This is a genomic window from Pseudomonas sp. TTU2014-080ASC (assembly GCF_001446935.1).
GTDB lineage: Bacteria > Pseudomonadota > Gammaproteobacteria > Pseudomonadales > Pseudomonadaceae > Aquipseudomonas.
Map to the genome: position 1 here is coordinate 690,620 of NZ_LKKK01000002.1, position 115,343 is coordinate 805,962.

A 115,343-nucleotide genomic window follows, 5' to 3' on the forward strand; every position below is an offset into this window, starting at 1 on the left:
GGCTTCCCTGCTGAACGACTGTGGGATACCTGGCTGACGTTGCGCCATTGGTTGGTCGCCGGTTCCCTGGGGGGGCACTACGCTGATCCGGCTCGCCGCGAGCTGCTGAAGCCTGAAGCTATCTGGGAAGTTGAGAATGGCCTGCGTCTGTCGGCAATGGATGTGTTCAAAGCTTCAGCCGCGCGCAGTGACTGGTATCGGGCGATCAGCAAACTGTTCGAACGCTATGACTTCCTGCTTCTGCCCAGCGCCCAAGTGTTCCCGTTTGATAAGAACATCGACTGGCCGAAACAGATTGCCGGGCGCAACATGGATACCTACCACCGCTGGATGGAAGTTGTGATCCCCGGCACTTTGTCTGGCTGCCCGGTGGCGAACGTACCGGTTGGCTTCAATGAACAGCGATTGCCTATGGGCATGCAGATCATCGGCCGTCATCAGGCAGACATGGCGGTGCTGCAAATGGCTTATGCCTATGAGCAGGCCACGCAGTGGTATCAGCGCTGCCCACCTGCGTTGCTGGCGCAGGGTTGATATTTTCGCGACTGAGGTCGCTCCTGCGGGATGAGTGTAGGAGTGGCTTTGGCCGCTAATGGCGGCTGAAGCCACTCTCTAGAGCAGTTCGCGCTCTAGCGAACGCTGACCACCAGTTTGCCCACAGCTTTGCGTTGACCCAAGGTGTTGATGGCTTTGGCAGCTTCAGCCAGAGGGAAGGTTTGCGACACCAGCGGCTTGATCTTGCCTTCGGCATGCCAGGCAAACAGTTGCTGGAAGTTAGCGGCGTTATCTTGTGGCTGACGCTGAGCGAACGAGCCCCAGAATACGCCTACCAGAGAGGCACCTTTAAGCAATGGCAGGTTGGCTGGCAGGGAGGGGATACCGCCACCGGCAGCAAAGCCAACAACGAGGAAGCGGCCATTCCATCCAATCGATCGGAAGGCTTCCTCGAATAGGTCACCACCGACCGGGTCGTAAATTACGTCCACCCCTTTACCGCCAGTCAGGCGTTTGAGTTCTTCCTTCAGGCTGCTGTCTTTGTAGTTGATCAGCTCATCGGCACCGGCAGCTTTAGCTACTTCGAGCTTTTCCGCGCTGCTGGCGGCAGCAATCACCTTCGCCCCCATCGCCTTGCCGATCTCTACTGCAGCCAGCCCGACGCCACCAGACGCACCCAACACCAGCAGGGTCTCACCAGCTTGTAGATTGGCCCGCTGTTTCAGTGCATGCATGGAGGTGCCGTAGGTCATGCTGAATGCGGCGGCGCTGGTGAAATCCAGCTTGTCCGGCATTGGCAGCACGTTGTAAGCCGGCACTGCAACTTGTTCGGCAAAGCTGCCCCAGCCGGTCAGGGCCATGACCCTGTCACCGACTTTCAGATGGCTGACTTTTTCGCCGACTGCTGCAATAACACCAGAGGCTTCGCCGCCCGGTGAAAACGGGAAGGGTGGCTTGAACTGGTACTTGCCCTCAATGATCAGGGTATCCGGGAAGTTGACGCCCGCAGCATGAACATCAATGAGCACTTCGTTGGCTTTGGCAATGGGGCTGGCGATTTCTTCCAGAACCAGTGTATCGGCAGGACCAAAGGCTTTGCACAGCACGGCTTTCATCGGGCGTATCCTCCTCTGTTGATACAGGCCAGTGTAGGTTTGACCGGTGCGGGGTCAATGAGCATGCCTGTTCCTGATGGCTGTGTATAAGCCTGACGCCCGGTGCTGGCCATGCAATGGCTATGCTAGGCTCTGCACCCAATGTATCTATGCTTGCCCGGCGTTGTTCAGACGGGCGTGCAACCTGCCGAGGAAATTGTCCGTGAAAGCCCTGATGATGTTGCTGTTGGCCCTTTCTCTGCCTGCACTGGCTGTCGCCCAGGAGGCTGACAAAACGGTTCCCAAGGTTTCCTATGTGACGCTGGTGCCAGCCTTTGTTGGCAACTTCGGTAATGGTCCGCGCATGAAGTTCTACAAGGCGGATCTCTCTTTGCGCGTGCCCAATGCAGAGGCCGAGGCGAAGGTGAAGCACCACGAGCCGCTTATCCGCAATCAGTTGGTGATGCTCTTCTCGCAGCAGACCGAGGAGAGCATGTCTACTCCGGGTGCCCGTGAAGCCCTACGGGCCGAGGCCCTCAAACAAGTACAGAGTGTGCTGGCCCAGGAAGAGGGTCAGCCGCTGGTTCAGGACCTGCTGTTCAATAACCTTATTGTTCAGTAAGGGCTGAGCAATCAGGCCATCTGTGCGATGGTTTTGCGGAAGCGGGTAAGTGCAGCAATGAAGAACAACGCACCGACGCCTGCGATGGCCAGCAGTTGTGGCCACACAATCGACAGTCCAGCGCCGCGATAGAGAATCGACTGGGCCAGCGCGACAAAGTGTGTGGTTGGTGCCGCTAACATCAGATGTTGCACCACTTCCGGCATGCTCTCCCTTGGTGTGGTGCCGCCGGAAAGAATCTGCAACGGCAGCAGCACCAGAATGATCAGCAGGCCCAGCTGTGGCATTGAGCGGGCCACGGTGCCGAAAAAGATCCCCATCGAGGTGGTGGCAAACAGGTGCAGCGCAGCACCGAACAGGAACAGCGCAACCGAGCCTTCAATCGGCACCTTTAACCAGCCCTGTACGACGACCAGCAGTGACAGTGCGGCGGCGCACAGTACCACCAGCCCCATCGACCAAACCTTGGCCAGCATGATCTCGAACGGCGTAACCGGCATCACCAGCAGGTGTTCGACGGTGCCGTGCTCGCGCTCGCGGATCAGCGCTGCGCCGGTGAGAATGATCGAGAGCATGGTGATCTGGTTGATCACCTCCATCACCGAGCCAAACCAGGCCCGGGTCAGATTCGGGTTGAAGGCCACCCGCACGGCCAGTTCGGCCTGCTGGGGCAGGGTTGCCCGATAGCTGCGAACAAATTCGGCGATTTCATCTGCCGCAATGCTCTGGATGTAGCCCGCGCCGGTAAAGGCTGAGCTGACCTGGGTGGCATCCACATTCAGTTGTGCGGCAGGTGAGCGTCCGGCCAGCAAGTCGCGCTGAAAATTTGGCGGAATATTCAGGGTAAAAGTGTACTGCCCCGAATCCATACCACGATCCATCTCGCTTAGGTCGATGCGCTGCGGTGGACGGAAATAGGGGGGCTGGAAGGCATGAATAATGCGTTCGGAAAGCTGTGAGCGATCCTCATCGACGACGGCCAGTGAGGCGTTGTGCAGGCTTTCCGGCATGCTGCTAGCAGATGAGTAAACCCCCATGCTGAACGACCAGATAATCAGCAGCAGCAAGGCGTAATCCCGTTGCAGACTGCGCAGCTCTTTCAGGCCAAGATTGAAGATATTGAGTAGCTTGCGCATCTCAGACCTCCTGCTTTTTCAGCAGGCTGACACACACTGCCAACAGTAACGGGATGGTCAGCAGCAAGGGGATAAAGTAGCCGTACAGGTCGGCCAGCCCTAGCGCCTTGGAGAACACGCCCCGGCTGATCACCAGAAAGTGCGAGGTGGGGTAAATCTGTCCGATCAGCGCGCCAAAACCTTCCAGTGTTGCCACCGGATAGATCAGGCCGGAAAACTGGATGGCAGGCAGCAGGGTGATGATCGCCGTGCCGAATACAGCGGCAATCTGACTTTTGGTAAAGGTCGACATCAGCAATCCCATTGCTGTGGCGCAGATGATGTAGAGCAGGCCGCCGACCAGCAGAGTGAAAACACTGCCTTTGAGCGGCACGTTGAACACGGTGATGGCCAAGATCACCAACAGGACAAAGTTGATCATGCCCAGCCCCACATAGGGCAACTGCTTGCCCAGCAGAAATTCCAAGCGGGTCACCGGTGTGACGTACAGATTGATGATGGACCCCAGCTCCTTTTCCCGTACCACGCCCAAGGCAGTGAGCATCGCCGGGATCAGCATCAACAGCATGGGAATGACCGCCGGGACCATGGCTTTGAGGCTTTCCACATCCGGGTTGTAGCGATAGCGCACTTCAATCCCGGCCAGGCTGGCGGCGCTGCCGGTGGTTGAGGTGCGGGCAAGTTCCTGCAAGTAGCTTGCATGAATGCCCTGCACGTAGCCTTTGATGGTTTCAGCGCGAGTCGGCATGGCGCCATCAACCCACACACCGATTTGCGGAACATCACCGCGTTTGAGGTCGCGGCCAAAGTTGGGTGGGATCTCCACGGCCAGGCTGATACTGCCGTCACGCAGGCGTCGGTCCAGCTCTTCGTAGCTGTGCAGCGGTGGCTGTTCGATGAAATAGCGCGAGCCGGAAAGTGACAGGGTGTAGGCCTGACTGGTGGTGGTCTGGTCGCGATCAAGGACAGCAAAGCTCAGGTCTTCGACATCCATGCTGATGCCGTAGCCGATGATAAACAGCAGCAGTACTGTGCCGAGCAAGGCCATGGTGCCGCGGATGGGGTCGCGGCGCAGCTCCAGGGATTCGCGCAGGGCATAGCTGAACAGGCGGCGCAGGCTGAAACGCTGGCGCAGGATAGCGCTGTGGCTACTCGCCTGCTGGGCTGGCGGAGCGTTTGCCTCAGGTTTTCCGGCCAGCCCGGCGGCTTCTTCCAGATAGGCGATAAAGGTCGCCTCAAGAGTTGGCAGGCCGCGCTTGTTCATCAGCTCCTGCGGCGTGTCACTGTCCAGCACTTTGCCAGCGTGCATCAAAGAGATACGGTCGCAGCGCTGGGCTTCGTTCATAAAGTGGGTGGAAATGAAAATGGTGACGCCATCTTTGCGCGACAGGTCCAGCATCAACTGCCAAAACGCGTCCCGCGCTACCGGATCGACCCCGGAGGTGGGTTCATCGAGGATCAGGATTTCCGGCTTGTGGATAACCGCTACGGCCAGTGACAGACGCTGACGAATGCCAAGCGGCAGGCTGCCGGGGAGCATGTCCATGACATCCGCCAGATCAAAGCGGCGGGCCATTTCTTCGATGCGTGCCTCCAGTTCATTACTGGGGATATGGAACAGGCGGGCATGCAAATCCAAGTTCTGGCGCACACTCAGCTCGCCGTACAGGGAGAACGCCTGGGACATATAGCCAACCCGCTGGCGGGTGCTCATGTCATTCGGGTTAATGCTCTGGCCAAACAGCAACGACTCACCCTCGCTGGCCGACTGCAAGCCAGTGAGCATTTTCATGGTGGTGCTTTTGCCACAGCCGTTTGAGCCGAGGAAGCCGAAGATTTCGCCGCGCTCAATGCGGAAGTTAACGCGATCCACCGCGACAAAATCACCGAAACGGCAGGTCAGGTCGCGGGCCTCAATGGCGATGTCGCCGCTGCCTGCGTTCTGCCTGGGTGTTATCTCCAGAGCACGGTGATCGCGGCGCTTTTCCTCTGGCAGCAGGGCGATGAAGGCGGCCTCAAGGTCATTGCAGCCGGTGTGTTGCAGCAATTCGGCGGGGCTGCCTTCAGCCAGGATACGGCCGTTGTCCATGGCTACCAGATGGTCAAAGCGGGCGGCTTCATCCATATACGCCGTGGCGACCAGCACCCCCATCTGCGGGCGCTGCTGGCGGATACGCTGAATCAGGCGCCAGAACTGATCGCGGGAGAGCGGATCAACCCCTGTGGTAGGCTCGTCCAAAATCAGCAGGTCTGGGTCGTGGATCAATGCACAGCACAGCCCCAGCTTCTGCTTCATGCCGCCAGAGAGCTTGCCCGCAGGGCGCTCACCAAATGCGCTCATGCCGGTGCTGTGCAGCAGATCGGCAATTCGCCGGCTGCGCTCTTGCGCATCAAGGCCGAAAAGACGGCCGAAGAAGTGTAGGTTTTCCAGCACCGACAGCGTCGGGTACAGGTTTTTACCCAGGCCTTGTGGCATGTACGCGATCTGCGGGCAAACCAGCCGACGGTGCCGCCGGCTGCGCATATCGCCGCCAAGGACTTCAACCTGGCCCGTCTGGATTTTACGGGCACCGGCAATCAGCGCCAGCAGACTGGATTTGCCCACACCGTCCGGCCCGATCAGGCCGACCATGCGCTGCGCCGGAACCGTCAGGCTGATCTCAGCCAAGGCCTGGGTGTTGCCGTAGCGCAGAGAAACCTTGTCCAGCCGGGCTATCGGGGCTGGTGCTGTGGTCATTGCGGAACCTTGATCGACAGGTGTTCAGGCCATTCTTGTTCGGGGTCCAGCTTCAGGTAGGCCATTCCCGGTACGCCGGTTTTGACGTAAGCCAAGTGGCGTTGCAACAGCTCCGGGTCGATGCGTGCCTTGACCCTGAACATGAGTTTTTCCCGCTCACTGGCCGTCTCCACGGTTTTCGGGGTGAACTGCGCCACGCTGGCGACAAAACTGACCTTGGCCGGAATCACGTATTGCGGTGCGGCGTCGATCACCAGCCGCGCTTCGCTACCCAGTGCAACTTGGCCAGCCACCCGCTCGGGTAGGAAGAAGGTCATGTACACGTCTGACAGGTCGACCAGGTTAACCACCTTGCCACCAGCGCCGAGCACTTCACCAGGCTGGGCAATGCGGTATTGCACCCGACCGGCGCGAGGGGTTTTAAGCTCACTGTCGTCGATATCTGCTTGCAGGCGTTCGACGATGGCTTTGGCTGCCTCAATGGCGGAGCTGGCTTCTTCTGCTTGGGCATGGGCAGCTGCGATACCAGCACTTGCAGAAGCCACTTGGGCGTGGGCTGCGGCCAGAGCCGCTTGAGCGCTTTGCAGGCGGGCCAGATCATCATCCAGCGTTTGCTGCGGCAGCGCATTACGCTTTACCAGCGTGGCGCTGCGGCTGTGACGTTTCTGCGCGGCATTCAGCTCAGCCTGGCGCTGTTGCACGATGGCTTGTGCCGTGGCTTTTTCGCTTTCGCGTAACTGCACCTGTGCGGCGGCCGTGCGCGCAGCACTCTCAGCCTGACGCACTTGTGCCTGGGCCTGCTGGAGCTGGGCGTTGAGGCTTTGGGTGTCCATGCGGGCGACCAGTTGGCCGGCCTCCAGCATCTGGCCTTCTTCAACCTCAATGCTGGCGATTCTGCCGCCCAATTTGTTTGCAATATCGACTTCAGTGGCTTCGATTCGCCCGTTGCCGCTGGTGAATCCATCACCGAGCCCGGTGGGACGTAGTTCGTACCAGAGGCCTGCGGCAGCTCCGATTACGACAAGTAAAACAAGGCTACGTAACACGGGTTTGTTGAGTTTGCTCATGGGACAGCCGGTTCCAGATCGTTTAAATCAGTGTGCCACTTGGACTTGATATCCAGGCTGACATTGGTCAAACGATCGTACCAAAATGCCCGTCGGGAGGGGTCAACGCATCAAGAGAATGGCCTGCCACTGCTCCTCTGTTACTGGCATCACCGAGAGGCGCGTGCCTTTCTGCACCAGCGGCAGCTCAATCAGAGCTGTTTGCGCTTTCAGGTGAGCAAGCGGAATGACCCGTTTGAAGGCTTCAACAAAGCCGACATCAATCGCGCTCCAAGGATTTTTTTCGGCGTTGGCCTTGGCGTCGAAGTAATGGCTATCGGGTTGTAACGCTGTCGGATCGGGATAGTGTTCCGAAACGATACGCCCGATACCCGCAATGCCCGGTTCCGGGCAGCTGGAGTGATAGAAGAAGAACTGATCTCCGGGCTGCATGCTACGTACAAAGTTGCGTGCCTGGTAGTTGCGAACCCCATCCCAACGCGCTTGCTTGAGTTGTTGTAAATCGTGAATAGAAAGTTCGTCGGGTTCTGATTTCATTAACCAAAAAGGCATGAACTTTGCTCCTGAAATCGGGTCATTAAGGCGCGGTAAATCACGCTACCGCCGGGGCCAATAAAAACTATGCGACGCGGACTCACCGCGCTGAGCAACACAGGGATAACAGCTGTATGAAACGCAAACCAGATTTGCTTTGGGTGTTAGTGTTGGTGTTTGGGCTTGGGGTCGTTACAACGGGTTATACCGAGGGCATTTGGGAGTACAAAGCCGATTCTCCCTCGATTCAACTGAACGTCGCGCAGTAGCCATTTTAAAGCAGGAGTCTTTGGCTCCTGCTTAATACCAGCCTTTATCAGTCACTGTGCCGTTTAAGGGCACATCCCAGCTAGCCATGTTTAAACGCTCAACCTGTTGGCATTCATGGGCCAGGCCCAGCAGGGTTGGTTTGATCCATTGAGTGCGTCGGCTGCGGTAGGCCAAGCTGCGATCGTAGAACCCTCCGCCCATACCCAGGCGCCCACCGAAGCGGTCGAATCCCACCAATGGTAGTAGCACCAGGTCCAGTGCCCAGATGTTGCGCTGATGCGCCGGGTTGCGCCGGGGTTCTGAAATGCCGAAACGGTTTTTGATCAGTTTTTCACCGGGCCGGATTCGCTGGAACACCATTCTGGTGCGAGGCCAGGGACTGAGCACCGGTAAGTAGGTTGCTTTACCGCGCTTTTGGGCGGCGCGTAACAACAGGCGCGGATCAATCTCACCATCGTTGGGTAGGTAAAGGGCAATGTGACGGGCTCGGTGAAAAACCGGTTGATGCGCCAGTTGCCTATACAGGTTTTGAGCAGCCTTGCGTTGTGCAGCAGCCGGAAGCGCGCGGCGTGCGGCGCGGAGCTGGCGGCGTAACTGGGGGCGGCTGAGAGAGGTGCTGTCGTACATCGTTAAGAAAGGACTCCCCGACGTGCCGCTGTCGGTTTAGCCCTTGAACCCGAAAGTTCAAGGTGGAGGTTGCAGGAGGCGTTAAGGCTTTCCGTCAGGCGGACATGCACACCGGCCTCAACATACAACCCCCGGGTTTGTGCGTATCGGCTCAGGGACATCACCAACTGGCGCACACTACAGGGAGCGCTGTGGAGTATATCCCAAACCTAAGGTGTACAGGCGTCTTATTTATACATCGGGGTCGCGTTCCAGAGCCTTGTCGACCCGGTCAATAAGGTCACGCACCTGCTCACGGTTGGCATCGGCCTGCTCATCGAGGTTTTGCTGTTTGTGCAGTAAGTCATGGGTAATGTTCAGAGCCGCCATGACGGCGATGCGGTCAGCACCGATTACTTTTCCACTTGAACGGATCTCCCGCATTTTGCCGTCCAGATAACGTGCGGCACCTTGCAGGTTGGCGCGTTCATCTTCCGGGCAAGCAATACAATATTCTTTGTCCAGAATACGGACAGTCAGGGTATTTGGCTGAGTCATCAATCCTGCTCCAGTGCTTTAAGGCGCGAAATCATGGATTCGACCTTGTGCCGGGCCATTTCGTTCTTTTCAATGAGGTGGGCGCGCTCTTCGCGCCAGCTTTTTTCGCTTGCCAGAAGCAACCTGTTTTGGGCCTTGAGCTGCTCCACACGCTGGATCAGGAGTTCCAGTTTTTGCGTGAGAGTCTGCAGATCGGCGTCGTCCATGGGTCTCTTCTCGTGAAAATTAAAGCGGACTAACAGAGGAAAATAGCGTCTTTCAATGAGCTATGACAGTGCAATGTGCGGCTTTACTGTCATATTCCACTATATCGTTGCTGGTGAACTCTCTTGGGTGCTCTCTAGCTCAGGTCTTTCGGTAACTTTTGCCCAAATGTGAGCTCATCCGTCTGTTGCAGATAGCGTCATGCAATACGTAATGAGGTCATGAAAGGCACCTGATATGAAACCGTATAGTGCAGATGAGGGTGTTAGAGCCTTTGTCAGGCATTTTGATAGCACCGACGAGCGCCTTTAATGGTCTTGCTGCGTCTGCCGGTGCTAGGATACAAGGCCCTCATTTTAGACATCGCGCAGCTTAGCGCCTAGCACTTATGCCCATTCAGAACTCCCCGTACACCGCCTTTGCAACACTGCTTTCCAGCAGTGGTTACACCGTCTCTCCTGCTGAACTGCATGGCCTGCTGCTTGGACGCAGTTGCGCTGGTGCAGGCTTTGATGCCGAACCGTGGCTGCAGGAGGCGACCGAGTTGCTTGGCTCGGAGCTGCAGGACAACGTGCGTCAGGCACTGATTGGCTTGCAGGAAATGGTCAAAGGCGAGTTAAACAGTACGGACGTAACACTGGTCCTTCTGCTGCCTGGCGATGATGCCGCCCTGGCTGAGCGCACGACGGCGCTGGGACAGTGGTGCCAGGGTTTCCTCGCCGGTTTCGGCCTGACTGCCCGCGACAGCGCTCTTAGCGCCGAGGCGATGGAAGTGTTGCAGGACCTCTCGGCTATTGCCCAGATTCAAGATGCGCTGGACGAGTCTGAGGATGGTGAGAATGACTATATGGAGGTAATGGAATACCTGCGTGTTGCACCGCTGCTGTTGTTCAGCGAGTGCGGCAAAGCTGCGCCTGTAGAAGCAAAACCGTCGTTGCACTGATCGACAGCCACTGGAAAAGGACAAGTCCAAGATGACCAGCATTCCAAAAGCCGAATATGCCCGTCGCCGCAAAGCGTTGATGGAGCAAATGGAGCCTAACAGTATTGCCATTCTGCCGGCCGCGCCGGTGTATATCCGCAATCGCGATGTGGAGCACACCTATCGACAGGACAGCGACTTTCAATACTTGTCGGGCTTCCCTGAGCCGGAAGCGGTCATTGTTCTCATTCCGGGCCGTGAACACGGTGAGTACATTTTGTTCTGCCGCGAGCGTGATCCGCTGCGTGAGCTATGGGACGGCCTGCGTGCCGGACAGGAAGGTGCGATCAGCCAGTACGGTGCGGACGATGCCTTCCCGATCAGTGATATCGATGACATCCTGCCGGGCCTGATCGAAGGGCGCGAGCGCGTTTACTCGGCCATGGGCACCAACCATGAGTTCGACCGCCAACTGATGGAGTGGATCAATGTGATCCGTTCTAAAGCGCGTCAGGGTGCTACGCCGCCTAACGAATTCATCACCTTGGAGCACCTGCTGCACGACATGCGCCTGTACAAGTCGGCAGCGGAGGTGAAGGTGATGAAGGCCGCGGCTGAAATCTCAGCACGCGCTCACGTGCGTGCTATGCAGGCAAGCCGCGCTGGGCTGTACGAATATCATCTGGAAGCTGAGCTGGACTACGAGTTCCGCAAGGGCGGGGCGAAGATGCCGGCTTACGGTTCCATCGTCGCAGCAGGTAAGAACGCCTGCATCCTGCATTACCGCGAGAACGATGCACCGCTGAAAGATGGTGATCTGGTACTGATCGACGCAGGCTGTGAGATCGACTGCTACGCCAGCGATATCACCCGGACTTTCCCGGTTAACGGCAAGTTTTCCCCTGAGCAGAAGGCGATCTACGAGCTGGTGCTGGCTTCGCAGGAAGCAGCGTTTAAAGAGATTGCACCGGGCAAACACTGGAACCAGGCGCACGAGGCGACTGTACGTGTGATCACCAGTGGTCTGGTCGAGCTGGGCTTGCTCAAAGGTAACGTCGATGAGCTGATCGCCAGCGAAGCCTACCGCGACTTCTACATGCATCGCGCCGGTCACTGGCTGGGGCTGGATGTGCACGATGTCGGTGAGTACAAGGTCGGCGGCGAATGGCGTGAACTGGAAGTCGGCATGGCAATGACCGTTGAACCGGGCATCTACATTGCGGCGGATAACCAGAATGTCGCCAAGAAATGGCGCGGTATTGGCGTGCGTATTGAGGATGATGTGATCGTGACCAAGACCGGCTGCGAGATCATCACCGGTGGTGTACCGAAAACCGTTGCCGAAATCGAAGCGCTGATGGCTGCGGCGCGCAGCGAGGCGGCCTGACCTATGCAGCGCGTGGATATTGCGATTATCGGTGGGGGACTGGTCGGTGCCAGTCTGGCGTTGGCTTTGCAGAGCGAGGCCAAACAGCGTGGCTGGACGATCTGCCTGATCGAGCCGTTCACCCCCGGCGCGGGCTATCAGCCCAGCTACGATGCGCGATCCACTGCGCTGTCTTACGGCTCGCAACAGATTTATCAACGGCTTGGCCTGTGGCAGGCGATCAGCCAGCGCGCCGAGCCGATTACCCAGATACACGTCTCTGACCGTGGCCGTTTTGCCGCAGCCCGCATGAATGCGGAGGAAGAGGGCGTGCCCGCGCTGGGCTACGTGGTGGAAAACGCCTGGCTTGGTGAATGCCTGTGGAACGGGCTGGATCAGGAAGTGGTGAGCTGGCGCAGCCCGGCGCAAGTCAGTCGCATGCAGGCCCTTGCCGACGGTTATCGCCTGACGTTAGAAAACGGCAGCGAGCTTGAGTGCAATCTGGCGATTCTGGCTGAGGGCGGACGCTCCGGTCTGCGTGAACAGCTGGGTATCAATATCAGTGTCTCGCCCTACGGGCAAAGTGCGCTGATCGCTAACATCACGCCACAGCTGCCCCATGAAGGGCTGGCGTTTGAGCGCTTCACCGACGAAGGCCCGATGGCCATGCTGCCGGTGACTGATAACCGCTGTGCGTTGGTCTGGACCCGTGCCACCGCCGAAGCAGAGCGTCTGCACGCGCTGGAGGAACGGCCGTTCCTTGAAGAGTTGCAGCAGGCGTTTGGTTATCGCTTGGGCCAGTTACGTCAGGTTGGCACACGCCATCTGTATCCGTTGGCGCTGACATCGGCCACAGAACAGATACGCCCGCATCTTGTGGTATTGGGCAACGCTGCACATGCCCTGCATCCGATTGCCGGGCAAGGTTACAACCTGTCGCTGCGCGACACCCTGGTGCTGGCTGAAACCCTGCTTGGCAGCGATGCACCGCTGGGTGATTTAAATACGTTGCAGCGTTATGTCGACAGCCAGCTGCTGGATCAGCAGCTAACGGTGGGCTTCTCCGATAAGGTCACGCGCCTGTTCAGCACCGGCCAGCCACTGCTGGTTGCCGGGCGCAACCTGGGCCTCATAGGCCTTGACCTGTTGCCGCCAGCCAAGCGTTGGTTTGCCCGTCAGGCCATGGGCCTTGGCGTGCGCGCGGAATCTTAAGCGTGTCGGCTAAGTTAGCGCGCAAGGCGCGCATGCTGCGTTGGATCATGAACCTTTATCCACCCTATCTGGGGGCTGGAGTTTGGGTGCGGCACATCAGCGCGGATTTCAGTGAGATAAAGGTAGAAATGCCGCTGCGCTGGTATAACCGCAACTATGTGCGCACCCACTTTGGCGGCAGCCTGTATGCCATGACCGATCCATTTTTCATGTTGATGGTGATGGAGCGGCTCGGGCGCGATTACATCGTCTGGGACAAGGCTGCCAGCATTGATTTCGTCGCGCCGGGCAAAGGCACGGTGTACGCCGATTTTCGCATTGATGAAGCGCTGCTGGATGACATCCGCCAGCGCACCGCAGGTGGCGAAAAGTATCTGCCTGAACTACAGGTTGAAGTGCTGGATGCTGCCGGTGATGTGGTGGCACGGGTGCACAAAACCCTTTATGTGCGGCTCAAGCCGCAGGCTCGGCAGGCGGGATAAGGAAGGATTATGCAAGCTGATCTGATCATCGTCGGTGCAGGAATGGTAGGCAGCGCGCTGGCGCTGGCCCTGCAGAACAAGGGACTGGACGTTCTGCTGCTCGATGGCAGCTCGCTTGAAGTGGCACCGTTTCAGGCGGGCGCTTTTGAGCCGCGTGTCAGTGCATTGTCCATGGCCAGTCAGCGCGTTCTTGAACGTCTGGGTGCGTGGCAGGGTATCGAAGCCCGGCGCGCCTGCCCATATAGCGAAATGCAGGTCTGGGACGGCTCTGGGACCGGGCAGATTCATTTCAGTGCGTCCAGCGTACACGCTGATGTGCTTGGCCATATCGTCGAAAACCGTGTGGTGCAGGATGCGCTCTTGGAGCGCCTGCACGACAGTGATGTCGGGCTGCTGGCCAACTCCCGTCTTGAGCATTTGCGTCACTCCGGTGATGGCTGGCTGCTGACCTTGAATGATGGTCGCGAATTGCGTACCAAGCTGGTGATTGCAGCTGATGGTGCTAACTCCGCCGTACGCCGTCTGGCTGGCTGTGAAACCCGTGAATGGGATTATCTGCATCACGCCATTGTTACCAGCGTGCGATGCAGCAAGCCACATCAGGCCACGGCCTGGCAACGCTTTACTGATCACGGCCCGCTGGCCTTCCTGCCTTTAGAGGGCGCTGAGGGCGAGCATTGGTGCTCGATCGTCTGGTCGGTGACGCCGGAAGAGTCTGAGCGTTTGATGGCGTTAGACGATGCCGCCTTCTGTGCAGAGCTGGGTGAAGCTTTTGAATATCGCCTGGGCGAGGTGCTGCATGCTGATGCGCGCCTGTGTATTCCGCTGCGTCAGCGCCATGCTAAGCGTTACGTGGAACCGGGGCTGGCGTTGATCGGTGATGCTGCGCACACCATTCACCCGCTGGCCGGGCAGGGGGTCAATCTGGGCTTTCTTGATGTAGCGGTGTTGGCTGAGGTGCTGTTGCACGCGGCCGAGCGTGGTGAAGATCTGAATGACGTGAAAGTGCTGAGTCGTTTCGAGCGCCGCCGCATGCCACACAATCTGGCGATGATGGCGGCAATGGAAGGCTTCGAGCGCCTGTTCCAAGCCGATCAACTGCCACTGCGCTGGCTGCGCAACACCGGCCTTAAATGGGTCGATGAAATGCCGCAGGCCAAGGCGCTTTTTGTGCGTCAGGCGCTGGGGTTGTCCGGCGATCTTCCGGAGTTGGCGCGGGCCTGATCGGGCAGCGAGCAGTCCCCCGATTTCATCCCTCCTGGTTATTTCAGTCCACAAAAAAAGCCCGGCTAATGCCGGGCTTCAAGTATGCAGGCACAACCTGCACACAGGCACATACGAGTAGCAATCAGCTCATACCCAGCCAATTTGGCAAGGCCAGCGAGATAGCTGGAATGTAAGTGATCACAATCAGGAAACTGATCAGCATCATCAGCCATGGCCAGGCTGCCTTGATTACGCTGGTTAACGGCATTCCCGTCACCGCTGAGGTCACAAACAGGTTCAGGCCAACTGGCGGTGTGATCAGGCCGATTTCCATGTTCACCACCATGATAATGCCCAGGTGGATCGGGTCGATGCCCAGTTGCATGGCAATCGGGAACAGGATCGGCGCCAGGATCAGAATGATCGCCGAGGGCTCCATAAAGGCACCGGCAATCAGCAGCACGATGTTCACCACCAGCAGGAACTGCCAGGGCTGCAAGCCCATTTCTACTACCCAGGCGGTAATGGTCTGCGGGATTTGCTCGGTGGTCAGCACGTGGGCGAACAGCATGGCGTTGGCGATGATGAACATCAGCATGATGCTCAGCTTGCCGGACTCCAGCAGTACGCGTGGACAATCGCTGATCTTCAGGTCTTTGTAGACGAATAGGGCGACAAACGCTGAGTACACCGCTGCCACGGCTGCAGCTTCAGTCGGGGTGAACATGCCGGTGTAGATACCACCGAGAATGATCACCATCAGCAGCAGGCCCCAGATGGCTTTGCGTGCAGCGCTCAGGAACTCACGCAGGCTGGCGCGTGGCATGGCTGGCAAATTCATTTTGCGCGCCACGACGTAGATCGCGACCATCAGTACCAGGCCCAGCAGCAGGCCAGGGATGACGCCCGCCATAAACAGCTTGCCGACAGACTGCTCGGTTGCTGCGGCGTAGACCACCATCACGATCGATGGCGGAATTAGGATGCCTAATGTACCGGCGTTACACACGATACCGGCACCGAAGGCCTGTGGATAACCCGAGCGTACCATCCCGGCAATAGCAATCGAGCCTACAGCCGCAACAGTGGCCGGAGACGAGCCGGACAGTGCCGCGAACAGCATGCAGGCCAGTACTGCCGAAATAGCCAGACCGCCGCGAATATGACCGACGCAGGCGTTGGCAAAGTCGATCAGGCGACGGGCCACGCCGCCGGTGGTCATGAAGGCACCGGACAACAGGAAGAACGGAATCGCCAGCAGGGTGTAGTGCTCGGACGTTTCGAACAGCTTGATCGCCAGTGAACGCACCGAGTCCGGGCTGAACAGCATGATGGTCATGGAGCCGGCCAGGCCGAGCGAAACCGCAATCGGCACGCCGATGAACATCAACAAAAACAGCAGCAGGAAGAGGAACAGAATGGTCATTACTTGTGCTCCTCGTGTTCATTGATTTTCAGGGCATCAGCGGCTTCATCCGCGAGTCCCAGACCGGTTTGCTGGTTGCGTAGGATGCGCACAAAAATTTCAGCAAAGCGGATAAATACCAAGGCAAATCCAAATGGCACGATGGCCGTGATGTGCCACTGCATGACGCCAAAATGGCCAAGGTCTTCAGCGCCGATGCCTGCGATAAAGAGGGTCTTTACCCAGTCGTAGCTGGCGACGCTAATCAGGCCGGCGTAACCGAGGCAGGCCAGGCAGGCGATGATGCCGATAATGCGTTGCACCGGTTTGCTCGCCAGTTTCACCAGCGCGTCTACGCCGATATGGCCTGCGGTGCGCACGCCATAGGCCAGGCCAAAGAAAATCAGCCAGGCAAATAAGGCTTTGGTCAGTGCTGTGCTCCAGGTCATGGACTGAGCCATGTCGAGGATGAAGTCACCGATATTCAGGAAGAAGTCACTGGTGCTCTCCCAGCGGTCAGCCAGGTTGTAGAACAGCGTGTACAGGTTGTTGAGGATTACGTAGGTGAACGTAACCAATGTCATGGTTGCCAGCAGAAAGGCGATAAAACCTTCCTCGAAGTGGTCCCAGACGCGCCGCAGGGCATTCATCGTGTGAGTCTCCGGTGAGTGTGCAGTACATCCAGGCCCGTAGGCCTGGATGTCAGTAACGCAGGGCGTCTTACTGCTGGTTGGCTGCGTCAGCCGCTTTGATCAGGTCGGCGCCGATCTCGCCTTCAAACTTCTTCCACACAGGCTTCATAGCATCGCGCCACTTGCTGCGTTCTTCAGGAGTCAGTTCGATGATCTCGGTTGTTTTGGCTTCCAAGATGCGCTGCTTGTCGCCCTGGTTGAGGTCGTCAGCCTGCTTGTTCACCTCAGCAGTGACTTCCACGATGATTTTGTCCAGCTCAGTGCGGACATCTTCAGGCAGACCTTCCCAGAACTTGGTGTTGGTGATCAGCATGTAGTCCAGCAGACCGTGGTTGGTCTCGGTGATGTATTTCTGCACTTCATGCATCTTCTGGCTGTAGATGTTGGAGTACGGGTTTTCAGCACCGTTAACTACGCCAGTTTGCAGGCCCTGGTAAACCTCGGCAAAGCTCATTTTGCGCGGGTTGGCACGCACGGCTTTGAACTGCTCTTCCAGAACAGCAGAGGCCTGTACGCGGAACTTCTGGCCGCGTGCATCTTTCGGTTCGCGGATCGGCTTGTTGGCCGACAGCTGCTTCAGGCCGTTATGCCAGTACGCCAGACCGGTGATGTTTTTCGACTCCATCGATTTCAGCAGCGACTGACCTTCCGGGCTCAGCTGGAAGCGGTCAACTGCGGCCATGTCGTTAAACAGGAACGGCAGGTCGAAAATCTGGATTTGCTTGGTGTAGTGCTCAAACTTGGCTAGCGACGGAGCGATCAGTTGAACGTCGCCCAGTAGCAGCGCCTCCATCTCTTTGCCATCGCCAAACAGCGAGGAGTTTGGATAGACCTCAACTTTGACTTTGCCCGGCAGGCGTTCTTCAGCGAGCTTTTTGAACAAAAGCGCGCCCTGGCCTTTAGGCGTGTGCTCGGCCACAACGTGGGAGAACTTGATGGTGATCGGGTCAGCAGCTTGTGCCATACCTGCTACCAGCAGGGAGAGTGCGCACGTAAGTGCTTTGGCAGTGAGTTTGAACATGGAGCGATACCTCTTGTTTTTGTGTGATAGAGCATCGTGTTTCACTGGATTGCGAAGCACGTACAGACAATGTCTTGCCCTACAACACTGGCGAGTGTTCGACAGAAGGCTTTCTTCAGCGTAGTGCTTCCTAGCGCCGTCGTCTCAGCAACCGTCATGCCAGCACGCTCAGAGGTGGGGAATTTGTACGCAATTTCGTTGTACAAGCACCTGCCTGAACGTTCAGACAGGCGTGAGTAACATAAAAGCGTTCTTGAGTTTGGCGGATTTCCGCCATCTACTCGTGACTGTCTGGCGGATTTCCGCCTGACTCAGAGAAGCTGAGGCCGTGCTTACGTAATTTGTCGTGCAGGGTCTTGCGTGGCAGGCCGAGCGCTTCGGCCAAGCTGCGCAGAGAGTTGTGGTTACGACCCATCTCAGCGCTGATCAGGCTGCGCTCGAATGCTTCAACCTGAGCATTAAGGCCGCCGCTGCTTTCTTCAGTCGGGCCTGACCCTTCGTCACCCAGTTCAAAGCCCAGTCCTAGGGCAAAGCGTTCCGCAGCGTTTTGAAGTTCACGCACATTGCCCGGCCAGTTATGCCGTAGCAGAGTGGCGCGCTGGGCGGGCGACAGGTGGCGCTCCGGCAGGCTGTGGCGTTTGCTGACAGAGTCGGTGAAGTGCTGGAACAACAGCAGGGCGTCTTCACCGCGATCGCGCAGCGGAGGAATACGCAGCGGCGCAACATTCAGTCGGTAATACAGGTCGGCGCGGAAGCGGCCCTGATCGGCGGCCTGGCGCAGATCTTCCTTGGTCGCGGCAATAACACGGATATCCAGCGGGATCAGCTGGTTGCCGCCAAGGCGTTCAACCACGCGCTCTTGCAGCAGGCGCAGCAGTTTGACCTGCACCTCTAGGCTCATGCTTTCGATTTCATCCAGGAATAGGGTGCCGCCGTTGGCAAACTCAAACTTGCCGATGCGGCGCTTTTGCGCACCGGTGAACGCGCCCTGTTCGTGACCGAACAGCTCGCTTTCGACGACCGATTCGGCCAGTGCGCCGGCGTTGATTGCAACGAAAGGGCCGTCGCGGCGGCTGGACATGTCGTGCAGGGCTCGGGCAACCACTTCCTTACCGGCTCCGGTTTCGCCAAGAATCAACACATCGCTGTTGATGGCTGACAGCGCTCCGATCTGTTCACGCAGGCGTTGCATGGATTGTGATTGGCCAACCAGGCGGGCGCTCAGTGTCTGCTTATCGGCCAGGGCCAGACGCAGGCTGCGGTTATCCAGCACCAGACGGCGTAGGTTAAGGGCGCGGCGCACGCTATCGATCAGGTCTTCGCTGGCAAAGGGCTTTTCCAGAAAGTCATGAGCACCGGCGCGCATGGCTTGTACCGCCAAGGGCACATCGCCGTGTCCGGTAATCAATAGCACGGGCAGTTCGGCGTCCTGTTCCTGCAGTTGTTGCAGCAGTTGCAGGCCATCAATACCCGGCATGCGGATGTCGCTGATGACCACGCCTGGCCAGTCGCGGGTGATGCGGCTGGCGGCGTTGCGGGCGTCGGCCAATGTGGTGACGTTAAAGCCGGCCAGATCCAGTGTTTGCCCCAGCGCCTGGCGCAGGTGCGGATCATCATCGATCAGCAGTACCTGAGTGCGGGTGTCGATCATGCTCATACAACAAAGTCCTCTGCCGACTGGGGTTTGATGCCTTGCTCGCCTGCCCGCAGGCGCAAGGTCAGCTGTGCGCCGCCGCTGGGGTGGTTGGCGAACAGTAGCTCGCCGCCCAGTGCGCGCATCAGCGTATCGCAAATGGCCAGACCCAGGCCGAGGCCCTGGGCGCTGGTTTTGGTGGTGAAGAAGGGTTCACGGGCGCGCTGCAGGGCTTCTTCGCTGAAGCCGGGGCCGTTGTCGCGCAGGATCAGGTCAACGCCTGTTTCGGTGATCTCGGCGCTAATCATCAAGCGCCGCGGCTGTGGCACTTCGCTGAGGGCGTCTAGGGCGTTGCTCAGCAGGTTGGACAGCACCTGACGCAGGCGCGTCTCACCTGCCTGCACCCACAGCGTGGCTTCGGGCAGATCGCGGATCAGCTCCACGTCCATGGCCCGGCGGCGCTTGGCCAGCAAGGCCAGGGAGTCGTCGATAGCTGGTTGTAAGGCCATGGTTTCCGGGGCATGGCGGTCGCGGCGGGCAAAGGCGCGCAGGTGGGCAATGATGGAGGCCATGCGCTCGGTCAGTTTGCTGATCAGCTTGAGGTTGGCGCGGGCATCTTCGGTGCGGCCATGGTCCAGCAGCACGCCGCTGTTGTCGGCGTAGCTGCGGATGGCGGCCAGGGGTTGATTGAGTTCGTGGCTGATGCTGGCACTCATGGTGCCAAGGGCTGAGAGCTTGCTGGCCTGGACCAGTTCATCCTGAGCGCGCACCAACTCTTGCTGGGCTTGCTCGCGCTCCAGTACTTCCTGCTTTAGGCGACTATTGAGGCGTTCGAGGTCTTCGGTGCGCTCCAGGACGCGTTTCTCCAGTTCTGCGCGGGCTTGGCTGGAGAGGGCAATGCGATCCAGGTAATGGCGACGGCGTTGCATCAGCAGGCCGAGCAAGAGCATCAGCAACAACAGTACACCGCCGCCGACCACCAATACGGTGTGTACAGGACGGTCGAGTAGGGTGCGCGGGGTGAGGATGCTGACGGTCCAGCCGGTTTCCTTGAGTTCACGATCCAGACGAATCCAGTGCTTGGGGTTTAGCGTGAGCAGCGGCGGGTTCTGGGTTGGATAAGGGCGGTTGGCTGAAATGGCGGCGCGCTCGACCTTGTCCAGTGGGCGGGTGGCGGTAAACCGCCACTTGCTGTTGGAGGTGAGGATCACGACGCCATTGGCATCGGTCACCATTAGCTGTTCTGGGGTATTGCCCCACAGTGATTCGGTGTTGTTGAAGTCGACTTTGACGACTATCGCACCCAAGTTGTGATCGTTCTCACGCACCGCAGAGGCGAAGTAGTAACCGCGCCTGCCAGAGGTTGTGCCCAGACCAAAGAAGCGCCCGGGCCGGCCTTCAATGGCTTCGCGGAAATACGGGCGAAATGCGAAGTTGCGATCAACAAACGAGTCTTCCCGGTTCCAGTTAGAGGCTGCCAGCGTGTTGCCGTCCGGGTCCATCAGGTAGATCACGTCGGCCCCGGTTTGCTCGCGGATCTGGTCGAGCAGATGGTTGGAGTGCTCCCGCAAAGCTGGGTCTGCCGGGTTTTGCAGGGTCTGGCGCAGAGCCGGAAGGTCGCCAAGTATCGGGGGCAGCACGTCATAGCGGCGCAGGGTGCCGAGCAGGTTGGCCACGTAAAGGTCCAGTGTCTGCGTGTTCTGGTCGAACAGCGCATTGCGGTAATAACGCTCAGCCAGCTGATGCAGGGGAATCAGCAGGGGCGAAAGAAGCAGAAACAGGATGACCAGACTGCGCCAGCGCGGGCGATGGGGTGGTCGGTTATGTGGCATGGCTGTTCTCGTTAAGCGCGTACTGAAATGCTGTTATGCAATATGCGGGCAAATTTTGTATTCAGAGTGGATATTCGTCCGGTCAAGCCTGAGCGTGTACGGTGGTTCTGATTTTGTGTGCGCTAAGCCAGAGTGACGGGGATGCCCTCAGGAGGTATTCAGAAGTTGTCTCAATTAACAGTCCGTATACGGTTATTGATTCTGGCTTTGGTGCCTCTGTCTGTGTTGATTGTGGTGATTGAACTGGCGCTGTCCAATGCCAGTAAGCTCAAAGATAGTTTTGATGGACTGTTCAGTGACCGTATGCGCCCGATCAGCCAGTTAAAAGTGGTGTCGGATGCATATGCGGTGAGTATGGTCGATGCGCTGCATAAGTACCGTTCTGGCGTATTTACTGAAGGTCAGCTGGGCGATGAGATAAGCACGGTGCTAGGCGTCATCCAGAGCATCGCTGAGCAGATCAACCTGCTGGCGCTCAACGCTGCGATTGAAGCTGCGCGAGCTTGGCGAGCAACACACAGAAGGCCTCGGAGTCGATTCGCAGCATGATCGACAGCCTACAGAGTGGGGCGCGCAGTGCAGTCAGCGCCATGCAGGAATCCCGCGAGCAGGCGCAGATAAGTGTCAGTCATGACCGCGAGGCGGGTGAGGTGCTCGCCCACAATGCTCAGGCAGTGGTGGGCATTGCTGACGGCAATGTGCAGATTTCAACGGTGAGCGAAGAGCAAGCTGCGCTGGCTAATGAAATCAGCCAAAACATCAGCAGCCTCAATGACAGCATCGGTGAGGTTGTCAGCGGGGGCGAGCAGAGTGCCATTGCCAGCCAAGAGCTGGCGCGTTTGGCCAGTGGCTTACAACAGCAGGTCACGCGCTTTACTGTCTAAGGGTGGCACTCAGGCGGCCCGCTCACAGCAATCTGTGAACGGGCCGGGGCTTAGGCGAAAACGTCAGCATCTTTGAAGCTGACGGCAGCCTGATCTTTGGCTGACAGCTGTGGCGCTTCAGTAAACGGCCAGTTGATGGCTAGATCAGGATCATCCCAGCGGATGCTGCGCTCGTGTTCCGGCGCGTAATAGTCGGTGGTCTTGTAGAGGAACTCGGCATAGTCGCTGAGTACCACAAAGCCATGGGCGAAACCTTCCGGGACCCACAGCTGACGTTTGTTTTCGGCGGAAAGGATTTCGCCGACCCACTGGCCAAACGTCGGTGAGCTGCGACGCAGATCAACCGCCACATCAAACACCTCACCCGCGGTCACACGTACCAGTTTGCCTTGCGCTTGTTGCAGTTGGTAATGCAGGCCACGCAGTACGCCACGGGCGGAGCGGGAGTGGTTGTCCTGGACGAACTCACGTTTGACTCCGGTGGCTGCTTCGAAGGCTTTGGCGTTGAAGCTTTCAAAGAAGAAACCGCGCTCATCGCCGAACACTTTTGGCTCGATGATGAACACTTCAGGAATTGCGGTGGCAATGGCGCGCATGGCTGATCCTTACTATTTCGGGCACTGATATGCAGATGACTCTAGGGTGAGAGTTTCGCTGATCCGGCATCGGCAAGCCACCGCGGGGTGTCTGGATGGATGGTCGGTCAGGGAAATTAAGGTGGGGAATGCATAACCATTTGGTTGGATATTTGCCAGTTTGCGGGATAGGCTTCAGCCATCTCTGGCTCGGGTTTAGTCCGTGAACATCGACAACCGCATCAAATTCCGTCATCTGCAGTGCTTTCTCGAAGTGGCCCGGCAAGGCAGTTTGGCCCGGGCTGCCGATGTTTTGGCTATTAGCCAGCCCGCTGTCTCCAAAACTCTCAAAGAACTGGAAGAGGTGCTGGATGCGCGCCTGTTTGAGCGCAGCAAGCAGGGCGTAACGCCAACGGCGGCCGGGCTGGCCTTTCTGCGTTACGCTGGCCCCAGCGTGCAGGCCTTGCGTGAAGGTGTGCGCAGTCTGCGCAGTGGTGAGCATGAAGCCGGTCAGCTGCGTTTGGGGGTACTGTCCACGGTAGAAAGCTCACTGATTCCGGATGTCGTTCGGCGTTTGCATGAGCGCCATCCGGCGCTGGTGATCAGCGTGGCGACCGGGCAAAGCACGGATCTGCTGGATAAGCTTCGTGCCGGGGATCTGGATTTGGTGGTCGGGCGGGTCAGTGACAGCCCGCGTATCGAGGGGCTGACCTTTGAGCATTTGTATAGCGAATCGATGATTCTAGTGGTGCGCCCTGGGCATCCGCTGTTGCGCAAGCCGCTGCGCGATGCTGCAGCGCTGGCGGACTATCCGGTGGTGGTGCCACTGGCCGGCACCATCATCCGCCGCTACGCCAACAGCCTCTTTGTGCAGTGCGGGATTGGCTTGCCGTCGCAGCGGTTGGAGACCATATCTGTGGCTTTAAGTCGCCGCTATGTGCAGTCTTGTGATGCGGTCTGGGTCGCGCCGCTGGACGCCGTTCGTCAGGACCTGCAGCGCAGTGAGTTGTTCGAGCTGGATATTGGTCTGCGTGAACCGGGTGGCTCTGTTGGCATCTGCAGCAACCCTTCAGCCCTGATGTCACTGGCGGCGCAGTGGTGTTGCGAGGCGCTGCGTGAGGCGGCCAAAGATTATCGGGATACACTTGATCCATAACCAATTGGTTATGGTTGTGGCCGATCTTTTCAATTTTAAGTTGCCTGCATCTGCATAAGACTGCGTGTCTCTGCCTGTGCCTGCAGGTGCGCAAAATAATCCGAAGAGGAGATCGACATGTCCGATGCGCCGCATCGCCGCTTTATCGCACGTGACCGTAACTGGCACCCGAAAGCCCTGACCCCAGACTACAAAACCTCTGTAGCCCGTTCGCCGAGTCAGGCGCTGGTCACTATTCCGCAGTCGATCTCTGAGACCACCGGCCCGGATTTCTCGCACCTGAAAATGGGTGTGCACGACAACGACCTGCTGCTCAACTTCAACACCGGCGCACTGCCGATTGGCGAGCGCATCATTGTTCACGGCCGCGTAGTCGATCAGTTCGGCAAGCCGGTTCCGAACACTCTGGTTGAAATGTGGCAAGCCAACGCCGGTGGCCGCTACCGTCACAAGAACGACCGCTACCTGGCACCGCTGGACCCGAACTTCGGCGGTGTAGGCCGTGCTCTGACCGACAGCGAAGGCCGCTACCACTTCCGCACCATCAAGCCGGGTCCGTACCCATGGCGCAATGGTCCGAACGACTGGCGTCCGGCACACATCCACTTCTCTATCAGTGGCCCGGCGATCTGCACCAAACTGATCACCCAGCTGTACTTTGAAGGTGATCCGCTGATCCCGATCTGCCCGATCGTTAAAGCGGTGAACGACCCGGAAGCTGTAAAGACCATGATCGCCCGTCTCGATCTGACTGCGAACAATCCGATGGATTGCCTGGCTTACCGTTTCGACATCGTCCTGCGTGGCGAGCGTCAGACATTCTTCGAGAACAAATAAGGAGGCGACCATGACTGAAGTTAAGCTGCTGCGTGAGACCACCTCCCAGACTGCGGGCCCGTACGTTCACATCGGCCTGGCTCTGGCCGCCGCTGGTAACCCGACCCGCGAACAGGAAATCTGGAATGTGATGGCCAAGCCGGAAGCACCGGGCGAGCACATCACCGTTATCGGCCGTGTATTCGATGGCAACGGCCATCTGGTGCGCGACTCGTTCCTGGAGCTGTGGCAAGCCAACCACGAAGGCGTGTATGACGAGGAATACAACCTCGACAAGCCGTTCAATGGTTTTGCCCGCACCGCGACCACCTTTGAGGCGGGCAGCGAGTGGACTGTGCACACGGTTAAGCCGGGCGTGACCCTGGCTGCTGATGGTCGTCCGCAAGCGCCGCACATCAACGTTTCGCTGTTTGCCCGTGGTATCAACATCAACCTGGCGACGCGCATCTACTTCGAAGACGAAGCAGAAGCCAACGCAGCTGACCCGGTGTTGAACTTCATCGAACAACCGGAGCGTCGCCAGACCCTGATCGCCAAGCGCGAAGTGGTCGACGGCAAGACCATCTACCGCTTCGACATCCGCATTCAGGGTGAAGGCGAGACGGTGTTCTTTGACTTCTGAGTTGTACCGGCAAGCCAGCGCTGTGATCGAGCAGCGCGGTTTGCTTCTGGATGCTGCGCAGCAACGCGCTCTGCATCGGCTGGCCGACTGGTTGCAGGCACGCCTGCTGCCGCCTGGCTGGCTTCGCCGCACACCACGCGGCGCCTATTTTTACGGGGAGGTCGGGCGTGGCAAAAGCCTGTTGCTCGACAGCCTCTTCGCGTTTGCTCCCGTGCCTGAAAAACGCCGTGTGCATGTGCATGCGCTGTTGCAGGAAGTTCAGCAGCGTTCGCTGGGCTATTTGGGGCAAGCCGATCCGCTGATCAAAGTGGCGGAAGATCTGGCGGCCGAAGCCCGCCTGCTGTTCTTCGATGAATTCCATGTCCATGACATTGGAGACGCCATTCTGCTCGGACGCTTACTGGAGCAGTTGCTTAAGCACGACTGCATCTTGCTGTTCAGCTCCAACTTTGAGCCGTCCGGGTTGTGCCAGAACCCGCTGTACCACAGTCGCTTCAAACCGTTCGCGACGATGCTCAGCAAACAGTGTCTGGTTCTGCGTATGGATGACGGTTGCGATTATCGCCCGCTCAGCACGCAGCACTGGGGGCGCTATCTGCAAGGGCCGGCAAGCCTACTGGAGGCACAGTTGAAGGAACTGCCTGCACACAGCGCGATTGAGCTGGGCCGCCGCACGGTATCGGTTTGTGGCATGGATGAAACCCGGCTGTGGCTGGACTTCAGTGAGCTGTGTCAGCAGCCGTTGGCCAGCGCTGATTACCTGCTGTTGTGCCAGCGCTTCCGCTTGATTGTTGTCTCGGCGATGCCTGCGATGGCCTCGCTGACGCTTGATGAGCAGCAGCGCTGGGTGAATTTTGTCGATATCGCCTACGACGCCAACACAGAACTCTGGCTTCAGGCTGACGAAAGCCTGGCGGTGATCTGTGCAGACAGTAGCCATGGCGATTTTGCCCGCACCCGCAGCCGCCTTGCGCAGCTGCAGCCTCAGGTAGCAATGGTCGAAACCTGAAGGTTTGAGATAAGCGGGGTTTGCGATTGCCGAACATGAGTTCGATAATCGCCTGGTTATTTATGTTTCCTTCTGGAGTTCTCATGAGCGATACCCGTCCGTCGACTTCCATGCTGGCACCGCCGCCGTATGTATCGCCGGCCAAGCGCATTGAAGAGTTCGCCGGTGACCCTAACTTTATGGCCTCGCTGGCCCGTGGCCTGGCGGTGATCAATGCGTTTCAGGAGCGCAAACGGCAACTGACCATTGCCCAGATCAGCCACCGCACCGAAATCCCCCGCGCGGCGGTGCGTCGTTGCCTGTACACCCTGATGAAGCTGGGTTACGCCACCACCGACGGGCGCACTTATTCGCTGTTGCCTAAGGTGCTGACGTTGGGCCACGCCTACCTGTCTTCGACGCCGCTGGCGGTGTCAGCTCAGCCGTATCTGGACCGTCTCAGCGAGAAGCTGCACGAGGCCTGCAGCTTGGCCACACTTGAAGGTGAGCAGATTCTGTATATCGCCCGTTCCGCGATTCCGCAGCGTCTGATCTCGGTCGATCTGAGTGTGGGCAGCCGCCTGCCTGCGTATTGCACATCCATGGGGCGCGTGCTGCTGGCAGCGATGGATGATGACCAGCTGCACGACTATCTGGCTCACGCTGAGCTGCTGCCGAAAACCAGTCGCACCCTGTCTACTCACGATGAGCTGTGGGAGTGCCTGCAAAAAGTCCGTCAGCAAGGCTGGTGCATTGTTGATCAGGAGCTGGAGCAAGGCCTGCGTTCGCTGGCTGTGCCGGTGTATGACTCGGCAGGCCATGTGCTGGCCGCCATGAACATCAGTACCCACGCTGGCCGGGTGCCCGCCAGTGAGCTGGAAAAGCGTTACCTGCCGATGATGCTTAACGCCAGTCGTGAGCTCAGCAGTCAGTTGTTCCGCGCCCCGTAGTCCCGTTTAACGATCCCTTTGCAGTGTCTGGGCGGCCGTCTGTTGCAAAGGGATTACCGGTCTAATCCGTTAGTCTACTATCGTTCGATAATCGAACAGTAAGGCGATTATCGGATTGTTCCGGCTCCGGCTCCGGCCTAATCTCAGCGCACTGCCACCCTGCCTGGTGGCTTCTGTCACTGGAGAGAGAACCACACGATGGCCGACATCATTTCCCTCGGCGAAGCCATTTCGCGCTACGTCAACGACGGCGACAAGGTAGCCCTTGAAGGGTTTACCCACCTGATCCCGACTGCCGCTTCCCACGAAATCATCCGTCAGGGCAAGAAAAACCTGCACCTGGTGCGGATGACACCGGACCTGGTCTATGACCTGCTGATCGGTGCGGGTTGCGTGCGTAAGCTGACCTTCTCTTGGGGCGGTAACCCGGGTGTTGGTTCACTGCACCGCCTGCGTGACGCGGTTGAGAAGCAGTGGCCGCAGCCGCTGGAAATCGACGAGCACAGCCACGCTGACTTGGCCAACTCCTACGTTGCCGGTGCTTCCGGCCTGCCGTTTGCTGTTCTGCGTGCTTACGCCGGTTCTGACCTGCCGAAGGTCAACCCGAACATCAAGTTCATCAACTGCCCGTTCACCGGTGAGCAACTGGCTGCCGTACCGAGCGTGCGTCCTGATGTGACTGTGATTCACGCACAGAAAGCCGACCGTAAAGGCAACGTGCTGATCCAGGGCATCCTGGGTGTGCAGAAAGAAGCCGCTCTGGCTGCTAAGCGTTGCATCGTGACTGTTGAAGAAATCGTCGACGACCTCAACGCCCCGATGAACGCCTGCGTACTGCCGACTTGGGCACTGACTGCTGTCTGCCTGGTGCCGGGTGGCGCGCATCCGTCTTACGCCCATGGTTATTACGAGCGTGACAACGTGTTCTATCAGGCATGGGACCCAATTGCCCGTGACCGCGACACCTTCAATGCGTGGATCGACACTTACATCCGTGGCACTGCTGATTTTGCAGAGTTCCAGGCCAAGCTGCAGGAGGCCAAATAATGAGCGCCTACACCACTAACGAAATGATGACTGTGGCGGCTGCCCGTCGTCTGACCAACACTGACGTGACCTTCGTAGGTATCGGTCTGCCATCCAAGGCGGCCAACCTGGCCCGTCTGACCCACGCACCTGACGTGACCCTGATTTACGAATCTGGCCCGATCGGTGCCAAGCCGAACGTACTGCCGCTGTCCATCGGCGATGGCGAGTTGGCTGAAACGGCTGACACCGTAGTTCCGACTGGCGAAATCTTCCGCTACTGGCTGCAGGGCGGCCGCATCGATATCGGTTTCTTGGGGGCTGCTCAGGTCGATAAATTCGGCAACATCAACACCACCGTCATCGGCGACTACAACGCACCGAAAGTGCGTCTGCCGGGTGCCGGTGGCGCGCCTGAAATCGCAGGTTCTGCGAAGAAGGTGTTCATCATCCTCAAGCAAGGTCATCGCACCTTCGTGGATAAGCTGGCGTTCATTACTTCCGTTGGTCACGGCGAAGGCGGCGATCACCGTCAGCGTCTGGGCCTGCCGGGTGCTGGTCCGGTGGCGATCATTACCGACCTGTGCATCATGGAACCGGAAGAGGGCAGCAACGAGTTCATCGTCACCTCGATCCACCCGGGCGTTACCCGCGAGCAGATCATCGAGAACACCGGCTGGGCCATCCGTTTTGCTGACGTTGTGGCTGAAACCGCTGTACCGGAAGCCCATGAGCTGGAAGCCCTGCGTGCTCTCGAAGAGCGCACCGCAATTGCCCACGGCCAGAAGAGTGGTGACGAGTAATGACCCGCGAAGTGTATATCTGCGACGCAGTACGTACGCCCATCGGCCGCTTTGGCGGCGCGCTGTCGGCGGTACGTGCTGACGACCTGGCTGCAATCCCGCTGAAGGCGCTGCTTGAGCGCAACCCACAGCTGGACCCGGCAGCCATTGAAGAAGTGTTTATGGGCAGCGCTAACCAGGCTGGTGAAGACAACCGCAACGTGGCCCGTATGGCGCTGTTGCTGGCTGGCATTCCGGCCAGTGTTCCGGGCGTGACCCTGAACCGTCTGTGCGCTTCCGGTCTGGATGCGGTGGGTACTGCCTTCCGCGCCATCGCTTCTGGCGAAATGGATCTGGCGATTGCCGGCGGAGTGGAGTCCATGTCCCGTGCGCCGTACGTCATGGGCAAGGCTGAAACTGCTTTCGGTCGTACCCAGAAGATTGAAGACACCACCATCGGCTGGCGCTTCATCAACCCGAAAATGAAAGAGCTGTATGGCGTTGATGCCATGCCGCAAACCGCTGACAACGTGGCTGATGATTTCAATATCAGCCGCGCTGATCAGGACGCTTTCGCCATTCGCAGCCAGCAGAAAGCCGGCCGTGCTCAGGCTGAAGGTTTCTTCGCGGAAGAGATCGTGCCGGTTGTGATCAAGGGCAAGAAGGGCGACACCATCGTCGACACCGACGAACACCCGCGCCCGGATACCACCCTTGAAGCGCTGACCAAGCTCAAGCCGGTCAACGGCCCGGACAAAACCGTCACCGCAGGCAACGCTTCCGGCGTTAACGACGGTGCCGCGGCGATGATCCTGGCATCCAAAGAAGCCGTGGAAAAGTACGGTCTGACTCCACGCGCCAAAGTGCTGGGCATGGCCAGTGCCGGTGTCGCGCCGCGCATCATGGGTTACGGCCCGGTGCCGGCAGTTCGCAAGCTCAACGAGCGTCTGGGCATCAAGATCGAAGACTACGACGTCATCGAGTTGAACGAAGCCTTTGCTGCTCAGGGCCTGGCGTGCATGCGCGACCTCGGCTTGGCTGATGATGCTGCCAGCGTTAACCCGAATGGCGGTGCAATTGCGCTGGGTCACCCGCTGGGTATGAGCGGTGCGCGTCTGGTGCTGACCGCAGTTCATCAGCTGGAAAAAACCGGCGGCAAGTTAGGGCTGGCGACTATGTGTATCGGCGTAGGTCAGGGTCTTGCTCTGGCGGTTGAACGCGTCTGATCAGAATAGTCTCAAAAACCCGGCAGGCCACGTCTGCCGGGTTTTTGAGCAGGAACGAAGGTGTGTGGTGAATGTCCGAATCAGGTTATTGCCACGGAGTCTGAAAATGACAACAACTCACTACACCGCCGAACAAAAGCGTTCACGTATCTTTTCTATTGTCGGCGCATCATCCGGCAACCTAGTCGAATGGTTCGACTTCTACGTCTATGCATTCTGTGCGATTTATTTCGCTTCTTCTTTCTTTCCTTCCGACGATCCCACAGTTCAGTTGCTGAACACTGCTGGCGTATTTGCCGCGGGCTTTCTGATGCGTCCGATCGGCGGATGGATTTTCGGCCGCCTTGCTGATCGCAAGGGCCGCAAACATTCCATGGTGATTTCGGTGATGCTGATGTGTGTCGGCTCACTGGTGATTGCCTGCCTGCCGACTTACAACGAGATAGGCGCTTGGGCACCGTTCTTCCTGCTGCTGGCGCGTCTTCTGCAAGGTCTCTCGGTGGGCGGCGAATACGGCACCACTGCAACCTACATGAGTGAAGTGGCCCTGCGCGGTCAGCGCGGTTTCTTTGCTTCGTTCCAGTACGTGACCTTGATCGGTGGCCAGCTGTTGGCGGTGTTGCTGATTGTCATCCTGCAACAGTTACTCAGTGAGGAGCAGATGCACGACTGGGGCTGGCGCATTCCGTTTGTCGTCGGTGCGCTGGCGGCAGTTGTGTCGCTGTTTCTGCGCCGCTCGCTGGTGGAAACCAGCAAACCGCAGGAACGTGAAAGCAAAGATGCCGGCAGTGTTAAAGGCCTGTTCCGCAACCACTGGAGCGCCTTTGTTACTGTGCTGGGTTACACCGCCGGTGGCTCGCTGATCTTCTACACCTTCACCACCTACATGCAGAAGTACTTGGTCAACAGCGCGGGCATGGACAAGTCCACCGCCAGCTTCGTGATGACCGGTGTGCTGTTCGTTTACATGTGCATGCAGCCGTTGTTCGGCATGCTCTCTGACCGTATCGGCCGGCGTAACTCTATGCTGCTGTTTGGCGCGCTGGGGGCTCTGTGTACGGTGCCGCTGATGCATGCGCTGAAAGCAGTGGACAGCCCGTTCATGGCCTTTGTGCTGATTACCATCGCCTTGGCTATCGTCAGTCTGTACACCTCCATCAGTGGCTTGGTGAAGGCTGAGATGTTTCCGCCCCATGTGCGTGCGCTGGGTGTTGGGCTGGCGTACGCCGTAGCCAATGCAATGTTTGGCGGAACCGCCGAATATGTCGCCCTGGGCTTGAAGAGCCTGGGCATGGAAGACACGTTTTACTGGTATGTGACCGCCATGATGGTGATCGCATTTCTGTTTAGTTTGCGTCTGCCTAAGCAGGCGGATTATCTCCACAACGATCATTAAAGGTTTTTCATGATGCAGGGAACGGGGAATCAACTGTTCGAACGCTACTTCAGCAGCCAGACCATGAGCGCGGTGTTTTCCGATGCCGGTCGCGTGCAGGGCATGCTGGATTTCGAAGCCGCATTGGCGCGTGCCGAAGCCCGTGTGGGGCTGATTCCTCAAACCGCTGTTGCGCCGATTGAGGCAGCCTGCAAAGCCGAATTGTTCGACTATCAGGCACTGGCTGTGGCGATTGCCACCGCTGGCAACTCGGCGATCCCGCTGGTCAAGGCGCTGGGCAAACGCATTGCTGCCAGCGATGCCGAGGCCGAGCGCTACGTGCACCTCGGCGCGACCAGCCAGGACGCCATGGACAGCGGCCTGATCCTGCAAGTCCGCCAAGCTATTGAATTGATCGAGGCTGATCTGGCTCAGCTGGCTAACGCGTTGGCTGAGCAGGCCAGCCGCCACGCAGCCACTGTGCTGCCGGGGCGCACCTGGCTGCAGCACGCAACGCCGGTCACCCTGGGCATGAAGCTGGCCGGTGTGTTGGGTGCTGTTACCCGCCATCGTCAGCGGCTGGCTGAGCTGAAGCCCCGCGTGCTGGTCCTGCAATTCGGCGGCGCTGCCGGTACGTTGGCGGCGCTGGGTGAACAGGGCTGGGCTGTGAGTGAAGCGCTGGCCGCTGAACTTAACCTCGGCCTGCCTGAGCAGCCGTGGCACACCCAGCGTGATCGTCTGGTGGAGTTCGCCAACCTGCTTGGCCTGATTGCCGGAACCCTGGGCAAGCTCGGTCGTGATCTGAGCCTGCTGATGCAGACCGATGTGGGCGAAGTGTTTGAGCCGTCCGCACCGGGCAAAGGGGGTTCCTCCACTATGCCGCATAAGCGCAATCCGGTCGGTGCCGCAGTATTGATCGGTGCCGCCACCCGCGCGCCGGGCTTGGTCTCCACCATGCTCGCCGGTATGCCGCAAGAGCACGAACGCAGTCTGGGCCTATGGCACGCCGAGTGGGAAACCCTGCCGGAGCTGTGCCGCCTGGTCGCCGGTGCCCTGCAACAGGCGCTGATCGCCGTACCGGGGCTGGAAGTGGACAGCGCGCGCATGCTCAGCAACCTCGACCTGACCAAGGGCCTGGTGCTGGCTGAGGCGGTGAGCATTGCCCTGGCTCAGCGCATTGGTCGCGATGCCTCGCACCACCTGGTCGAAACCTGCTGCCGTCAGGCAATTGCCGAAGGCCGTCACTTGCGTGCGGTGCTGGGCGATAACGCTGAAGTCAGCGCGCAACTCAATAGCGATGAGCTGGATCGTCTGCTCGATCCGGCCCATTACCTCGGACAAGCTGAGCGTTGGGTCGCCCGCGCTGTAGCTGAACATGAAAAATTCTGAAGGAGAATTATCGTGGCAACTCTGCAACTGGCTGATGGCGTGTTGAACTATCAAATCGACGGCCCGGCCGACGCTCCGGTACTGGTAATGTCCAACTCACTGGGCACCAGCCTGGGCATGTGGGATGTGCAAATCCCGGAACTGAGCAAATCCTTCCGCGTGGTGCGTTACGACACCCGTGGTCACGGCGGGTCTTCTGTGACTGAAGGCCCTTACACCATCGAACAGCTGGGCCGCGACGTGCTGGCGCTGCTGGACGAGTTGAAAGTAGAGCGCGCAGCATTCTGCGGTCTGTCCATGGGCGGCCTGATCGGCCAGTGGCTGGGCATCAACGCACCGAAGCGCTTCACCCACCTGGTGCTGTGCAACACCGCAGCCAAAATCGGCAACGCCGAAGGCTGGAACAGCCGCATCGACACCGTAAACGCCGGTGGCGCCAAAGCCATGGCTGACCTGCGTGACGGCTCCATCGCCCGTTGGTTCACCCCGGAATATTCCGCAGCCAACCCGGCTGTGGCAGACCGCATCGTGTCGATGCTGGCTAACACCAACCCGGCCGGTTACGTCGCCAACTGCGCTGCGGTACGTGACGGTGACTTCCGTGAGCAACTGGGCCAGATCGAAGCCAAGACCCTGATCATCTGCGGTACCGGCGACGCTGTGACCACCCCGGAAGATGGTCGCTTTATGCAGCAACGTATTGCTGGCGCGCAGCAGGTCGACTTCCACGCCGCGCACCTGTCCAACGTCGAAGCGGGTGATGCTTTCACCGACGCGCTGATCAGCTTCCTCAAGTCGTAAGTTTTACCCGTGCAGCGTCTGTGGGCGCTGCACCATTGATAGATAGGTGCCAGAAATGGACGAGAAAGAACGTTACGAAGCCGGCATGCAGGTACGCCGTGCGGTACTGGGTGATGCCCATGTGGATCGCAGCCTGAAGAGCCTGACCCCGTTCAATGAAGAGTTCCAGGAAATGATCACCCGTCATGCCTGGGGCGATATCTGGACCCGTCCGGGCCTGCCGCGTCACACCCGCAGCCTGATCACCATCGCCATGCTGATCGGCATGAACCGCGAGGGCGAACTCAAGCTTCACCTGCGCGCCGCCAAGAACAACGGTGTGACCCGTGATGAGATCAAAGAAGTGCTGATGCAGAGTGCGATCTACTGCGGCATCCCTGCCGCCAACGCCACCTTCCACCTGGCTGAGTCGGTGTGGGATGAGGTCGGTGTTGAGTCGCTGCAGAACAAGGCTGAGTAAGCGCTCGTTCCCTCGTATGAGGAATAAAAAACCGGCCATTCAGGCCGGTTTTTTTGTCGCCATTGTGTCGAGGCTAAAGCCGTTCCTGCGCGGTGTGAGGAGCGACTTCAGTCGGTGAATGGGCACTCAGCGGTGTTGGTGTTGAATAATTTGCGCCAGGCTGCGTGAGACAGTGCGCAGGTTGTTGCTGGCATGCTCTGTGCGGGAGACGTTCTCCTGATTGTTTGCGGCAATACTGACCAGGTCAGTCAGGTTGCGCGAGATGTCTTCGGCCACCAGTGTTTGTTCTTCAGCTGCAGTGGCGATCTGCATGTTCATGTCGCGAATGGTTTGTACCGAGTCGGTCACGCCATTGAGAATTTTGCCTGCATGCTGGACCTGCTCAACCCCTTTGATGCTGCTTTGCTTACCGCTTTCAATGGCTTTCACCGCACTCTCAGCTCCGCGTTGCACAGCGCTGATGATGACGTTGATTTCAGCCGTCGATTGCGCGGTGCGTTGCGCCAGATTGCGAACTTCATCTGCTACCACTGCAAAGCCGCGACCACTTTCGCCCGCGCGTGCAGCTTCGATGGCGGCGTTAAGAGCCAGCAGGTTGGTTTGTTCGGCAATGCTGTGGATAACAGCCAGCACTTCGCTGATGCGGCCGCTGTCGTCTTCCAGTTGCAGGATGACTTCCGTGGTGCGGCTGATTTCATCGCGGGTGTTGATGATGCTGTTGACCAGCGCAATCATCGCCTGCTCACCTTCCTGTGTGGCGCGCTCGGCATCGTCGGCAGCCTGGGCGGCGCGTACGGTATGCCCGGCAACTTCCTGGGCGGCAGCGGTCATTTCTTCCATGGCAGTGGCGACCTGATCGGTACGCAGTCCTTGTTCGTGAACACCTTGGGTCATCTGTGAAGCAATTACATTCAGTTCGTCGCTGGAGAGATCCAGTTCGCTGGTGTTCTTGCTCAGGTTGGCAAAGGTCTCGGAGAGGAAGTCGCTGAGGCTGTTGCTGGCTCCGGCCAGATCACCCAGTTCATCGCCACGTTTGCCGGTGATGCGTTCAGAGAAGTTGCCCTGGCTCAGTTGCACCAATGCTTTGGTGACGCGTGACAGGGGAACCATCAGTTGGCTGGTCAGCCACCACAGGCAGGCGAGGAAGTTGAGCAGGGTAAAGGCAATCAGAAACAGGCTGCCGCTGATCCAGGTCCGGGTGACCTGTTGGTCGGTGATTTCAATCTGCTTGTCGGCATTTTCGATGATGCTGTCGAGCAGATTACTGATGTGCTGGCTGCCGTCGCGAGCAATTTCGTCGACCCGGCTCGAGGCACCGTGGGCGTTGTTGCGGAACTGTTCGCCAAGCTCTTTGTGCTCTGCACGCAGTTCGGTCAGTTCGTCTTCAATTGAGCTGTCCAGTTTCATGCGAGCCAGTTCGCTGAGGTAGTGCTGGACTTTCTTTTCCTCGGCAGCGAAGCGTTCTGCACTTTCCGCCGATGCGCTGTATGTGTGGGTCAGAGAGGCCAGTTCGTTGAGTTGTAACTGGTACGACATGGCGGCCTGAGAAATGTAGCGCGATGCATTAAGCGCATCGATGCTCATTGCCTTGTAGCTGTGAGTGTGGCTGGTCAGGAAACCGAAAAAGGTCAGGGCGGTGATCAGCAGTACCAGCAAGCTGGTGCCACAGAGCATCAGTATTTTGGTGCGCAGGGACAGGTTGGCGAGCATGAAGCTAATCCATCTGAAATTTTGGCAGTGCAGCAACATTGTGGGTGCAGACCGGGCAAAGCCGGTCTGCGGTTGCTGTGTGTATTTTTGTGTGACAGCACGGGTTGCCCGGGTACGGGCCGACCCACAAGCCTGTGCCGTAGGTTGGGCTCAGGCAAAGGCGCAGAAAGGGTGTCTGCTGCCTAAACAATTGGTGCACTGGTCTGACGCCAGGCTATTTTGAGGCCGGTTCCGAAAGGTGTCGGACAGGCAGAGGCTCGGTGTGGTGAGCGCTCAAAGAGCCTCGCCGGATTGCTCCGGCGAGGTTCATACGACTTAGAAGTCGTTGTTCAGGTCGATACCTGATTTGCCCGGAGCCAGGATGTTGTTCGGGTCCAGTGCGCGCTTGAGGGTGTGCTCAAGTTTACGCTTAACCGTACCGTAGCTCTGTGCAACACGATCCTGGAAGTGCGGGTTAACACGGTATACCGCGTAGCCGCGCTTCTCGAACTCGTCCAGCAGTTCGTTGAAGCAGGCGTCAGCGCGCTTCAGCTCTTCTGGGTTGGTGCGGTCAAACAGCACGTCGATCACGTGGTGCATGTCACGCCAGCCCACAATGAACTCACCGACGTAGTCCAGGCCGTGCTTGTTCAGGATCTGCTTAGCCAGGGCGAACTGCTTGTCGCACTCGCTGCCACGCGCCTGACTCACCGGGGCGAACCACATGGAGCCACCGCCCCCACGCCAGTTGTACAGACCGAACTCTTGCAGGTTCGGGATGCCTTTCATCATCTCGGAGCGATACTTGAACGGCTGAGTGCCGCCCAGCTCTTTCTCGGTGTACAGCTTGCCTTTGCCCAGCTGAGCCAACGCGCCTTTAACGATCTTCAGGTTAACGTCAACTTGCTCCTGAGTACCGTACAGGGCGGCGTAGACGTTCCAGGCACCGAGGTTTTTGTCATCACGGATTTTCTGTACCACCTCGTCCGGCGTCGCACCCGGCTCGGAGATGTAATCGGAACGGCGTACGCCCGATGTAGCCGCTTCCCAAAGCGTGCCAGCAATCACCACGGAGTTCGGGATGATGTTGGCGATACGCAGCGGACGGATGAACTCAACAATCTCGTTGATATCGGCTTCTTTCGGGAATTTGATTTCCAGCGGCATGATCACCGGAGGTTTCGGCATCAGCCAGAAGCCCATCTTGGTGCAGATACCGTAGTTGGCCTGAGTGAACATGCCGTCCAGTGTCGGGCCGTAACCCCACTTGAACACTTGCCAGGCGTTGTCGCCTTTCACGCCGCCCATACCGGTGCGATACACGTCACCGTTGGCCAGAACCACTTCCATACCGCACTGCATCAGGAAGTGTTCGCCGTACGGGGTGTAACCCACGCCGCGGTCCATGGTGTTGCCCAGCGGACCTGCGATGGCCGATGGCGCGGAGAAGGACAGCATCAGCGGCAGGTTGTTTTCCTGGATGTAATCGTACAGCTGGCCGTAGGTTACGCCCGGCTCAACAAGAGCAGTGCACAGCTCTGGGTCGATGTTGAGGATCTTGTTCATCTTCTTCAGGTCAAGAATGACCTGACCGCGCTGGCCTGGGGCCGCGGAACCGTAACCGAAGTTACGGCCGGTGGAGATGGTCCATACCGGGATTTTGTGCTCGTTACAGATCTTAACCACACCTTGAACGTGCTCCACGCTCAGGGCAGTGACTGCCGCCGAAGGCGTGTGGTTTTCGTTCTCGGTGGACATCATGATCTTGTTGTACGGGACGAGTTGCTCGTTCTTAACCAGTACGTTTTCATCGCCCACCAGCTTACGGAACTTGGCCACAGCCTGTTCGAAGTTGGCAGCGTCTACGCCCTTAGGCAGCAGTTGGGTGTTTTGCTCGGTCATACGTTATGACTCCTTCCGGACTCGATCGAGAACGAAACGAAATGGCCGCGAAGCGGCTTGTTTTGATTGCTGATACGTGGCGCATTGCCTGCATCGGTGCGACCAGCTGAAGCCAATACGTGGCCCAGGGTGGCAGCCCACTGATCGGCTGCGTCGGCACGCTTGGCGTTGATGGCCAGATCAAGGTTCAGGCGTTGCTCGCCCTGACGCTGTTCACGCAGGGTGAAGCCAGCACCGCAGCTGCTCAGCTGATGGCCGAGGCGCAGTGCACAGCTGTCGTTGGCATCGGCGCTGAGCAGTTCATGGCGAGAGCCTTTGCTGTCAGCCGCATGCAGACCGACCCACTGAACACGGGCACCGGCACTGCGCGCCAGATCCAGAATCAGCGTGGCGCTGGCATCATCAACCAGGCCGATAATGCGCTGCGGTTGATCGCTGGCCAATTGAGCGGCCAGCGCCTGCATGTAGGCTGCATCCAGATCCGTACGCTGAACCTGGATAGTGCTCTGGCCGTTGCGTGCGCCCAGCAGAAAGGCGGCTTCTGCCTCATTGCCGCTGACCAACGCCAGCGACGGACGAGCCGAATCACGCAGCAGACCAGAGGCCATAGAGAGGCCCGAGGCGCTCAGTGCGGCAACGGACAGACCACTGACGGCAGCCCCTTTGAGAAGAGTACGACGTGCGACGTTCATAGCGTCACTCCTCAAGGTTTGGCTACAGCAGCCGGAGCCGGAGACTTCTGGATGTACTCGCCAACCTGCTGCAGCGACTTGTCGTCGATGTACGAAGCAGTGAAGGCAGGCATCGCGCGGAAGCCGTTACGAACGATCGCCTGAATGTACTCAGGTGGCAGTTGGCGGCCTTTGATCACAGGGCCTACGCCCGCTTCGTGGCAGTGGCCGCACACTTTCGCGTACAGGTTTTCGCCGCTTTTCCAGACGCCATCGCCATCAGCAGAGGCGGTGGTGCTCATCAGAGCCATTGGCAGTGCAAGGCAGGCTGCGATGGCACTGCCACGCAACGCGCTTTTCTTCAGTTGGAACATATGGTGCTCCTGGTTTTTATAGGACACGGTTTAGAAGGGGTAATGGCGCGGCTTGTGTTGCACCGAAATCCAGTGATCCGTAGTGAACTCTTCGATAGCCCAGTCGCCGTTGAAGCGGCCCAGGCCGGAGTTCTTCTCACCACCAAACGGAGCGTTCGGCTCGTCGTTTACCGGGATGTCGTTGATGTGAGTCATGCCTGCGTGGATACGACGGGCGAACTGCACACCGCGGTCCAGGTTCTGAGTGAACACAGCGCTGGACAGGCCGTACTCGCTCATATTGGCCAGCTCAAGTGCGTGGGCTTCGTCGCGGGCGCACTGAATGCCTACCAACGGGCCGAAGATTTCTTCGCGAGCAATTTCCATGTCGGCAGTCACGTCAGCGAAGACGTGCGGCGGCATGACGTTGCCTTGTGGCTCAGCTTCAACCAGAACCTTGGCACCTTCAGCTTTGGCGGTGGCGATCTTCTCTTTCAGACCATCCAGCTGCTTGCTGTTAATCACCGGGCCAACCACAGTTTTCGGATCGCTCGGATCGCCGTACTGCAGTGCTTTTACGCGAGTGGCATAACGCTCACAGAACTCGGCATACAGCGGCTGCTCAACGATGATGCGGTTAATCGCCATGCAGATCTGACCCTGGTGCAGGAACTTGCCCACAACAGCAGCGTTAACGGCTTGGTCCAGATCAGCGTCAGCCAGAACTACGAACGGGCTGTTACCGCCCAGCTCTAGTGCCACGTGCTTGAGGTGTTCACCGCCGCTGGCAATGCGACCGATGTTGCGGCCAACCTGAGTCGAACCGGTGAAGGAGATAAAGCCAGGAACCGGGTGCTCAACAAAGGCATCACCGATTTCAGCACCGGAACCTACGACGACGCTCACAACACCTTTCGGCAGACCAGCTTCTTCGAAGATACGGGCCAACAGCAGACCGCCGGTAACCGGGGTGTCGCTGGCAGGCTTGATCACAACAGCGTTGCCCAATGCCAGAGCCGGGGAGGTAGAACGGGCAGTCAGGTGCAGTGGGAAGTTCCACGGACTGATTACGCCGATTACGCCCAGGGCTTCACGGTAAACGCGGTTTTCTTTACCCGGTACGTTGGACGCCATGATGCGACCGTGTACACGGCTTGCCAGGCTAGCTGACTCCAGAGTGATTGCACGGGCTGCGCCCCACTCGATTTCAGCTTTGATACGGGTGCTGCCTGATTCACGAATGATCCATTCAACGATTTCTTCGTGACGCTGGTCGAAGATCTCGACTGCCTTGACCATGATCGCAGCACGTTGTGCAGGACCGGTTTCAGCCCATTCCAGTTGAGCTTTGCGGGCACCTTCGTAGGCCTCGTTGAGGTCTTCACGGGTAGCCAGCTGAATGTTCAGCAGTACATCGTTGTTGAATGGGTTGAGTACGTTCAGCGTACGGCTGGAAGAACCAGCACGCAGCTGACCTGCAATAGGTTGCAGCTCAAGGTTTTCATAGGCAGCAGGGCGTAGGGACATGGAGTTACTCCTCCGTTCTTTCTAATTCAAAGTAGCCTGTTAAGAACCGCTTCAATACAAAGTGCTAAGTGGTAGGCAGTACTTGTTGGATGACGGCAATAACTGACACTTCGTTCCTGAAATGGGACCAAAGGTCGCAGCTACAGTGCTTCCGTCGGCCCTGTATCAAGAAGCATGCCTGTTCCAGAATGGGCTGCGCGAAATTGCCGCAGGGCAGTGTTTGCAGGGCTTACAGGCTGCTCGCCTGAAAACAGGTGAGCAGGTGATGGCAGGCGGGGTGCGGGAAATTATTGAGAATTTTTTACGGCCAGATGAAAAGCCTGCGAAAATTCAGTGATTACGTTCGTTAATCGGACGCATTGATGACCATTCGCCAGAGTTTCATTGACCCACATCATTACCTGCCCAACTATTGCCGCCGTATTTCAGGCTTGAGAACAGAAACCCTATGCCGCGTTCTACTCCCCCGGATTCCGGCCCTGAAGAAGACTTCATCGCGCGCTTGCTCAGTCGCAAAAAGCGTTTGCTGGTTAATCGCAGCAGTCAGTTTCAGGACAGCGGATTCCCCAATGCTGAGCACCTTGCAGAGACGGTGACCTTTGCACCGCAAGATGGTTTTATCTGGTTGTGCGGCCAGCGCATGATGTTGCTGCAGGGCTCCGCATTTGGAGCGATGCGCCGTGAGCTGATCAAGTCCATGGGTAAGGACAAAGCGCGCGGTTTATTAACCCGTCTGGGGTGGCAGGCAGGCGCCCGGGACGCGGCGCAGGTGGCTGAACAGTGGCCTGAAGGTGATCATGCTGCTCTGTACAGTGCAGGCCCGCGCCTGCATATGCTCGAAGGCATGGTCAATGTCGAGGCCGTGCGCTTTGAAATTGATAACAGCATCGGGCATTTCTACTCAGAGTTTCTCTGGCACAACTCCCTTGAAGCGGATGAGCACCTGGCGACTTATGGCCTGAGTGATGAGGCGGTGTGCTGGATGTCCATCGGCTATGCCAGTGGTTATGCCTCATCGTTGTCCGGGCGTTTGATCGTGTTCCGTGAGCTGGAGTGTTGCGGCTGTGGTCAGGCGGCCTGCCGCATCGTTGGTAAACCCGCTAATCAGTGGGATGACGTTTCTGCCGAACTGGCCTATCTGGATGCCGAAGCGTTTCTCAGCGAAAGCAACCATCCGATGCCTGAAGACGATGGCCTGCTGGCGTCAGAGTATGAAGTCGACCTGTCGGCAGAGATGGTTGGCGGCTCCTCCGGCTTTATTGCCGCGCGGCAATTGTTGGAAAAGGTCGCGCCGACACAGGCAACCGTGCTGCTTACCGGTGAGTCGGGCGTGGGTAAAGAGTTCTTTGCCCAAACCCTGCATCAGCACAGCCGACGCAGTGACAGGCCGTGGGTGGCACTGAACTGCGCCAACCTGCCGGAGAACCTTGTTGAAGCCGAGTTGTTTGGCGTTGAACGCGGGGCCTTTACCGGTGCTGAGCGCTCGCGTCCGGGACGCTTCGAGCGGGCCGATGGCGGCACACTGTTTCTAGATGAAATCGGCAGCCTCAGTGCCAGCGCCCAAAGCAAGATTCTGCGTGCCCTGCAGGAAGGCGAATTTGAGCGTGTGGGCGGCAATACCTCGATCAAGGTCGATGTACGTGTGATCGCCGCGACCCACGTCGACTTGCGTGCTGAAGTGGCGGCGGGGCGATTCCGCGAAGACTTGTTCTATCGCCTCAATGTCTATCCGATCCATCTGCCACCACTGCGTGAGCGCCGCGAAGATATTCAGCCATTGATGAGCTACTTCTTGCGGCGTTTCACTCAGCGTTATGAGAAAAGCATTCCCGGCTTTACCACGCGTTTGGTCAATGTGTTGTTGACCCACACCTTCCCCGGCAACATCCGCGAGCTGCAAAACCTCATCGAGCGTGGTGTGATCACCTGCGATGAGGGCGAGGCGATGGACGTCAAGCACATCACCTTGGGAAATAAAGAGAGCTTCCTGACGCCGACAGGCTTAACTGCGTCGGGCCGCTTGCAGCCAGCCGCTGTTGCCGAGACGGTTGCCTCTGCGGCGGTGCCGGATGCTGAGTTGGGTCGGGATGAGTTGTTCGGCGCAGAGACCGCGCTGGACAATCTGCGTGCTTTCGTCAGCGGCCAGCGCCGCGAACTGGGTACCACGCTGGAGGATGTCGAGACCATGCTGATTCGCCTGGCGTTGGAAAAATCCGACGGCAACATCACTGCCGCCGCTCAGATGCTCGGCATGAGCCGGGCGCAGGTGAGTTATCGCATCAAGTCGCAGAAGTAGGTGGTTCGCGACGCCGCCTTTGTCGCATGAAAAAGCCCCTGTCAGCTCGCGCTGACAGGGGCTTTTTGATTCACCGGTCGCTTAGAGCGGGGTGGTGAATTTGAACCAGTAGGTCTGGCCTTCGGCGCGGTTGCGTACGCCGGTTTCTTCTTGCCATTTGGCGCTGAACAGCCAGCCGTCTTTGCTTGCGTATTGGAACGCAGGGCCGATCGACAGGGTGCGGCCGCGGTTGCCGCCGGTGGCGTCTACAGCAGCTGCGGAGGCGCAGTTGGAGTAGCTGCACTTGTCATCGCTGATTTGGGTGTAGGCGTGGCCGCCGACGCCCACTACCCAGCCATTACCCAAGCCCCAGCCCAGGGTGTAGTCCAGGTGCAGCTCCTGACCGGAGGTGTAGTTGGTGTCTTTGTTTTCGAAGTTGTAGTCGTACATCAGACGCATATCGGCGTTAAAGCCGTTCGGGTCGATGTGGCTCAGTGCGAACACGCCCTGCACGGTGTAGTAGTTGTTGCCGAGGTTGATGATGTCGTCTTTGTCATAGCTGCCGGTAGGCAGAACGAAGTCAACGCCGGTTGCGATGTGCAGCTTCTCACTCAGGTGGAAACCAACAACCGGGCCCAGGTGCATGTCACCGATGCCGCGTTTGTGGTCGTGCGGGCCGCCATTTTTGATGTTCAGGCGCATGTCGTTCAGTGGCAGCAGGGCGTGGAAGCCCAGGTCGCCGCCAAGGACTTTCTGCTCGGTTACCCAAACAAAACGCGGCACGATGCTGGTGACTCGCAGGTCGATTTCAGCGGCTTTGTTGCCGGCGTTGTCGCGTAAGGTATCAGCGGTGTAGTTACCCGCGAAGATCTGACCATAAGTGCCAGCCGGAGGCAGGATGCCCATGCCGTAGATTTCGATGCCCATCGGCCAGGAGGACAGACCGCCCTCGGTGGCGTTGGCACTACCGATAGCGGTAGTGGCGAGCAGGGTGGCAGCAGCAAGCTTCTTCAGGTGCACGGAGGCAGAAGTGGTTTTTTTAGTAAAACGCATGTGTAAGGCCCATTTGTTTTTTATAAGCGGCGGGCTTACTTACAAGGATCGCGCCAAGTGCAATAAAACTGAAACCATGCGCTAGAACGCGGGGTTGCGACGTTTTGTCTCGGGCTGCGCAGGCATTCGAGAGGGCTGCTTGCGGATTCTGTTAATGAAATTCTTCGCTGTTTACATCTATCGACACTGATTCAGTGTTAGGGCGCTGTTGGCGGAAGGCATTGGCGGTCTGTCCGCTGATGCGTTTGAAAAAACGTGAAAAGTAGGCCGGATCAACAAAGCCCAATGCATCGGCAATCTGCGCGATGGACATGGTGGTGTAGATCAGGTTGCGTTTGGCCTCCAACAGCAGGCGCTGGTGGATCAGTTGCAGTGCACTGTGTCCGGCGAATTGGCGGCACAGGTTGTTCAGGTAGGTGCTCGACAGGCCAATTTGGTGGGCATAGCGTTCCACAGACCAATGCTCGCGGTAATGTTTTTCGATCAGGTTGAGGAACGCCACCATATAGTCGCGGCCCCGATCATCACCGCTGGTGACGGTGCTTGTGCGCTTGCGCTGGCGTGCCAACCACACGGCTAAAGCGTTCACCATGGCTTGTAATAATGTGTCCCGGGCCATGTCAGTGCCTTCATATTCACTCTGCAATACGGCGAACAGCGTATCCAGATGACGTGCTGACTCCCGTACGGGATAGCAGGCGGCGGTACTGAGCTTGGGGTCCAGATCGGCTTCAAGTTGTGTCACCAGAGGCGCGGCGAGTGTCAGCACATAACCGTCGATATCGTCGGCAAACTGAAAGCCGTGTACGAACATTGCCGGTACCACCTGAATGGAGGGTTCGCGGATTTCCCGGCGGATGCCCTCGATCTCGACCTGGCACACGCCATGGCGAAAGTAAAACAGCTGATACAGCGCGGCATGCTGGTGTGACTGGATCTCCCAGTGGTGTTTGCTGCTGCGGCTGGAAATGGTTTCGCAGTGGATCAAATCGGGGGTCGGCCAGTCCTGATTTTCGCCATACAGTTTGAAAACCGGTACTGGCGATTTGGTCTTATCCATTAGTCGTATAGGCCTCGCGTGGCTGCCGTGCTAGCAGCATGTTTTATTTCGATAATCGCACGAAGTTTCGAAAAGTACATTTTATTGCCCGATTTTAACCTTAACAGGGCAATGCTTTTGGCAAAAATGCAGGGGCTTATAAAAAACCCCAGCCGTAAGCATTGATTGTGACGGCTAAATCAAAGCGGGAAAGTACATAATGAAGACTCAGGTTGCGATTATCGGTGCCGGTCCGTCCGGCCTTCTGCTTGGTCAGCTGCTGCACAAAGCTGGCATCGACAACGTCATTCTGGAGCGTCAGACCGGGGACTACGTCCTTGGCCGTATCCGTGCAGGCGTATTGGAGCAAGGCACTGTGGATATGCTGCGTGAAGCGGGCGTATCTGGGCGTATGGACGCAGAAGGTCTGGTCCATGACGGTGTTGAGCTGCTGGTGGGCGGCAAGCGCGTACGCGTTGACCTCAAAGAGCTGACTGGCGGCAAGACTGTAATGGTCTACGGTCAGACTGAAGTGACTCGTGACCTGATGGAAGCCCGTGCTGCTGCCGGTCTGACTACTATCTATTCCGCTGAGAACGTCAAACCTCACGACATGAAGGCTGATAAGCCTTACGTCACCTACGAGAAAGACGGCGAAACCTTCCGCCTGGACTGCGACTACATCGCAGGCTGCGATGGTTTCCACGGTATTTCCCGTCAGAGCATTCCGGCTGAACTGCTGACTCACTACGAGCGCGTTTATCCGTTCGGCTGGCTGGGGCTGCTGTCCGACACGCCTCCGTGCAACCACGAACTGATTTACGCACACCACGAAGATGGCTTTGTGCTGTGCAGCCAGCGCTCGACCACCCGCAGCCGTTACTACCTGCAAGTACCGCTGACTGACAAGGTTGAGGACTGGTCCGATGAGCGTTTCTGGGACACCCTGAAATCCCGTCTGCCGCAATCCGTTGTGGATAATCTGCAGACTGGTCCGTCCCTGGAGAAGAGCATTGCGCCGCTGCGCAGCTATGTAGTTGAGCCGATGCAGTACGGCAAACTGTTCCTCGTCGGCGATGCTGCGCACATCGTGCCGCCAACAGGCGCTAAAGGCCTGAACTTGGCTGCGTCTGACGTGTGCTATCTGTACCGTATCCTGGTTAAGGTCTACACTGACGGCCGTACCGACCTGCTGGATAAATATTCTGAACTGGCACTCCGTCGCATATGGAAAGGCGAGCGCTTCAGCTGGTTCATGACAAATCTGCTGCATGACTTTGATGGCCATAAGGACGCTTGGGATCAGAAGATGCAGCAAGCCGACCGTGAGTATTACCTGAACTCCCATGCCGGTTTGGTCAACATCGCTGAGAACTACGTAGGCCTACCCTACGAAGAGATCGAGTGATTCATGTGGCTGTCGACTCAAAAGGCCGGCAGCCAGTTAATTTCATTTGCGAATCAGAGGAATCCCCATGATCCGTCAATGTCTGGCAGCTTCCCTGCTGGTACTGAGCAGCACCTCCCTGATGGCAGCTGAGTGCTCCATCGATATTCAAAGCACTGACCAAATGCGTTTCAGCACTGACAACATCGTTGTCGACAAGTCCTGCAAGCAGTTCACTGTAAACCTTCAGCACACTGGCACCATGCCGTCCAACGTGATGGGCCACAACTGGGTGCTGACCACTGCTGCTGATATGCAGGGTGCGATGATGGAAGGTATGAGCGCTGGCGTGGCTAACAACTACGTTAAAGTTGACGATGCCCGCGTTATCGCTCACACCAAAGTTATCGGTGGTGGTGAGAAGGACTCCGTGACCTTCGATACCAGCAAACTGAAAGAAGGCGAAAGCTATGCCTTCTTCTGCAGCTTCCCAGGCCATTCGGCTCTGATGAAGGGCACCCTGGCGTTCAAATAAGCGCCAGAGTTCTGTTCTCCAGGACAGAGTTTTCACACTTGAGGTAAGTCCGCTTACCTCAAGTTGTGTCCCCCCGTTATTTCCCTCCTGTTTCGTGTTACTCCCTTCTTTGCACTTTCTTTTGCATGCGTAGCTCTCTGTCTGCGTCAGTGCTCAGTGCTACTGAATTTTTCCGGAATTGATTGAAATCAAGGTCGTCTGCCTAGCTTCGGTAAAGATGCAGTCGTTTGACGGGTATCTCTCGGAGACGCTATGCAGATCAGCGATAAACGCAAGGCGATGGCAGTGCCTGCTGTGCTGCGTTTGGGCTTTCGTCCGTTCTTTCTCTTGGGCACTTTACTGGCGCTAGTGGCGGTGCCGCTGTGGGTTGCTGAACTCAATGGCATGCCGCTGCTGCCCGTGCCTGTCGGTGGCTGGTTGGCGTGGCATCGGCATGAGCTGGTGTTCGGCTTCGCCGGGGCCATCATTGCCGGTTTTCTGTTGACGGCGGTACAGACTTGGACCGGCCAGGCGAGTGTGTCTGGCCGGCCATTGGCGGTGCTGGTGCTGATCTGGTTGCTGGCGCGACTGGCCTGGTGGATGGAAACCAGTTGGTTGTTGCTGGCGTTCAATGCGCTGTTTCTTCTGGCAGTGGCCGCAACGATGGGGCGCCTGCTCTGGCGTGTGCGGCAGGTTCGCAACTATCCCACCGTTGTCCTGCTGCTGTTGCTCTGTGCCGCTGATGTACTGACTTTGCTGGGTGTGCAGGATGGCAACGAGGCCTGGCAGCGACAGGGCACGCAGGCGGCCATCTGGTTGGTGGCAGGGATGATGAGCTTGATCGGCGGGCGAGTGATTCCCTTCTTTACTCAGCGTGGCCTTTCCCGCCCGGCTCAGGTTAAAGCCTGGCCTTGGCTGGATTGGTCGCTGTTAGCCGGCAGTGTGCTGGTTGCCGTGCTCACGGCCAGTGGTCTTTTACTTGATGCGAATTGGTGGGCAGGGCTGCTCTTCGCAGGCCTGAGTCTGGGCCACGGAATGCGCTTGGTGCGTTGGTTTGATGGCGGGCTGCTGCGGGTGCCTTTGCTGTGGTCGCTGCATATTGCCTATGCCTGGATGGTGGTGGCCTGTGTTGGTCTGGCTGCCTGGCATTTCGGTGCGCCGCTGGTGCCGAGCCAAGCGCTGCATGGGCTTACAGTTGGAGCCATGGGCGGGCTTATTCTGGCAATGCTGGCGCGGGTTTCATTGGGGCATACCGGACGTCCGCTGCAACTGCCTCGCGCCTTCGCTCTGGCGTTTGTCTTGCTGAATCTGGCTGCTGTGGCACGGGTGTTTGGTGTGTCGCTGGTGTATCAGCCGGCGCTGTGGCTGGCGACTGCAGGTTGGGTGTTGGCGTTTCTGCAGTTTGTCATCTGCTATGGGCCGATGCTGTGCAGGAGCCGGGCGGACGGGCATCCGGGGTAAACGAATCGGGCTTGTACAAGGAGTGACGTATTGACCTACCTGCTGCTGAATATCATCCACCTGGCTGCGGCCGCGTTCTTTATCGGTGGCGTGTTCTTTGAGGTGATGATTCTCTCCCGCGCTGCACGACAACTGGATGCTGCAACCCGTGAGCGTTTATCCAAAGCCGTCGGGCAGCGGGCACGCAAGGTGATGCATTGGGTCGTGTTGGCCTTGTACGGCGCAGGTGTTGGACTGGCCTGGCATTACCGGGGTGTTCTGAAGGATCCGTTTACCAGCAGTATTGGCCTGTTGATGAGCCTGAAGATTGTGCTGGCGCTGAGCATCCTCGGGCATTTTCTGCTGGTGGTCTTTCTGATGCGTACAGGGCGGTCAACGCCCGCCCGCTCGCGGATGATCCACCTCAGTGTGTTGTCGCAAATGTTGCTGATTCTGTTTTTGGCCAAGGCCATGTTTATGCTGCAGCTCTAACGCTTTCAGCACTTACGTGGCTTAGGTTTGTAGAGAAACAGCAAGGTGGTAAACACACTGACCACGCCCAGCCCGATATAGGCGCAGGCGAATGCGTCCATGACCGTGGCTTGAGGCCAGGCCCCTTCAGACGGGTTGAACAGGGTCAGGAAGGCACCGGCTATCGAAACCGCCAGGCCAATAGCCAGTTGGATGGTGACCGACATCAGGCTGGTACCGCTGCTGGCCTGTTGGCTGTCCAGATCAGTCAGGGTGAAGGTGCTCAGGGCCGTGAACTGGATGTACATCGACATGCCGATCAGCGAGAGCAGCAAGAGCAGCCATGCCAGGTGTGTATCCGTCGTAATCAGGGACATGGCGGCAATCATGAAGCCCTGAACAAAGGTGTTACAGGCCAGCACTTTGCGGTAGCCGAAATGCTTGATCAGCCATGTCAGCAACGGTTTGCTGGCCATGCCGGCCAAGGTCAGCGGGATCATGCTCATGCCTGCTACTGACGGCGAATAGCCCAGCCCGACTTGCATCATCAGTGGCGTCAAAAAGGGCATGGCCGAACTGCCCAGGCGTGACAGCAGGTTGCCGAGAATACCGATGCTGAAGCTGGGTACTTTGAACAACGTCAGGCTGAACAGTGGATGCTTTTTGCGCGAGGCGTGCAGGTAATACAACACCAGCGCCACCACGCCGCTGATCATCATCCAGTAGGGTTGAAGGAAGCTTGGGTGAGCCAGGCTCTCCAGAGTGAAGATGACCGACAGTGTGAGCGCGCCAAACAAGGCGAAGCCGACAAAGTCGAAGCCCCAGGATTTTTCCGGGCGCAGGTTGGGCATTAAACGGTAACTGGCAATTGCACCGATCAGGCCAATGGGCAGGTTAATTGCGAAGATCCACCGCCAGTTGGCGTACTCCACCAGCCAGCCGCCTACCGTCGGGCCAATCAGTGGGCCGACCAGGCCGGGCAGGGTGACGAAACCCATAATCCTGACCAGCTCGCTGCGCGGGTAAGCGCGCAGCACCACTAAGCGTCCCACGGGCATCATCATCGCGCCACCGGTGGCCTGAATCACCCGCGACACCAGCAGGCTGTTGTAGGTGTCGGCAAAGGTGCATAGCAGCGAGCCGGTGCAGAACAGCAATATGGCGCCGAAAAATACCCGCCGTGTACCGTATTTGTCGGCCAGCCAACCCGAAGCGGGAATCAGAATGGCGACGGTAATCAGATAGGCCAGCACAAGGCCGTGCATGCGCAGCGGGTCTTCGCCCAGTTCGTGGGCGATTGCCGGCAGTGCCGTGTTAAGAATGGTGCCATCCAATGCCTGCATGAAAAACGCAACAGCGACCAACCAAGGCAGCATTCGGGCGGTGCGAGGATCAAGAATGGAATGAGCAGTCACGTCTAACCTGTGTGCGGCAGTGGAAAAGAAAAAAGGCCACACGGGTGAGTGTGGCCGTAGAGCGTCAGTAGCCCGAGCTTGGAGCAGGTGTCGCGCTGGGTGCTTCTTTGAATTTAGCCAGTAATCCCTTCGCTGCACTGTTAAGCAGTGAGGTATCGACACCGACGGCGACGAACTGCGCGCCCAGGCTCAGGTAGTGCTTAGCCCGTTGCTCGTTGGCGCACAGGATACCTGCTGCCTTACCGGCTTTGCGAATGCGCGCAATAGCATCATCAATCACCGCGCAGACTTCCGGGTGGTCAACCTGCCCGGCAAAGCCCATGGAGGCGGACAGGTCAGACGGGCCGATAAACACGCCGTCAACGCCCGGTGTGGCGGCAATAGCATCCAGGTTGGTGATGGCCTCGACGGTTTCCACCTGAACTAGCAGGCACACCTGCTCGTTGGCTTCCTGAATGTAATTGCTGAAACGGTGCCAGCGCGATGAGCGGGAAATGCCGCTGCCCATGCCGCGAATGCCCTCTGGCGGATAACGCATGGCGCGTACTGCATCCTGCGCTTGTTCGGCGGTGTCGATCATCGGCAGCAGCAGGGTTTGTGCGCCGATATCCAGATACTGTTTAACCAGCACCGGGTCGGCCACCGGCAAGCGCACCACTGGGTGCGAGTCGACGCTGCCCGGCACCGCATGCACGGCGCTGCTGATGGCTTGCAGCTGCGTCAGGGTGCTGCGCACATCGTTGGGTACGTGCTCATTGTCGATCAGCAGCCAGTCGTAGCCCACGCCGCCCATAATCTCAGCGGCATAGCTGTCGGCAAGGCCCAGCCACAAACCAATCTGCGGTTTGCCTTCGGCCAGCGCCTGCTTGAACGGGTTGTGTAAACGTGGAGTGCTCATGAACAGCCTCCTTAAACAAAGCGGAACGAGATGCTGCCCAGTGGGCCGTAATCTGCATGGAAATGGTCACCGGCAACACCGCCAACCGGACGGGTGAAGGAGCCTGCCAGCACCACTTGCCCGGCTTCCAGGCCTTCGCCATAAGGGGCCAGTTTGTTCGCCAGCCAGGCCACACCAGTTGCCGGATGATTGAGCACGGCAGCGGCCACGCCGGACTCTTCGATCACCGAGTTCTTGTACAGCAGGGCGCTGACCCAGCGCAGGTCGACGGCATCCGGCTTGACCGGACGACCACCGAGGACGATGCCGGCGTTGGCGGCGTTGTCGGAAATGGTGTCGAACACTTTGCGCGGCGCTTTGGTGTAACGGTCGAACTGCTCAATGCGCGAGTCGATGATTTCCAGTGCCGGAACCACGTAATCCGTTGCGGCCAGTACATCGAAGATGGTGACGTTCGGGCCTTTCAGCGGCTTAGCCAGAATAAAGGCCAGCTCCACTTCAACTCGCGGGGCGATAAAGCGGGAGACCGGAATGTCGCTGCCCTGGTTGAAGAACATATCGTCCAGCAGGGTGCCGAAATCGGGCTCGTTGATCTGGCTGCTGATCTGCATGGCGCGGGAGGTCAGGCCGATCTTGTGGCCTTTGATCACGCGGCCTTCAGCCAGCTTGAGCTTCACCCACTCGCGGGAGATGGCGTAGCCGTCTTCGATGGTCATCTCCGGGTAACGCTTGGAGAAGTGTTCGGTCTGGGTGCGATCTTGTTCGGCGCGGTGCAGTTCAGCGGCCAGTTCGGTGATCAGGGCTTGGTCGAGCATGGGGGAATCCTTATTACAAAACGCTGATCAAATCAGGCGTTGAGAAATTCGATAGCGGCGCTGTTGAAGCGCTCGGCCTGTTCGTAATGCGCCCAGATACGGCACTCAGGGATTTCGATCAGGGTGGCGTTAGGCGCCAGCTCAGCGATCTTGCGGGCGTTATCCACAAACATGTGTTGGATGCTCACCGCAGCGGTAACCAGCACCGGGGTTTGCAGGGCGCGCCACTGATCGTGAGTGAGGAACTGCTCAGGCTGCGCCGAGGACATCATGTTGGCCATGCGTGTTTGCAGGTTGTCGCACTCGTAGCAATCCAGACGGGCGCTGACCAAGTCGGGAATCAGGCTCTTTTCCGGGTTGTAGAACAGCGCGGAGACGATCTTCTCGACGTTTTCCCAGGTCAGGTTTTCAGTAGCTGCACCGCGACGCTCTTTAACGCCGGAGATGAATTTGCCGACTTCTTCCTCGTTCACCACGATGGCGCCGGGGGAGACCATCACCACTTTATTGACCCGCTCCGGGTGGTGGTGAGCCATGTGAATGGCAATCGCCGAGCCCAGTGCCACACCAATAAAGGACGCCTTGTCGATATTCATGGCATCCATAAAGTCGCGCACGTGGGTGCGGTACACGCTTGGGGTGTACGGATAGTCCGGCGCTTCGGTCAGGCCGTTGCCCATCATGTCCACGGCAATCACGCGGAAGTGTTCAGACAGTACGGCAATGTTGGCGCAGAAGTATTCCAGGCTGCCGGTCGCACCGTGCAGCAGGATCACCACTGGCGCATCGGCTTTGCCTGCTTCCAGGTAGCGGGTGCTGACGCCTTTAACGTCGATCCAGGCCAGTTGATGTGGGGTGCGGAACAGGTGTTTCCAGATGCTTTGGTAATTGTTCATAAGGTGTCTCGCAAGGCGTGGCCGACGCGTGTGACAACACAGGCGACGGCACTTGATCTGTTCTGATGCGTGCCGGACTCAGCGCTTGAGGAAGTTGATGCTCAGTTCATTAAAGGCATCGGGTTGCTCAAACTGCGCCCAGTGATCGCAGCCGGTCATTTCCAGCAGTTCGACGTTCGGCGCAGTTTCGGCAATGGCGTAGGCGTTGCGCAGGAACATATTCGGCGCATCAACAGCGGCAATGCTCAGCATCGGTTGTTTCAGGCTGCGCCACTGTTCGGGTTTTAGGTCCTGGCCACCGAGGCTGAAGGCCAGCAGGCGCGGCATGGCGTCCTGCATGCGTGGGTCTTGGTAGATGTCCAGGCGGATGGCGATCAGGTCGTCGATCAGGTCTTCAGGCTTGAGCATCAGGCCGCTCATGGCTGCCTTGACGGTTTCCCAGGTTGGAGTCGTGGCAGCGGCACTGCGGCGTTTGCGTACGCCTTCGGCCACGCGGCGTTCTTCTTCGGCATCGACAATAATGCCGGCCGGTGCGATCAGGATCAGTTTATTGATGCGCTCAGGTACGTTGTATGCCACCTGCGCGGCCACCCAGGAGCCCAGCGAAACACCCACCAAGGATGCGCTCTGGACGCCAACAGCATCCATAAAGCCTTGCACGTGCTCAGCGTAGTTAGGGATCAGATAATCATAGGCAGGTTTATCGGTCGCGCCGCAGCCGAGCATGTCGATACCAAACACATGGAAGTGTTCGGCATAGGCCGCATAGTTGGCGCAGAAGTTTTCCAGGCTGCCGGCGGTGCCGTGCAGAAAGATAACCACTGGTGCGCCGGGTTTGCCCGCTTCCAGATAGCGGGTGTTAACGCCGTTGACGTCAACCATATTGAGGCGGTGCGGGGTGCGGAACAGATACTTCCAGATGCTTTTGTAATTGTTCATAGCTGACCTTGAAGCTAAGGGTAGCGCGCCCCGCATGCAGATAAGGGCGCGAATTACCTGAGGAAAACTGATGCTGATTAGGGCATGTTCCGACAGTAGCCAAGGGGGTCAGGCGGAGGCAACGAAAACCGTATTTTATGTGCACTAAGTGCACAATTAGTTGAGGTCTTCGGCCTCTTCGAACAGGTTATTGGTGTTGCCGTACTCGAACTGTTTCCAGCACGCCTCAATTTGCCCGACGGCATCTTTGAGCATCGGCAGATAGCGCTTGGCGGCGTCTTGAATGGTCATGGCCTTGGCCACGTACACAAGGCTCAAACAAGCAGCTACTTTTTCCCCGTTGAATACGGGCAGGGCGATGGCTGCAATACGCTTTTCAGACTGCCAGTGAGCGTAGTTTTCACCGTAGCCAGTTTTGCGTGTGTGCTCGATCAGGCGGCGGATGTAAGTCTCGTCGCGGGCCAATGCGCCTTCCTCGTCTTCGCGGGCGCGCAGCAGGTCCAGAATCGCTTCACGCTCATCGTCCGGGCAGAAGCTGATGTAGGCGCGTCCAACGGAGGTGTAGAGCATGGGCAGGCGTCTGCCGATCATGGCCTGGTTAAATGAAAGTCGGCTGAATTTATGGGTGGTTTCGCGGACCAGCATGGCGTCCACGTCCAGCGTGCACAGGTCAGTTGGCCAATGCACTTTCTGCAGCAGGCTTCCCAGCACCGGTGAGGCAAGGGAGGAAATCCACTGTTCGTCGCGGAAACCTTCGCTCAGTTCGCGCACTTTCAGGGTCAACTGATACAGGCTGTCTTCTGAACTGTGGCGCTTGACGTAACCCTCGTGCTGCAGGGTTTCCAGCAGGCGTCTGACCGTGGTGCGGTGTAGCCCAGTTTCCTGACTCAGTTGGTTAATACTGGCTGAGCCACTGGCGCGACTCATGGCATGCAAAACGGCCAGGCCGCGAATCAATCCGCGAACGGATTTGTACTCAGTTTCTTTTTCTTCTTGTGTCATCACGCATACTCAAAGCTATGTGCATCTAGTGCACAACTGACGGCTTTCTCATTGCTGCTGTTTTTTTCTTGTTTCTATACTCCGGCCAGACCTTAAAAGTGGCTTGGCCGGTGATGATACACCTCAGTAAAACATCGACCGACACCGTGTAACTGATACGGCTCAGTCGGTAACGCCAAATCCTTTTCCTGTAACGCATTACAACCAAAGGCGCTTCACCTGACGGTGAGCTCCGGGGCCGTTATTGCCCTGGGAAAACAGCGGCGCGCCTCACTCTGGCGGAGAACAATAATGACCCAGACCCCACAAAAGCCTAACGAGATAAGCTATCAGGCGGAAGTCGTTGTGCTGGGTGCCGGCCCGGTTGGGCTGGCTATTGCAAACTACCTCGGACAAATGGGTGTCGAGGTTCTGGTGATCGAGAAACTCGATACCCTGATCGACTACCCACGTGCTATCGGCATCGACGATGAGTCGCTGCGTACCATTCAGTCCTTTGGTTTGGTCGAGCAGGTATTACCGCACACAACGCCGTGGCACGCCATGCGTTTTCTGACACCCAAGGGTCGTTGCTTTGCCGACATTCAGCCGATGACCGATGAATTCGGTTGGTCGCGCCGCAACGCGTTCATCCAGCCTCAGGTGGATGGCGTGATGTACAAAGGCCTTGGGCGCTTCCCGAATGTGCGCTGCCTGTTCTCCCGCGATATGTACGCATTTTCTCAGGACGCCACAGGTGTCGACTTGAGCTTGCGTAAGGCCGATGGCACTGAAGAGCGTGTACGCGCCAGCTACCTGGTTGCCTGTGATGGTGGCAACAGCTACGTGCGCCGCACCCTGAATATTTCCTTCGACGGCAAGACCGCACCGAACCAGTGGATCGTGGTCGACATCGCCAACGACCCGCTGGGTACGCCGAACATTTACCTGTGTGCCGACCCGGTGCGTCCGTATGTGTCGGCAGCACTGCCGCACGGTGTGCGCCGCTTCGAATTTATGGTGATGCCGGGTGAAACCGAAGAGCAACTGAGCCGCCCGGAAAACATGCGTAAGCTGCTGTCGCAGGTGTTGCCGGAGCCGGACAAAGTCGAGCTGATCCGCCAGCGTGTGTACAGCCACAACGCCCGTCTGGCCGGGCGCTTCCGCATCGACCGGATTCTTCTGGCAGGCGACGCCGCACACATCATGCCGGTCTGGCAGGGCCAGGGTTACAACAGCGGCATGCGTGATGCCAGCAACCTGGCGTGGAAACTCGCGCTGGTGGTCAAAGGCTTGGCCGATCCAGCCCTGCTCGACACCTACGAAGCTGAGCGTCGTGATCATGCCAAGGCGATGATTGATCTGTCTGTGCTGGCCGGTAACGTGCTCAATCCGCCGAAGCGCTGGTACGCCACGCTGCGTGACGGTATCTCCTGGCTGCTCAATTACGTGCCGCCGGTGAAGCGTTATTTCCTCGAAATGCGCTTTAAGCCGATGCCGAAATACACCCAAGGTGTGGTTGTGGCCGACAGCATTAAGGACTCCCCAGCCGGACGCATGTTTATTCAGCCAAAAGTGGAGCTGGAAGATGGCCGTCAGGTGCTGCTGGATGAAGTGATTGGCAGCAACTTTGCGATCATTGCCTGGGGCAGCAATCCGAAGTGGGGCCTGAAGCCTGAGCAGATCGCTGCCTACGAACAACTGGGTGTGAAATTCATTCAGGTGTTGCCGGCTGTTCAGCTTAAGGCTGAGCGCGAGGTGATCGATGGCGTGATCACTGTCGGTGATTACACCAACCGTCTGAAGACTTGGTTCGGTCTGTACCCGGCGTCTGTGGTCATCCTGCGTCCGGATCGTTTTGTCGCTGCGGCAACCATCCCGCAGACCTTGGAAAAGGCCGCTGCTCAAGTGCTGTATGCACTGCGCGCCACGCCGGTGATCGCCAGCGTACAAGCGTCAGCCGGCAAGGTGGCCTGAGATGACTGCGCTGTTGGAATGCCTCTCGCACACACCGCTGGTGGGCTTTGTTGACCCGGCCCGTGCGGTGCTGGATGAAGTGGATGATGTGATCTCAGCGGCCCGTAAGCGGGTCGCCGAGTTTGATCCGGAGCTGGTGGTGCTGTTCACCCCGGATCACTACAACGGTTTTTTCTACGACGTAATGCCGTCGTTTTGCATCGGTATGGCGGCCCACGCTATTGGCGATTTCGGCACCCTGGCCGGGCCGCTGAACGTGCCCCAGGAGCTGGCGGAGTCCTGCGCGCAGGCTGTCTTGGACGCAGGCGTTGACTCGGCTGTGTCCTACCGTATGCAACTCGACCACGGAGCTGCTCAGCCACTGGAACTGCTGTTCGGTGGGCTGAGAGAAGTGCCGGTGATCCCGGTCTTCATCAACTCGGTAGCCACCCCGCTGCCGAGCTTTCAGCGTGCCCGTCTGCTGGGCGAAGCGATTGGCCGTTGGGCACAGTCGCTGAACCAGCGGGTCCTGTTCATCGCATCTGGCGGGCTTTCCCATCAGCCTCCGGTGCCTGAACTGGCCAAAGTCGATGGGTTGATGGCCGACAGGCTAAAAGGCAGTGGCCGGTATTTGCCGGCCGATGAGCGCGAAGCACGCACGCAGCGGGTGATCCTCGCGGCGCAGCGATTCGTGCACGACCAGAACTCGCTGCACCCACTCAACCCTGAGTGGGATCAGCAGTTCCTCGACATTCTCAGCGACGGCCGCATGGCCGAGCTGGACAGCATGGGCAATGCCGAGCTATCCGCACTCGCGGGCAAATCCACCCATGAAGTCAAAACCTGGGTTGCAGCCAGTTCTGCGCTGCAAGCCTTTGGCCCGTATCAGGCCAGTAATCGCTATTACCGCGAAATTCCCGAGTGGATTGCCGGCTTCGGTGCGCTCAGCGCCCGGCCGTGCACGAGCGGGCAATGATCAAGCATTCAGTAGGGAAGGCACGCCTATGACCCGTTTCAACGAAGAAGACAGCAGCCGCTTTGTACAGATCGAAGATGCAGGCCGCTCTTTGAAGGTGCACTACAACGACCTCGGCGACGGTGACAAGGTTGTGGTCATGCTCCACGGCTCAGGCCCAGGTGCAACCGGCTGGGCCAACTTCAACCGCAACATCGACCCGGTGGTGGATGCCGGTTTCCGCGTGCTGCTGATCAACTGCCCCGGCTGGGGCAAGAGCGACTCGGTGCTGTGCGCTGAGTCCCGCTCCGACTTTAACGCCCGCGTGGTTAAGGCTGTTATCGATCATTTACAGATCGACAAAATCAGCCTGCTCGGTAATTCCATGGGCGGCCACAGCGCAGTGGCGTTTGCCCTGACGTACCCGGAGAACGTCGACAAACTGGTGTTGATGGGCGGTGGTACAGGTGGCGTCAGCCCCTTTGTGCCGATGCCGACTGAGGGCATCAAGCTGATCGGTGCGCTGTACCGCGAGCCGACTCTGGAAAACCTCAACCGCATGATGAACGTGTTCGTCTACGACAGCAGCGACCTGACTGAAGACCTGATGAAGGCCCGTCTGGAAAACCTGCTGGCGCGCCCGGATCACCTGGAAAACTTTGTGAAGAGCCTGCTGGCGCACCCGGTGCAGTTCCCGGACTTTGGTGCGCGACTGGCCACCATTCAAGCCGAAACCCTGATCGTCTGGGGCCGTAATGACCGCTTTGTTCCGGTCGATACCGGCTATCGCCTGAACGCCGGCATCCTTAATTCGCAGCTGCACGTCTTCAACCAGTGCGGGCACTGGGCGCAGTGGGAACACGCGGAAAAATTCAACCGGCTGGTGCTGGACTTCCTCACCCACTGATGCCGCTACGGCCTTCTGAGAGGTACTCATGAGCGTTTCTTTTGACACCCTGGAGCAGTTGGCTGCGGCCCTGCGCAAGGCAGAACGTAGCGGTGAAGGCATCGAGCCTTTACGCGATCAGATTGGTCTGGACGGTGCTGAAGCAGCTTATGCCATTCAGCGCATAAACGTCGCCCACGCTGAGGCCTCTGGCCGTCGTGTGGTCGGTCGCAAAATCGGCCTGACCAATAAGAAAGTGCAGGCGCAGTTGGGCGTGGATCAACCGGACTTCGGCACCCTGTTTGCCGACATGTGCTACGGCGACAACGACACCGTGCCGTTTGGCCGCGTGATGCAGCCGAAGATCGAGGCGGAAATTGCGCTGGTGCTGGAAAAAGACCTGCCGCGTATCGACACCACTTACCTCGACGTACTCGATGCCACTGGTTGGGTGCTGCCGTCGCTGGAGATCGTCGGTTCGCGCATCAAAGACTGGAACATCAAATTCGTCGACACCGTGGCGGACAACGCTTCCAGCGGTTGCTTTGTACTCGGCGGCCCGGCGCGTCGCATTGCTGATGTTGATCTGCGTAAAGCGGTCATGAGCATGACCCGCAACGGTGAAGTGGTATCCAGCGGCAGCGGTGCTGAATGCTTGGGCCATCCGCTCAATGCAGCGGCCTGGCTGGCCTCAACCATGGCCCGTTTGGGGACGCCGCTGAAAGCCGGTGATGTGATTCTGACCGGCGCACTCGGCCCAATGGTGGCGGTGGCTGCCGGTGATCATTTTGAAGCGGTAATTGAAGGCATTGGCCAGGTTGGCGTGCAGTTCAGCGCTGAATAAATCATGCCTTGCGTGCACTTAAGGTACTAACGATGAAAAAACTAAAAGCCGCCATCATCGGGCCGGGCAATATCGGCACCGACCTGATGATCAAGATTATGCGCAACGCCAAGTTCCTCGAAGTGGCCGCCATGGTCGGTATCGACCCTAATTCCGACGGCCTGGCCCGCGCTGCGCGCATGGGCGTTGCCACTACAGCTGAAGGCGTACAAGGGCTGATCAATCTGCCCGAGTTCGCTGATATCGATTTCGTGTTCGATGCCACCAGCGCTGGCGCCCACGTGAAAAACGACGCGCAGCTGCGTGCAGCCAAGCCAGGCATCCGCCTGATCGACCTGACCCCGGCAGCCATTGGCCCGTACTGCGTGCCGGTGGTTAACGGCGCTGAGCACATCGACAAGCTCAACGTGAACATGGTCACCTGCGGTGGCCAGGCGACCATCCCGATGGTCGCAGCGGTTTCCCGCGTGGCTAAAGTCCACTACGCCGAGATCATCGCGTCTATCGCCTCCAAATCAGCAGGCCCAGGCACCCGCGCCAACATTGATGAGTTCACCGAAACCACCAGCAAGGCCATCGAGGTAATCGGCGGCGCAGCGAAGGGCAAGGCGATCATCATCATGAACCCGGCTGAACCGCCGCTGATTATGCGTGACACCGTGTTCGTGCTCTCTGAAGCGGCCGACCAAGCCGCTGTTGAAGCCTCCGTGCTGGAAATGGAAAAAGCCGTTAACGCCTATGTGCCGGGCTATCGCCTGAAGCAGAAGGTGCAGTTCGACGTGATCCCTGAAGATGCACCGCTGAACATTCCGGGCCACGGTAAGTTCTCCGGCCTGAAAACCTCCGTGTTCCTCGAAGTCGAAGGCGCGGCGCACTACCTGCCAGCCTACGCGGGTAACCTGGACATCATGACCTCTGCCGCGCTAGCTACCGCCGAGCGCATGGCTGAATCCATGATCAACGGCTGAGGACAGCACCATGACCTTTGATCCAAGCAAAAAGCTCTACATCTCCGACGTGACCCTGCGTGACGGCAGCCATGCCATCCGCCACCAGTACTCGATCCAGAACGTGCAGGACATTGCCCGCGCCCTGGACAAGGCGCGTGTTGATTCCATCGAAGTCACCCACGGTGATGGCCTGCAAGGCTCCAGCTTCAACTACGGCTTTGGTGCACACTCTGATTTGGAGTGGATTGAAGCCGCTGCGGATGTCATCGAAAACGCCAAAATCACCGTACTGCTGCTGCCGGGTATCGGCACGGTTCACGACCTTAAAGCGGCCTACGATGCCGGTGCGCGCAGCGTGCGCGTCGCCACTCACTGCACCGAGGCGGATGTGTCCAAGCAGCACATCGAATACGCCCGCAGCCTGGGCATGGACACCGTCGGCTTCCTGATGATGAGCCACATGATCCCGGCGGAAAAACTCGCCGAGCAAGGCAAGCTGATGGAGTCCTACGGTGCCCAGTGCATCTACATGGCCGACTCCGGCGGCGCGATGAACATGAACGACATCCGCGACCGTATGCGTGCATTCAAGGCCGTGCTTAACCCGGAAACTCAGACTGGTATGCACGCGCACCACAACCTGAGCCTCGGCGTAGCCAACTCCATCGTTGCGGTGGAAGAGGGATGCGACCGTATCGACGCCAGCCTCGCCGGTATGGGCGCCGGTGCCGGTAACGCACCGCTGGAAGTGTTTATCGCAGCCGCCGAGCGCATGGGCTGGAACCATGGCACGGACCTGTATGCACTGATGGACGCGGCTGATGACCTGGTGCGTCCGCTGCAAGATCGCCCGGTCCGTGTGGACCGCGAAACCCTCGGCCTCGGCTACGCGGGTGTCTATTCCAGCTTCCTGCGTCACGCCGAAGTGGCTGCGCAGAAATACGGTTTGTCGACCCTCGACATCCTCGTTGAGCTGGGCAAGCGCCGCATGGTTGGCGGCCAGGAAGACATGATTGTGGATGTCGCGCTGGACCTGCTTAAGCGCTGACACCACCGCTGTGCCTGAATTTGCCGTGGTTCGCCACGGCTTTTTTTTATGTGTTGAATGCGACTGGAGATGACCATGCAATTGCACAATCAGGATCTGTTCCGCCAACAGGCCTATATCGACGGACAGTGGGTGGATGCTGACAACGGCCAGACGATTGCCGTGAACAACCCGGCCACGGGTGAAATCCTCGGCAGCGTGCCGAAAATGGGCCGTGATGAAACCCGCCGCGCGATTGATGCCGCTGAGCGTGCCCTGCCAGCCTGGCGTGACCTGACCGCGAAAGACCGCGCCAACCGCCTGCGCAAGTGGTTTGAACTGATGATGGCTAATCAGGAAGACCTGGCTCGTCTGATGACCATGGAGCAGGGCAAACCGCTCATCGAATCCCGCGGCGAAATTGCCTATGCTGCGTCCTTCCTTGAGTGGTTCGGTGAAGAAGCCAAGCGTGTATATGGCGACACCATTCCTGGCCACCAGCAGGACAAGCGCATCATTGTGCTCAAGCAGCCGATTGGTGTGACCGCTGCGATTACGCCGTGGAACTTCCCCTCCGCGATGATCACCCGCAAAGCCGGTCCGGCACTGGCAGCGGGTTGCACAATGGTGCTCAAACCTGCCTCGCAAACCCCGTATTCCGCGCTGGCACTGGCTGCACTGGCTGAGCAGGCGGGTATTCCAGCAGGCGTATTTAGTGTGGTCACCGGTAGCGCTGGTGAAGTCGGTGGTGAGCTGACCGGTAACCCGAAAGTACGCAAACTGACCTTTACTGGCTCCACTGAAATCGGTCGTCAACTGATGGCTGAGTGCGCGCAGGACATCAAAAAAGTCTCGCTGGAGCTGGGCGGCAACGCGCCGTTTATTGTCTTCGACGATGCTGATCTTGATGCGGCTGTTGAAGGCGCACTCATCTCCAAATTCCGCAACAATGGCCAGACTTGCGTATGTGCTAACCGCCTGTACATTCAGGACGGTGTCTACGATGCCTTCGTTGAGAAGCTGGTAGCAGCGGTCAACAAACTGCAGCTCGGTAATGGTCTGGAAGCAGGCATCACCACCGGCCCGCTGATTGATGCCAAAGCTGTCGCCAAGGTTCAGGAGCACATTGAAGATGCCGTGAGCAAAGGCGCACGTATCGTCAGTGGTGGTAAGCCGAGCGCACTGGCTGGCACCTTCTTCGAACCGACTATTCTGGTGGACGTGCCGACCTCTGCGCTCGTCTCCAAAGACGAAACCTTCGGTCCGCTGGCGCCGCTGTTCCGCTTTAAAGACGAAGCCGAAGTCATCGCCATGTCCAACGACACCGAATACGGTCTAGCCTCCTACTTCTATGCACGTGATCTGGGCCGCGTATTCCGCGTAGCTGAGGCGCTGGAGTACGGCATGGTCGGCATCAACACCGGCGTGATCTCCAACGAAGTCGCACCGTTCGGTGGCATCAAAGCCTCCGGCCTGGGACGTGAAGGCTCCAAGTACGGCATCGAAGACTATTTGGAAATCAAATACCTCTGCTTGTCGCTGTAAGGCGTAGCCCGGCTACACCGAAGCCCGCACTCAGTTGCGGGCTTTTTTATGGGCGGCACTCAGGCAACGGCATGCCAACACACGCAGCCGGGTAGATACCGTTTCGTAGGGCGGGTTAGTCGTAAAGTGGCGCAACCCGCCGCATGCTGGCGGCCACAACTCAGCGCTCAAAATGGGCTGCGTTATGCGTGGCCCGCGCCCCGGATTACGCCGGTGGGCCAGCTAAGCCCGCATGGCCATTTCAGTTGCGTAGCGGATGCGTTTACATCCCTACATGGCCAGTCTGGCCGCCGTATAGACGTAAAAAAGCCCGCAGCGTGGTGCGGGCTTTTTTTCACGTTGCCTGGTTAGGCTGTGGCAGGTTTGGCGTTTGCCTCAGCGGCTTCAGCAGCTTCTGCTTCTTTGCGCTTGGCTTCGTTCTCATCGGAGACGCGCTGCAGCTCAGGACGTAGGTAACGCAGGCTGATGCCCAGAACAATGATGGCCAGGATTACGCTGGTGGCCGAGACACTGATCAGCGAGTAACCCAGTTTGGCTTGGTCTTCGAACACGTGCTCAGTGATGTACGCAACCAGTGGCGGCGACAGAGTCGGTGCCAGGGTACCTACCACCAGAATGAACATGCCCATGACACGGCCGCGCAGGTGAGTCGGGGCCATCAGCTGGATGGTGGCGCTGACGTAGAACACCGAGTTGAGCAGGATCACGTCCAGTGCCGCATAGGCAATCACGAACACCTTGAAGTCATCGGTGGTGAATGCAACGCCGATAGCAGGCAGGGCCAGCACCAGGATGAAGGCGTAGAAGCGGATGTGGGCATCTTGGTAGCCGCGCTTGTACATCCAGTCAATGATGATGCCTTTGAGCAGCATGGTGCAGGCACCAACTGCGTACAGGATACTCAGGGCCGGGGCGTACTCTTTCGGCGTCAGGCCGAAGTGACGGGTGATGTAAGTCGGAACCCAAGACAGAGAAGCCAGTGCCGCTACGGTGGTGCAGGAGAAGCCCAGCAGGAGCAATCCGTACAGCAATTTACGCTGCTTGATGTAGTCCTTGAATTTGATCTCACCGACCTGTTCTGTCACCGCTTTGGCGCGCTCAGTCAGGCCGTTCATGCCGCGACGAATAGGCTCGCGGAAAGTAAATACCAATAGGGCAAGCAGTACACCAGGTGCACCAAGCAGGATCAGTGCTGAGCGCCAAGCACTCATTTCACCGACTACCGGGAAGGCCATGGTGCCCACGCTGGCGGTGTAGGCAATAACCCAGCCGCCCACGCCGAATGCGAATGCGTTGCCGAGTTTTGGGCCCATGCCGAAGATCGACATGGCAGTTGTCATACGGTGGCGCGGAACCCGATCGGCAATCATCGAGTAAGCCGCAGGCATCAGCGAAGCTTCAGCGGCACCGACGACTACACGGCTGGCAAACAGCGATGGGAAGGTCTTCGACAGACCTGCACAAACGGTAGCTGCCGACCACACGGCGAAACCGCCGAACAGCACTTTACGGCGTGAGAGACGGTCGCATGCCCAGCCCAGAGGGAAGGCGAAAAGCCCGTGGGCGATAGCAAACGCAGGGCCGATGATCAGGCTCATCTGCACGTCTGTAAAACCCATTTCCTTTTGGATTGGTACCACCAGCATGTTCAGTGCCAGGCGGTCGAGAATGGACATGACATAGAACATCAGCAGGACCAGAACCATCCACCATGGTTCGATGTTGTCCCAGATGCTTGCCAGCGATCTGTTTTGATTACGCATACATCACCGTTCTTTTAGTTGTATTGGTGGGGTGTTCGCCGCAATGGGCCGCACGCCGAAAAAGTCCCGTGGCTGCTCCCTTTTGGTGCGCGACAAGCCGTCTTTGCACCAGGTCGGTCCGGGTGCTCGAATACTAGTCATGAGTTTTTCTGGGAGGTACGGAAAAATAGTCATTCGTGCACTAAATGCACACATTGGGTGCTGGTTGTTGCTGCACGTTTAAGCGCATCGCTAGAGTTGGTGCACTGGGCACTGTACGAACGGTGCCTTCTGACTTTCCCCAACAATAAGATTTTGTAAGGCGGCCCTATGTTTCTGCAGCAGATCGCTCAGCACATTACAGACACTCAGTTTGAGCAGCTTCCGGAAGACGTTGTGCATGCGGCGAAATTGCGTTTGATCGATGCACTGAGCTGCTCTGTCGGCGGTTATAAGGCGCCGAGTAACGACGCATTTATGAATCTGTATCGCAGCTGGGGTGGTGCGGCTCAAGCCACCGTTCTGGGCTATGGCGAGAAGCTGCCGCTGGCGCAGGCAGCACTGATGAACTGCCTGACAGGGCGTTCTTTCGACTTTGAAGTGTGTGGGCCGTCCCCGGAAGGCATCAACCGCGGCAAGATGGTTGGCCATGTCTGCAGCACTACAGACCCGACGGCCTTGTCGGTGGCTGAATACCTGAATGCGGACGGCAAAGAACTGATCGTTGCCGTCGTGCTCGGCGGTGATATTGGTGCGCGTCTGGCGGTATCCGAAGAGTTTAACTTCGACAAGTGCTTTGAGGTGTGCGGCACGGCCAACGCCTTTGGTGCGCTGGCGGTTGTCGCGCGGCTGATGAAGCTCGATCAGGCTGCCATCGTTAATGCTTACGGCATCCTTCTGCACATGATGTCCGGTTCGTATCAGTCGCTGTGGGACGGTGCCGATACCTTCAAATTACCGGGTGCGCTGGCTGCCTATAACGCGGTGACTGCGGTGCAGTTGAGCCAGTCCGGTTTTGGTGGCGTGAAAGATGCCCTGACCAGCCCGTTGGGCTACTACAACCTGTTCTCGGTGAACTACAACCCGGAACATTTGGTGGTGGATTTGGGCAAGACCTACTACGTCAAAGGCATGCACAAGATTCATCCGTCCTGCTACGGCAACCACAACCCGATCGAATGTGCGCTGGATATTGTCCGTGAGCATGAGTTTGCGGCAGCGGATATCGAGCAAATCACCATGGACGTGCCGCCTCATCGTCTGGTGCATTTCCTCAATCAGACGATGTCGGCAGATGACACCCAGGCCCGTTCGCTGTTCAGCATTCCGTATGCGGTGTCCAACGTCATGATCAACCGCAGTGTTGAGATTGAGCATTACACCCATGAGCAGGTCTACAACCCGGAAGTTATGGCGCTGACTGAGAAGGTCAAAATGTTGCCTGCAACCGATCTGACTAACCACCTGACGCGTTTGGCTGTGCACCTGAAGGATGGGCGCGTACTGCGTGCTGAGCGCAATCAGTTGCCGCTGGGCTGGGCTGAAAATCCGGTAGGCGAAGCGCAGGTGATCGAGAAGTTCTGGCGCAACATCAACTTCGCCGGAACCGTGGATAAAGCCCGTGCCGAGCAAGCACTTGCGGCGCTGATGGATCTGGAAAACCAGACCGATGTGCAGGCCATTGCCAACAACCTTTGCTGATTAAGACGAATGCCGTGCCGGCGACCGCTGTTGATCTGTTGGCCTGCTTAAATGATGGATGGTTGAAGTGCCATCCATCATTGGATTGAGCATTTGCGGCTTCATCGCAGTGTGTCGCTTCATGCCCGCTACACAGGGCTGTGGGCTGAATCTCCGGCCCAATAAAAAAGCCCCACACCGTTACCGGTGTGGGGCTTTTTGTGCTGACTGAAACTCAGCTTTCGAAGGCTTCCAGGTTGGCTTTTACGCCAGCGCGGATGCGCTCTTGCCACTCTTCGCGGGAGCAGAAGCCAGGTGATTCTTTGGCTTTGGCTTCAGTACGGGCATAGATTTCTTCAACCGATTCGTTGACCAGGTCGATGTCCCACCAAGTTGGCTGGGTCACGTACCACGGGGACGGTGTGTAGCACTCGATGCGGTTACCTTCTGGGTCGCCGATGTAGATGCTCCAGGTGTTGCCGTGGTCTTTCTGCTGCAGGATCGGTACGCCGGCCTTGTGGAATTCCACGGCCATTTTCTTCAGATCTTCGAGGGTGTCGTAGACGAAGGAGATTTGCTGCATGCCAGGGTGGCCTTCGCGGCGCAGGTTGGCGAATGCAATCTGGTGATGCTCTTCCGGATCGCCGGTCATGAACACTACGCGGGCACCGTCACCACGGCCATTGCCGGTATCTGATACCACGAAGCCAAACCAGCGGGTGTAGAACTGACCCAGTGCATCCGGATCGAAAGCAGGGACACCAATGTGGCGGAAGCGGCCTTGGGGAAGTGCCATGGTAGTTAACCTCTTGTTAGGGATTTGCAGGTTTAGCCTTCGTGAGCATTTTTAGTGCACTTAACGCTCACTTTTTTATTTTTACTTGCACAGATTAAAGCTGCGCAAAAAGTTGCCTGACGTAGAGATTGCTGCACCGTCAGGTTGCAGCATATCCCGCACTTTTCAGTGCCATCTCAGGCAGATAGAGCCACCATCTGCTGGTGCTTCAGGTAAGCGCTCAGGCGTTGCTCTTACATGAATGCTGCGGTGTAGACGTGTTAGATGGTTTCACATAGCCTCAGGTACGGGCTCAGAACAGCATCGGCAACACTTCCAGCATCCGCTTGCGGCAGAACGGCTCTTTCTGGAGTGTATTGATAGCAGCTCGAGCTGGTCGGGGGGATTAATTCTTGTTCTGATGTGCACTTGGTGCACTCAAAATCAAGTTTCAATTGAATGAAATTGCACCGATTTTGATACTGACGCCCTAGCTCGGTGCAATGGACTGAAAGCAACCAAGAAGGAGGAACGCCAACCGAGGCATGAATACAAAAATAAGAGAAGTACTATGTCCTGCATTAAGAAGTTCCCAGGAAACGTTTCGCTCCTTTCGTGTGCTGTAACCTCCCTGCTGTGCACCTCCTTCGTTCAGCCCGTACTGGCCTCCGGGTTTCTGGACGACTCCCAGGTTTCTCTGCGTTTGCGCAACCTCTATTACGACAACGATTTCCGCTCCGGTCATGCTGCCGGTGGCTCTCGTCTGACTGAGTGGGGTCAGGGTTTCATGCTTAACGCGCGCTCGGGTTATACCGAGGGCACCGTTGGTTTCGGCGCTGATTTGACTGCCTTCTACGGCCTGAAGCTGGATTCGGGTGGTAAGGCGGGTGATCCAAACTCATCGCGTCAGCCAGCTATTCTGTTCCCGCGCGAGACTGATAACAGCTCGGTGGATGACTTTTCTTGGGCTTACGTGAATCCCAAGATTCGCTTCTCCAAAACCGAGATCGTGTACGGCGCACATCAGCCGCGCATGCCGATCATCCAGGCATCGACCGGCAGTATTGCTCCGCAACTGTTTGAAGGCACCATGATCACCTCCCGCGAGGTTGATGATCTGACCATCGTTGCCGGTATGTTCGAGAAGTCTAAAGGCCGTGCTTCCAGCGACGGTATTTCGATGAGCATTAACGCCGCCAACCCGGGTCGTAATGGCTACCGGTCGCCAGCTAACGTAGATAAATACGGCGCGCAAATTCCAGGCACGCCGCAGGACAGCAACAAGTTCTGGTTCTTTGGCAGTGAATACGCCGTCGATCCGAGCCTGACCCTGCGCTACTACTACGCGCAGATGGATGACTTCTACTCACAGCACATGATCGGTGCGCTGACTCAGTGGAAAGTGGGCGATGGCGTCTTGTCCGGTGACTTCCGTCACTACGACAGCTCGGGCCATGGCAAAAACCGCAGCTTCGACGGGCAGATGGAAGGCTACCTGGTCAGCGGTTTCTACGCCAACGACGTAACCCTGGGTGAAGTGGACAACCAACTGACTAGCGCCCTGTTCAGCTACAAGTACGGTGCGCACACCTTTGGTGCCGGTTACCAACACAGTGAAGGCGATAGCGACTTCGTTTGGCCGAACCAAGGCGACGGCTCTATCGCGCCGATCACCTCTGACATCCAGGTCAACAAATTTGCTCGTGCCGGTGAGCGCACTTGGCAGGTTCGCTATGGCTATGACTTCACCGCACTGGGCGTTCCAGGTCTGAACTTCAACTGGATCTACCTCAAAGGCAGCAATGCCCTGTCGGCTGCTGGTCCGAAGAAAGAGCAGGTACAGATCGTTTCCATGACCTATGCGGTTCAGGAAAGTGCACTTAAAGGCCTGTTCTTCCGCTTGGATCGCGGTGCGCTGAAAACCGAGTTCCCAGGCGCGCGTGACATGACCGAGACACGCCTGACCACCGAGTACGTCATTCCGCTCAAGTAATTCGCCTGTGCTGCGCAGGTGCACACCCGTGCACCTGTTGCGGGTAATACCGCCTGATAAAAATAACTACGGAGTATTCGTATGTCTGGCAAACCAATACCGCCGCTGCATCAGTCCTGGTGGCAGCGTGTTGAACCCTGGTGGATGGTCGGCGTACTGCTGCTGTTCTATGTCATCTCGATTCTGGATCGTCTGGTCATCAACATGCTGGTGATCCCGATCCAGAAGGATTTGGGCTTAACTGACTTCCAGATCAGTCTGCTGCTCGGCCCTGCATTCGCTATCTGCTTTGGTCTGTGCGGTTACCCGCTGGGCTGGATGACGGATCGTTTCTCCCGTCGTGGCGTAATTTTTGGCGGCATCGTGTTCTGGTCCGCTGCGACCATCATGACTGGCCTGTCGAAAACCTTCCCGTTCCTGTTCGCCTCGCGTATGGGGGTAGGCGCGGGTGAAGCGGCACTGCAACCAGCGGCTTATTCGCTGATTGCTGACAAGTTCCCGAAAGAGCGCATGACCACCGCGCTGTCGATCTTCGGCATGGGCCCTAAAGTCGGTACCGCGTTTGCCTTCGCGGTCGGTGGCTGGGTGATTGCCTACTCGGCTTCGCACGATGGCATGGTATTGCCGATTGTGGGTGAGCTGACCTCCTGGCGTCTGGCGATGGTGCTGATCGGTGTGCCTGGCATTCTGCTGGCGCTGCTGGCCTTCACCTTTAAAGAGCCTGCGCGTAAGAACCACGTTAAACCGGCTACAGACGGCGTCAACGTGTTCAAGTACATGGGCCAGAACAAGCCGCTGTTCATCAGCCTGCTGCTGGGCTTCGCCATGGCGGCGGTAGCGGCTGCAAGTCTGGTCAGCTGGGTGCCGACTTACATCACCCGTGAGTTTGGTTGGACGCCGAAAGAGTACGCGCCAATCATGGGCATCATTAACGTGATCAGTGCCTCGAGCATTCTGTTCAAGGGTGTGATCATCGACTGGCTGTACAAGCGTGGTGTGCGTGATGCGCACGTACGTTTCTACACCTGGTTGCTGGCGATCACTCCGCCACTGGCAATCGTTTCCTTCAGCATGAGCAACCCGTACTGGTTCATGGCGATGTACGCCGTGGTTGATGTGGTGCTGGTATCGTTCCTGCTCTACATTGCTGCGACCATTCAGCTGCTGATGCCGAACAACATGCGTGGTCAGACCACTGCGATCTTCATGTTCGTGACCGCCACTGTAGCTGCCGGTCTGGCGCCGACTATCGTTGCGTCGTTCACTGACTTCGTGTTCGGTGACCAACAAGCACTCGGTAAGTCGCTGATGATCGTGACCACCTCGGCCAGTATTGTTGCGTTCTTTGTTCTGCGTTACTCCCTGCGTCACCTGCGCCCAGCGCTGGAGCAGCAGGAGCGTGACAACGATGCACACAACAAGAAGATTGCTGATGCTCAAGCCAACCCGGCCTGATACTCAGTAAGCTAAACAAGAGCCCGCCTGGCTATGCCACGCGGGCTTTTGTGCGCTTAGCCGGTATAGTGTTTGCTGTTTTTGATGTGAGATAGAGGCTGTATGCACCGATTACCTTCGCTCAATGCCATCCGCAGTTTTGTGGCAGCTGCACGTGCTCAAAGTTTCACCGTGGCGGCGCAGGAGCTGCATGTGACACAAGGCGCAGTCAGCCGGATGGTGCAGGCGCTGGAGCAGGAGTTAGGTGTCCAGCTGTTCAACCGCAATGGCCGCTTTATCACCCTGACGCAGGCCGGGCAGTCTTACTACGAAGATGTCAGCCAGGCGCTTCAACTGATCGAAGATGCGACTCGCAAACTGCATCAGGAACAGGCCAATGTTGCTTTGCAACTGGTGGTCAATTCAGGCTTTGCCATTCGCTGGCTGATGCCGCGCCTGCCGTCTTTTCAGAAACAATATCCTCACATTGATGTGCACATTCTTGGCGGTGAGGCTGAGGTTGCACAGGCGGCTGATAAAGCCAATCTGATGATTCGCTACGGCACCGGTAACTGGCCGGGCGTGGTGTGTGATTTTCTGCCTGTGGGTAACCTGATGGGCGTTGTCTGTTCACCCTCGCTGAAAGCCTCGCGTGAGCTTAATAACCCTGCGGATCTGTTGACGGGGCCGCTGCTGACCCATACGCCGAGCAGTGGCTTTTGGGCGGAGTATTTCGAGCATTACGACTTGCCGGCCCCCGACCTCGGTGTGGCACCGCGTTTCTATCAGTTGATGTTATTAGCAGAGGCGGCCATGGCTGGGCTGGGCTTTGCGCTGGTGCCGCTGTTTCTGTTTCAGAACGAGCTGGAAAGCGGCCGGCTGGTGCTGGCTGTACCGCATACATTCGACTCGGCCCGAGGTTATTGCACCACCCATGCACCGGGTGCCGACAGTGATTACAAGGTGCGGGTGTTTAAAGAGTGGCTGATGCAGCAGGCGGAAGACTGCCGCCTGCAAACCGAGGCGGTTTGGCGCAGGTCTGAGTAACTGAGGATCGCTTTGGTGGATAAGGCTTGGCCTTATCTCCCTGCCTGATACGCGGCATTCAATTGTAAAAACCCAGGCGGCAGGCATAAAAAAGCCCCCTGAAAAGGGGGCAAGGTGTGAAGCACTGAGCACTCAATTGGCGAGCAGTTTCTGCAGTACCCGCTTGGCGGCAGCAATATCCGATTCCGGGATGCCGGCAAGTTGCTCGTGGGTAAATTCGGTAGCGCGGGCAACCAGTGCCTGACGCTTTTCCAGGCCGCTTGCAGTCAGGGAATATTCCCCGGCGTTGGCCTGAACAAAACCCTGTTTGATCAGCTCATTCAGCGCATCTTCAATCGCGCCGCGCCCCAGCAGCGTTTCGTGCTCAATGGCATCCTGCGCGGCGGCACCGGCTGAGAGCAGATTGAGCAGGCGCGAGGTGGCGCGGGTCACACCCAGTTCTTCACGGTGAGCCTGGAACAGGTGCGACAGATGCTGGCTGGTGTTGCTCAGCAGGCTGGTGAACAGCATGTCGTCATTGCCACTTTGGGTACTGCTGACGGCTTGCGACTGACTCAGCTGCGGATGGTTCTGGGTGACAGCATATTGGCCTTGGGCGAACAGCAGCGGTTCACCGCTAAAGCGTGCGTAATGCTCAACCTGACCCAACAGAATCCAGTGATCACCGCCTTCATAGACTTTCACCAGACGGCACTGGAAGTGCGCAATCGCGCCATCAATCAGCGGCGCATTGCCGGCACCTGCGGTCCAGGGCACCAGATTGAAACGTTCTTCATGGGCGGAGCCAAACAGCTGGGAAACTTCAACCTGATCGGCTGCCAGCACGCTGACGGCAAAGTGGCTGGCTTCCATAAAGGTGGCGGCGCTGGAGGATTCACAGCGGACCGACCACAACACCAGTGCCGGGTTGAGCGATACAGCTGCAAACGAGTTGGCGGCCATCCCGACGCGTTTGTCACCATGCTGTGCAGTGATGACCGAAACGCCCGTTGGATACTGACCGAGTGTGCGGCGGAAGGCGCGTGAATCCTCAAGCGGATTGCCTTGTTCAAGCAGGCGTGAATCAGCTTCGGGGGCAACAGAATGTGGCATAACAGAAATCCTTGCCCGGACCTGCGTCAGGGCTGTTTTTATAGATTGTCTGCGCAAGCGCTGACGCTTCGGCGCGGTGGTGCGTTGCGTGGACGCACCACCGCAAGGGCTGGCTTACTTGTAGTAGGCCAATGTGCCGAAGTCGCAGAAGGGCGCGGGCTCCATGCCGAACATGGTTTTGATGTACTGCCCGGCAGCTAGCTCGCGGCCAGCAGAACCGTGGTTACGGGCGGCCATCAGGTCGCGGAAAACAATTTGCAGGACGTTGTTCGAAGCGGAGGCAGCAGCGCCTGCGATCGGCCACAGTTGAGCGATGGTCTCGAAGCAGGTGGCGTTGGCATCGGCGGACTCGAAACGGACGCGCATGCGCTCAAGCGGCGTAGCTTCTTCACCGCGGCAAGCGGTTTCGAACAGCTGTTTCCAGTTGTTCAGGTGACGCTCACGCACACCATTAACCTTGGTCAGCGCGTCCGCCAGTTTCAGGTGCAGGAACGGGTTCTGAGCGATCGGAGCACCGGTGCCCTGACGGGTCAGACGTACACGGGACTGCTCGATAAAGGTATCGATGCCGCAGGTTGCTGTACCAATCACTGTGTTAGTGGCAGTGGAGTTGAAAATTCCCAGGAACGACATCCAGTACAGAGGGCGGTTATTCACTTCCCAGCCTGGGTTAGCGTCGTTGTAAGTGTCGACCAGTTCGTGGATGCGGTAGTCCGGAACGAACACGTCTTTAACTGTCAGGGCCTTACTGCCAGTCCCTTTGAGGCCGGAAACGTCCCAGCTGTTGTGGTCGATGGTCAGGTCACTGACCGGTACTACGAAGTTGCGCGCGCCGCCGCCGAGGATGACCCACTGCGCGTGATCAACACCGCTGGAGAAGGTCCATACGCCGTTAAGCAGGTAGCCGCCTTCAACTTTTTCTGGCTTGCCGATTGGGGCGTAGGAGCTGGAGGCTCGGGTGTCCGGGCCAGTTGCCCAGAACTCGTCCTGCATGCGCTTGCTCATCAGGGCGATTTCGAATGCGTGGCAGTTCAGCTGGCCGGCAATCCAAGCTGCGGAGCTGTCTGCTGCACCGATTTTCATGATGCCTTCAAAGAACGACGCCGGATCAATTTCCAGGCCGCCGTATTGCAGCGGAGTGAAGGTGCGGAATACGCCTGCATCGACCATGGCCTGAACGGTTTTGTCCGGCACTCGGCCATTGGCTTCAGACTCGAAGCGGCCCTCGGCGATGACGGGGACTACTGCTTCGACAGCTTCAACAAAAGCGCGACCGGCAGTCAGCGCGCGCTCGCGGTATTCCTTCCAGCAGGCTTGGCGTGGATTGTCGTTGGTAGCAGTCGGTTGCAGGGACGCAGTTGGCATGATTCAGCACCTCACATTGTTGTTGTGGGGGCAGAATTTATGGGCCGCTGAGCAGTCACTCAAACCATATTTATGGCGTGTTTATGAGAAAAACTCATTCATTGGGTATGGCCTGTAAGTGCCGGTACAGAGAGGCAGGTGCGTTCTTGAAGAATTAATGGATGAGTTGAAAGAGGGGGGCACAAGGCCAAGTTGCCCACTGCCTGTGACGGGCAGTGAGACGGCGGACTCGCCAGCTATACGCCGAGTCCGCCATTGATCTTAGTGATGACGCTTGTGCTTCTTTTTGCCGTGCTTGTGGCCACGGTTGTAGTGATGATGGTCATCACGGCTGTTGTCTTTGGCGATCTCATTGGCCAGCGCGCCACCAGCTGCACCGCCAAGGCCTGCACCAATGGTTGAGCCAGTGCTGCCACCGACCTTGCCGCCGACAACAGAACCACCCGCGGCGCCCAGGCCACCGCCCAGAGCAGCTTCAGTTTTGTTGCCATCGCGGGCAGTGATCACACCGCCTGCAGCACCGCCTAAGCCAGCACCAATGGCCGCACCGGTGCTGCCGCCTACTTGCTGGCCGATCACATTACCCAGCACTCCACCCACACCGCTGCCTAGGGCTACTTTGCCAGTGTCGCCGGCGAAGGCCATCGGGGCGGCCAGGGCGCTGAACAACATTGCAGAAATTAACGTACGCATACGGCAATCCTTCTCAGATAAATGAGCACGCGGTGCTTTGGAGCTACCGCTCCGGGCTGCTTCAAGTGCGGCCCAGTTAAAGCCTTAGAGCACGTATCTTCGGAAAATTCCGTACCGCCGGTGAAATTTTTTAGGCCTTTGGTGTGAGGCCCGATCTAGACGATTCGGGCCGTTGCAGCAGCGTGCGACAGGCGGATTGCCACGAACTTGGAGGTTGGGGTAAAGCTGCCGGTGCCGTAGCTTTCAAGCGGTACCAGCGGGTTGGCCTCCGGGTAATAGGCGGCAGCCTGGCCTCCGGGAATATCGAAGGCGAGCAAGGTAAAGCCGGTTACTTTGCGCTCAATGCCGTCATTCCAGATGGCTTCAACATCCACTTTCTGTCCGGGTTTGTAGCCCAGACGGAGAATGTCGGCCTCGTTGGCGAACAGTACGTCGCGTTGCCCGGAAACGCCACGGTAACGGTCGTTCAGGCCATACACGGTGGTGTTGTACTGGTCGTGGGAACGCAGGGTTTGCAGGATCAGATCAGGCTTTTGGCCGGTCTGACGAACCTGCTCAGGCAGCAGGTCATTCGGCAGCTGGTTAGGTTTGAAGTTGGCCTTGCCTGTAGCCGTCTTCCAGTTGCGCGCACCCGCTGAGTTACCGAGGTAGAACCCGCCAGGGTGTTTCACCCGCTCGTTGAAGTCGGTAAAGCCGGGAATGGTGTCGGCAATCAGTTCGCGGATACGGCTGTAATCGGCAATCAGCTCATCCCAGTTAACCGGGTGATTGCCCAGTGTGGCTTTAGCGATGCCGGCAATGATCGCAGGCTCCGAGCGCATCTGCTTTGACAGCGGCTGAAGCTGGCCGTAGGACGCGTGAATCATGCTGAATGAGTCTTCCACGGTTACGGCCTGCGGGCCGCTGGCCTGCATATCAATATCGGTACGTCCAAGACACGGCAGGATCAACGCATCGGTGCCCGGTGTCAGGTGGCTGCGGTTGAGCTTGGTGCTGATCTGCACGGTCAGTGCGCAGTTGCTAAGGGCTTTGTGGCTGCGCGGGCTGTCTGGTGTGGCTTGGGCAAAGTTGCCGCCCAGGCCGATAAACACTTTGGCCTGACCGTCGAGCATGGCGTTGATGGCTTCCACCACGTTGTGGCCATGCCGGCGCGGCACCTGAAACTTGAAGCGTTGTTCCAGCGCCTCAAGGAACGCCAGCGGTGGCCGTTCGTTGATGCCCATGGTGCGATCACCCTGCACGTTGCTGTGCCCACGTACCGGGCACAGGCCCGCGCCGGGCCGACCGACGTTGCCGCGCAACAGCTGTAGGTTAACGATCTCCTGAATGGTCGCCACGGAGTGATGGTGCTGGGTAATACCCATGGCCCAGCAGATGATCACGCGCTCGGCGCGGCGATAAAGCAGGGCTGCGTGTTTAAGCTCATCCAGGGTCAGGCCGGATTGTTCCACCAGCGAGTCCCACGAGGTGTCATCCAGCAGGGCCAGATAGTCATCCACGCCGTCGGTGTGCCCGGCAATAAAGTCCAGATCGAACACCGGCGCTTCGCCGTTGGCCAACGCTTCGCGGTGCCACTGCAATAGGTACTTGGCGATGCCGCGAATCGCCGCCATATCACCGCCCAACGCAGGGCGGAAGAAGGCGGTGTTGAGTGGCTCGGAGCCGTTGGTGAGCATTTCCAGCGCATTTTGTGGGTGTTGGAAACGCTCAAGTCCTCGCTCCTTGAGCGGGTTGAAACAGACCACCTGAGCACCGCGCTGAACCGCTTCACGCAGCGGTTCCAGCATGCGCGGATGGTTGGTGCCGGGGTTCTGTCCGAGCACGAAAATCGCGTCGCTGTGCTCGAAATCATCAAACGTCACGGTGCCCTTACCGACGCCAACGCTTTGGCCTAGCGCCACACCGCTGGCCTCGTGGCACATGTTCGAGCAATCCGGAAAGTTGTTCGTGCCAAAGGCGCGGACAAACAGCTGATACAGATAGGCGGCTTCATTGCTGGCCCGGCCAGAGGTGTAAAACTCAGCTTGATTGGGGCTTTCCAGCGCGTTCAGGTGTTGGGCGATCAGGGCAAAGGCATCGTCCCAGCTGATGGGACGATAGCGGTCTGTGGCGCGGTCATAGCGCATCGGCTCGGTCAGGCGGCCCTGATACTCAAGCCAGTAGTCGGACTGCTCGCGCAGTTGGCTGACGCTGTAGCGGGCGAAGAAGGCATCGTCTACGCGGCGTTTGGTGGCTTCCCAGTTGACCGCTTTGGCACCGTTTTCACAGAACTTGATATGGCCGTCTTCCGGCGAGTCACCCCAGGCGCAACCGGGGCAGTCGAAGCCGCCGTGCTGGTTGGTTTTGAGCAGGGCGCGCAGGTTTTTGAACGGCTGCTTACTGTCCAGCCAGAACTGCGTGACGCTGCGCAGTGCTCCCCAGCCGGCTGCCGGGCCAGAGTAAGGTTGATAGCGGGGCTTGTTGGTTTGCAGGCTCATGGGCGCATGACTCCCTGTGCAACTGGGCTGTAGACCCGGGGCGCACTGTGTTTAGGCAAATGAATAAGGTTGAGATTATGTTGCCGCGCCCATTGCACGCTGAGGCTGGTAGGGGCGGAGAGGCTGACCAGGGTGCCGATATTGGCCCGCAGCGCCTTGTGGATAAGTTCCAGGCTGCAGCGGCTGGTAACCACTGCGAACCCTGAATCTGTTGTTGTGCCGGTGCGTTGCAGGGCACCGATCAGTTTGTCCAGGGCGTTGTGGCGGCCAATGTCTTCTCGGCACAGGCGGATATCGCCCTGTTCATCAACAAACAATGCGGCATGTACGGCACCGCTGTATTGGGCCAGGGTTTGCGCGTCTTCAATGCGCTCACGCAAACCGCTCAGGTGGGCGGCAGGCGGTAAGTTGGACGGTCTTAGCGGCGTGATCTGCGGCAGCGCCTGCTCTAGCGCCTCCACTCCGCACAGGCCGCAGCCGGTATTGCCAGCCAGGGTTCGGCGCTGTTCTTTGAGGGCCCAAAACGCCCGACTGCTGACCTCAACTTCAGCCGCATAAGCATGTTCAGTGGCTGTCAGGGTGACATCATAGATGTCGTCGATTGAGGCGGTCAGGCCGCTGCTGAGGCTGAATCCATAGACAAAGTCTTCCAGATCCGATGGTGTGACCATCATCACGCTATGGCTGAGGCCGTTGTAGCTAATGGCCAGCGCACACTCTTCTGCAAGTGCAGTGGTTTCGGCTTGCTCAGGGTTTTCCAGAGCAGCGTAACTGTAGCTTGGCGCGGGCAGTTTAGCGGGTACGTGCGTAGCGCTTGCGTGGCGTGGCATAAGGTGGTCACTTCGCAGCTTGCAGGTGATGCTGCAAGCCTAGAGTGCCGCTTAGGGTGCGTCTAATTGTCGCTTCTGATTTTGTGATCGAGGGTATCTATTAAGGTGCTGTATCAGTCGCTACTTGGCGATTATGCCTTGGCGAAATTGCGGCCTTCTTCGAAACAGGCCGCTGCCAGGGCTGAGCGGGGATCGCTTTTGCGGATGATCAGGCCGAGCGGCGAAAGGGTGTGGGCGTCTTCGATAGGTATGAGTGCCTGATGCCGGGTGATCTCATGTAGGCCGCTGTTCATGGGCATTATGGCGCAGCACAGACCGGCGTTTACGGCTTGCAGAAGCTGGTGCACGGCGTCTGTTTCCAGCTTAGGCGAAGGGCTCAGCCCGCGTGAGCGGAAGTTGTGATCAATGGACTGACGAAAATGCATGCCGCTGGTCAGGAGCCCCAGCGGCAGCTCGGTCAGTCGGTCCCAGGTCATGGACTGCTGTTCAAACTGGAAGTGGCGCTGGTCATACAGCAGGCCCATACGTGTGTCGGCCAGTTCGATGCTGTCGAAATGCTCGCGATCAAGCCGATCCAGATAAGAGATACCCAGATCTAACTGATTGCTTTGCAGTCCTTCGAGGATTCGCTCACTGCTTAGAGAGAACAGGCGGAAGTTCAGGCCGCTGTGCTCATGGGCAAAAGCCTGAACCAGTGTCATCGGGTCGATTCCGGCCAGCGGCACCACGCCCAGACGCAAGGTGCCGATCAGTTGGCCGCGACAGGCTGCAGCCTCCGCATGCAGGCCGTCATGGGCGGCCATCACGCTGCGCGCCCAGGCCAGAATGCGCTCGCCTTCGGGGCTAAATCCTTCAAAGCGCTGGCCGCGGCGTACCAGTTCAAAGCCCAGCTCTTCTTCCAGTTGGCGCAGCCGCATGGACAGCGTCGGTTGGGTAATGTGGCAACGGGCGGCGGCCTGGCCAAAATGCCGGGTTTCATCCAGCGCGATGAGAAACTTCAGTTGCTTGATATCCATCCCGACACCTTGCCAAGTACGCAAAGGAGGGGATTCTAGCAGTGCTTCGGCTGAGCAGGCAGACACCACCGCCCGTTGCAGGCGGTGGTGTCTGTAGGTCAGTGTTGCTGACTCGGATAGGCACGGCTGAGCATCGGGTTTTCGTGCTCTTCGCTGATGGCTTTGCGGATAGCTCTGACGTCACTGGTGCTGACTTCAGCTGCCTTGTTGCCCCAGCTAGTGCGGATGAAGGAGGCCAGTTGCGCTGCCTCTTCATCGCTCAGACGCCAGCCGAAATCAGGCATGACCAGATCAGACGGAGCCTGTTTCGTGGATGGCAATCGGCTGCCGTTGAGAATCACCCGAATCATTGAACTGGGATCGCCACTGAGCACGGAAGGGTTCCCGGCAAGCCGTGGGAATACCCCGCTGGCCCCCAGACCATCGGTGCGGTGGCAGGCTGCGCAGTTGTCCACGTAAAGCTCGCTGCCGCGATTGGGCTGGCCCCCGGCACGCAGGGTGGTGGCGGTTTCATCACTAGCTTTGAATAGCTCGGCGGCATCTTCCGTAGCGGGGAGTGATTTCAGGTATTGGGCTATGGCCAGCAGGTCTGTATCCGTGAAGTGTTGACCGCTGTGCTGGATCACATCATTCATGGCTCCTATAGATGAAAAGTGGTCATTGCGACCATTTTTCAGGGTTTCAATGATGTCTTCCTCGCTCCAAGTGCCCAGCCCGTCTCCAGTGTTGCCGCGCAGGTTGATCGCCACCCAGCCGTCGATTACCTGCCCGCCGGACAGATAGGCCGGATCGCTGTCATCCAGTGCTTTCTCCTGTAATGTCAGAGCGCGTGGCGTGTGGCAGCTACCGCAATGACCCAGCCCCTGAACCAGGTAGGCGCCTCGTTCTAGCTGGGCATCCTCTATTTCACCTGAGGTTGGGGTGGCTGCGACTTCAGGAGCAAACAGCGTTCGCCAGATGCTCAGTGGCCAGCGCATGGAGAGGGGCCAGGGTATGTCTGTCTCACGGTTGCTCTGGGCAACCGGTTCAACACCTTTCATGAAGTAGGCATAGAGGGCTTTGATGTCCTCATCCGTCACTTTTGCATACGACGGGTAAGGCATGGCCGGATACAGGGTGTAGCCGTCTTTTGCGATGCCGTGACGGACCGCTTTATCGAAATCTTCCAGTGAAAAGTTACCGATACCGGTGGCCGGATCAGGGGTGATGTTGGTCGAGTAAACCGTACCGATCGGTGTGGCCATCGGTAGGCCGCCTGCGTATGGTTTTCCGCCTTTTGCGGTGTGGCAGGCCACGCAGTCGCCGGCTCTGGAAAGGTATTCGCCTTTGCTGATCAGGTCCGGGTTAGTGAGTTCATTTGCCCACAAAACAGGGGCAAACAGCAGGCTGGCCACAACCAGCGAGTTGCGAACATTCATCATGGTGCTGTTCCTCACGCGTGGACCAATGGGCCGGGAGACTTCAGGTACTGCTCGCGAATCGCTTTCGCGGACCAGTAAGCCAGTGCCCCCACCATGCCGGTCGGGTTGTAGCCGTTGTTTTGCGGGAACGCGCACGCGCCCATCACAAACACGTTGGAGACATCCCAAGATTGCAGGTAGCGGTTTACCGCGCTGGTTTTGGGGTTGTCGCCCATGATCGCGCCACCGCAGGTGTGGGTACTCTGATAGCGCGTGGTGTTGTAATGCTCGCCGGGCTTTTTGGCATCGGCGGTGATGGCCAGCGGGTTGAGGCTGCGGGCCATTTCTTCGAGTTTGCCGACCATGTACTGGTTGGCTTTGATCTCGTTTTCTTTCCAGTCGAAGGTCATCCGTAGCAGCGGGCGGCCGTAGGCATCTTTGTAAGTCGGGTCGAGGTCCAGGTAGCAGTCCTGATAGGCCATGTTGGCCCCTTGAACCTCCCAGTAAAACTGATGGCGGAAGCTATCTTGCGCGGCCTTCTTCCAGGCACTGCCCCATTTCGGGCTGCCCGGTGGGAGGCTGATGCCGCGCACAGGTCCGCTGCCGGGCTGGCGTGCCCACAAAACGCTGCCTCCCAGATAGCCGAGCCTGGCGTTGTCGATCTGGTTGCCGTTGAAGTCATCAATCACCTGACCGGCTCCGCCAATCCCGATAAAGGGGTTGCCCTGCACGCTCTTGTCAAAGAACAGGGTCATCCGGGTCAGGTTTTGGTAGGTGTAGTTCTTGCCGACCACGCCTTCGCCGGTAAGCGGGTCGTAAGGTTTGCCGATGCCGGACAGCAACATCAGGTGGACGTTCAGGTATGAGAACGCAGCCAGAATGACCAGATCGGCAGGCTGTACCTGCTCATGCCCGGAGGCATCCAGATAGGTGACGCCAGTGGCCTTTCTACGGTCGCTGTCCAGGTTGACTTTGAGGACCTGAGAATTGGGCCGTAGCTCAAAGTTACTGCGCTGGCGCAGCACTGGCAGGATGCAGGCATTGGGGCTGGCCTTGGAGTAGTTCAGGCAGCCGTAGTCACTGCAAAATCCGCAAAAGTTGCAGGGGCCGAGCTGGCAGCCGTAAGGGTTTTTATAGGCTGCCGAAGCATTTGCAGCCGGGATCGGATACGGGTGATAGCCGAACTCTTTGGCAGCTTTGGCGAAGGCTTTGCCGCCGAGGTAGTCGGGGTTTGCGGCCAGCGGGAAATGCCTGCTGCGCGAACCCTCGAACGGGTTGCCACCGGCAATCGGCTGGCCGTTGATGATGCCGGCCTGACCGGACGTGCCGCAGACCTGCTCAAAGTGATCGAAATGCGGCTCAAGCTCCTCGTAGGTCACCGGGAAGTCCTGAATCGTCATCTCTTTGGGGATAAAGCCTTTGCCGTAACGGCTTTCGTAATTGGAACGCAGGTTGAGGTCTTCCGGCAGGGCGCGGAAGTGGCAGCCCGACCAGTGCGTGCCTGCGCCGCCCACACCGTCGCCCGGCTTAAAGGAGCCCATCTGCCGGTACGGAACAGCAACCTGGGACAGGTTATGGCGGATGGTCAGGGTCTCTTTGCTCAGGCTTTGCAGGTATTTGCGGTGCACGGAACCGGCAAGTTCATCATTGACTTTGGGGTACACAAAGTCCGGGTAAGTGTCGCGGTCAGCACCGCGCTCCAGCGCTACAACCTTGAGCCCTGCATCAGTCAGTTCCTTGGCCAGAATGGCGCCGGTCCAGCCCATGCCAACGATTACCGCATCGACTTTTTCTTTAATCGCCATATCAGCCTCTCCGACCGGACATGCTTACAGGGGGAAGCGGATAAGGTTTGGAAGTCTGATCAACCCAATCCATGAAGTCAGCGCGTACGCCGGGGTAGCCCACCATTCTCCAGCCGACCATGTCCTTATTGCCGCCGTATTGGGGATCGGAGAAGAACCCGTAGAAGGTTTCGTTGAGCAAGTGGCTGAAGAACACCTTGGCCGGTACGCCTTCGGTTTTGATCTCGCCTGCTTCCAGTTTCTTCAGGATGCTGTCCTGCTCGTCGTTGCTCAGCTCGCTGAAACGCTTACCGGCGAACGTCTGCTTGCACCATGCGTCCAGCCCGGCAATGCCGACCCGCAAAATATCGCGCGGCGGCAATTTGCCCTGATAGCCGAACTCCGGTCCCGCTTCCTGGAAGGGCCCCTGCAAGTACCAGATATCACCGGCTGCGTAGCCGCTTTGCATATGCCGGTCGATGAACTCTGGAACACCTGCTTCAACGGCTCCGGGCCCCAGCTCATCACTGGGAATCAGGCGGGCGCAGGCCGCATGGATAAAGGACCATTCAAGGTCGTTGAAAAACACGGGTGTATAAGGCGATGGCGGGGTGGATTCTGCTACCGGTCTAGCCGGTTCACTCGTGGCTGCTGAAACAAGCCCCGGAACCTGGCTGGCCACTACGCTGAGTGGAATCAGCGTCAGGGTGTTTTTAAAAAACGTCCTTCTGGACGCGCACGGTTTTCCTTCGTCTTCTTGGTTCACGGTGGACCTCTCAGGCTTGGGTCTAATGGTTTCTGCTGAACCGCTCCGATTCCTTCGGAGACTGTTTCCTTGACGCAATTAACATGGTCAGAGCTTGGTGGCTGTTGGTTGAAGGTGCTCGTCTGGACTCCTTTTCAGAACTCTTATTTCGCTTTAGATGCAGGTGGCACAGGCGTTTGTGAGGTGTGCACACTTGGACGGATTCAGGGGGAAAGCGGGGCGGAAGGAGCAGCTATCAGGGCCTGCCCTGCAAGAGAAATGGGGTCAGGTAAACAGGTTGGGTTTCTGGCGAACCTCGATTACGTACTCTCCGGGAAAACGCAGTACCGCACGCCGGTAGTGTGGGTCGGTGTATTCAGGTCGGATCAGTACATCCACATCTGCCTGCCTGGCCTTTTCCATAACGGCATCAAGGTCATCCACATCAAAGTCGGTTTTGATGTTGGTGTAGGGGTAAACCAGCTGCTCCCACAATCTGGCTGTAATGCCTATGACGTTGACATTGCCCAGTGAGGATTCGATTTGGACCCTACGGAATGCGCCTTGGGCAATGCCGATTTCTTCTGATGGGTAATACGCATCACTGACACGTTCGCCGTCGGTTGCCTCCAGAAAACTGCTGATAAATGTGGCGGCACTTTCGTAGCTCAGGTAGTAGCGCGTGTTGGACACCGAGTCGCGGATCGGGATCTCCGGGGCTTCACCTGCGTAGGAGTAGAACTGCAAACGTACACTGCCTGGCCACTCGAGCATGGCTTCGGAGTTGCTGCCGACCATCCAACGACGCAATACCTTGGCCCCGGCGCGCTGTGCGGCTTCAAGTGCTTTATCCATATCCACCACAGCAAAACCGACGCTTTCTTTCCCCATCGGGAATGGCGGAGCGTTGTCTTTATAGGCCTGAGCTGAAATGGCTCCTACGCGGGTGTGGAGATCAGTGAATTGCATTTCAGCAGGAACCGGGGCCAGGTTCAGATTGCTGATTGGGGCGGACGTCCCGTCGAAGACCGTGCTGAACTTTTCAACGAATACCGGAAGTTGGTCCGGGAACATCAGTACATGAGGGAGGGCATATTGAGAGCCGAGGCCGGCAGCTCTGCTTTTTCCAGACATGATAAATCTCCTTTTTATCAGCTCCGGGCTCAGGAACAGCGCCTTGATTTCAGGTTCTGAATCGGCTCGAAAGGCTGGCGGTTTCCATCGCATTTGCCTGTCAGATCTTTCCTAAGTCCGCAGTAAACGCCGTGACTGACGAGCTGTTCAAGGGTTTTGACCTGCTGTTATGGCGAAATAATTGTTCGAAATCTTCGACCGATAAAACCTCTGGACTGCCTCGCCGGCCATGGTTGGCAAGGGTTTGGTGGTGGTGGGCACAGAGTGGCGGAAATTTAAGAGTTTTCGGACTAGACTTCTTCTTCCGGGTGCTCCGGTCAATTTCCAAGGATTAAGAGGAAACCTTATGAGTCTGTTCTCATTCGTTAAAGAAGCAGGTACCAAGCTGTGGGAGTCACTGGTTGGCCAAGAGGCACAGGCTGCCGAGTCGCTGACCGAGCACGTGAAGCAGGTTGGTCTGGGTAACCCGAACATTCAGGTCACTGTGGAAGGCGAGAAAGTGATCGCCAAGGGTGAAGTGGCCACTCAGGAGGAGAAGGAAAAAATTCTGCTGGCATTGGGTAACGTGGCGGGTGTGTCTGAAGTGGACGACCAGATCACAGTGGCCTCTCCGGCTGCTGCCGCGCGCTTTGTCACCGTGAAGAAGGGCGACACCCTGAGCGCGATTGCCAAGGCTGAGTACGGCAATGCCAATCTGTACCCGAAAATTTTTGAGGCTAATAAGCCGATGCTGACTCACCCGGACAAAATCTATCCGGGGCAGGTGCTGCGTATTCCGGAATAACTGGAATCCGGACAGGCGGCCGCAAAGGCCGCCTGTTTAGCTGTCTTACAAACCGCTTACCAACTGGCGGTAGTCCTCTACTGCGTCAAATTCTTCCGTCTCTTTCATCGCGCCGCGGCTGTCAGGCTGACGGACTGCGAGCAGGTGGGCCACGCCGAATCTTCCCGCACTGCGCAGAATAGGCAGGCTGTCATCAATAAACAGACTGCGAGCCGGGTCAAACGGGAAGTCCTGTTGCAGGGCATGCCAGAACTGCTGCTCCTCTTTCGGAAAACCGTAGTCGTGGGAGCTGATCAGGCGGTCGAAATAGGGTGCTAGCTCAACCCGCTCCATCTTCAGCGACAGCGAATCGCGGTGCGCATTGGTGATCAGCACAACCTTTTTTCCGGCATTGCGGATAGCTGCGAGGAAAGTGTCTGCGTCCGGGCGCAGGGCGATCAGGTGGGCCACTTCGCGCTTGAGATCACGGATCGACAAATTCAGCTCGCGGCTCCAGAAGTCGGTGCAATACCAGCTCAGCTTGCCTGCATGTTCGCGAAACAACGGGATCAGCTCGGCATCCGCCAGCTCGCGGCTAATGCCGTGGTGTTCGGCGTAACGCTGGGGTAGGTGTTCCAGCCAGAAATGGTTGTCAAAGTGCAGGTCCAGCAGTGTGCCGTCCATATCCAGCAGGACGGTATCAATTTCATTCCAGGGCAAGGCAGGCATTCAGGCGATCTTCACAGAGGCGCAGGGCGCGGTATCGGGGCTTTGGCAGATCATCAGTAGCACCAGAGCCGGGTGCAAGTCCCGGTGCGAGAAATCTTTCGAACAGACCGTATGACGACTTCGTGCAATATCTGACGCAGATAATAGGATTAGCCGCGTTATGATAGCCCGTTAAGTCATCCTCAGGAGCAGCACCATGCGCCAGAAGCCCACAGTTCTCGCCCGCGAGATTGTAGCCAGCAGCCGTTTATTCCGTGTGGAACAGCTGCAGCTGCGTTTCAGCAACGGGGTTGAGCGTACTTATGAGCGCTTGGTGGGCAAAGGCACCGGTTATGGTGCGGTGATGGTTGTGGCCATGGCAGATGCCGAGCATGCACTGCTGGTCGAGGAGTATTGCGGCGGCACCGATGATTACCAACTGTCGCTGCCCAAAGGCTTGATCGAGCCGGGTGAAGAGGTGCTGGAAGCCGCGAATCGCGAGCTAAAGGAAGAGGCCGGGTTTGGTGCGCATAACCTGGAGTTTCTCGCTGAACTGAGCCTGTCACCGGGTTACATGAGCCAGAAAATTCAGGTGGTGCTGGCCTGGGACCTCTATGAAGAACGCTTGCCGGGCGATGAGCCTGAGCCGATGGGCTTGGACAAGATAAACCTGCGCGAGCTGTCCAGTTTGGTGGAGCACCCGCAGTTCACCGAAGGGCGCGCATTGGCAGCTCTGTATCTGGCCCGCGACCTATTGATCAAGCGCGGGAGTTTCAGCCTGTGAGTGAAGTGTTGAACAAGGAGCAGATCGCCGCGCTGGTCGCGTTGGCCCGCAAAGCAGGTGCTGCCACCCTGCCGTTCTGGCGCGCTGATGTTGAGGTAATGAACAAGGCTGACGCATCGCCGGTCACGGCAGCCGATATGGCCGCCCACCATATTTTGGATGCAGGTCTGCGTGAGCTGTTCCCGGATGTGCCGGTGTTGTCGGAAGAAGCCGCTGATATTGCCCTCAGCCAACGTCAGCAATGGCAGCGATGGTGGCTGGTCGACCCGCTGGACGGCACCAAGGAGTTTATCTCTGGCTCTGACGAGTTCACCGTGAATATTGCCCTGATCGAGCGCGGCAGGGTGGTGTTCGGCGTGGTCGGGATTCCGGCTACCGGTCGCTGCTATTACGGTGGCGCTGGTTTGGGCGCGTTTGCTTGTGAAGAGGGCGGTGAGCCGCAGGCGATCCAAGTACGTGAGGCTCCGGCAGAAGCCTTTACGCTGGTCGCCAGTAAGCGCCATTCAAGTCCTGAACAAGAGCGTCTGTTGCAAGGTCTGGCTGAACGCTTTGGCGAGTTGAAACTGGCCAATGTCGGCAGCTCATTGAAGTTCTGCTTGCTGGCCGAAGGCAAGGCGGATTGTTATCCACGTCTGGCACCGACATCGCAGTGGGACACCGCTGCAGCTCAAGGGGTGCTGGAAGGGGCTGGCGGTGAAGTGCTGACCCTGCAGGGCGAGGCACTGACCTACGAAGCCCGCGAATCTATGCTTAATCCCTACTTTCTGGCACTGCCGGCATCGGCTGCATGGCGCACGGACCTGATTGCTCTGGCCCGTCATTTGGGCTGAGTGGTCGGTTTGACTGTGCCAATTCTCGACTGAAGTCACCTCTGTAAAGATCGCTGCCTTAGCAGGGGCGATCTTTGCGTCTGAATACCTAGTTTTGACTGGCCATCTTCTTAATTGAAGGGCAGCTGTGCGCAGGCTTACTGCCGCAGAGCGGCAGCTCATGCATGGTTGCGGACGCCGCAAGGATTTTCCTCAGCCTAAGCAACAAAAAACATCCTTTCGCAGGTCTGGGTGGACTGGCCAGAATCTGGCCTATACCTCCGCCGTAGACGCGTCTGAGCTGTTCTCACGCACGCCGCAGGGCGTTGGTTGATCTGTTGTCAGCTCAGCTATTACTGCCCAATTCCGTTAGATGAATCTTCTATTAAGAGAGGTCGGTAAGGGCTAGAGCGAGTCAATCCACTGACAATCATAATAAAGGGACGTGCTATGAAAATTAGGCTATTGAGCTTTTGTATCGGCTTGGTTCTGCCCTACATCAGCGTGCTGTCGGGTATCTATTACTTCAGGTTCAGTAAGGACTTTATCCTCGGTTTTCCGCCTTTGTACTTCTGGGTCTTTCTTTGGTTCTTCCTTGCCTCAGCTTGTATTTCTGTGGCTTGGCAAATCGACAAAAAAGACTACGCCGATCAGTAACGGACAGAGGTGACGAATCATGGCCGCTTTAATCTTCTTTACGATCATCGCCTTTTCTTTGGCTATGGCGTTTTATGTCAACCGTCAGGCGAAAAAGGCCGATGTGGCTGACTTTCTTGTGGGTGGTCGCTCTTTTGGCGTGATCATTCTGTTCTTTCTCGCGGTGGGCGAAATTTACAGTGTTGCCACTGTGATAGGCCTGCCCGGCAGCATTTATGCCAAGGGTGTTAACTACGGCATCTGGTTTATGGCCTTTCTGCTGCTGATCTATCCGGTGGGCTATTACCTGGCACCGCGCATTTGGCGGGCGGGTAAGCAGTACGATGCGATGACTGCTCCGGATCTGTTCAAAGGCCGCTTTGCTTCACGGCCGCTGGAGCTGGTTGTGGCATTGCTGTATTTGCTGTTTCTGGTGCCGTGGGCGCAGATGCAGTTTCAGGGCCTGATCGTAGCGCTCAATGCCTTGGGCTATGAGATTCCACCCAGCATTGCAGTCATCATCGCCGGTGGCATTGCTTACCTGTATGTGTCCATCTCGGGGGTTAAGGCGCCTGCGATGATTGCGGTACTCAAAGACATTCTGCTGTTTGGCGCGATCATCGGTGTGGGCTTGGCGGCGTTTCACAAGCTTGGCGGTGTTGGGCCGCTGTTCGAGGCAGCAAGGGATAAGGGGGCTTCAATCGCCTATGGCAGCGATGCGGAAGTGGTGTTCTCAATGTCCACCATCGTCTTCCAGTCGCTAGCGTTCTATTGCCTGCCGTTTATGATCACCATCTTGTTTACCAGTAAGTCTGAGGCGGGGATCAAACGGGCCAAGCGCTTTATGCCGCTGTATATGCTGATGTTCCCCTTTCTGATCGCCGCTGCGTATTACGCAATGGTCGCTCTGCCTGAGCTGCCAAGCCCTAACCATGCGTTTATCGCAACAGCAATTGATGTGCTGCCGTCCTGGGCCATTGGTTTTGTGGCGGCGGGTGCGGCGCTGTCCGGGCTGATTCTGATTTCGGTGATTTCCCTGACCGTGGGCGGCATCTTTACCCGCAATATCGTCAGCAACGTGCCATTGGCTTCGCAAAAGCGTCTGTCACAGATGGTGATCATCGCTTACCTGATTATCTCCATGATTCTGACTGTGGTTCTGCCGAGTCTGATGCTCAATCTTATGAACACGGCTTATGCCGGGTTTGGTCAGATGCTGCCGGGACTGCTGGCCATTCTGTTCTTCAAGCGCGCGACGACGGCGGGGGTGTTGGCCGGGTTGCTGGTTGGTGTTGCGGCAGTATTTGCCATGTACTTCGGCGAGCTGAGCGTTTACTCGCTCAATATCGGCCTGGTCGCTGTGCTGCTCAATGCCACAACGGTGTTTGTGGTGAGCCTGCTGACCCAGCCGGGCAATGCCCGTGTCAGCGCCAACGCTGCCTGATGCTGGTAGGTAAGGCTATTTAAGGGCTGGTTAAGCCAGCCTTGGGTGCCGACTGATCCGCATAATTGATAGGCGAAACAAAAATGCCGTAGCCCTCAGTCAGGGCTACGGCATTTTCATTAATTGGACTGCTGCTTATCAGTCGATCATGTCGCTGTAGCGGCTGTCTGTGCCATACACCAGCGGCTGCTCGAAGCCCGGCACTTTGATCTGCTCCTGAGTGATCTCAATTTGCTTGTCATCGATCATGTCGTTGCCGAAGTTGTAGATCACATTCAGCTGGCCTTTCAGCGCTTGTTCGTCATACGCCTGAGCGGCCGCACGGGTGACTTCGCGACGTTTCACGTAATCAGCAAAGACCGCTTCGCCATGACGCTTGCGCAGCATGCGTTCGGCCACGTGCGGAGCCAGGACCACGGCGCTGGCGTTGTTGCCGCCAAAGCCCTTGGAGTTGATGAAGCAGGCTTCCAGTTGCTGTGGCTGCAAGCTGCGGTCCTGAGTGGAGATGCTCAGGTGATCTTGGAATACGTCATCGGCCACGGCATCGATTGTTTTGATACCGGGAATAACTCCGTATTTGAAGGTGCCCAGAGCGGAGATCAGTTGGTCGCCACTGGCGGTGGCCAGCGAGTGACCGACAAATGCCTTGGCCGCCGTTACCGGCCAGGCGTTGATGTTGAAAGCACTGGCAACCCGGTCGAGGATTTCCGATTCGGTCACACGGTTGGCCGGGGTGCTGGAGCCGTGGGCGTGGACAAAGCTGCGCTCACGTACGGCGTCGATGCCCAGCAGTTGCACGGCGCTGGCTACAGCTTTGGCTACGGTCAGGTAGTTGCCTGGTCCCGGGGCGGAAATGGATTTCTTAAAGCCGTCAGCATTGATGAATACGTCAGTGACTGCGCCGTGGATATCCGCGCCCAGCTGCAGAGCCAGTTCGTCGTCCATCAACACCACAAACTGGCAGGCTTCGGCCAAGGTGAAACCGCAGTTCTCGCCGAACGGGCGGCTGGCACGGCGGAAATCCACCTCGTCTTTGCCTTCGATCTGGCGCAGGCCATCTTCAGTGGCCAGTGCGCCCATGGCGCCGTAGCCTTCGATGCATTCCTGCGTCAGCGGTGCTTCGCTGTTGCCGACAATGACCAGGCGGGCCTTACCGCTGGCAATCTGCTCGATACCTTTCTGCAGGTTGTACAGGAAGGTGGCGCAGGCACCGGTGATGCTGCCAGTGGTGCCGACACTGCCGAGTACGTAGGCGTTGATAAAGTCGGCGGGCATGGTGTTCAGGCCCAGCGCGAGTTGTTTGGCGGTAACGCGGCCGCCCTTGAGGCGCGACTGCATCATGCCGGCGTAGCCGTTGTCGTCCAGCTGGCTCATGACGCTACCGGCGAATACTGCGATTTGGTCAGGCGGCAGCTGCTGGGCGATCTGTTGCCACTCAATGCCCACCGAGCGCAGGGCGTCAGTCACGCCAACCACGGTCATAGCCAGGCCGCGCGGGTGGAAGCGTGAGTTGTAATGTTCTGTTGGCTCAAAGCCTGTCGGCAGCTGACCGGCAGATTTCACTGCCAGGGGGCGGTAGCTGTTGACCTTGAAGTCGCAGCTGTCATGCAGGGTAACTTGCACTTCACTGGCGTTGAGTTCTTGCACAGACCAGTTTTCAGGCAGTGGCTCTGGCAGCTGTTTGCGTTGAGTCACGAAGCTGATGCTGCTGCCTTCACTGGGGCTGATGCTGATGTTTTTCTGCCAGAAGGCTGCATCAGGGTCCAGGTGCTGGGCTTCGATGCGGCGCACCAGAGTGCCTGCCAGAATTTGCTCGGCGTAGCGGCTCTCAATCTCAGCGAGGCTAAGCGGTTGGTCATTCTGATCGCGGTACTGGCCATCAACCACGGTCACCAGTTTCATCATCTGAGCCAGACCGCCCAAAGTTTGTTGGCGCGCATGGCTGTCCATGGACTCCAGCACTGTGCGGCGGAAACCGTGGTGGAACGAACTGCGTCCTGCAGCGTTATAACCACCAAAACCAACAATTACAGGTAGGCGAGAAGTCACTCGATCACTCCTTCAGAAAATGGCGCCACTCAAGCTCAGTTGAATCTGTAGCAGCTTGTTTCAGCTCTGGGACGCATTACATCAGGACCTCGGTCCTCAATGCAGCGTACGCATTGGCATTTGGATGACTATGCAGACGAAGTTGATGACCCATAAGTCACGGCTGCGACGAAGGTAGAAGTTCCCGGGAAACGCTCAGCTGGTACGGTTTCGTCAGATTTGCTGGAGAAAGACAATGCACAACGTAAACCCTTACGAATTTGGTATGCCACGCGAAGCCGCTAACTTTCAGGCGCTGAGTCCTTTGAGTTTCCTCGAGCGTGCGGCCAGTGTTTACCCACAGCGTCTGGCTGTGGTGAATGGTGCGCTGCGTCAGACTTGGGGACAGACCTACACGCGCTGCATCCGTCTGGCTTCTGCGTTGTCTAAGCGTGGCATTGGCCTGGGTGATACCGTTGCAGTTGTTGCCCCAAACGGCCCGGCCATGTTTGAGGCGCACTTTGGGATTCCGATGTGCGGTGCGGTCCTTAATGCAATCAACACTCGTCTGGATGCCGAGGCAATCGCCTTCATCCTGCAGCACGGCGAAGCCAAAGTCGTGCTCGTAGACAAGGAATTTGGTGAGCTGGTTCAGCGTGCAACCAGCCATTTGCCCAAGCGTCCGTTGATCGTCGGCATTGATGACCCTGAATTCCAGGGCGGCCAGCTGATCGGTCAGATGACCTATGAGGATTTGGTTGAAGAGGGTGATGCCGACTACCCGTGGCAGATGCCAGCCGACGAATGGCAAGCTATTTCCCTCAATTACACCTCTGGTACCACCGGTAATCCGAAGGGCGTTGTTTATCACCACCGTGGCGCGCACTTGAACTCACTGTCTAATGGTCTGTGCTGGGACATGAACCGCTTCCCGGTGTACCTGTGGACGCTGCCGATGTTCCACTGCAACGGCTGGTGCTTCCCGTGGGCAATGGCGGCTTACGTGGGCGTGAACGTGTGCCTGCGTCATGTCCGAGCTGATGCGATTTATGCGGCGATTGCCGAGCATAAGGTTGACCACTTCTGTGGCGCGCCAATTGTGCTGAATATGCTGGCCAACGCTGACGACAGCCTGAAAGCTCTGAAAACCCAGCCGGTCAAAGTGCTGACTGCCGGTGCTGCGCCACCTGCGTCGGTGATTGAGGCCATGGAAGCGCTGGACTTTAAAGTCACCCACGTTTACGGCCTGACTGAAACCTACGGCCCGAGCGTGGCCTGCGAGTGGAAGAGCGAGTGGGATGCTGAAACTCCGGAGAAGCGTGCCCGCCTGAAATCCCGTCAGGGTGTGCGTGCGGCGTTGCTGGAAGGGCTGATGGTGGCCGATCCGGATACGCTGCAGCCGGTGCCGAAGGATGGTCAGACCATCGGCGAGATCATGATGCGTGGCAACATCGTGATGAAGGGTTATCTGAAGAACCCAACAGCCACAGCTGAAGCCTTTGAGGGCGGTTGGTTCCATTCCGGCGACCTGGCTGTATGGCACGAGGATGGTTATGTCGAGATCAAGGATCGCTCGAAAGACATCATCATTTCCGGCGGCGAGAACATTTCCTCAATTGAGGTTGAGGACGCGCTCTACCGTCATCCGTCAATTCTCGAAGCGGCTGTTGTAGCAATGCCGCACCCACGCTGGGGAGAGACGCCTTGCGCGTTTGTCACCTGCAAGCCAGGTACGGAGCTGACAGAGAAAGAAGTCATTGAGTTCTGTCAGCAGCACATCGCCCGCTACAAAGTGCCGGGTTGTGTGGTCTTTACCGAACTGCCGAAAACCAGCACAGGCAAGGTGCAGAAGTTCGTGCTGCGTGACCGTGCCAGAGAACTATCGCAGCAGGCCTTTGTAGCCTGATATCAGAGCCTTCCACGGCAGGGGCTGAAACAGTTTGTGATGGCACGTGTGTTGTTAAACGAAATGCTATTCACTACTATTTAGCCCCTGATTTTTTGATGGAGGCACTCTAGATGTCGGCAAGCAAGCGTCTGTTGGCTGCACTTACCCTGACCACTTTGGCAGGTACTGTTCAGGCCTCCGAAGAAGTTGTGGTGTACTCCTCGCGCATTGACGAGTTGATCAAGCCCGTCTTCGATCTGTACACCGAAAAGACCGGTGTGAAGGTCAAGTTCATTACTGATAAAGAAGCCCCGCTGATTGCGCGCCTGAAAGCAGAAGGGGAAAACACCCCGGCTGACATCCTGATTACCGTCGATGCCGGTAACCTCTGGCAGGCCGAGCAGGAAGGTGTTCTGCGTCCGCTTAAGTCTGAAGTAATCGAAGCCAACATCCCCGCGCAGTACCGCTCCAGCACTAACAGCTGGACAGGCCTGTCGCTGCGTGCACGTACCATCTTCTACTCGACCGAGCGCGTGCAGCCGAGTGAGCTGTCCACTTATGAAGCGCTGGCGGATGCCAACTGGGAAGGTCGCCTGTGCCTGCGTACCAGTAAGAAGGTGTACAACCAGTCGCTGACCGCCACGCTGATTGAAACTCACGGTGCTGAGAAGACCGAAGAGATCATCAAAGGCTGGATCAACAACTTGGCTACCGACGTATTTGCTGATGACACCCAACTGCTGCAGGCCATTGATGCCGGTCAGTGTGATGTGGGCATTACCAACACTTACTACTATGGCCGCCTGCACAAGCAGAATCCGGACCTGAAAGTGAAGCCGTTCTGGGCCAACCAGGGTGACCGAGGTACACACGTGAACCTGGCTGGGGCCGGTGTTACCAAGCATGCACCGCATGCCGAGGCTGCACAGAAGCTGCTGGAGTGGATGACAACCCCTGAGGCGCAGAGCGTATTTGCCGGCGTGAACCAGGAGTTCCCGGCCAATCAAAGCGTGCCGTTCTCGGATGAGGTTAAATCCTGGGGCGAATTCAAGGCTGACAGCATTGCCATTGAAGTGGCCGGTAAGCGTCAGGCTGAGGCCATCATGCTGATGGATCGGGCTGGCTGGAACTGATTTAGCTTCGAGGTTGGTCCCCTGGCAGGCGTGCGCCGCGTTTTCGTACAGAACCTGGCATGAACCAACCGTTATACTCAGCGCCCCGGCATGTCCGGGGCGTTGTGTTTTTGCAGCTCAGTGACCGTCTTTAGGAGTTTGCGTGGCCCATCCTGCTCAGCGTCGTTGGTATCCCTTCGCCTTCACCGCGGCGTTGTTGGTTCTATTGCCGATCAGTGTGCTTTTGTTCAGTTGGCACGACATCGACCCTAAAATCTGGACCCACCTGTGGGAAACCCAGATGCCCCGGTTATTGGGCAATACCATCACCTTGCTGGTGGGGGTCGGCATTGGCGTTACTCTGCTGGGCGTGAGCCTGGCCTGGCTGACCAGTCTCTGCGAGTTCCCCGGCAGGCGCTGGCTGGACTGGGCGCTTATGCTGCCGTTCGCCATTCCGGCCTACGTGTTGGCCTTTGTGTTTGTTGGCCTGTTGGACTTTTCAGGCCCGGTGCAAACCCTGATGCGAGAGTTGTTCGGCAGCGGGATTCGCTTCCCCAGGGTACGTTCCACCGGCGGTGTGATCATCGTGCTGGTGCTGGTTTTCTATCCCTACGTCTACCTACTGGCGCGTAACGCCTTTCTGGCTCAGGGCAAGGGGTTAATGGAAGCCGCGCGGGTGCTTGGGCTCAATCCCTGGAGGGCGTTCTGGCGTGTGGCGCTGCCGATGGCGCGTCCGGCCATCGGTGCCGGGCTTGCATTGGCAATGATGGAAACGCTGGCGGATTTCGGTGCTGTTGCAGTCTTTAATTTCGACACCTTTACCAATGCCATCTACAAAACCTGGTATGGCTTTTACAGCCTGAGCAGCGCCGCGCAGTTAGCAAGCCTGTTGCTGCTGGCGGTCATGCTGGTGCTCTACGGCGAGCGACGCGCCCGCGGTGCAGTGCGACCGGCCAATGAGCGGCCGCGCGGTAAGGCGCTGTATCACCTACGTGGCGTCAAAGCCTGGGCCGCCACTGGCTGGTGCAGCCTGGTGTTTGCCTGTGGCTTTGTGATTCCACTGCTGCAGCTGGTGGTGTGGTTTTGGCAACGCGGCCGCTTTGATCTGGATGAGCGCTATCAGGAACTGATCCTGCACACCCTGTACTTGGGCGCGATGGCGGCATTGATCACCGTCAGTGTGGCGCTGCTTCTGGCGTTTTGCCGCCGTCTTACACCTACCCGGACGATGAGCTCGACCGTTGGCATCGCCAATCTGGGCTACGCCTTGCCGGGTTCGATGCTGGCGGTGGCCATTATGCTGGTATTCAGCTACCTCGACCGTGAGTTGGTGATTCCGCTTTCCAGCTGGCTGGGCGGTGCCGGTAAACCGTTGCTGTTGGGCAGTCTGGGGGCGTTGATCCTGGCTTATCTGATCCGCTTTATGGCGGTGGCGTATGGGCCGCTTGAAAACAGCCTGGCGCGGATTCGCCCATCACTGCCGGAGGCCTCGCGTAGCTTGGGGGTTGGCGGCGCGGGACTGTTCTTTAAGGTTTATCTGCCTTTGCTGGTGCCGGGCGTGCTGACCGCTGCCTTGCTGGTGTTTGTCGATGTGCTTAAGGAAATGCCGGCTACCTTGCTGATGCGACCGTTTGGCTGGGACACCCTGGCCGTTCGGGTATTTGAAATGACCAGTGAGGGGGAGTGGGCTAGGGCTTCATTGCCCGCGCTGACCTTGGTTCTAGTGGGGCTTTTGCCGGTAATTTTGCTGATCCGCCGTTCGGCACGTCGGGTTGGATAGGGCAGGTGGCGGATGACCGCCATCTGACTAGCCGGTACAATGCGCGCCATTCGAAGCGGCCTGTGTTTCGGAAAACTTGTGGAGCAGATTGATCTTAAATTGCTCAACCGTACGGCCGCCGTAAAGCCAAGCCCGCAAGGAGATACTTATGGGACAGCGAACAGCACTCTATAACCTGCACATGGTTATGGGTGCGAAGATGGTCGACTTCGGCGGATGGGATATGCCGTTGCACTATGGGTCGCAGGTTGAGGAGCACCATCAGGTTCGTCGTGATTGTGGCGTGTTTGACGTCTCCCACATGACCGTTGTGGATGTCATCGGCGCTCAGGCTAAAGCCTATCTGCAGTACCTGTTGGCTAACGATGTCGGGCGGCTGCAAGAAACCGGCAAAGCACTATACAGCGCCCTGCTCAACGAGCAGGGCTGCGTGATTGATGATCTGATCGTTTACCTCACTGATTTTGGCTACCGCTTGGTATCCAATGCTTCTACCCGAGATAAAGACCTGGCCTGGATGCGTCTACACAGTGTCGATTTCGAGGTTGAGCTACGTGAGCGGCGGGATCTCGCCATCTTGGCTATTCAGGGCCCTCAGGCGCGGGTTAAAACAGCTGAGCTGGTAACCCAGAGTCAGTCCGCATTGATCCAGACGCTGAAGCCTTTTGAAGGCCGCGCCGACGGCGAGTGGTTTATCGCTCGTACCGGGTATACCGGTGAAGATGGTCTGGAGATCATGCTGCCTGCGAGTGAGGTTGAAGACTTCTTCAACGAACTGGTTGGTGCTGGAATCCCCACTATCGGCCTGGGGGCCCGCGACACACTGCGTCTTGAGGCTGGGATGAATCTCTACGGCCAGGATATGGATGAGCGGGTCACGCCCTTGCAGTCGAACATGGCCTGGACGATCGCCTGGGAGCCGCAAGACCGCGACTTTATTGGCCGCGAAGCCCTGCTTGAACAGCAGGCGTCCGGTGTAGACACCAAGCTGGTCGGCCTTGTGCTTGAGGAGCGCGGCGTACTGCGCGCCCATCAGGTGGTGCGGGTCGAAGGCATTGGTGAGGGGGAAATCACCAGCGGCAGTTTTTCGCCTACGCTAGGTAAATCCATTGCATTGGCGCGTTTGCCGTTGGCCACTGAGGAGCGGGCCGAAGTGGAGATTCGCGGTAAGTGGTTCCCTGTTCGCGTGGTCAAGCCGACATTTGTCCGGCATGGTAAAACCCTTGTGTGAGCGAATGCACAAAGTCAGTGGCGTAAGCGTGGCCATTAGTGACATGCTTGGGCCACGCCTCTGCTGATCTGCCTTGCTGTCAGCAGGTTGCCAGAGGCTTTGCAAAGGCTACGGCCTGGTAAATTTCTATGACGGCGCCGTGGCCGTCTGCAAGATAAGGAGCGACACATGAGCAATATTCCAGCCGAACTGCGTTATGCCGCCAGCCATGAATGGGCGCGCCTTGAAGCTGATGGCACTGTAACCGTTGGCATTTCCGACCACGCTCAGGAAGCGCTGGGCGACGTGGTATTTATCGAGCTGCCAGAAGTTGGCAAAAGCCTGAACGCAGGTCAGGAAGCCGGTGTGGTTGAGTCGGTTAAAGCCGCATCCGATATCTACGCTCCGGTAGGCGGCGAAGTGATCGCGATCAACGAAGCACTGGCTGACAGCCCGGAAAGCGTCAACAACGATCCGTACGGCAGCTGGTTCTTCAAATTGAAGCCGACTGATGCCGGCGAGCTGGACAAGCTGCTGGATGCAGACGCTTACAAGGTCGCTGCTGAAAACGACTGATTGAGCTTTACAGACAAAGCCCCGCGATGCGGGGCTTTGTTGTTTATGGGGAGTGCTTAGTCCGCTGCGCAGCCTCTGGATGGCAGGCTCTCCAGAGCCCGCTTGATCAGCTGCGCACTGCGGTTGCTGTGCAGAATACCTGTGTGGCTTTCGTCCAACAGGTAAATGCGTTCAGCTTCATCCTGGGCAGCCGGGAGCAGCTCGCTGGCCAGCGGCACCGCGCCGTCATTGGGTTGCGGTAGTAATGATCGGTTGCCGCCATAGCTGATCAGCTGCCATTGGCGGATATGTCTGGCTAGCGGCTGGCTGAACAGGTTGCGCAGAAACGGGCTGTCGGGTGACAGGTCGCGCCACAACGGAATATCCAGTGGCACATCATGCACGCCGTGGGCCGCCATGGGGTGCCCGCCCCAAGGCGTTGAGAGGGTGATGAACAGGCAAACTTGCTGGCTGTAGTCTGCATTCAGGCGTTGTAAGGCCCGGCGCGTAACCAACCCGCCCATACTGTGGGCCATCAGGTGCATGCGTTTGGGATGATGGCGCAACTGCAAATCACGGATGGCCATGCTCAACATGTAGGCGTTGTTGTCCAGCGGCAGGCCGCCGGGGTAATGAAACAGCACTGGTTGATAGCGTGAGCGGTCCAGCTGTTCGGCCAGCCATGACCAGTCTTTGGGCGATGAGTTGATGCCGTGCACCATCAGCACAGGCTCTTTGCGCGCGTCCCAAGGCCCCAGCAGATACAAGCCATAGCCCAGCTCATTGATAAAACTGACCGGCTGCCAGGTGCCCATGCGGGTTCGCTGCGCATCGAAGCGCCAGTCATCCAGGGTTACGGTTTGCAGGTAATTACGCTGGAAACGGGGGTGCTCCTGATAGACCACTTGCAAGCTCAGGTCGAGTTCTGGGGCTTGCCCCAGCGCGTCAGCAGGCAGATTTAGCTCGTTCAGATGGCCCAGTTGTTCGCGTTCTTCTCGGCTGGGCTGAACGGTCAGTGGGGTACTTTTGGCTTCGATAATCCACTGCCGGGGTTCGTCTGGGTCAATGACGAAATTGCCATTGAGGTCATCAAACGCCACTAACTGGTAAGCGCCGGGCGGCGTGATGAAGTAGAACACTTCTCCGGGCGAAGCAATCCGGTAGGCCACCAGATGACTCTGATTGTCCAGTAATGCCACCAGTGCGCTGTGCTGGTCGACGCTGTGCTGCAACTGGCCGCTGACTAGCACCAATTGCTGATGCGCCAGCTGCATCTCATGGTCTAGCTTGATCAGGCTGCACCCACTGCTGAGGAGTAGCGTGGCTGTCAGCAGTAGGTGTTTGAGAGGCATTGGAGCAGTCTCCACACCGGCTATTGGGGAGCGACCAGCAGCACCACACCATCCTGCCCGGTTACTTTCACGGTCTGCCCGGCTGGCGCATCGGCACCGGAGACCAACCATAGGGTGTCGCCTGCCTTAATCTTGCCGCGCCCGTCGACAATCGCTTCGTGCAGCACGAAGCTACGCCCGATCAGCTCGCTGCCGCGCTGGTTCAGACCAGGTTGGCTGGGGTTGCTCTTGACGTTGCGCTGTCGTCTCCACCAGAGCACAGCTGTAGTGATTGAGAAGAGAGCAAACACCAAGAATTGAGCGGCCCAGCCGAGTTGTGGAAAGATAAAACTGAGCAGGCTGGTGCAGGCAGCGGCCAGGCCGATCCAGAGCAGATAACCGCCCGCACCGAACACCTCAATAATCAGCAGCACAATGCCCAGTGCGAGCCAGTCCCAGTAAGTCAGCTGTTGCAGGTAGCTCAACATGGCTTAGCTCTTTTTGTCATCGAATGTGGCTTTAACAATCTCACCAATGCCGCCCACTGCACCGATCACCTGGCTGGCTTCCAGCGGCATCAGGATGACTTTGCTGTTATTGGCGGCGGCGAGCTGTCCCAGTGCCTCAACATATTTTTGTGCGACGAAGTAATTGACCGCCTGCACGTTGCCGCTGGCGATAGCTTCGGACACCACGCGAGTTGCTTCCGCTTCGGCCTGAGCCGCACGCTCGCGGGCTTCCGCTTCAAGGAACGCCGCCTGGCGTTGGCCTTCGGCTTTGAGAATATCGCCCTGTTTCTGACCCTCAGCGGTAAGAATAGCGGCCGCCCGCAGGCCTTCCGCCTCCAGGATTTGTGCGCGCTTGATTCGCTCGGCTTTCATCTGCCCGGACATGGCGGCCATCAGGTCTTCAGGTGGGCTGATGTCTTTGATCTCGATGCGGGTGATCTTGATGCCCCACGGTGCGGTGGCTTCGTCCACGGTTTTCAGCAGGCGTTCGTTGATTGCGTCGCGCTGTCCGAGCATGGCGTCCAACTCCATGGAGCCGAGCACGGTGCGGATATTGGTCATGACCAGGTTACGGATCGCATGTTCGAGGTTGTTTACCTCGTACGCAGCCTGCGCGGTATTGATGATCTGGAAGAAGCAGATGGCGTCAATCTGTACCGTAGCGTTATCCGCCGTGATCACTTCCTGCGGTGGAATATCCAGCACGTTTTCCATCACGTTGAGCTTGCGCCCGATGCGGTCCATGACCGGCACAATGATGTTCAGTCCGGGTTTGAGCGTGGTGGTGTAGCGGCCAAAGCGCTCCACGGTCCACTCGTTGCCTTGAGGCACGACCTTGAAACCCATAAATACGATGGCAATGGCCAACGCGACAAACAGGAAGATGACACTACCGACGTCCATTCGATTGCTCCCAGCTGATGTTTACAAGGTTGGAGTGTTGGTCCGGACTATAAACACAAATGGCGCCGAACAGGCAGTTAAGACGATGCGATTTCAGCGCGCCGTGTTAAGGGCGCTGATGAGCTGAACATCGCGCTCGTATACATCCGGGTAGTAAGTCAGGGTTCCGTTCTGGTCGGCTTCTGCTGTCCAGTACGTCATTAGAATCACGGCTGGTTGCTGCAGACGGTACTGCAAGGTTTTGCCGCTTTCGATGTGCTTAGTCACAGTGACGAGTTCGTCTGGGCTAAGCAGCCAGTTGAAGAAGTTATCAACATTCTCCACCCGCACACAGCCGGAACTGAAGGCCCGTGGCGCTTTGCTGAACAGGCTCTGGCTCGGGGTGTCATGCAGGTAAACCGCAAACGGGTTGTCAAAGCGGAAGGCCACGCGGCCCAGCGGGTTCTGGCTCCCAGCTGCCTGGCGCAGCATGATATTGCCGGGGTTATGCCAATCCACGTCATGTGGATCAAGCGCTGTGCCATCACGGTCAAGCACGCTTAGGCCGTGACGGGACAGGTAGCTGATGTCCTCCCTGATCGCGGGAAGTTTGTCCTTACGCAGGATGGTGGGCGGTACGGTCCAGGTTGGGTTGAGGCTCAGACGATTAAGGCGTGACAGCAGCAGTGGTGTTTGCCGGTCGCTGCGCCCGACCTGGGTGCGGGTTCGCCATTGAATCTGGTCGTCCTTGAGGATCAGCAGCTCGCTGGCGGGAATGTTGATCACAACTTTGCTGATGCTCAAGTCATCTGCCTGCCAGCGCAGGCGCTCAAGGTTGGCTCGCAGCTGGTCAAGACGCTGCTGCGCGGGAATATTCAGCTCCCGAATGCTGGCAGGGCCCAGTACACCATCCGGGTTCAGGCCGTGGGCGCTCTGAAAATGTTCGAGGGCTTGCTGGGTCGCGCTGTCATAACGGTTATCGGTGTGTTCCGGGCTGATGGTCAGATAGCCTTCGGCCTCAAGGCGCGAGCGCAAGACTGGCAGGCGTTCGTCCATGCCATTGGCTTTAAGCAACTTACCTTGGCCAATGCTCGGCCACTGGCTCAGCGGCCGTTGGCGCTGGCTGGCGTAGACCTTGCGCAGGTTTAGGTAACGGCTGCTGGTGGGGCGAGCCTCGTCAAAGGCCTTGGCCGGTGCTGCGAGGTTGGCGATGGCCAGAGACAGCGTGGCCAGTTCAGCATCGGCCGGAGGTAGGCTGGCAGTCCTCCACAGGGCTTCGGTTTTGGGCACACTGATACGCCCCCTACGCAGGTGCAGCAAGGCTTGTAAGTAAGCGTGGCTGGTGAGGATGTCGGCGCAGTCCGCTCGGCCCTGCGCGTGTTGCGAGCTCAGTGGATACGGGTAATCGGCTGGATTGAGGCCGTCATCAACCAACCGGGCAAGTTGCTCAGTCAGTTGTTGCAGCTGGGTGCCGTCTTGCCAGGCGGATACACCATTTTGCTGGTTGTAGAACGCCTGTAGTCGCGTCAGTGCGGCAGTATCAAGACTGGCTGGTAAAGGCCCGCAGTGCGTACCCAGGTCACTCAGAACCGGGCGCAAATCCTGTTGGGGAGCGACTTGCAAGGTGTCTGCATTAGCGACCAATGGAAGTAAAGAAGTCGCGATCGTTAGGTAAAATGCTGCAATTTTGAACAATTTGATACTCCGATCCTTGGCCGCATACCGCTATTGCCGGTAGGGTAAGCAGAATCAGTATAGCCGGACCAGCGCGGAGTCGACTTCTTGTGCGCCCGCACACTTGGTTTATGGGGAAAGTTTGTATGTTTTCACAGTTGCGCAGCTTACTGCTCGTAAGTCTGTTGGGTTTAAGCACGCCGTTAATGGCTGCGACCACTGACGCGTTGCAGCGCGATTTACTGCGTATTGCACCGGGCCTGAATCAGCAGGCGCTGCGCCATGCGCTGGCCGCCATGCAGTGCGCGGTCAATAACGGGGCCGGCCCGGCTCGTCGTCTGGCAGTGATTGATTATTCCCGACCTTCTACCGAGCGCCGGCTGTGGATTTTTGATCTGCAACGCAAGCGCCTGCTACTGCGTGATTACGTGGCCCATGGGCGGATGTCGGGAGAGAATTTTGCTGAGAGCTTTTCCAATCGTCTCAACAGCAATCAGAGCAGCCTGGGGCTGTTCCGCACGGCGGAGAGTTACAGCGGCAAGCACGGCTACTCGCTACGTATGGATGGCCTTGAGCCTGGCTTGAACGATTTGGCCCGCGAGCGCGCGATTGTGATCCACGGTGCGGACTACGTCAGTCCCAGTCTGGTTAAAAGTCAGGGGCGTATCGGTCGTAGCCTGGGTTGCCCGGCCGTCAGGCCAGAAGTGGCGCGGATGGTGGTGGATCAGCTTAAGGGCGGGCAGTTTCTGTTCGCTTGGCACAACGACCCTCGCTGGCTGCAGGGCTCGGATTATCTGAATTGCAAACCGCAGCGAGTGGCGCAGGTGATGTCCCGGTTGGGCGGTGCCCAGCGCTGGCACGCTGGAATTACGCAGCGCTGATCAGCGCTGCTCACTCTGCGGTGTCACCCGCAGCACTTCCTCAATGGTGGTCAAGCCGCTGGCGATTTTTTGCGCTCCGGACAGGCGCAGGCTGCGCATACCGTCTTTGAAGGCATGACGGCGCAGGGCGACCAGATCGGTATCAGCGGTGATCAACGGCTTGATTGCATCGTTCATCAGCATGATCTCGTAAACCCCGGCCCGGCCACGGTAGCCGGTATCGCGGCATTCCAGGCAGCCCACGGCGCGCTGGGCCTGCGTTGGCAGCGGCGCATTCCAAGGTTTGGTCAGGCTCTGCCAGTCGTCTTCATCCAGCGTGTGCGGGACTTTGCAGTGCGGGCACAGCGTTCGCACCAGTCGCTGGGCCATCACGCCAAGCAGTGTGGCTTTGAGCAGGTAGTGAGGGACGCCCAGTTCGAGCAGGCGGGTAATCGCGCTCGGCGCATCGTTGGTGTGCAGGGTGGATAGCACCAAGTGCCCGGTGAGAGCAGCCTGAATCGCCATTTCAGCGGTTTCCAGATCGCGGATCTCACCGATCATGATGATGTCCGGGTCCTGACGCATCAGTGCGCGCACGCCACTGGCAAAGGTCAGGTCGATATTGCTCTGCACTTGCATCTGGTTGAAGGCACCTTCGATCATCTCGATCGGATCTTCGATGGTGCAGACGTTGACCTCGGAGGTCGCCAGTTGCTTGAGTGTGGTGTACAGCGTGGTGGTCTTACCTGAGCCAGTCGGGCCGGTGACCAGAATGATGCCGTTGGGCTGGCAGGTCATGCTTTGCCAGCGCTTCATGTCATCAGCGGAGAAGCCCAACTGATCGAAGCTCTTGAGCAGCACTTCCGGGTCGAAAATCCGCATCACCATTTTCTCGCCGAAGGCGGTCGGCAATGTGGACAAACGCAGTTCTACTTCGCCGCCATCCGGGGTTTTGGTTTTGATCCGGCCATCTTGCGGCTTGCGTTTTTCCGCCACGTTCATCCGGCCTAAACTCTTCAGGCGGCTGACAATGGCCAGGGTCACTTGCGGCGGGAATTGATAGACCGTGTGCAGTACACCGTCGATACGAAAACGCACGCTGCCCTGTTCGCGGCGCGGCTCGATGTGGATATCACTGGCGCGTTGCTGGAAGGCGTACTGAAACAGCCAGTCGACGATATTGACGATATGCGCGTCGTTGGCGTCCGGTTCCTGATCTTGTGCGCCGAGGCTGAGCAACTGCTCGAAGTTGCCGACACTGCTCATCTTCATGTCGGTGGCCGAGGCTCCACTGACCGAGCGGGCCAGTCGATAGAACTCGACGGTAAAACGCTGAATGTCGCATGGGTTGGCGATGACGCGCTTGATCGGGCGCTTTAGAACATGCACCAGATCCTGCTCCCAGGCGCGCATTAGCGGCTGGCAGCTGGCGATGGTGACGCACTCTCGGTCCACTGCGACGGCGAGAATCTTGTGGCGCTGGGCAAAGGCGTAGGACATCAGCGGGGTGACGGCCGCGACGTCGATTTTCAACGGGTCAATGCGCAGATACGGCTGACCATGGTGCTCTGCCAGCCATTGGGTCAGGCATTCCAGATCGAGTTTTTTACCCGGATGTTTAAGGTCGTCCAGCTGTTGCGCTGCCAAAAACTCCAGCGGGTGTTGCTGGTTGTTCACCGCGCTGCGGCGGATGGCCAGGCAATGCTCGGCGCTGTCCTGATGGGTACGGCCTTGGGCAACCAAGTCCCTTAGCACATCGCCCAGATCAAGCAGGCGATCCTGAGTAGACGGCGCGAGTGTGGACATGGGGCTCCTTGGGTTGCCGTTGGCTAGCCGACTGGAGTCGGCTTTTATCGAATACGTTCAATCTTGCACAGCCGTCCGGCCCTACTGCAAGCCCCTTGCGCGATCAGGGTTTTTGCAGAGTTTTCACGCCGTCGGCTGTGCCGAGAAGCAGCAGGTCTGCCGGGCGGGCTGCGAACAGGCCGTTGGTAACGACGCCGACGATGGCATTGATCTGGGTTTCCAGCTCAACCGGATTAACGATGGACATGTTGTGCACATCGAGAATGACGTTGCCGTTATCGGTGATCACACCTTCGCGGTAGACCGGGTCACCGCCTAGTTTCACCAGCTGGCGGGCAACGTGGCTGCGGGCCATCGGGATGACTTCAACTGGCAGCGGGAAGTTGCCCAGTACCGGAACCAGCTTGCTGGCGTCGGCGATGCAGATGAAGGTTTTGGCCACCGCTGCAACGATCTTCTCGCGGGTCAGGGCTGCGCCGCCGCCCTTGATCAGGTTCAGATGCTCGTCACTTTCGTCGGCACCGTCGATGTAGAACTCAAGATCGCTGACGCTGTTCAGTTCATACACCGGGATGCCGTGGCCTTTCAGGCGGGCAGCGGTGGCTTCGGAGCTGGCTACGGCGCCATCGAATTCCATTTTGTGTTTGGCCAGTGCATCAATAAAGAAGTTGGCAGTGGAGCCGGTGCCAACTCCAATCACACTCTTGGCGTCGAGGTGGGGAAGAATGTAGTCGACGGCAGCCTGGGCAACGGCTTGCTTGAGTTGATCCTGGTTCATTCGCGGGCCTGGGTAATGTGGGGAGTAAAATATGAATTATACCCCGTTGCCCGGTGTTAGTGCTTTTGCTGGATAAATGCCGCTGTATCTTATGGTCGCACCCGGCAAGCGTGGAGTAGACTCCCGAACTCCCTGTACTACACCTGCGATCCCGCCATGCTTGAAGAAAATGTGAAGAACATCCTCACTTCCCGCGTCTATGACGTGGCAGTGGAAACCCCTCTGCAACCTGCCAACCAACTTTCCGAACGCCTGGGCAATCAGATTCTGCTCAAGCGTGAAGACCTGCAGCCGGTGTTCTCGTTCAAGATTAGGGGCGCGTACAACAAGCTGGCCCAGCTGTCTGCCGAAGAGCAGGCGCGCGGTGTGGTGACTGCATCCGCCGGCAACCATGCCCAAGGTCTGGCGCTGGCTGCGAAGAAGCTGGGCGTAAAAGCCACTATTGTGATGCCCAAAACCACTCCGGAAATTAAGGTGCACGGCGTCCGTTCCCGTGGCGGCAAGGTTGTGCTGCACGGCGACAGTTTCCCTGAGGCGTTGGCTTATTCCCTGAAGTTGGTGGACGACAAGGGTTACATCTATATCCACCCTTACGATGACCCGCACACCATTGCCGGTCAGGGCACCATTGCCATGGAAATTTTGCGTCAGCAGCAGGGGCAGATTGACGCGATTTTCGTACCCGTCGGCGGCGGGGGCTTGATTGCGGGTATTGCGGCTTACGTGAAATACCTGCGCCCTGAAATCAAGGTGATCGGCGTTGAACCGGATGATTCCAACTGCCTGCAGGCTGCGATGGCAGCGGGCGAGCGCGTGGTTCTGCCGCAGGTTGGCCTGTTCGCAGATGGCGTTGCTGTGGCGCAGATCGGCGAGCACACCTTCAATATCTGCAAGGACTATGTAGATGAGGTGATTACTGTCAGCACCGATGAAATTTGCGCGGCGATCAAGGACATCTACGACGACACCCGCTCCATCACCGAGCCGGCCGGCGCACTCAGCGTGGCAGGGATTAAGCGCTATGTGCAGCGTGAAGGGTGCACTAAGCAGGTTTTGGTCGGTATCGACTCCGGTGCCAACATCAACTTCGACCGCCTGCGCCATGTGGCTGAACGAGCAGAGTTGGGTGAGCAGCGCGAAGCCATTATCGCTGTCACCATTCCTGAGCATCCAGGCAGCTTCAAGAGCTTCTGCGAGGCGCTGGGTAAGCGTCAGATTACCGAGTTCAACTACCGCTTCCACGAGAACGGTTCGGCACACATCTTTGTTGGCGTGCAGACTCACCCTGAGAACGATCCACGCGAGGCCCTGGTCAAAGGGCTGCAGGATAAGGGCTTCCCGGTGCTGGACCTGACCGATAACGAGCTGGCTAAACTGCACATTCGCCACATGGTTGGCGGGCATGCTGCCGCGGTGCCGGACGAGTGCGTATACCGCTTCGAATTCCCGGAGCGTCCGGGCGCGCTGTTCAACTTCTTGCAGAAGCTGGGCGGACGCTGGAATATCTCCATGTTCCACTATCGCAACCATGGTGCAGCTGACGGTCGCGTTGTGGCGGGTTTGCAAGTGCCGCATGAGGAGCGTCATCTGCTGCCAGCTGCGCTGGATGCTATTGGTTACCCCTATTGGGATGAGAGCGATAACCCGGCTTACAAACTATTCCTCGGCTAACCCTGACAACTAACAGGAACCTTGTAATGGAACACTACCAACTGCTGAAAATTGCCCACAGTGCACCGGGCATGCTGTTGTTACTGGGCCTCATCGCCCATGTATTCATGCTGTGGAAAGCATCGCGCAGTGGCGACAGTGCTGTGTTGCAGCGCAAGCTCAAGCGTACTCGTCTGATCAGCCTGCCGGTGTTTGCGCTGCTGGCGCTGAGTTTGCCGGTCAGTGGTTGGTGGATGGTTAACCTGGTGGGCTTCCCGCTGGGGCAAACCTGGTTGCTGGGCAGCAGCATTCTGTTTGCGGTACTGGTTGTGGTCGGGCTGCTGCTGGCCGGGCGTTTGAGCGCCTGGCAGGCTCTGGGTGATACGCCGGCACCGGTTGGTCTGAAGCGCCTCGCTCTGATTTATGCAGTGCTGTTGGTCGTGCTGCTGATCGCCATCATGGGGTTGATGGGCGCTAAGCCGCTCTGAGGTTTCAGCTCAAACAAAAACGCCGCCTGAGGAGGCGGCGTTTTTGTTTGTATCGCAAGGGGGAAGTCAGTCACGCAGGGACATGATCGTCCAGCCGCGTTTCTCCGCTTCGGCACGCAGTTTGGCGTCCGGGTCCACCGCAAACGGATTAGTGACCTGTTCGAGCAGTGGCAGATCGTTGATCGAATCACTGTAGAAGTAGCTGTCTTGCAGGTTATGGCCGGTTTCATCGAGCCAGCGTTGCAGGCGCACCACTTTGCCGCCCTGGAAACATGGAACATCTGTGGTGCGGCCGGTGTAACGGCCATCCTGCATTTCGCACTCGGTGGCCAGTAGGTGATCAACGCCCAGGCGCTCGGCAATCGGTCCGGTTACGAAACGGTTGGTGGCGGTGATGATTACCAGCTTGTCGCCGGCGGCGCGGTGCTCGGCTAGCAGGGCTTCACCTTTGGCCAGGATGATCGGCTCGATGCGGTCACGCATGAACTCGCGGTGCCACTGTGCCAGCTGCTCCATGTCGGTACGGCCCAGCAGCTCAAGGCTGAAGTTCAGGTAGTCAGCGATGTTCAGCGTGCCGGCCTGATAGGCCTCAAAGAACTGATCATTGCGTGCCTTGTGTGCGGCACGATCGAGAATGCCGCGTTCGCACATGTAATCGCCCCATGCGTGGTCGCTGTCGCCGCCCAGCAGGGTATTGTCCAGATCAAATAAAGCCAAACGCACAGAACACCTACTTATATACAGATGAACAAAGGCCGTCAGGATAGCCGCTTTTACAGGTCATTCCCATTACAGGCTGTGCGTGCATTGCTGCTGTGGCGACCTTTATGGAACAATGCCGAAACATGCGTTTACGAGGTTTAGCGCCGTGATCGATCCTGATGGTTTTCGTCCGAATGTCGGCATCATTCTGACCAATGATGTTGGCCAGGTGCTGTGGGCGCGGCGCATCAATCAGGATGCCTGGCAGTTCCCGCAAGGTGGTATCAACGATAACGAGACGCCGGAAGAGGCGTTGTACCGTGAGTTGAACGAAGAAGTGGGGCTGGAAGAGCAGGATGTTGAAATTCTTGCCTGCACCCGGGGTTGGTTGAGATATCGTTTGCCCCAACGTCTGGTTCGCACCCATAGCCAGCCGTTATGCATCGGCCAGAAACAGAAGTGGTTTCTGCTGCGCCTGACAGGCACTGAAGATCGGGTTCGCATGGATCTGACCGGTAAACCGGAATTTGATGGCTGGCGCTGGGTCAGTTACTGGTACCCGCTGGGACAGGTCGTCACATTCAAGCGCGAGGTCTATCGTCGCGCCCTCAAGGAACTCGCCCCGCGCCTGATGGTGCGGGACTGATACAGGCCAAAGCCAATAATGCTTAATACGCTGCGCAAGATTGTCCAGGAAGTAAACGCCGCCAAGGACCTCAAGACGGCGTTGGGCATTATCGTGCAAAGGGTTCGCGCAGCCATGGGCACTCAGGTGTGCTCGGTCTACCTGCTCGATCCGGAGTCTCACCGCTTCGTTCTGATGGCCACCGAAGGCCTGAATAAGCGCGCCATCGGCAAAGTCAGCATGGCCCCTAACGAGGGGCTTGTCGGCTTGGTCGGCACCCGCGAGGAGCCGCTGAACCTCGAACATGCGTCAGAACACCCCCGCTATCGCTACTTCGCCGAAACCGGCGAGGAGCGTTACGCCTCCTTCCTCGGTGCGCCGATCATCCACCATCGCCGTGTGATGGGCGTGTTAGTTGTACAGCAGAAAGAGCGCCGCCAGTTTGATGAGGGCGAAGAAGCCTTTCTGGTGACTATGAGTGCCCAGCTCGCGGGGGTTATTGCCCACGCTGAAGCAACCGGCTCGATCCGTGGCCTTGGTCGTCAGGGCAAAGGCATTCAGGAAGCCAAGTTTGTCGGTGTGCCAGGTTCGCCCGGTGCGGCTGTAGGTACTGCAGTGGTGGTACTGCCGCCAGCTGATCTGGACGTGGTGCCGGATAAGCAGATTGATGATGTTGAAGCCGAACTGAAGCTATTCAGTGGCGCGCTGGAGAGTGTTCGTGATGATATGCGCGCACTTTCGGCGAAGATGGCTGCGCAGTTACGCCCAGAAGAGCGCGCGTTGTTCGATGTTTACCTGATGATGCTGGAAGACGCCGCCCTTGGTAACGAGGTGGTCAAGGTCATCCGCACTGGCCAGTGGGCTCAAGGTGCGTTGCGTCAGGTGGTGACTGAGCACGTTAACCGCTTCGAACTGATGGATGATGCCTATCTGCGTGAGCGTGCCAGTGATGTGCGGGATCTGGGCCGCCGCCTGCTGGCCTATTTGCAGCAGGCTCACCAGCAAGCGCTGGTGTATCCGGACAACTGCATTTTGGTCAGCGAAGAGCTGTCCCCGTCGATGTTGGGCGAGGTGCCGGAAGGCAAGTTAGTCGGCTTGGTTTCTGTGCAGGGTTCGGGGAACTCCCACGTCGCAATTTTTGCCCGCGCCATGGGTATTCCGACAGTTATGGGTGTGGTGGATCTGCCTTACTCCAAGGTGGATGGCATCCAGCTGATCGTCGACGGTTATCACGGTGATGTGTACACCAACCCCAGTGAGATCATGCGTAAGCAGTACGCTGAGGTGGTGGAAGAGGAACGCCAGTTGGCGCGTGGCCTCGATGCACTGCGCCTGTTACCGTGCGAAACCCCGGACGGCCACCGCATGCCGCTGTGGGTCAACACTGGGCTGCTGGCAGACGTGAGACGCGCCCAAGAGCGCGGTGCTGAGGGGGTGGGGCTTTACCGCACCGAAGTGCCGTTCATGGGCAAAGAGCGCTTCCCCAGTGAGAAAGAACAGTTGGCGATTTATCGCGAACAGCTGGAGGCCTTCCACCCGTTGCCGGTGACCATGCGTAGCCTGGATATCGGTGGTGACAAGGCGCTGAGCTATTTCCCGATCAAGGAAGACAACCCGTTCCTCGGCTGGCGCGGTATCCGCGTGACTCTCGACCACCCGGAAATCTTCCTGGTTCAGGCCCGGGCCATGCTCAAGGCCAGTGAGGGACTGAACAACCTGCGCATCCTGCTGCCGATGATTTCCGGAACTCAAGAGCTTGAAGAAGCCTTGCACCTGATTCACCGTGCCTGGGGTGAGGTGCGTGACGAAGGTACGGATGTGCCGCTGCCGCCAATCGGCGTGATGATCGAAATCCCCGCAGCGGTGTATCAGATACACGAACTGGCCCGGCAAGTGGACTTTTTGTCGGTCGGCTCCAACGACCTGACTCAATACTTGCTGGCGGTCGACCGTAACAACCCTCGGGTTGCCGACTTGTATGACTTCCTCCATCCGGCGGTGCTGCAGGCACTGTGCAAGATCGTTGAAGGCGGCCACGCCGAAGGCAAGCCTGTGACCATTTGCGGTGAGATGGCGGGCGATCCGGCCTGTGCTTTGCTGCTGATGGCGATGGGCTTCGACGGGCTGTCGATGAACGCCACCAACCTGCCGAAGGTGAAGTGGTTGCTGCGTCAGGTTTCCATGGAGAAGGCCAAAGAGCTGCTGGGGCAGGTCATGGCCATCGATAACCCGCAAGTCATCCGCAGTACGCTGCAACTGGCACTGCGTAATCTCGGGCTGGAACGCATTATCAATCCGGCTTCGGATATTCAGGGCTGATCGCGGCGATCAGTCCCCGGCCTGTCGTTTAAACTGCACCTCTCCCAGAAACGCTCCGTTAGGGCCGAAACTGCGCTCATGCAGTTCCCGGCTACCGTCGGCATGTACTTTCAACACCGTGCTGGCGCGGGTGCCGTAGCCCGGTGTGGCGATAAAGACGCTGGATAGAAGGCGCTCCATCTCCAGGCTGACGCCGGTTTGCGGCAGTGCAGCATCCTCTGGGCGTTGTGAGTCCTGTAGCAACTGAAACAGGCGCTGCGTATCGGCTTCTGGCAAGGCTTCCTGCAATGCTTGCTTGGCTCGCAGCAGTTTGGGCCATGGCGTATCCAGATCAGCATTGGACACCCCGTAAATACCCGGCTGTAGGCGGCTGATCAGCTGGGTACGCGAGTTCATGTGCCAGAGTTCATCACGATTACCCACCAGCAGATTGAAGCCGCCGTAGTGTTGCAGCGGATCGGCTAGCGTCTGCAGAAAATACTCTGGCGTTAGTTGGCTGCGTAAAAACGCAACGGGCAATTCGCCTCTGGAGTGCTGGCCTTGGGGCAAGTCCAGGTCACGGATATTGGTCAGTGCGGCGAAGCGGCCATCAGGGCCAATGCCGAGCCAAGTGCCTCCCGCTTGCAGATCTCGTCCGGCGATCACGCCCTCTGCATCTGGCCATGGCGCGGCGGGCTGGCTTGGGCGGGGGAAAAACTCATCGCGGTTGGCGGCGACGATAAGCGGTTGCGCCTGGCCGGGTTGCCAGGCAAAGACGATCAGGCACATCAGCACGACTCACTGGGGCTATTGGTGTGGCCGGGCTTCATGCTGCGGCCAAGACTGCCGGCACTTTACGCAAACCCAGAGGCTGCGTACATCCGCCGGAAGTGGAGTGGCGGATGTCGATCCGTTACCATGCCGCATCAAATGCGGGGGGTGGTTATGGAACTGTTGTTGTATTTGCTGCTGGGAGCAGCTGCCGGAACATTGGCCGGGTTGTTCGGCGTCGGCGGCGGCATCATTATCGTGCCGGTGCTAGTGCTGAGCTTTACTGCTCAGGGCGTTCCAACCGAGGTGCTGACCCATCTTGCAGTCGGTACATCGCTGGCCACGATCATCTTCACCTCCATAAATTCCGTGCTCGAACACCACCGTAAAGGTGCTGTCTTGTGGCCTGTTTTCGCATGGATGACTGTCGGTATCTTGCTTGGTGCCGGTGTCGGAGCAGCGACTGCAGCCGCTATTAAAGGTCCGATGCTGCAGAAGATCATCGGTGTCTTCGCCATCATTATCGCCATCCAGATGGCGTTGGATTTGAAACCCAAGGCCAGTCGGGATGTCCCAGGCAAACCGGGCTTGGTTGGTGCCGGTGGTGTGATTGGTTGGGCCTCGGCCATTTTTGGTATCGGTGGAGGCTCGCTGACTGTTCCGTTTCTGAGCTGGCGCAGTGTGCCGATGCAGAAGGCAGTGGCCACGTCGGCGGCTTGCGGTCTGCCGATTGCTGTCGCCAGTGCGCTGAGTTTTGTCTGGCTGGGCTGGGGTAAGCCGGAGTTGCCACAGTGGAGCGTTGGCTTTGTGTATTTGCCAGCACTGGTGGGGATTGCCGTTCCGAGCATGTTTTTTGCCCGTTTTGGGGCACGCTTGGCACATAAGTTGTCGCCCAAGCTACTCAAGCGCCTGTTTGCCCTGCTGTTATTCAGCGTGGGCCTTAGCTTCCTGATTTGAGGTATTGAAATGCTGCCTTATCCACAGATCGACCCTGTAGCGTTGTCGCTGGGGCCGCTGCAAATTCACTGGTACGGCCTGATGTACCTGATTGGTATTGGTGGTGCTTGGTTGCTGGCGTCGCGTCGTCTCGCCCGCTTTGACCCGAGCTGGAATAAGGAAAAGCTCTCTGATCTGGTGTTCTGGGTGGCGCTGGGGGTGATTCTCGGTGGCCGTCTGGGTTATGTGCTGTTTTACGATCTGGCAGCGTATATCGCTGAACCGGCCAAGGTTTTGCGTATTTGGGAAGGTGGGATGTCCTTCCACGGCGGCTTGATCGGTGTGCTGCTGGCGTCTTGGCTGTTTGCCAAGCGTAACAACAAGGGTTTCTTCGAGCTGATGGACTTTATCGCGCCGCTGGTGCCAATTGGGCTGGGTGCTGGCCGTATCGGTAACTTCATCAACGGCGAGTTGTGGGGCAAGGTCAGTGATGTTCCATGGGCGATGGTGTTCCCCACCGGAGGGCCGCTGGCGCGTCATCCGTCGCAGCTGTACCAGTTTGCACTGGAAGGTGTCGCGCTGTTCCTGATTCTTTGGTTCTACTCGCGCAAACCACGGCCGACTATGGCTGTCTCCGGTGTGTTTGCCCTGTGCTATGGCATCTTCCGTTTTATCGTTGAGTTCGTCCGCGTGCCGGATGCTCAGCTGGGATATCTGGCGTTCAACTGGCTGACCATGGGCCAGGTGTTGTGTCTGCCTATGATTGTTGGCGGTATCGGCCTGATTGTGTACGCCTACCGTAAAAACGCTTACGTCCAAGGAGTCGCGTAATGAAACAGTATCTCGACTTGATGCGTCTGGTTCGTGAGACCGGCACGTTCAAGAGCGACCGCACTGGTACTGGCACTTACAGCGTGTTTGCCCATCAGATGCGCTTTAACTTGGCCGATGGCTTCCCGCTGGTGACCACCAAGAAGTGCCACCTGAAATCCATCATTCATGAGCTGCTGTGGTTCCTGAAGGGCGATACCAATATCAAGTACCTGAAGGAAAACGGTGTGCGCATCTGGGACGAGTGGGCCGATGAAAACGGCGATCTCGGTCCGGTTTACGGCTATCAGTGGCGCAGCTGGCCAGCACCTAATGGCGAGTCGATCGACCAGATCAGCAAACTGATCCAGATGATCAAAACCAATCCTGACTCCCGTCGCCTAATCGTGTCAGCGTGGAACCCTGCGCTGGTGGATCAGATGGCGCTGCCGCCTTGCCATGCGCTGTTCCAGTTCTACGTGGCGGACGGCAAGTTGAGCTGTCAGCTTTATCAGCGCTCGGCGGACATCTTCCTCGGCGTGCCGTTCAACATCGCCAGTTATGCGTTACTGACCCTGATGATTGCTCAGGTGTGCGGTCTGCAGCCGGGGGACTTTATTTGGACCGGCGGTGACTGCCACCTGTACGCCAACCATATCGAGCAGACCGATTTGCAGCTGACTCGCGAACCGCTGCCGTTGCCGACGATGAAGCTGAATCCAGAGGTTAAAGACTTGTTTGACTTCCGCTTTGAAGACTTCGAGCTGGTGGGTTATGAGGCCCATCCGCATATCGCGGCGCCTGTTGCCGTCTGATTGCAGCGGTATTGAAAAGGGCGGAATCGCTGGGCGGTTCCGCCCTTTTTGTTTTTGAGCGGTTGTCAGTCTGCGGGACGAAATTGCCTGTGATGAGCAGCCCCAGCTCGGCTGATTTAAGTCAGGCCCCCCCGCAGCATGTACGGCCTCATCACGGCTAAGTCTACTTCTGCTCCTTTTCGACGGTGGCTTGATATTGGAGAGGAGCAATGGGGAACCAGCAGTAGGGGGGGGCAGAGGTGGTGGCGTGAGCACTTTTTCCACCAATAGAAGCAGAAAACCGCTCAGTAGAGCGCTGATAAGAGAGGTGAGAAACTTGATTGACTGTTTACGCACTTGGGGTATCCCGATTGATTTAAGGGACACCCACTTAATGGCCACTTTTCGTGTGTCATCGTCACGCACAAAAATTTAATGGGTTCCCAATCTCGGGACTCAGGAGATTGATATGCACACTTAAGGGTGTGTCATCAGCTCTTCAGAAAAATTTTAAGCAGTCTGCTCCGCGTGGATGAAGGTTGCGCTGAGTTGCTCCAACAATGCCTGGCGTTCGCTGTCTTGCAGCTGGGCTCTGGGGTTTAGGGATGACCATTCCGGGTGGGCGCGGGCTTTGTTAAGGGCTTCGGGCAGTTTGCCTTCGCGCCAGTTTTGCTCCTGCGGCATGTCTACCTTGATGGCTTCATAGGCTGCGTGACCGCGTGCTTCCAATGCCTGCAACAGTTGCTGCTGGCGCACGGCGAGCAGGCGCAGTACGGCGTCGTCCACGGTCAGTTCGCGTTGGCCTTTGAGTTTGCCTTTGAGGCGCGAGCCATAGTTGCGCAAGGTTTGTGCGCTGCCGCCAATGATCGCACCCAGTGCTGCGGCTGCGCCTAGGGTGACGCCGCCCACCAG

General features: G+C 57.9%; 104 protein-coding genes, 1 other RNA gene and 1 pseudogene (2 of these 106 running past the window's edge). 55 read left to right on the top strand and 51 right to left on the bottom strand.

Translation table 11 applies throughout. The annotated features are described in order from the left end of the window. A protein-coding gene (locus tag AO726_RS08655) for an amidase (RefSeq protein ID WP_058067661.1) crosses the window boundary here: on the top strand, positions 1-534 show its final stretch. Its footprint begins 927 nt before the window's first position; 534 of the gene's 1,461 nt are visible here — the last part of the coding sequence; the start codon falls outside the window, past its left edge; it ends in the stop codon at positions 532-534. 95 nt (positions 535-629) lie between these two features. On the opposite strand, the gene AO726_RS08660 is transcribed toward AO726_RS08655, so the two are convergent. Then, positions 630-1,610, bottom strand: a complete 981-nt coding sequence (locus AO726_RS08660) for an NADPH:quinone oxidoreductase family protein (RefSeq protein ID WP_058067662.1) — start codon at positions 1,608-1,610, stop codon at positions 630-632. A gap of 214 nt (positions 1,611-1,824) precedes the next feature. Between AO726_RS08660 and AO726_RS08665 the strand changes: the two genes are divergently transcribed. Continuing rightward, a complete protein-coding gene (locus AO726_RS08665; protein ID WP_446737419.1) occupies positions 1,825-2,211 on the top strand; it encodes a flagellar basal body-associated protein FliL in 387 nt (128 codons plus the stop codon). 11 nt (positions 2,212-2,222) lie between these two features. On the opposite strand, the gene AO726_RS08670 is transcribed toward AO726_RS08665, so the two are convergent. The 8 genes from AO726_RS08670 to AO726_RS08700 all read right to left on the bottom strand — a co-directional run bounded on the left by AO726_RS08670 (position 2,223) and on the right by AO726_RS08700 (position 9,325). Beyond that, positions 2,223-3,347: an ABC transporter permease gene (locus tag AO726_RS08670; protein WP_058067664.1), complete on the bottom strand. Its 1,125-nt coding sequence runs from the start codon at positions 3,345-3,347 to the stop codon at positions 2,223-2,225. Position 3,348: 1 nt separating this feature from the next. Further along, entirely contained in the window at positions 3,349-6,084 is a 2,736-nt protein-coding gene (gene rbbA, locus AO726_RS08675) for a ribosome-associated ATPase/putative transporter RbbA (RefSeq protein WP_058067665.1), read from the bottom strand. Continuing rightward, a complete protein-coding gene (locus tag AO726_RS08680; protein ID WP_058067666.1) occupies positions 6,081-7,151 on the bottom strand; it encodes an HlyD family secretion protein in 1,071 nt (356 codons plus the stop codon). The genes rbbA and AO726_RS08680 overlap by 4 nt, the downstream gene beginning before the upstream one ends. Positions 7,152-7,253: 102 nt before the next feature. Next, complete coding sequence (locus AO726_RS08685) at positions 7,254-7,703, bottom strand: EVE domain-containing protein (RefSeq protein ID WP_058067667.1); 450 nt, start codon at positions 7,701-7,703, stop codon at positions 7,254-7,256. Positions 7,704-7,985: 282 nt separating this feature from the next. Further along, positions 7,986-8,582 (bottom strand): 5-formyltetrahydrofolate cyclo-ligase, encoded by a 597-nt coding sequence (locus AO726_RS08690; protein WP_058067668.1) that lies wholly within the window; start codon positions 8,580-8,582, stop codon positions 7,986-7,988. 10 nt (positions 8,583-8,592) lie between these two features. Next, positions 8,593-8,771, bottom strand: a non-coding RNA gene (gene ssrS / locus AO726_RS20940) — 6S RNA. Between the two features lie 42 nt (positions 8,772-8,813). Further along, a complete protein-coding gene (locus tag AO726_RS08695; RefSeq protein WP_058067669.1) occupies positions 8,814-9,119 on the bottom strand; it encodes a cell division protein ZapA in 306 nt (101 codons plus the stop codon). Beyond that, on the bottom strand, positions 9,119-9,325 hold the full coding sequence (locus tag AO726_RS08700) for a TIGR02449 family protein (RefSeq protein WP_058067670.1): 207 nt from the start codon (positions 9,323-9,325) through the stop codon (positions 9,119-9,121). The genes AO726_RS08695 and AO726_RS08700 overlap by 1 nt, the downstream gene beginning before the upstream one ends. Positions 9,326-9,711: 386 nt before the next feature. On the opposite strand from AO726_RS08700, the gene AO726_RS08705 reads away from it, so the two are divergent. Genes AO726_RS08705 through AO726_RS08725 form a run of 5 tightly spaced genes read left to right on the top strand, consistent with a single transcriptional unit; the run spans position 9,712 to position 14,529 of the window. Next, a complete protein-coding gene (locus tag AO726_RS08705) occupies positions 9,712-10,266 on the top strand; it encodes a YecA/YgfB family protein (RefSeq protein WP_058067671.1) in 555 nt (184 codons plus the stop codon). A gap of 31 nt (positions 10,267-10,297) precedes the next feature. Beyond that, the gene (gene pepP, locus AO726_RS08710; RefSeq protein WP_058067672.1) at positions 10,298-11,632 is read left to right on the top strand and encodes a Xaa-Pro aminopeptidase; all 1,335 of its coding nucleotides are present in this window, start codon (positions 10,298-10,300) and stop codon (positions 11,630-11,632) included. Positions 11,633-11,635: 3 nt separating this feature from the next. Continuing rightward, positions 11,636-12,823: a 2-octaprenyl-6-methoxyphenyl hydroxylase gene (gene ubiH / locus AO726_RS08715; protein WP_058067673.1), complete on the top strand. Its 1,188-nt coding sequence runs from the start codon at positions 11,636-11,638 to the stop codon at positions 12,821-12,823. A gap of 32 nt (positions 12,824-12,855) precedes the next feature. Continuing rightward, positions 12,856-13,305, top strand: coding sequence for a DUF4442 domain-containing protein (locus tag AO726_RS08720; protein ID WP_058067990.1), 450 nt, complete (start codon positions 12,856-12,858; stop codon positions 13,303-13,305). A gap of 9 nt (positions 13,306-13,314) precedes the next feature. Further along, positions 13,315-14,529 carry a 2-octaprenyl-3-methyl-6-methoxy-1,4-benzoquinol hydroxylase gene (locus AO726_RS08725; RefSeq protein ID WP_058067674.1) on the top strand — a complete coding sequence of 405 codons (1,215 nt, stop codon included), beginning with the start codon at positions 13,315-13,317 and terminating at the stop codon, positions 14,527-14,529. Between the two features lie 124 nt (positions 14,530-14,653). Here the strand turns inward: AO726_RS08725 and dctM are convergent, their stop codons facing one another. The 5 genes from dctM to AO726_RS08750 all read right to left on the bottom strand — a co-directional run bounded on the left by dctM (position 14,654) and on the right by AO726_RS08750 (position 21,094). Then, positions 14,654-15,937 (bottom strand): C4-dicarboxylate TRAP transporter large permease protein DctM, encoded by a 1,284-nt coding sequence (gene dctM, locus AO726_RS08730; RefSeq protein WP_058067675.1) that lies wholly within the window; start codon positions 15,935-15,937, stop codon positions 14,654-14,656. After that, the gene (locus AO726_RS08735; protein ID WP_058067676.1) at positions 15,937-16,566 is read right to left on the bottom strand and encodes a TRAP transporter small permease; all 630 of its coding nucleotides are present in this window, start codon (positions 16,564-16,566) and stop codon (positions 15,937-15,939) included. The genes dctM and AO726_RS08735 overlap by 1 nt, the downstream gene beginning before the upstream one ends. Positions 16,567-16,636: 70 nt before the next feature. Further along, entirely contained in the window at positions 16,637-17,629 is a 993-nt protein-coding gene (gene dctP / locus AO726_RS08740; RefSeq protein WP_058067677.1) for a C4-dicarboxylate TRAP substrate-binding protein DctP, read from the bottom strand. A gap of 277 nt (positions 17,630-17,906) precedes the next feature. Then, positions 17,907-19,286, bottom strand: a complete 1,380-nt coding sequence (locus AO726_RS08745; protein ID WP_058067678.1) for a sigma-54-dependent transcriptional regulator — start codon at positions 19,284-19,286, stop codon at positions 17,907-17,909. After that, the gene (locus AO726_RS08750) at positions 19,283-21,094 is read right to left on the bottom strand and encodes a sensor histidine kinase (RefSeq protein ID WP_058067679.1); all 1,812 of its coding nucleotides are present in this window, start codon (positions 21,092-21,094) and stop codon (positions 19,283-19,285) included. Before AO726_RS08750 ends, AO726_RS08745 begins: the two co-directional genes overlap by 4 nt. Positions 21,095-21,448: 354 nt before the next feature. Here AO726_RS08750 and AO726_RS21595 point away from each other — a divergent pair. Beyond that, positions 21,449-21,598: pseudogene (locus AO726_RS21595) on the top strand (methyl-accepting chemotaxis protein); the annotation flags it as partial. Between the two features lie 41 nt (positions 21,599-21,639). Then, on the top strand, positions 21,640-21,978 hold the full coding sequence (locus tag AO726_RS21430; protein WP_058067681.1) for a methyl-accepting chemotaxis protein: 339 nt from the start codon (positions 21,640-21,642) through the stop codon (positions 21,976-21,978). Between the two features lie 50 nt (positions 21,979-22,028). Here the strand turns inward: AO726_RS21430 and rfbC are convergent, their stop codons facing one another. Then, positions 22,029-22,574: a dTDP-4-dehydrorhamnose 3,5-epimerase gene (rfbC, locus tag AO726_RS08765; RefSeq protein WP_058067682.1), complete on the bottom strand. Its 546-nt coding sequence runs from the start codon at positions 22,572-22,574 to the stop codon at positions 22,029-22,031. Between the two features lie 202 nt (positions 22,575-22,776). Here rfbC and pcaQ point away from each other — a divergent pair, with 202 nt between their 5' ends. The 12 genes from pcaQ (at position 22,777) to pcaC (ending at position 34,165) form a co-directional block, all read left to right on the top strand. Continuing rightward, on the top strand, positions 22,777-23,709 hold the full coding sequence (gene pcaQ / locus AO726_RS08770; RefSeq protein WP_058067683.1) for a pca operon transcription factor PcaQ: 933 nt from the start codon (positions 22,777-22,779) through the stop codon (positions 23,707-23,709). 117 nt (positions 23,710-23,826) lie between these two features. After that, positions 23,827-24,546: a protocatechuate 3,4-dioxygenase subunit beta gene (gene pcaH, locus AO726_RS08775; protein WP_058067684.1), complete on the top strand. Its 720-nt coding sequence runs from the start codon at positions 23,827-23,829 to the stop codon at positions 24,544-24,546. Between the two features lie 10 nt (positions 24,547-24,556). Continuing rightward, a complete protein-coding gene (gene pcaG, locus AO726_RS08780; RefSeq protein ID WP_058067685.1) occupies positions 24,557-25,168 on the top strand; it encodes a protocatechuate 3,4-dioxygenase subunit alpha in 612 nt (203 codons plus the stop codon). Then, positions 25,158-26,177, top strand: coding sequence for a cell division protein ZapE (gene zapE, locus AO726_RS08785; protein ID WP_241492082.1), 1,020 nt, complete (start codon positions 25,158-25,160; stop codon positions 26,175-26,177). The genes pcaG and zapE overlap by 11 nt, the downstream gene beginning before the upstream one ends. A gap of 83 nt (positions 26,178-26,260) precedes the next feature. Further along, complete coding sequence (locus AO726_RS08790; protein ID WP_058067687.1) at positions 26,261-27,106, top strand: IclR family transcriptional regulator; 846 nt, start codon at positions 26,261-26,263, stop codon at positions 27,104-27,106. A gap of 198 nt (positions 27,107-27,304) precedes the next feature. Then, on the top strand, positions 27,305-28,153 hold the full coding sequence (locus AO726_RS08795; RefSeq protein ID WP_058067688.1) for a CoA transferase subunit A: 849 nt from the start codon (positions 27,305-27,307) through the stop codon (positions 28,151-28,153). Then, complete coding sequence (locus tag AO726_RS08800; protein ID WP_058067689.1) at positions 28,153-28,935, top strand: CoA-transferase subunit beta; 783 nt, start codon at positions 28,153-28,155, stop codon at positions 28,933-28,935. Before AO726_RS08795 ends, AO726_RS08800 begins: the two co-directional genes overlap by 1 nt. Next, positions 28,935-30,140, top strand: a complete 1,206-nt coding sequence (gene pcaF / locus AO726_RS08805) for a 3-oxoadipyl-CoA thiolase (protein ID WP_058067690.1) — start codon at positions 28,935-28,937, stop codon at positions 30,138-30,140. The genes AO726_RS08800 and pcaF overlap by 1 nt, the downstream gene beginning before the upstream one ends. Positions 30,141-30,246: 106 nt before the next feature. Next, positions 30,247-31,536 carry an MFS family transporter gene (locus AO726_RS08810; protein ID WP_058067691.1) on the top strand — a complete coding sequence of 430 codons (1,290 nt, stop codon included), beginning with the start codon at positions 30,247-30,249 and terminating at the stop codon, positions 31,534-31,536. 9 nt (positions 31,537-31,545) lie between these two features. Next, positions 31,546-32,904, top strand: coding sequence for a 3-carboxy-cis,cis-muconate cycloisomerase (locus tag AO726_RS08815; protein ID WP_152987260.1), 1,359 nt, complete (start codon positions 31,546-31,548; stop codon positions 32,902-32,904). Positions 32,905-32,916: 12 nt separating this feature from the next. Next, complete coding sequence (pcaD, locus tag AO726_RS08820) at positions 32,917-33,705, top strand: 3-oxoadipate enol-lactonase (RefSeq protein WP_058067692.1); 789 nt, start codon at positions 32,917-32,919, stop codon at positions 33,703-33,705. Positions 33,706-33,760: 55 nt separating this feature from the next. Continuing rightward, positions 33,761-34,165, top strand: coding sequence for a 4-carboxymuconolactone decarboxylase (gene pcaC / locus AO726_RS08825; RefSeq protein ID WP_058067693.1), 405 nt, complete (start codon positions 33,761-33,763; stop codon positions 34,163-34,165). Positions 34,166-34,291: 126 nt separating this feature from the next. Here the strand turns inward: pcaC and AO726_RS08830 are convergent, their stop codons facing one another. The 5 genes from AO726_RS08830 to pchA form a co-directional block, all read right to left on the bottom strand. Beyond that, positions 34,292-35,875 carry a methyl-accepting chemotaxis protein gene (locus AO726_RS08830; protein WP_058067694.1) on the bottom strand — a complete coding sequence of 528 codons (1,584 nt, stop codon included), beginning with the start codon at positions 35,873-35,875 and terminating at the stop codon, positions 34,292-34,294. Positions 35,876-36,190: 315 nt separating this feature from the next. Then, entirely contained in the window at positions 36,191-37,756 is a 1,566-nt protein-coding gene (locus AO726_RS08835) for an FAD-binding oxidoreductase (protein ID WP_058067695.1), read from the bottom strand. Beyond that, entirely contained in the window at positions 37,753-38,448 is a 696-nt protein-coding gene (locus tag AO726_RS08840; protein ID WP_058067696.1) for a hypothetical protein, read from the bottom strand. Before AO726_RS08840 ends, AO726_RS08835 begins: the two co-directional genes overlap by 4 nt. A gap of 11 nt (positions 38,449-38,459) precedes the next feature. Then, a complete protein-coding gene (locus AO726_RS08845; RefSeq protein WP_058067697.1) occupies positions 38,460-38,801 on the bottom strand; it encodes a c-type cytochrome in 342 nt (113 codons plus the stop codon). A 30-nt stretch (positions 38,802-38,831) separates the two neighbouring features. Beyond that, entirely contained in the window at positions 38,832-40,307 is a 1,476-nt protein-coding gene (pchA, locus tag AO726_RS08850) for a 4-hydroxybenzaldehyde dehydrogenase (protein WP_058067698.1), read from the bottom strand. 448 nt (positions 40,308-40,755) lie between these two features. On the opposite strand from pchA, the gene AO726_RS08860 reads away from it, so the two are divergent. Beyond that, on the top strand, positions 40,756-42,603 hold the full coding sequence (locus AO726_RS08860; RefSeq protein ID WP_058067700.1) for a sigma-54-dependent Fis family transcriptional regulator: 1,848 nt from the start codon (positions 40,756-40,758) through the stop codon (positions 42,601-42,603). Between the two features lie 81 nt (positions 42,604-42,684). Here the strand turns inward: AO726_RS08860 and AO726_RS08865 are convergent, their stop codons facing one another. Together AO726_RS08865 and AO726_RS08870 are read right to left on the bottom strand one after the other, a co-directional pair. Continuing rightward, on the bottom strand, positions 42,685-43,635 hold the full coding sequence (locus tag AO726_RS08865) for a SphA family protein (protein WP_058067701.1): 951 nt from the start codon (positions 43,633-43,635) through the stop codon (positions 42,685-42,687). 151 nt (positions 43,636-43,786) lie between these two features. After that, positions 43,787-44,695, bottom strand: coding sequence for a helix-turn-helix domain-containing protein (locus tag AO726_RS08870; RefSeq protein WP_058067702.1), 909 nt, complete (start codon positions 44,693-44,695; stop codon positions 43,787-43,789). A 199-nt stretch (positions 44,696-44,894) separates the two neighbouring features. Between AO726_RS08870 and pobA the strand changes: the two genes are divergently transcribed. From pobA to AO726_RS08890, 4 genes are all read left to right on the top strand, one after another. Continuing rightward, on the top strand, positions 44,895-46,082 hold the full coding sequence (gene pobA / locus AO726_RS08875) for a 4-hydroxybenzoate 3-monooxygenase (protein WP_058067703.1): 1,188 nt from the start codon (positions 44,895-44,897) through the stop codon (positions 46,080-46,082). 67 nt (positions 46,083-46,149) lie between these two features. Continuing rightward, positions 46,150-46,596: an azurin gene (azu, locus tag AO726_RS08880; protein WP_058067704.1), complete on the top strand. Its 447-nt coding sequence runs from the start codon at positions 46,150-46,152 to the stop codon at positions 46,594-46,596. Between the two features lie 252 nt (positions 46,597-46,848). Then, on the top strand, positions 46,849-48,036 hold the full coding sequence (locus AO726_RS08885) for an NnrS family protein (protein WP_058067705.1): 1,188 nt from the start codon (positions 46,849-46,851) through the stop codon (positions 48,034-48,036). A 30-nt stretch (positions 48,037-48,066) separates the two neighbouring features. Then, positions 48,067-48,507, top strand: a complete 441-nt coding sequence (locus AO726_RS08890; protein WP_058067706.1) for a CopD family copper resistance protein — start codon at positions 48,067-48,069, stop codon at positions 48,505-48,507. Between the two features lie 5 nt (positions 48,508-48,512). On the opposite strand, the gene mdtD is transcribed toward AO726_RS08890, so the two are convergent. The 6 genes from mdtD to AO726_RS08920 form a co-directional block, all read right to left on the bottom strand. Next, positions 48,513-49,901, bottom strand: a complete 1,389-nt coding sequence (mdtD, locus tag AO726_RS08895) for a multidrug transporter subunit MdtD (RefSeq protein WP_058067707.1) — start codon at positions 49,899-49,901, stop codon at positions 48,513-48,515. Positions 49,902-49,965: 64 nt separating this feature from the next. Next, positions 49,966-50,799: a 4-hydroxy-2-oxoheptanedioate aldolase gene (gene hpaI / locus AO726_RS08900; protein WP_058067708.1), complete on the bottom strand. Its 834-nt coding sequence runs from the start codon at positions 50,797-50,799 to the stop codon at positions 49,966-49,968. Positions 50,800-50,810: 11 nt separating this feature from the next. Beyond that, positions 50,811-51,614 (bottom strand): 2-oxo-hept-4-ene-1,7-dioate hydratase, encoded by an 804-nt coding sequence (hpaH, locus tag AO726_RS08905; protein WP_058067709.1) that lies wholly within the window; start codon positions 51,612-51,614, stop codon positions 50,811-50,813. Between the two features lie 32 nt (positions 51,615-51,646). Then, complete coding sequence (locus AO726_RS08910) at positions 51,647-52,510, bottom strand: alpha/beta fold hydrolase (RefSeq protein ID WP_058067710.1); 864 nt, start codon at positions 52,508-52,510, stop codon at positions 51,647-51,649. Positions 52,511-52,588: 78 nt separating this feature from the next. Then, entirely contained in the window at positions 52,589-53,449 is an 861-nt protein-coding gene (locus AO726_RS08915) for an alpha/beta fold hydrolase (RefSeq protein WP_058067711.1), read from the bottom strand. A gap of 156 nt (positions 53,450-53,605) precedes the next feature. Then, positions 53,606-54,451 carry a DNA-binding transcriptional regulator gene (locus AO726_RS08920; protein WP_058067712.1) on the bottom strand — a complete coding sequence of 282 codons (846 nt, stop codon included), beginning with the start codon at positions 54,449-54,451 and terminating at the stop codon, positions 53,606-53,608. A gap of 291 nt (positions 54,452-54,742) precedes the next feature. On the opposite strand from AO726_RS08920, the gene AO726_RS08925 reads away from it, so the two are divergent. From AO726_RS08925 to gabD, 7 genes are all read left to right on the top strand, one after another. Next, a complete protein-coding gene (locus AO726_RS08925; RefSeq protein ID WP_058067713.1) occupies positions 54,743-56,407 on the top strand; it encodes a bifunctional 3-(3-hydroxy-phenyl)propionate/3-hydroxycinnamic acid hydroxylase in 1,665 nt (554 codons plus the stop codon). A gap of 1 nt (position 56,408) precedes the next feature. Then, positions 56,409-57,362 carry a 3-carboxyethylcatechol 2,3-dioxygenase gene (gene mhpB / locus AO726_RS08930; protein WP_058067714.1) on the top strand — a complete coding sequence of 318 codons (954 nt, stop codon included), beginning with the start codon at positions 56,409-56,411 and terminating at the stop codon, positions 57,360-57,362. A gap of 28 nt (positions 57,363-57,390) precedes the next feature. Then, on the top strand, positions 57,391-58,248 hold the full coding sequence (locus tag AO726_RS08935; RefSeq protein WP_058067715.1) for an alpha/beta fold hydrolase: 858 nt from the start codon (positions 57,391-57,393) through the stop codon (positions 58,246-58,248). A gap of 28 nt (positions 58,249-58,276) precedes the next feature. Then, positions 58,277-59,071 carry a 2-keto-4-pentenoate hydratase gene (gene mhpD / locus AO726_RS08940; RefSeq protein WP_058067716.1) on the top strand — a complete coding sequence of 265 codons (795 nt, stop codon included), beginning with the start codon at positions 58,277-58,279 and terminating at the stop codon, positions 59,069-59,071. A gap of 32 nt (positions 59,072-59,103) precedes the next feature. Beyond that, on the top strand, positions 59,104-60,039 hold the full coding sequence (locus tag AO726_RS08945) for an acetaldehyde dehydrogenase (acetylating) (RefSeq protein WP_058067717.1): 936 nt from the start codon (positions 59,104-59,106) through the stop codon (positions 60,037-60,039). A gap of 10 nt (positions 60,040-60,049) precedes the next feature. Then, positions 60,050-61,069, top strand: a complete 1,020-nt coding sequence (gene dmpG, locus AO726_RS08950; protein ID WP_058067718.1) for a 4-hydroxy-2-oxovalerate aldolase — start codon at positions 60,050-60,052, stop codon at positions 61,067-61,069. A 75-nt stretch (positions 61,070-61,144) separates the two neighbouring features. Next, positions 61,145-62,593 (top strand): NADP-dependent succinate-semialdehyde dehydrogenase, encoded by a 1,449-nt coding sequence (gene gabD / locus AO726_RS08955; RefSeq protein ID WP_058067719.1) that lies wholly within the window; start codon positions 61,145-61,147, stop codon positions 62,591-62,593. Between the two features lie 347 nt (positions 62,594-62,940). Here gabD and AO726_RS08960 read toward each other — a convergent pair whose 3' ends face one another. Beyond that, positions 62,941-64,356, bottom strand: coding sequence for an MFS transporter (locus AO726_RS08960; protein WP_058067720.1), 1,416 nt, complete (start codon positions 64,354-64,356; stop codon positions 62,941-62,943). A gap of 309 nt (positions 64,357-64,665) precedes the next feature. On the opposite strand from AO726_RS08960, the gene AO726_RS08965 reads away from it, so the two are divergent. Then, positions 64,666-66,036, top strand: a complete 1,371-nt coding sequence (locus tag AO726_RS08965; RefSeq protein WP_058067721.1) for an MmgE/PrpD family protein — start codon at positions 64,666-64,668, stop codon at positions 66,034-66,036. Between the two features lie 214 nt (positions 66,037-66,250). Here AO726_RS08965 and AO726_RS08970 read toward each other — a convergent pair whose 3' ends face one another. Continuing rightward, positions 66,251-66,811 (bottom strand): VOC family protein, encoded by a 561-nt coding sequence (locus AO726_RS08970; RefSeq protein WP_058067722.1) that lies wholly within the window; start codon positions 66,809-66,811, stop codon positions 66,251-66,253. 550 nt (positions 66,812-67,361) lie between these two features. Between AO726_RS08970 and AO726_RS08975 the strand changes: the two genes are divergently transcribed. From AO726_RS08975 to AO726_RS08985, 3 genes are all read left to right on the top strand, one after another. Further along, positions 67,362-68,783, top strand: a complete 1,422-nt coding sequence (locus tag AO726_RS08975; protein ID WP_058067723.1) for an OprD family outer membrane porin — start codon at positions 67,362-67,364, stop codon at positions 68,781-68,783. Between the two features lie 81 nt (positions 68,784-68,864). Then, on the top strand, positions 68,865-70,238 hold the full coding sequence (locus tag AO726_RS08980; RefSeq protein ID WP_058067724.1) for a spinster family MFS transporter: 1,374 nt from the start codon (positions 68,865-68,867) through the stop codon (positions 70,236-70,238). Between the two features lie 102 nt (positions 70,239-70,340). Next, positions 70,341-71,264 carry a LysR substrate-binding domain-containing protein gene (locus AO726_RS08985; RefSeq protein WP_058067725.1) on the top strand — a complete coding sequence of 308 codons (924 nt, stop codon included), beginning with the start codon at positions 70,341-70,343 and terminating at the stop codon, positions 71,262-71,264. 132 nt (positions 71,265-71,396) lie between these two features. Here the strand turns inward: AO726_RS08985 and AO726_RS08990 are convergent, their stop codons facing one another. The 10 genes from AO726_RS08990 to AO726_RS09035 form a co-directional block, all read right to left on the bottom strand. Next, positions 71,397-72,356 carry a flavin reductase family protein gene (locus AO726_RS08990; protein ID WP_058067726.1) on the bottom strand — a complete coding sequence of 320 codons (960 nt, stop codon included), beginning with the start codon at positions 72,354-72,356 and terminating at the stop codon, positions 71,397-71,399. Between the two features lie 114 nt (positions 72,357-72,470). After that, positions 72,471-73,721 (bottom strand): acyl-CoA dehydrogenase, encoded by a 1,251-nt coding sequence (locus tag AO726_RS08995; protein WP_058067727.1) that lies wholly within the window; start codon positions 73,719-73,721, stop codon positions 72,471-72,473. 261 nt (positions 73,722-73,982) lie between these two features. After that, entirely contained in the window at positions 73,983-74,414 is a 432-nt protein-coding gene (locus AO726_RS09000) for a glycine zipper domain-containing protein (RefSeq protein WP_058067728.1), read from the bottom strand. 155 nt (positions 74,415-74,569) lie between these two features. Continuing rightward, a complete protein-coding gene (locus AO726_RS09005; RefSeq protein ID WP_058067729.1) occupies positions 74,570-76,891 on the bottom strand; it encodes an FdhF/YdeP family oxidoreductase in 2,322 nt (773 codons plus the stop codon). Continuing rightward, positions 76,888-77,721 (bottom strand): formate dehydrogenase accessory sulfurtransferase FdhD, encoded by an 834-nt coding sequence (gene fdhD / locus AO726_RS09010; RefSeq protein WP_058067730.1) that lies wholly within the window; start codon positions 77,719-77,721, stop codon positions 76,888-76,890. The genes AO726_RS09005 and fdhD overlap by 4 nt, the downstream gene beginning before the upstream one ends. 131 nt (positions 77,722-77,852) lie before the next feature. Beyond that, entirely contained in the window at positions 77,853-78,737 is an 885-nt protein-coding gene (locus AO726_RS09015) for a LysR family transcriptional regulator (protein WP_058067731.1), read from the bottom strand. 98 nt (positions 78,738-78,835) lie between these two features. Further along, complete coding sequence (locus AO726_RS09020; protein WP_082629095.1) at positions 78,836-80,158, bottom strand: c-type cytochrome; 1,323 nt, start codon at positions 80,156-80,158, stop codon at positions 78,836-78,838. Positions 80,159-80,169: 11 nt separating this feature from the next. Further along, positions 80,170-81,942 carry a GMC family oxidoreductase gene (locus AO726_RS09025; protein ID WP_058067732.1) on the bottom strand — a complete coding sequence of 591 codons (1,773 nt, stop codon included), beginning with the start codon at positions 81,940-81,942 and terminating at the stop codon, positions 80,170-80,172. A 1-nt stretch (position 81,943) separates the two neighbouring features. Continuing rightward, entirely contained in the window at positions 81,944-82,687 is a 744-nt protein-coding gene (locus tag AO726_RS09030) for a gluconate 2-dehydrogenase subunit 3 family protein (RefSeq protein WP_058067733.1), read from the bottom strand. Positions 82,688-82,951: 264 nt separating this feature from the next. Next, positions 82,952-83,800, bottom strand: a complete 849-nt coding sequence (locus tag AO726_RS09035) for a VOC family protein (protein WP_058067734.1) — start codon at positions 83,798-83,800, stop codon at positions 82,952-82,954. A gap of 346 nt (positions 83,801-84,146) precedes the next feature. Between AO726_RS09035 and lysM the strand changes: the two genes are divergently transcribed. Further along, entirely contained in the window at positions 84,147-84,584 is a 438-nt protein-coding gene (lysM, locus tag AO726_RS09040; RefSeq protein ID WP_058067735.1) for a peptidoglycan-binding protein LysM, read from the top strand. 45 nt (positions 84,585-84,629) lie between these two features. On the opposite strand, the gene yrfG is transcribed toward lysM, so the two are convergent. Then, positions 84,630-85,292, bottom strand: a complete 663-nt coding sequence (gene yrfG / locus AO726_RS09045) for a GMP/IMP nucleotidase (RefSeq protein WP_058067736.1) — start codon at positions 85,290-85,292, stop codon at positions 84,630-84,632. A 196-nt stretch (positions 85,293-85,488) separates the two neighbouring features. Between yrfG and nudE the strand changes: the two genes are divergently transcribed. The 4 genes from nudE (at position 85,489) to AO726_RS09065 (ending at position 88,944) form a co-directional block, all read left to right on the top strand. Then, positions 85,489-86,055 carry an ADP compounds hydrolase NudE gene (nudE, locus tag AO726_RS09050; RefSeq protein ID WP_058067737.1) on the top strand — a complete coding sequence of 189 codons (567 nt, stop codon included), beginning with the start codon at positions 85,489-85,491 and terminating at the stop codon, positions 86,053-86,055. Next, positions 86,052-86,885 carry a 3'(2'),5'-bisphosphate nucleotidase CysQ gene (cysQ, locus tag AO726_RS09055; RefSeq protein WP_446737415.1) on the top strand — a complete coding sequence of 278 codons (834 nt, stop codon included), beginning with the start codon at positions 86,052-86,054 and terminating at the stop codon, positions 86,883-86,885. The genes nudE and cysQ overlap by 4 nt, the downstream gene beginning before the upstream one ends. A 429-nt stretch (positions 86,886-87,314) precedes the next feature. Further along, positions 87,315-87,521: a DUF3311 domain-containing protein gene (locus tag AO726_RS09060; RefSeq protein WP_058067738.1), complete on the top strand. Its 207-nt coding sequence runs from the start codon at positions 87,315-87,317 to the stop codon at positions 87,519-87,521. Between the two features lie 19 nt (positions 87,522-87,540). Beyond that, positions 87,541-88,944 (top strand): sodium:solute symporter family protein, encoded by a 1,404-nt coding sequence (locus AO726_RS09065; protein ID WP_058067739.1) that lies wholly within the window; start codon positions 87,541-87,543, stop codon positions 88,942-88,944. A gap of 138 nt (positions 88,945-89,082) precedes the next feature. Here the strand turns inward: AO726_RS09065 and AO726_RS09070 are convergent, their stop codons facing one another. Next, positions 89,083-90,993 (bottom strand): beta-ketoacyl synthase, encoded by a 1,911-nt coding sequence (locus AO726_RS09070; protein ID WP_058067740.1) that lies wholly within the window; start codon positions 90,991-90,993, stop codon positions 89,083-89,085. Positions 90,994-91,228: 235 nt separating this feature from the next. Between AO726_RS09070 and AO726_RS09075 the strand changes: the two genes are divergently transcribed. The 5 genes from AO726_RS09075 to gcvH all read left to right on the top strand — a co-directional run bounded on the left by AO726_RS09075 (position 91,229) and on the right by gcvH (position 97,538). After that, on the top strand, positions 91,229-92,878 hold the full coding sequence (locus tag AO726_RS09075) for an acyl-CoA synthetase (RefSeq protein WP_058067741.1): 1,650 nt from the start codon (positions 91,229-91,231) through the stop codon (positions 92,876-92,878). Positions 92,879-92,991: 113 nt separating this feature from the next. Continuing rightward, entirely contained in the window at positions 92,992-93,993 is a 1,002-nt protein-coding gene (locus AO726_RS09080; RefSeq protein WP_058067742.1) for an extracellular solute-binding protein, read from the top strand. A 142-nt stretch (positions 93,994-94,135) separates the two neighbouring features. Further along, positions 94,136-95,752, top strand: coding sequence for an ABC transporter permease (locus AO726_RS09085; RefSeq protein WP_058067743.1), 1,617 nt, complete (start codon positions 94,136-94,138; stop codon positions 95,750-95,752). Positions 95,753-95,900: 148 nt separating this feature from the next. Then, a complete protein-coding gene (gene gcvT, locus AO726_RS09090) occupies positions 95,901-96,983 on the top strand; it encodes a glycine cleavage system aminomethyltransferase GcvT (RefSeq protein WP_058067744.1) in 1,083 nt (360 codons plus the stop codon). Positions 96,984-97,151: 168 nt separating this feature from the next. Beyond that, a complete protein-coding gene (gene gcvH / locus AO726_RS09095) occupies positions 97,152-97,538 on the top strand; it encodes a glycine cleavage system protein GcvH (protein WP_058067745.1) in 387 nt (128 codons plus the stop codon). A gap of 56 nt (positions 97,539-97,594) precedes the next feature. On the opposite strand, the gene AO726_RS09100 is transcribed toward gcvH, so the two are convergent. From AO726_RS09100 to AO726_RS09115, 4 genes are all read right to left on the bottom strand, one after another. Next, positions 97,595-98,869, bottom strand: a complete 1,275-nt coding sequence (locus AO726_RS09100; RefSeq protein ID WP_058067746.1) for an alpha/beta fold hydrolase — start codon at positions 98,867-98,869, stop codon at positions 97,595-97,597. A gap of 20 nt (positions 98,870-98,889) precedes the next feature. After that, complete coding sequence (locus AO726_RS09105; protein ID WP_058067747.1) at positions 98,890-99,336, bottom strand: NfeD family protein; 447 nt, start codon at positions 99,334-99,336, stop codon at positions 98,890-98,892. A gap of 3 nt (positions 99,337-99,339) precedes the next feature. Further along, positions 99,340-100,260: an SPFH domain-containing protein gene (locus tag AO726_RS09110; RefSeq protein ID WP_058067748.1), complete on the bottom strand. Its 921-nt coding sequence runs from the start codon at positions 100,258-100,260 to the stop codon at positions 99,340-99,342. A 93-nt stretch (positions 100,261-100,353) separates the two neighbouring features. Further along, positions 100,354-101,862, bottom strand: coding sequence for a L,D-transpeptidase family protein (locus AO726_RS09115; RefSeq protein ID WP_241492083.1), 1,509 nt, complete (start codon positions 101,860-101,862; stop codon positions 100,354-100,356). A gap of 197 nt (positions 101,863-102,059) precedes the next feature. Between AO726_RS09115 and AO726_RS09120 the strand changes: the two genes are divergently transcribed. After that, entirely contained in the window at positions 102,060-102,794 is a 735-nt protein-coding gene (locus AO726_RS09120) for a murein L,D-transpeptidase catalytic domain family protein (RefSeq protein WP_058067750.1), read from the top strand. Here AO726_RS09120 and AO726_RS09125 read toward each other — a convergent pair whose 3' ends face one another. After that, positions 102,795-104,579, bottom strand: a complete 1,785-nt coding sequence (locus AO726_RS09125; RefSeq protein ID WP_058067751.1) for a GspE/PulE family protein — start codon at positions 104,577-104,579, stop codon at positions 102,795-102,797. Positions 104,580-104,682: 103 nt separating this feature from the next. Further along, positions 104,683-105,357: a ribose-5-phosphate isomerase RpiA gene (rpiA, locus tag AO726_RS09130; protein WP_058067752.1), complete on the bottom strand. Its 675-nt coding sequence runs from the start codon at positions 105,355-105,357 to the stop codon at positions 104,683-104,685. Positions 105,358-105,513: 156 nt separating this feature from the next. Between rpiA and ilvA the strand changes: the two genes are divergently transcribed. Together ilvA and AO726_RS09140 are read left to right on the top strand one after the other, a co-directional pair. Further along, positions 105,514-107,028, top strand: a complete 1,515-nt coding sequence (gene ilvA, locus AO726_RS09135) for a threonine ammonia-lyase, biosynthetic (RefSeq protein WP_058067753.1) — start codon at positions 105,514-105,516, stop codon at positions 107,026-107,028. 26 nt (positions 107,029-107,054) lie between these two features. After that, positions 107,055-107,495 carry a DUF2269 family protein gene (locus tag AO726_RS09140; RefSeq protein WP_058067754.1) on the top strand — a complete coding sequence of 147 codons (441 nt, stop codon included), beginning with the start codon at positions 107,055-107,057 and terminating at the stop codon, positions 107,493-107,495. A 66-nt stretch (positions 107,496-107,561) separates the two neighbouring features. Here AO726_RS09140 and AO726_RS09145 read toward each other — a convergent pair whose 3' ends face one another. After that, complete coding sequence (locus AO726_RS09145; protein WP_058067755.1) at positions 107,562-108,218, bottom strand: histidinol-phosphatase; 657 nt, start codon at positions 108,216-108,218, stop codon at positions 107,562-107,564. Positions 108,219-108,363: 145 nt separating this feature from the next. On the opposite strand from AO726_RS09145, the gene AO726_RS09150 reads away from it, so the two are divergent. Further along, positions 108,364-108,843, top strand: coding sequence for an RNA pyrophosphohydrolase (locus AO726_RS09150; protein WP_058067994.1), 480 nt, complete (start codon positions 108,364-108,366; stop codon positions 108,841-108,843). A gap of 18 nt (positions 108,844-108,861) precedes the next feature. Further along, entirely contained in the window at positions 108,862-111,141 is a 2,280-nt protein-coding gene (ptsP, locus tag AO726_RS09155) for a phosphoenolpyruvate--protein phosphotransferase (protein WP_058067756.1), read from the top strand. 9 nt (positions 111,142-111,150) lie between these two features. Here ptsP and AO726_RS09160 read toward each other — a convergent pair whose 3' ends face one another. Further along, complete coding sequence (locus tag AO726_RS09160) at positions 111,151-111,909, bottom strand: NRDE family protein (protein ID WP_058067757.1); 759 nt, start codon at positions 111,907-111,909, stop codon at positions 111,151-111,153. 156 nt (positions 111,910-112,065) lie between these two features. Here AO726_RS09160 and AO726_RS09165 point away from each other — a divergent pair, with 156 nt between their 5' ends. From AO726_RS09165 to AO726_RS09175, 3 genes are read left to right on the top strand one after another with little or no spacing between them, the layout of a single operon-like run. Further along, positions 112,066-112,848: a sulfite exporter TauE/SafE family protein gene (locus tag AO726_RS09165; protein ID WP_058067758.1), complete on the top strand. Its 783-nt coding sequence runs from the start codon at positions 112,066-112,068 to the stop codon at positions 112,846-112,848. A gap of 9 nt (positions 112,849-112,857) precedes the next feature. After that, on the top strand, positions 112,858-113,658 hold the full coding sequence (lgt, locus tag AO726_RS09170; RefSeq protein ID WP_058067759.1) for a prolipoprotein diacylglyceryl transferase: 801 nt from the start codon (positions 112,858-112,860) through the stop codon (positions 113,656-113,658). After that, on the top strand, positions 113,658-114,452 hold the full coding sequence (locus AO726_RS09175; protein WP_058067760.1) for a thymidylate synthase: 795 nt from the start codon (positions 113,658-113,660) through the stop codon (positions 114,450-114,452). Before lgt ends, AO726_RS09175 begins: the two co-directional genes overlap by 1 nt. 489 nt (positions 114,453-114,941) lie before the next feature. Here the strand turns inward: AO726_RS09175 and AO726_RS09180 are convergent, their stop codons facing one another. After that, positions 114,942-115,343, bottom strand: the final stretch of a protein-coding gene (locus AO726_RS09180; RefSeq protein ID WP_058067761.1) for a GTPase/DUF3482 domain-containing protein. It continues 984 nt past the right edge of the window; 402 of the gene's 1,386 nt are visible here — the last part of the coding sequence; its start codon lies off the right edge, out of view — the gene reads right to left on this strand; it ends in the stop codon at positions 114,942-114,944.

Coding starts and splice junctions, on each gene's coding strand:
- ptsP (WP_058067756.1), top strand. CDS start 108,862: ATGCTTAATACGCTGCGCAAGATTGTCCAGGAAGTAAACGCCGCCAAG.
- pchA (WP_058067698.1), bottom strand. CDS start 40,307: ATGTCCCTACGCCCTGCTGCCTATGAAAACCTTGAGCTGCAACCTATT.
- rbbA (WP_058067665.1), bottom strand. CDS start 6,084: ATGACCACAGCACCAGCCCCGATAGCCCGGCTGGACAAGGTTTCTCTG.
- AO726_RS09025 (WP_058067732.1), bottom strand. CDS start 81,942: ATGGCGATTAAAGAAAAAGTCGATGCGGTAATCGTTGGCATGGGCTGG.
- AO726_RS08815 (WP_152987260.1), top strand. CDS start 31,546: ATGATGCAGGGAACGGGGAATCAACTGTTCGAACGCTACTTCAGCAGC.
- AO726_RS08865 (WP_058067701.1), bottom strand. CDS start 43,635: ATGCGTTTTACTAAAAAAACCACTTCTGCCTCCGTGCACCTGAAGAAG.
- AO726_RS08725 (WP_058067674.1), top strand. CDS start 13,315: ATGCAAGCTGATCTGATCATCGTCGGTGCAGGAATGGTAGGCAGCGCG.
- AO726_RS08980 (WP_058067724.1), top strand. CDS start 68,865: ATGTCTGGCAAACCAATACCGCCGCTGCATCAGTCCTGGTGGCAGCGT.
- AO726_RS09160 (WP_058067757.1), bottom strand. CDS start 111,909: ATGTGCCTGATCGTCTTTGCCTGGCAACCCGGCCAGGCGCAACCGCTT.
- AO726_RS08800 (WP_058067689.1), top strand. CDS start 28,153: ATGAGCGCCTACACCACTAACGAAATGATGACTGTGGCGGCTGCCCGT.
- AO726_RS08745 (WP_058067678.1), bottom strand. CDS start 19,286: ATGAGCATGATCGACACCCGCACTCAGGTACTGCTGATCGATGATGAT.
- azu (WP_058067704.1), top strand. CDS start 46,150: ATGATCCGTCAATGTCTGGCAGCTTCCCTGCTGGTACTGAGCAGCACC.
- rpiA (WP_058067752.1), bottom strand. CDS start 105,357: ATGAACCAGGATCAACTCAAGCAAGCCGTTGCCCAGGCTGCCGTCGAC.
- dctM (WP_058067675.1), bottom strand. CDS start 15,937: ATGACCATTCTGTTCCTCTTCCTGCTGCTGTTTTTGTTGATGTTCATC.
- pcaF (WP_058067690.1), top strand. CDS start 28,935: ATGACCCGCGAAGTGTATATCTGCGACGCAGTACGTACGCCCATCGGC.
- AO726_RS08810 (WP_058067691.1), top strand. CDS start 30,247: ATGACAACAACTCACTACACCGCCGAACAAAAGCGTTCACGTATCTTT.
- AO726_RS09105 (WP_058067747.1), bottom strand. CDS start 99,336: ATGTTGAGCTACCTGCAACAGCTGACTTACTGGGACTGGCTCGCACTG.
- AO726_RS08750 (WP_058067679.1), bottom strand. CDS start 21,094: ATGCCACATAACCGACCACCCCATCGCCCGCGCTGGCGCAGTCTGGTC.
- AO726_RS08960 (WP_058067720.1), bottom strand. CDS start 64,356: ATGCGTAATCAAAACAGATCGCTGGCAAGCATCTGGGACAACATCGAA.
- AO726_RS08795 (WP_058067688.1), top strand. CDS start 27,305: ATGGCCGACATCATTTCCCTCGGCGAAGCCATTTCGCGCTACGTCAAC.
- fdhD (WP_058067730.1), bottom strand. CDS start 77,721: ATGCCACGCCACGCAAGCGCTACGCACGTACCCGCTAAACTGCCCGCG.
- AO726_RS09020 (WP_082629095.1), bottom strand. CDS start 80,158: ATGATGAATGTTCGCAACTCGCTGGTTGTGGCCAGCCTGCTGTTTGCC.
- AO726_RS08870 (WP_058067702.1), bottom strand. CDS start 44,695: ATGGATAAGACCAAATCGCCAGTACCGGTTTTCAAACTGTATGGCGAA.
- AO726_RS08790 (WP_058067687.1), top strand. CDS start 26,261: ATGAGCGATACCCGTCCGTCGACTTCCATGCTGGCACCGCCGCCGTAT.
- AO726_RS08695 (WP_058067669.1), bottom strand. CDS start 9,119: ATGACTCAGCCAAATACCCTGACTGTCCGTATTCTGGACAAAGAATAT.
- gcvT (WP_058067744.1), top strand. CDS start 95,901: ATGGGACAGCGAACAGCACTCTATAACCTGCACATGGTTATGGGTGCG.
- AO726_RS08945 (WP_058067717.1), top strand. CDS start 59,104: ATGAAAAAACTAAAAGCCGCCATCATCGGGCCGGGCAATATCGGCACC.
- AO726_RS08680 (WP_058067666.1), bottom strand. CDS start 7,151: ATGAGCAAACTCAACAAACCCGTGTTACGTAGCCTTGTTTTACTTGTC.
- AO726_RS08860 (WP_058067700.1), top strand. CDS start 40,756: ATGCCGCGTTCTACTCCCCCGGATTCCGGCCCTGAAGAAGACTTCATC.
- AO726_RS08690 (WP_058067668.1), bottom strand. CDS start 8,582: ATGTACGACAGCACCTCTCTCAGCCGCCCCCAGTTACGCCGCCAGCTC.
- AO726_RS08995 (WP_058067727.1), bottom strand. CDS start 73,721: ATGCCAACTGCGTCCCTGCAACCGACTGCTACCAACGACAATCCACGC.
- AO726_RS09120 (WP_058067750.1), top strand. CDS start 102,060: ATGTTTTCACAGTTGCGCAGCTTACTGCTCGTAAGTCTGTTGGGTTTA.
- AO726_RS09140 (WP_058067754.1), top strand. CDS start 107,055: ATGGAACACTACCAACTGCTGAAAATTGCCCACAGTGCACCGGGCATG.
- AO726_RS09175 (WP_058067760.1), top strand. CDS start 113,658: ATGAAACAGTATCTCGACTTGATGCGTCTGGTTCGTGAGACCGGCACG.
- AO726_RS08985 (WP_058067725.1), top strand. CDS start 70,341: ATGCACCGATTACCTTCGCTCAATGCCATCCGCAGTTTTGTGGCAGCT.
- nudE (WP_058067737.1), top strand. CDS start 85,489: ATGCGCCAGAAGCCCACAGTTCTCGCCCGCGAGATTGTAGCCAGCAGC.
- AO726_RS09035 (WP_058067734.1), bottom strand. CDS start 83,800: ATGTCTGGAAAAAGCAGAGCTGCCGGCCTCGGCTCTCAATATGCCCTC.
- AO726_RS08975 (WP_058067723.1), top strand. CDS start 67,362: ATGTCCTGCATTAAGAAGTTCCCAGGAAACGTTTCGCTCCTTTCGTGT.
- AO726_RS09075 (WP_058067741.1), top strand. CDS start 91,229: ATGCACAACGTAAACCCTTACGAATTTGGTATGCCACGCGAAGCCGCT.
- gcvH (WP_058067745.1), top strand. CDS start 97,152: ATGAGCAATATTCCAGCCGAACTGCGTTATGCCGCCAGCCATGAATGG.
- AO726_RS08720 (WP_058067990.1), top strand. CDS start 12,856: ATGCTGCGTTGGATCATGAACCTTTATCCACCCTATCTGGGGGCTGGA.
- AO726_RS08845 (WP_058067697.1), bottom strand. CDS start 38,801: ATGTTCCAACTGAAGAAAAGCGCGTTGCGTGGCAGTGCCATCGCAGCC.
- AO726_RS08885 (WP_058067705.1), top strand. CDS start 46,849: ATGCAGATCAGCGATAAACGCAAGGCGATGGCAGTGCCTGCTGTGCTG.
- dmpG (WP_058067718.1), top strand. CDS start 60,050: ATGACCTTTGATCCAAGCAAAAAGCTCTACATCTCCGACGTGACCCTG.
- lgt (WP_058067759.1), top strand. CDS start 112,858: ATGCTGCCTTATCCACAGATCGACCCTGTAGCGTTGTCGCTGGGGCCG.
- AO726_RS09000 (WP_058067728.1), bottom strand. CDS start 74,414: ATGCGTACGTTAATTTCTGCAATGTTGTTCAGCGCCCTGGCCGCCCCG.
- AO726_RS08925 (WP_058067713.1), top strand. CDS start 54,743: ATGACCCAGACCCCACAAAAGCCTAACGAGATAAGCTATCAGGCGGAA.
- AO726_RS09060 (WP_058067738.1), top strand. CDS start 87,315: ATGAAAATTAGGCTATTGAGCTTTTGTATCGGCTTGGTTCTGCCCTAC.
- rfbC (WP_058067682.1), bottom strand. CDS start 22,574: ATGCGCGCCATTGCCACCGCAATTCCTGAAGTGTTCATCATCGAGCCA.
- hpaH (WP_058067709.1), bottom strand. CDS start 51,614: ATGCTCGACCAAGCCCTGATCACCGAACTGGCCGCTGAACTGCACCGC.
- AO726_RS08700 (WP_058067670.1), bottom strand. CDS start 9,325: ATGGACGACGCCGATCTGCAGACTCTCACGCAAAAACTGGAACTCCTG.
- AO726_RS08915 (WP_058067711.1), bottom strand. CDS start 53,449: ATGAACAATTACAAAAGCATCTGGAAGTATCTGTTCCGCACCCCGCAC.
- AO726_RS08660 (WP_058067662.1), bottom strand. CDS start 1,610: ATGAAAGCCGTGCTGTGCAAAGCCTTTGGTCCTGCCGATACACTGGTT.
- pepP (WP_058067672.1), top strand. CDS start 10,298: ATGACCAGCATTCCAAAAGCCGAATATGCCCGTCGCCGCAAAGCGTTG.
- dctP (WP_058067677.1), bottom strand. CDS start 17,629: ATGTTCAAACTCACTGCCAAAGCACTTACGTGCGCACTCTCCCTGCTG.
- yrfG (WP_058067736.1), bottom strand. CDS start 85,292: ATGCCTGCCTTGCCCTGGAATGAAATTGATACCGTCCTGCTGGATATG.
- AO726_RS08840 (WP_058067696.1), bottom strand. CDS start 38,448: ATGAACGTCGCACGTCGTACTCTTCTCAAAGGGGCTGCCGTCAGTGGT.
- AO726_RS09065 (WP_058067739.1), top strand. CDS start 87,541: ATGGCCGCTTTAATCTTCTTTACGATCATCGCCTTTTCTTTGGCTATG.
- AO726_RS08920 (WP_058067712.1), bottom strand. CDS start 54,451: ATGACACAAGAAGAAAAAGAAACTGAGTACAAATCCGTTCGCGGATTG.
- AO726_RS08835 (WP_058067695.1), bottom strand. CDS start 37,756: ATGACCGAGCAAAACACCCAACTGCTGCCTAAGGGCGTAGACGCTGCC.
- AO726_RS09110 (WP_058067748.1), bottom strand. CDS start 100,260: ATGGACGTCGGTAGTGTCATCTTCCTGTTTGTCGCGTTGGCCATTGCC.
- AO726_RS09080 (WP_058067742.1), top strand. CDS start 92,992: ATGTCGGCAAGCAAGCGTCTGTTGGCTGCACTTACCCTGACCACTTTG.
- AO726_RS08670 (WP_058067664.1), bottom strand. CDS start 3,347: ATGCGCAAGCTACTCAATATCTTCAATCTTGGCCTGAAAGAGCTGCGC.
- AO726_RS08665 (WP_446737419.1), top strand. CDS start 1,825: ATGATGTTGCTGTTGGCCCTTTCTCTGCCTGCACTGGCTGTCGCCCAG.
- AO726_RS08910 (WP_058067710.1), bottom strand. CDS start 52,510: ATGAACAATTACCAAAGCATCTGGAAACACCTGTTCCGCACCCCACAT.
- lysM (WP_058067735.1), top strand. CDS start 84,147: ATGAGTCTGTTCTCATTCGTTAAAGAAGCAGGTACCAAGCTGTGGGAG.
- AO726_RS08705 (WP_058067671.1), top strand. CDS start 9,712: ATGCCCATTCAGAACTCCCCGTACACCGCCTTTGCAACACTGCTTTCC.
- AO726_RS08830 (WP_058067694.1), bottom strand. CDS start 35,875: ATGCTCGCCAACCTGTCCCTGCGCACCAAAATACTGATGCTCTGTGGC.
- mhpB (WP_058067714.1), top strand. CDS start 56,409: ATGACTGCGCTGTTGGAATGCCTCTCGCACACACCGCTGGTGGGCTTT.
- AO726_RS08990 (WP_058067726.1), bottom strand. CDS start 72,356: ATGCCACATTCTGTTGCCCCCGAAGCTGATTCACGCCTGCTTGAACAA.
- pcaH (WP_058067684.1), top strand. CDS start 23,827: ATGTCCGATGCGCCGCATCGCCGCTTTATCGCACGTGACCGTAACTGG.
- mhpD (WP_058067716.1), top strand. CDS start 58,277: ATGAGCGTTTCTTTTGACACCCTGGAGCAGTTGGCTGCGGCCCTGCGC.
- ilvA (WP_058067753.1), top strand. CDS start 105,514: ATGCTTGAAGAAAATGTGAAGAACATCCTCACTTCCCGCGTCTATGAC.
- AO726_RS08735 (WP_058067676.1), bottom strand. CDS start 16,566: ATGAATGCCCTGCGGCGCGTCTGGGACCACTTCGAGGAAGGTTTTATC.
- ubiH (WP_058067673.1), top strand. CDS start 11,636: ATGCAGCGCGTGGATATTGCGATTATCGGTGGGGGACTGGTCGGTGCC.
- AO726_RS08685 (WP_058067667.1), bottom strand. CDS start 7,703: ATGCCTTTTTGGTTAATGAAATCAGAACCCGACGAACTTTCTATTCAC.
- AO726_RS08970 (WP_058067722.1), bottom strand. CDS start 66,811: ATGGCACTTCCCCAAGGCCGCTTCCGCCACATTGGTGTCCCTGCTTTC.
- pobA (WP_058067703.1), top strand. CDS start 44,895: ATGAAGACTCAGGTTGCGATTATCGGTGCCGGTCCGTCCGGCCTTCTG.
- gabD (WP_058067719.1), top strand. CDS start 61,145: ATGCAATTGCACAATCAGGATCTGTTCCGCCAACAGGCCTATATCGAC.
- AO726_RS08935 (WP_058067715.1), top strand. CDS start 57,391: ATGACCCGTTTCAACGAAGAAGACAGCAGCCGCTTTGTACAGATCGAA.
- AO726_RS08965 (WP_058067721.1), top strand. CDS start 64,666: ATGTTTCTGCAGCAGATCGCTCAGCACATTACAGACACTCAGTTTGAG.
- pcaC (WP_058067693.1), top strand. CDS start 33,761: ATGGACGAGAAAGAACGTTACGAAGCCGGCATGCAGGTACGCCGTGCG.
- AO726_RS09015 (WP_058067731.1), bottom strand. CDS start 78,737: ATGGATATCAAGCAACTGAAGTTTCTCATCGCGCTGGATGAAACCCGG.
- AO726_RS21430 (WP_058067681.1), top strand. CDS start 21,640: ATGATCGACAGCCTACAGAGTGGGGCGCGCAGTGCAGTCAGCGCCATG.
- AO726_RS09100 (WP_058067746.1), bottom strand. CDS start 98,869: ATGCCTCTCAAACACCTACTGCTGACAGCCACGCTACTCCTCAGCAGT.
- AO726_RS09125 (WP_058067751.1), bottom strand. CDS start 104,579: ATGTCCACACTCGCGCCGTCTACTCAGGATCGCCTGCTTGATCTGGGC.
- AO726_RS09165 (WP_058067758.1), top strand. CDS start 112,066: ATGGAACTGTTGTTGTATTTGCTGCTGGGAGCAGCTGCCGGAACATTG.
- pcaG (WP_058067685.1), top strand. CDS start 24,557: ATGACTGAAGTTAAGCTGCTGCGTGAGACCACCTCCCAGACTGCGGGC.
- AO726_RS09005 (WP_058067729.1), bottom strand. CDS start 76,891: ATGAGCCTGCAAACCAACAAGCCCCGCTATCAACCTTACTCTGGCCCG.
- hpaI (WP_058067708.1), bottom strand. CDS start 50,799: ATGAGCACTCCACGTTTACACAACCCGTTCAAGCAGGCGCTGGCCGAA.